We start from the raw sequence: 92,444 nt of genomic DNA, 5'->3' as shown, positions 1-92,444 counted from the left end.
CGTGGAACCCGGCAGCCACCCGCTGACCGGGCCATCCCGCGTTGCCCACCGGTCGCCGATCGACGACCGGAAACCAATCCGAAACCGATCACGCCGGGCCGAAGGCCCGGCGAAAGATCGAGGCTAAGGTGCCTCCGCCGGTCCCGAGAGCGGTCGCGAAGGCATGGCGGCGGTTGCTCCCGATCGCGGCGCGCAGCACCAGTGCGGTATCGAGTCCGGGAACGATGGTGAGAAGACCAGCGACAGCGGCGAACGACAACACGGCGTGCAGCATCGAATCACCCTAATCCGAAACCTGGTCGGTGATCACCCGGTGGAGTTCATCAGCCGACGTCCGTGTGCGCCGGTTCCGGGGTGGCTTTCATGAGCCGACTGACCTCGGCGACAGGTTTGCCGGTGAGTTTGGCTATTTCGGAGAGCTTTTCGCCGCGATCGTGCCAATGTCGTAGATGTTCGCCCTGCTTGCGCCGTAGCGCCGCGACGACCTCGTGGACGTGTTCCTCGGCATCGGCGATCTGCTGTTCGAGCAACAAATAGGTGGTGAGGTCGGTCTCGTTGGCTTTCTCTCGCTCGAGCCGCTGTTGGCGGTGTATCGCCAGCGCTTCGTGTGCGCGTTGACGGGCAACGGACGCAGCCCTTTTCGAAGTCATATCGCAGGCTCCCTTCAGTTGATGTTGACGTTCCGTCCTTTCCGCGTGTGTGATGCGGTACTCGCAACATGGGAAGTGGTGGACCCCAGGTTATTCCTCACGAACCATCCTTCGCCACCATTCATTTCTATCTCGACACTACCTACCTTGACTCACTCCTCCTTTCTCTTTACCCTGTCCATCCCTAACACCCGTACGCACCCCCTCCCCTCAGAACTCCTGCATTCAGGGTGAAAAGGCGGACTATTCCACGGATAGGCGACATGCCCAGGTTAACGTCGCGGCGCCGGAGGTGATAGTCCAGGTTCCGCGCTGGTTCGGCTGTTCGGCTGAGAATTGTTGAAGGGTAACGGAATAGATCCCTGAGAATGGATTTCGGCTGCGTTCTGTCGATTTGGTACGCGTAGCGTGGTGGAATGACCGCGACGGTTCATAAACTGTCTGCCGGTGACGGGTTCGAATACTACCTGCGGCAGACGGCCGCCCATGACGTGAGCGAGCGCGGGCGAAACTCTTTGGCTGATTACTACTCGGCCAAGGGGGAGTCGCCGGGTGTGTGGATGGGTTCGGGTCTGTCGGAATTCGACTCGATCGCCGCGGGGGATGAGGTCACCGAGAAGCAGATGCGAGCGTTGTTCGGGCTGGGGCGACACCCGGACGCCGAAGCGATCGAGGACCGCGTGTACGCCGAGCGGCTGGCGGCAGGTGACAAGCCCGGCCCGGCGCATCGTGCGGCGTTGACGGCCTCGCAGTTGGGGCAGCCGTTCCGAATTTTCAGCGAGGCCAGCGAGTTTCGGCGGCGGTGCGCCGAAGCGTTCACCGCCCACAACCTCGCTCGAGGTGAACGGTGGAATGCGAAGATCTCCGACGAGGTGCGCGCGGAGATCCGGACCAGGATCGCGCGGGAGCTCTTCGCCGCAGAGTTCGATCGTGCGCCGTTGAACGACCGCGAGCTGTCGGGCTGGATCGCCCACAACTCCCGCAATGCGACCACTGCGGTGGCGGGGTTCGATGTGTGCTTCTCGCCGGTGAAGTCGGTGTCGGTGTTGTGGGCGATCGCACCGCGGGCTATCGCGGAGAATATCGAAGCCGCGCATCGGGCGGCGGTGGCGGATGCGCTGGCGTTCCTGGAATCCCATGCCGCCTACACCCGCCTGGGTGCGAACGGGGTCGCGCAGGTGGATACGCGCGGGTTGGTGGCGACCGCGTTCGAGCATCGCGAAAGCCGCGCGGATGACCCGGATTTGCATACCCACGTGGTCATCTCGGCCAAGGTCCGTACCCGCGAGGGCGGGTTGTGGCGGGCACTGGATGCGCGCATGGTGTATCGGGTATTGGTGACCGCGTCGGAGGTCTACAACACCCGCTGCGAACACCACGTGCACGCGCTGGTAGGGTCGGAGTTCGCCGATCGTGGCGACACCGATCCGGACAAGCGGCCGATCCGCGAGATCGTCGGCGTCGCGGAGTCGTTGCGGGAGTTGTGGTCTCGCCGCGATGCCGCGATCGAGGCTCGTCTGGCCGAGCTGGCCCGCCGCTTCCACGCCGAATGGGGACGCGAGCCGACCACGGTGGAGATGCTGAAACTATCCGAGCGTGCCACCCTGGATACCCGCCCGGCCAAGCACGAACTGCGCTCACGGTCCGAGCAACGCGCCATCTGGCGGGGCGAGGCGGTCGAGCTGCTCAGCGAAGACGCGCTGACGCAGATGATCTGGGACACTTGCCATCCGCGGCCGGCGCCGCGGGTGCAGGTGAACCCGGAATGGGTTGCGAGCGTGGCGGATCGGGTCATCGATATCGTCTCGCGCAAGCGGTCGGTATGGCAATTCACCCATGTGCGGTCGGAGGTCGAACGCCAGATCCGCGGGCAGGTCCGCGCCGAGGACTGGGAAAGTGCGGCCGAGGCCGTGACCGCCGAAGCGCTCGGCCCCTTGCGGTCGATCGCTCGCACCCGACCCGACCAGTTCGCCGAACCTGAACTCCTGCGCCGCGCCGACCGCCGCAGCGTGTACACGGTCGCGGGCTCACAGCAGTACACCTCGGCAGCGGTACTGGCCGCCGAACACCGGCTCATCGCCGCCGCGCACGTGGCAGGTGCTGCCACGATCACCGATGCGAGCGTGGATGTCGCGTTGCTGGAGTACACGGCCAACAACCACGGCCGTGAACTGAACGCCGGCCAGGTGGCGCTGGTGCGCGAATTCGCCACCTCGGGACGACGATTGCAGGTCGCGATCGCCCCGGCCGGCACCGGCAAGACGGTGGCGCTGCAGGTGCTGGTTCGGGCCTGGCGCAGCGAGGGCGCGGCCGTGCTCGGGCTCGCTCCGACCGCCGCGTCGGCGGCGGTCCTGGAAGCCGAAATCGGTGCCGGAGTCCCGGTCAACGCCATCGACAAACTCGGCTACATCCTCACCCACCTCACCCCGGAAACCGCGGGACGCGTGCATGTCCCGGCGTGGGTTCACGCGATCGGGCCGGGCACGCTGGTGATCATCGACGAGGCCGCCAAAGCCTCCACCTGGCAACTGGACCTCGTGGTCGATTTCCTGCTGCGGCGCGGCGCGATCGTCCGCGCGATCGGTGATGATCGACAACTGGCGTCGATCACCGCGGGCGGAGTGCTGCGCGATATCGCCGACACCGCCGGCGCGGTCACTCTGACCCGGGTCATGCGCTTCCACGACCGCGCCGAGGCCGCCGCGACATTGGCGGTGCGCGAGGGCGATCCGTCGGTGATCGCGTTCTACGCGGACCGCGACCGCCTGCACATCGGCACCCTGGACCGCGTCGTCGACGCCTGCTACACCGCCTGGGCCGACGACCGGTCCGCCGGACTGGATGCGATGATGCTCGCGCCCACTCGCGAGATCGTGGCGATCCTGAATCAGCGTGCCCGCGCTGATCGACTCGCGACGACCACAAGCGAGGTCGGCCCGGAAGTCGAGTTGTCGGACGGGTTGAAAGCTTCTGCGGGGGATGTGATCTGCAGCCGCCGCAACAAGCCGAAACTTCGAATCAGCAGCACCGACTACGTCCGCAACGGCTACCGCTGGCGCGTCGTCGAGGCGCGCGCCGACGGGAGTGTGGTCGCCGCGCATCTGGATTCCGGGCGTCATGTCCTGCTGCCGCGCGATTACGTACAGGTGGAAGTGACGCTCGGGTGGGCCACCACCATCGACTCCGCCCAAGGCATCACCGCCGACGCCGGGCACAGCGTACTCACCGGCTCGGAGACCCGCGCCCAGCTCTACGTAGCGATCTCACGAGGACGCCGCCGCAACGACATCTACGCCCAGACCGCGGTCGACTTGGCCCACAACATGCTCAGCGACCGCGCGATGCATCCGCCGACGGTGGTCGACATCCTCACCGAGACCCTCGCCCGCGACACCACACAACGGTCGGCGACAACCCAGCACCGCGAAATCCACACACCCGAAACCCGGCTCACGCACGCCGTGGACGCCTACGCCTACGCCCTGGGCGCGGCAGCCGAACACCTCGCCGGCCCCGAGGTCATGGACCGCATCGACATCGAAAGCGAGCAGCTGTACCCCGGCCTCACCGACTGCGGCGGATGGCCCGCGCTACGGCAGCATCTGGCGATCATCGCGATCACCCCACATGCCGACGGGCAGCCTGGTGACCCGCTGCAACGCTTGGCTGCTGCGATCGACGAACGCGACTTCGACAGCGTCCGGGATCCGGCCGCCGTTCTGGATTGGCGGCTGGACCACTCCGATCCGCAATCCTGCGGAGCAGGGCCGCTGCCCTGGCTGATCGGAATCCCCGATGCGTTGCGAGACCACCCCGAATTCGGTCCCTATCTGGTTGCTCGCGCTCGCTTGGTCACCGACCTCGCGGCCCAGATTCGACGCCGAATCCACGTGTGGACACCGGCTACCGCCCCTGCCTGGGCGCGGCCCCTGTTGGCCGCTCCCACGGGCGATTCCGGAGTGGTGGGTGCTGTCGCGGTGTGGCGTGCCGCGCGTCGCGTCGATGATGCCGACCACCGACCAACTGGGCCCACGCTGCCCGACTTCGGTTCTGCGCACCGGCATCAACGTGCGCTCGACGCACGTGTGACCGCTCTCGTGGGCGATCTCACCGACACCCTGGGCAAGTGGGTACCCGCTGTCGATGCCATCGATTCGCGCATCGCGGCCGACGCCTTCTGGCCAGCGCTCGCCGCCCGCCTCGACCTGGCCCACCGTGCGGAATCGACGTTCCCGCACTACTATACGACGCCGCCGAGCGCGGCCCGCTGCCTGACGAACGGCCCGCCGCCGCCCTGTGGTGGCGGCTGGTCGGCGATCTCGATCTCGGCGTGCTCGACGCCGACCACCGCAACGTCGATCCATTGCGGCCAGGCTGGATAACCGACGTCGAAGACGTCCTCGGCCCGACGCTGGCCACGTTCATACAAGCCGATCCCGCATGGCCCCGTTTGATCGCCGCCGTCGAGTCCGCCGACCCCATCCGGTGGAGCCCGCGGGGAGCTACTGGCCACCGCTGCCACCCTGCTGCGCGACGCCTGCCACACCGACGATCGGCTCCGCCCCGACCAGTACGCCACCGCACTGGCATGGCGGATCACCGCCCTCACGCGCCACCACCTCGACCTCCACCACGCTCGTGCCGACGTCCCCGACGAGCCGCCACCGCACCCCGCCGACGACGAGGAATACGCCGCCCGCCACGGCCATCCACCCGAGCCCGACCACAATGCGGACCCACATCTCGGCAAGCCCGACGACGATATTGCGAACCTTCCGATCAACGTCGACGCGGACTACCTCGCATCCCTGGAAGCACTTGCCCCACCCGATGATTCATCCGCAACCGACACCGGTGAACCATTCGACGGCGAGTTCTGTGACGAGGACGACACGAGGTGGGAACCGCCCGTGGACCCAGCAACCATCCCCGACCACCGCGACCTCCCCGCCGCCGAACCCGCCATAGCGCTGAACGCTGAACACGACGAATACGCCGCCGTCTACCGCGCCTTGTTCACCGCCTACCACTGCGGCACCGGCCGCCACCTACAAGCCTTCAAAGCCATCTCGACCGGCTGCGCACCCGCCGCGACGAACAACGCCCCTACCTGCTCGCCGCCCGCGACGCACACGCCGACTGGATCACCGCCGATCGCGAAGCCGCCGAATTCCACGCCCGCGTCGACGAACTCGCACACCGCATCCGAATCAAAGCCCACGATACTGATCCAGACGATCTCGACGCGCTGACCACGGCCATCCCCGACCCCGCCACCCGAACCGCGTTGGCCGCACAACTCTCCCAATTGCGTGCGCAGCCAATCACCGACAGCGACGCGCTCGAACTGCACCTAGCGAAGATCTGCGCCGACTCCGCAACCGCCGCTGTCGAGCGCGCGAAAACTCTGTCCGACAACGCCTTCCGCGAACTGATCGATATCGCCGGTCCCACCGGAATCGTCACCGCCGCCGACGTCGAAACCACCCGCCTCGCCGCCGACGATCTCGACCTGACAGAACTCAACCAGGCCCGCTTCCGCTACCAATGGAAGCTCACCCAACTCCAGCGACTCGGCCTCGAGCCCACCACACCATTGGACCTACCGGCCCGAAGCGAATTCCGAACTGTCTGCAATACCAGCCCCGCCACCCGTGACACGTCACCGGCAGCCGAAGCCGTCGAGCCCGGACCGGATCAACAGTTCCGGCGCCTTTCCGACGGGGAACTTGAGCAGCGAATCCGCGATCTCACCACCCAACTCGCGCTCAGCGCCGCCACCGACGCAGTGCTGTTCCGTTGGACCCGAACTGACACACCGGATTTCGACCAACGGCTATACCAACACCGCCTGGCAGCCGATGCGGAGCGGCGCCGCCACGACCTCGCCGCAGCTCAGGCGGAACATCAGCGCCGCTGCGATCTTCCAGACGACCAGCGAGAGGCGGAAGAGCTGATGCGGGCGAACGAGAAACAGCGAGAAGCGGATCGTCCGGATGGCGGCACCAATTCACTCGCACCTGATCATTCCACCGACACCGCGGTGCGTGAACTCAACGACATGGGTCTCTGACTGGATCACCCACAGCGCTTCGACATTCTCGGGGTTGCTACCGATGCCGCTGACGATCGGGATGCGGTTCGTACAGCAGTCGGATGAGGCGGTTGCCTTGAAATACGACGAGCGAGGAAAGCATGCCACGCTTGATGTCACGAACGCGCGGCGCTGCGGGCCCTTCGCTGTTGAGCAGCCAATCGGCGAGAAGATCGGGCAGAGCGAAAAGTAGACGAAACTCCTGTGGGCCGTGAGCGGGGACGATGACCCAGTCACCGTCGTGGTGTCCGCGTTCCGCGAACTCGATGTGCACCCGAATCTCCGAACTCGGGTGCACATGCAGGTACGCGGCGAAGGCAGCGGGGTTCTCACATTTGAAGACCAGGATGAAGGGAGCAGCAGGAAATCCGATCAGCAGCTCTCCGAGCGGCTCCGCGCGCAAGCCTGCCATGATCTGAGCCAACTCATGCTCTGGAAGCCACTTGCGCGCAGGCCGTTTCGATGTTGTTCGACTGCTTGTCATGACCTCCGGCTCGTCCTGGGACTCAGCCAAGTCGTCGATGGTCTCGCTGAATTCGAACTCTTCAACGGTCACCAGGTCATCGCCGGTCCAAGTCTCTAGGGTGTGGCGCAGTGCGATACGCATCTGTCCCAACGGGAAGGTCGAGATCTGGTTCCGGGTAGCGAGGTCGTACATCGCGTCGGCTACCTGCTCGACCAGCGCTCGAAACTGCGCGAATCCGGGGTTGGACAGATCTACCAGGGATATCTGATGGGCCAGTGCGTACCGCTGCGCGTCCGTGCTGAACCCGCTGGTCGAGAACAAGGTGTACCGATAGTGATAGCGCCGAACCGATACCGGATTGGGGTCGGACGAGAACGGGGAGTACTGCTCGTTGACATCATGGACCGTGCCGTACGCATTACGAACCACGGGCAGCCGGACGCTGGTGCGATTGCACTTGGCTTCCACGAAGATTCGCAGCGGCAACGAGAAAGGCACCGGAAGGTCGAACTCGCCGAGGACATCGGCCTGATGATTGCCGCCGCGCCCACGAACGAGGAGACCGTTCTTGCCCTGGACGAGTGCATCAGGATCCTGCTTCGCGGAAACGAGAAGTCGGTATCCGTTGTCCTGCAGCAGGCGAGCCAGCAACTCCTCCAACACGTGACCCCGCAACGCCTCCCGGGTAATCACCTTCCGTGCCCCCTCCGGTCAATATCAGATGATCATTTGGCTTCGAAACCGTCAGTGCATCACAGTAATACGTGCCATTACAGGGACTCTTGCGGTACTTCGCTGTCGTGGAGGCGAACCAGCGACTGTAGACCGCGAATCCGTCCCTGCCAGGATGGCCACGGCCCCGGTCACCCCGGTGGCCGCGACCGCAAACGCCTTCCACCCCAACTTCTCCGGGCTACCCATGATCCCCATCCACCCCTTCACGCCCTCCCACCCAACTCGCGCGGTAAGCCTAGCCGCCTCATCCACTGAGGTCGGGTCGGCCCGTGAGGGCACGGCGCGGATCTACGCGATTCGCACCGGCTCACGCGTGAGCGACACCGGCAAGGACTCCAGCCGTCGGAAGAAGATGCTGCGCCGCCACCGAAGAGACTCCGACGGGACGGCCAGCCTGATGTGGGGATACCGACGGAGTATTCCGGTAACCGCGGTCATCGCCTCGACCCGTGCGAGGCGTGCCCCCAGACAGTGATGGATTCCGACGCCGAAGGACATATGGCGAGAGACCCGGTCTGCGTCGAATGTGTATGGATCATCGACGGTCTCGGGATCATGGTTCGCCGCGAGCAACGAAACCATCAGCAGTTCACCACGTTTGATCTGTTGGTCGGCGAGTTCCAGATCGGTGTGCGCCTGGCGCAATGTAGCGACCGGTAATGGCGGTTCAGTACGTAAGGTTTCATCGATCACCGCGGCGATCCTGGTGGAATCCCGGCGTACGCGATCCAGCTCATCAGGATCGCGCAGCAGCGCGAGAATCGTTCCGAGAATCAGATTCGAGGTGGTTTCGTGCCCTGCGATCAACAGCAGCGCCACCGTCGATAGGGCTTCCTTCAGATTCACGTCGCCGGTGGCCATCTGGCGAGCTAGCGAGGTGATCAAGTCATCGCGCGGCCGGACTCGCCGAGCCGCGAAATGCGGCAGTATCGTTCGAGCGAAATCGATGCTGGCCCTTCGTAACTCCCGAGCGTCTGCGACCGTGACGTCGGATAGCACGGCCGAGGACCATTCGATCCGATGCTGGTGTTCACGGGAGATTCCCGTGATGTGGCAGATAACGGCTACCGGCAGTGGGCAAGCCAGGGCTGGCACGAGATCGACTGGCGCGGCTGGATCCATGGCATCGAGGAACTCATTCGTGAGCTCTTCGATACGGGGCGTCAGTGCGGTGACGGCAGGCGGGCTGAAGTGGTTGGCGACCGCACATCGGAGCCGACCGTGTTCGGGCGGGTCCGCGCCGAGCATGTGCGTCACCACCCACTCTGTGCCGTATCGCAGCAGTCGCTGCTTCAGTCCGATGTCGCTCGCGTCGGCCGCGGAAACTCCGAGCATGGTGTCGCGCCCCTTGCCGATCCGGGGGTCGGTGAGGACGGCGCGCGCGAGAGGTTCGCCAGTGATGAGCCACCCGCGGACTCCTGCCGGGGTGATGAAGCGGTGCATGGGCCCGCGCTGGTGGACCTGCCGATAGAACTGGTGCGGATCCCGAAAGTGCGCCTCGTCGAAGTTCACGGTCTCCGTCGACATCGTTTCCCCGTTTCCGTGATCTTCGGAAATGAAAGGCGCACTATTGCGACATGGTCCAGGAAATCCTACGTCAGGAGGAACACGCGCGCTCGCCACAATGGCTGCTCGTCGAGACATTCGGTGAACTGGACGGTAACTACACAATTGTGGATTGGGGTGGTCATCCGAAGGAGTTTCTTTCTCTCGACAAGGCAGTGAAGGGCGCGGCCGCCAAGATCCGGCAAGCGGTCACCATGGTCGCGCGGTCGCGTGAGCCGCTAACGGCGGCCGGTGCGGGTCGGCATGTCGAGGTGTATCCGCATATCGTCGGAAGCCGGTTGCACGGAGTCCAGGTGTGGTCCGGTACCGACGACCAGACACCTCCTCCGCGTCCGCGGGTCGGGGCATGGGACATCAACCTCACCACCTTGACCGCGCTGGGCAGTCCCGAGTGGGCCGAACTCGCCGACATCCCCGAGGAACAGCGCGGACAGGAACGGTCGCTGGCGAACATGTTCGCCCAAGTCCAGACCGACGAGCGGGAACTCATCGCCATGAAGCGCATCATCGCCGCCGTACCCGGCAGCACCCACCAAGGCATTTGGACCGTCCATCGCCGCGACGGATCGAGCTTCCGCTCCCCACTTCTCTTGCCGCATCTACGAACAGCCCGTCGACGGCACAGTCCACCGCGTCGCACGCGGCATCAGCCAGGAGGTCGCCACCGGTTCCGACGGCAGGCCCGAGCCCCTTGTTCTCCTCGAACACCGGCTGCTGGAAGCGGATGTCCCGCCAGGGGAGTATCGCGCCCTGATCAGCCTCCGCAACCTCCGATTGATCCGGTGGGTGCACGGGTCTCCGATCCCCGAACAGATCGCATGGCGAGGCATCGTCGACGAACCCCCGCCCGAGGTCCACCCCGACGATCATCGAACGATGATCGAGATGGCCAAAGGACTCGCGAAGTCGAGCACGACCGGGCGGCTCCGCGTCCGCGGTGTCGACGGCAGCTGGGTCCCGATCGCCGCCCGCGTCAGTCTCGTCGCCATCGACCAGGAGACGACGGCCGGACTCGTCAAATTCACTATCGATCGCTGAGTATTTGCGAGATAAAATCGGAGATCGCGCTCCCACGCAACGTGGGAATCCGGCTGTGGTCGGTTCGACGTGGACTACGCCAGGCAGCGTTCACCGGAATTGTTCCGGCGACGATCAAGCATGCATGCTGCCTGGAAAGGGGTCGGACCCATGACCAATTCACGCTCACGCGGTATCCCCGCAGCCCATCGAAAAGCCTCGCAGCCCGCGTCTCGGCGCTCTACCCACCCCAGCCTGCCGACCGCGCGGCCGTCCGGATCTCGGACCAGCCTGCCGCACGCTCGAGCGCTGCCCTGCACCGAGCACGATCGGACCTTTCCCTGGGCCGTAATCGAAACACTGACCGGGCCGGACGAGTACTCCGTGGTCCTGGACGGAGTGTCACCCCGTGCCTTCGCCCGACTCACCCGCGCCAGCGTCGCATTCGGCAGCGCGGTCACCAGCCGGTTGGAGTTCGCCATCAAGCTCTGTCTCCGCACAGGCCGGGAGCAGGACAAATTCTTCACCCTGCCGGGAGACCGGGTGATCCGAGTGCTCGCCAATCCGGTAATCGGCCCATCCGGAAAGGTGCACGCCGTCATCGTATGGTCCGGAGGGGCCAGCGACGAGCCGCCGCCACCTCCAATCGTCGGCGCTATCGAATGGATCAATCCCGGCCTCGTAAAAGCCTGTCCAACAGCGCAATTCCTACTTTGCGAAGCCCATGCCGAAGGCCCCGCCGAGCGCACGCTACCCGAGATGCTGTCTCACTTCGAATACTGGGACAGCCACGCTGCCTTCCTCTCCCTCTTCAATGTGGAAAACCCGGCAGACCGCTGGATTGGCACTGCCGCAAAGACTTTCATCGACGGCGCGCACCGTCGGCTCTACCTCGCCGCCCGAGCCTCCGATGCCGACTCCACGCGTACCCTCCGAGCGATCGTCTGTGACATCAGCGACGCGCCGGCCCCAGGCGTACCCGACCCATGCCCAAGTGTCATTCGGCACATGCCGATTCCACCCGGCCACGCCATCGGTCTTGTTGACCTGGGTGCTGGCGTCATTCACGAGTGGATGGCCGATCCCGCCAGTCGGATGGCAGGCTGGCTGCACCACACCCCAGAAATCCACCCGTCGGACGCGCCACTCATTGACGCTGTGCGCAAGGCGCTCCTTTCCGGAGTACGCCTGACCGCCGACATCAAAGGGCGGATACGCTCCGCCCCCGAAGACGAATGGATCCTGTTGCAGGCCCGGTGGAGTCGCGTCAGCAATGGCGAACAGCCGCAGGCGCTAATCGACGTCATGCCGGCCCCCGATCCCCGCATCGGTTGTCGACGCGTGCGCTCGATGTCAACACCCAGTCTCCTAGGAGAGATGGTCTGATCAGAAGGATATGCAGGTCGTCGCCAATCCCGGTGATGGCGCTCGTCGAAGTGGCCCGGTTCTTGTGACCGTCTCGAGTCCAGCCGAACAAGCTTCGGGTACGTTGGTGCCCGGCAGCGGTGAGGACCTCGGGCAACACGCATGGGTCGCTGCTTGATCGCCGGGGACGGTGAGGTTAACGTGATCGCACGGGATGTGGAGGGTAACCGAATGGACTCTCAAGCCGCTTACAAGGCTCGCCTCGACGAGACATATCAGCCTGAGCTGATCGCCCTCGCGGAACGGTTCGGGCCGTCCGTGAAGATCATTAACACCGGCGGTGGCTGCATGGCGATTGAGGCGGCGCTCGGCAATGTGCCGGGCACCGATCATCCTCTACAACTGATTGTCACGACTGTCGACAACGGACTCGCCGAGGATCGCGACGGAATTCTGCACTGGTACGCCTGCCTATACGATGTGAGCGAAGCGGACGATGCGCTCGCCGACGGGCATGATGTCGAATCCCTGGATACCGCTTACAATCTCGCACTTTCTCATCTGCGGGACGGTGTTCCCGCCTCTGAAGATCTCTGTGCCTGCCTGTCGGCTCCGAGCTTGGATTGAATGTCGGCTGGGCCGCAAACCTCGATAGCTCTTCTTGTCTCGAATGCAGGGGCCCAGAAAGATGGCGCGACGAGTCATGGGCTCGAGCCAGCTGCCTTGCTCGCGCCATGTCGGCCGTTGTCACGATATCCAAAGAGAAGGCGGGAGTTGGCGAATGTTCACTCCTGTGGCGACCGACAGGGTCGTTTCGAACGCCGCCGCCGCGGCGACGGGGAGTCGCGGCGCGACGGGTGTCGGCGGCGCAGCGGTGGCGGCCAGTCCTTCGGCGGGGCGTCGTCGGTCGAGATGACCTCCAGCGCCTTCGTCAGGACGTGCGCGAGATCATCTGAGTTCAACTGCCTTGTGACCACGGCCTCGCGCACGCAGGAAAGAAGCAGTTGACGGTCCGACGCGTTGTTTACGTTGTGACCGAAGGCGTTGTCTCGTCCACTGCCTCGGACTTCGTGGAACAGGTGGGTAATGCCGCTGAACAGAAGAGCGGCGAATATAAACGCTCCGGATGATGCGGTGAGCGGCATCCCGGCCCGGTTGGCGATCCAGGCCGTGACTGCCGCGGAGCAGATACCGCTAGCGACCACATGCCGAGTAGGTTTGCGCCGCAATAATTGTCGAAGCCAGTCCCGTCGATCGGTCGGCATCTGCCTTCTTCCTTCGGAGCGCGGCGGTGGCCTGATGGATTTTGTGGTTCGCATCGTGGATATGGCGGTGACTCGTCCGGGCAGCGGACCTTGAACGGCTGCGGGACACGTGCCCGGCTATCCCCGCCACATGCTGATCTACGGCGATCTGATCGCAGACTGTGCGTTCGGATTCACTGCTGCTCAAAGGATTTCATGTGTTGAACGGTGGCCCTCTCATCAGAGAACGACCTCGCGATCCGCCGGGTCTTCCGTCCATTCCGCCGCACATGCCCCTGCGGCGCACGCGTGGTGGAGACGCGCCACTCGGGTGTCCGTCAGGAGGACGACCGCGACCTCGCACCCGACTGCCATGCCTTGGCTCGATGTGAACGTACGAAGAGCGGTGATCTGCGCGCCGCTGGTATTCCGGCGGACCACGAGGGGAACCGGCAGATCATCTGTTTCGAATGTCATCGACATCGGCGCACGCCGTAGGCCCAATTGCCATGTCAACCACGTATTAACGATCACGCCGCTACCGCGAAGCATATCGAAGTCGACCGAGAGCCGGACGCCGTAGACCGTGCCATCGTCATTCATGGCCATGTTGGCGGGTTTCCTTGGCTCAGCGACCTCAATGGGTTTCGCGCCGCGCGCGACGAGATCGATCTGCCCGCCATCCGTCTCCCCTAACTGGTCGATGGCCAGACATTGTTGCAATCGCCACTGACTCACGGGATACAGCTGCACCGCTTTGGAGAAGAGCTCGCCTTTCGAGATTGGGCCGAACTTGGTGACGAGATCGACCACCACTTCCACCGCTCCGCGGTACTTGGTGCCGCTCAGCCCCGGCCATTCGGCAAGTGCCCAGTTACCCTCGGGACGGATGAGAACGAATCGTTCGTCGCGGCGCAGTGATTCCGCTAGTGTGCGGGCGCTCACGGCACCGACCTCCGCCGCGATTCGCTCTATCCTGTGCGGGGCGCCTTGTCCGAGTAGCCAGAGGTAGGCCGCGTCCCGAGAGCGCACCCGCCGCCGTAACCAGGTGCCGTCCGGTCCGCAGGCAAGCGGGCTGCGAGTGTCGGCCAGAAGCGTCTCGATCGGAAACCCGTCCGGGACCTGGTGGTCGAAGACGAACGCCTCCAGCATCTCGGATGTGAATGGGGCGTTGTCGACGATCTTGGACAGGTACGCCGCGAGGGCTTCGGGAGAGGAACCCCACCAGCCATCGAGCTCACCGGCCCAGGTGCGGGGCGCTCGGAGTCCGGCGGCCTCGGCGAGGATCTTGACTGCGGCATGGTCGCGCGCCCCGATCACCCGGGCCAGTTCATCACGGCGGATCGCGATCCCGGTGTTGGTCTCACGCAACCTTTCCCGCCAGTCCGGCACGGCTTCGCTGGCGCGATCGCAAACGTGCTGTGCGACCCGCATCAAGATCTGACGCGCGTATTCGCGGGTGAAGCCATGAATGTCGCCGATTTCCTGCAGTGTCATACCCCGATACCTGGCGATGAACACAGCTCTAGATCGCTCGGGCACGCTTGCCCACGCCGCTGCGAGCCAGTCGGCGGTAGTCCCCGATTCAATGTCGGTTTGCTTGTCCTGGCTCACCATCGGGGTCCTAATTGTCGGTGACGTGGGCGACAACCACGTCCAGTCGTTCCCCGATCCGCTCGTGGATCGTCTTCGTTTCCGGCGAGACCCGATTGCCGAAGGAGTCGACCGCGCAGAGTACCCACGGCCGTGTGTCACCTTTGGCGTGTTCCTGTAGCGCGCACCAGACGAGATGTTTGAAGTGGGCAACCGGTGCCCACGTGAACCATCGCTCATGTTCCTCGTCGTGGGCCTGATGGATCAGTACGCGCAGCGGTTTCACCTTGAGGCTGTCGGAGTTCACCAACCAGCTGCCATCGCGGAGGGCCTTCGCGACGAGAACATCCACGTCCGAGGCGGGATTCTGGACGAGGTCCTTGTACTTCCCGACTCCGTTGAGCGCCCGGGATAGCTCCTTCATCGGTCCGTTCTTGATCCATACGCGAATGTTGTCGTCGGTACCGAGGAATGGCAGCAGTCGACCGCCAATCCTCGCGTCGCCGGTCCATTTCTGATATAGCTCCGTCCTCGCCGCGTCGGTGAGACCGGTCCTCGCTTCCTCCCCGCCTTCGGCGTAGATGAGGCGCACGACGTCCATTTCGGTATCGGCGGGGATGGGATGCCTGCTCATTGGATTCCTTTGGTATCGGGGAACTGAAGGTGCACTTCATCAGCTGCGGTCTCAAGGTCCGCGGCGTCGCGGATCCAGTGGTCCATCAATGTGCCGATGGTCTTGTCGCTGAACTCGATGCGCGATGCGTGCGGCATGCGCAGCTTGAGGTGCTCGGTTTCCTCCGCTTCGAGCGTTCGGCGGAGGTCCAGGGTCGCGGCGACCCGTCGGATGTCCGTGACGAAGTCGAGTACACGCAGCGCGTCCTTGCCCGGACTGAGGCGCAGTCCACGCCCCAGTTGCTGAACGAAGATGCGGCGGCTGTGGGTGACCCGAAGGAAGGCGATGAGGTTCACGTCGGGAACGTCGACACCTTCGTTGAAGACGTCCACACAGGTGATCAATGGGACCCGGCCGAGCCTGAACTCGTTCAGCAGGATCTGGCGCCGCTGAGGTGGTAGTCCACTGTGCATGTACGAGGCGTTCGCCCATGCCGAGTCCGACGTCGACAGCAGTTTCGCGATGTGCTCGGCGTGTTCCTTGGTCTGGCAGAAGACGATCGCCCGTGGGTCGGGCGTCCTCCGCCACGCCTCACGGAGATGCTCGACGATCTCCTCGTCACGCTGGGGCAGGAAGAGCGACCGGTTGAGGTCCTTGATCGAGTACCCGTGCGAACTCGCTCTCCTCACGATGTCCCAGTCGATGTTGTCGACATAGATCCGGTAATCGACCGCGGACAGGTAGCCGGCCGCCATCCCCTCAGCGATGCCCATCTTGAAGCTCGGTTCGCCGAAACGCGCGGTGATGTCGAATTTGTCGCCGCGCCACGGCGTGGCGGTGACCCCGAACTGCCGCGCATCTGAGCAAATATCCAGCAATTCTGCGAATCTACCGGTCTCCGCCACATGGTGGGTCTCGTCGATCATGATCAGGTCAGGCCGATATCCAAGGCGGACTTCCCCAAGAACGGACTCGACGGTGCCGACGAGAACGCCGTCAAGCCCACCCGGTTTTCTGTCTCCTGTCAACAAGCGAGTCGGCACCGACTTCGGGATGTGCCGCCAGATCGCCTTCTCTAGCTGGGCGACGAGCTCCTTTATGTGGGCGACGACCAGAACTCGCGCGTTCGGCTCGGTGGCGAGGTGTCGGCGGATCACCTCGCCACCGATGACAGTTTTGCCTAGACCTGTGGCGAGCACGAGCAGCGCCGTGCCCCCGCATTGAAGGTCGCGGGTAAGTGCGTCGGCCGCGTCGGTTTGATACGGCCGCAACGCGTACGGGCTGGGTACGGTGTCCGGCATGGCCCTGCCGATCTCAGCGAGGGTCGCTCCGTGCCATACGGTGATGTCGATGCCGACGCCTTTGAGCGCCTGGCGGCGTTCGCTCGCGGCTTGGTTGAGGTCGGTGTTCGTCACCAGCACCGACTTGTCGGCTCGGTAACGCACCCGCGCGCGTTCGAGGTCGTCGACCCCGGCTCGGTCGACACGTCCGCCAGCCTTCCATTTGCACTGGAAGACCCATTGCTCGCGGTCGCGTACCGCGAGCAGATCGGCGCCGTTGTCGCCGGCGCCGTCGATCATTCGGACATCCCCGAAACCTAGGTGCCACAGGGCACGTTCGATGGCATGTGGTAATCCCGTCGGACCTCCGCGTAGAAGTTCCTCGGCCGTCAGGAATCCCGCGCTCACTGCTCCTCCGGCAGCTCATCGGAGAGCAGGCGGATACTCAGTCGCGTCCGCTCCAGTTGACTCGGGAGGTTCGCGGCCGAGGAACTGACCACAGTGGCGACGTCGGCCAGGTAGCCAACGACGCGGGCGACGCTTAGCCTGCGCGCGCCGAGGGAGGTGACACCCGCGTAGAGCCCCTTGAATACCAGACCGTCCATGAACGCGTCCGGCCACGCCTCCACGAGGCGCACCAGGAACAACGCCGGGACGTGCAGGAGGAAGTCGGCCCGTGTCCCCAGGTCGCTGGTGCGTGCGACCTTTCCATCGGCGATCATCGCGATCTCCGTGGAGGTCAACTCGTCAGGCGTCAGGTGCTGGAAGGCGCGCGCCGGGTCGCCTGTCGAATCGAGCGCCCTCGCCATTCGTTGACGGATGTCCCCGAGCAACTCCTGCGCCTCCGCGCCGATGACCTGGGGATCGAGAGCGGTATCGGGCAGGGATTTCGCTCGAATCGCGGCGATGATCTGGGAGTGGCTCCAGTCGCTGTCGGTCTTGACCTTGAGTAGAACTGCGAGCTCGGCGATCAGCAGATCGGCGGGATCCACGCCGAACCGCTTGAACACCTCATGCTCCAGATCGAGGAACGCGGTGAACGACATGCCACGCCGCTGGTCGAGAAGAACCGGCGTCGGATTGCCCTTGTCGTCGACCAAAGCGCCAGCGGTGAGCCGCCGGGCGTCGACCTGGACATACCCGATCTCGGGATCGCCGAGCGACTTGCTCAGCGTGGGGTACACCGTGGAATCGGCGGTGTATCGGGCGATGCGCTCCTGGCGGGTTTCCCGTTTCGGCGCCACATCGACCGTGGTGGTGCTAGCAACGCTCACCGACGCTGGACCGGTGGACGGCGGGGCCTGGTGGTGATTCTGATTTCCGCGAGCGGGCGTGTCGTTCATCGAGTTTCCGAGCCCGAGCGCTTCCAACACGGCCGCCGTGTCCGCGCTCTCCGGCGTGCTCGCCGCAGCATTGCCGGACTTCTCACCCCTCTTCGCGGCTTCGTAGTCCAGGACCGCCTGCCACCACAGCTCGTCGGACTGATACTCGGCCTTGCCGTTCTGGAACTCGCGCCCCCAGGCACGGGTCTCGGCATGGATCGGCCCCTTACCGTTCGGGTCGCCCGGGATGAGGCAGCGTTCCCCGGCGTCGTTTCGACGGTAGCCCTTCACCAGCCGAGCCAGAGGACTGTCGTTCTCCGAGTATCCAGCGTCCTTGGCGCGCTGGGGGAGCAACGGGCCCACGCCACGCAGGATCTCCATCGCGGCCTTCCAACTGCGGTCGTCGTACTCGAACGCGTTCTTCTGGTAGGCCACGGGCACGTGGTCGAGATGAATCTCCCCGATGATCCGTCCGCCCTGATGGGCCAACTCCACGGGGTACTCGGGCTCTTCATTGCCCAATTCGCCATTCGGGTTCCGCCAGGAGAAGATTCGCTTGTCCCAGCGCAGGATCTTCCGGCCGTTCCGCAGGAAGTCGATCCCGAACTCCTTCTTGTCCAAGTACCGCTGAACGCCGAGCCACCCATGTACTCGCCGCTCCCGTACAGCGAGCCTGGTGCTGCCGCAATCCCCACATGTCTGGCGCCCCTGCAACTGCCATTCGCCACAGTCGGCGCAGGCGAGTCCGTCCTCGAGCCTCGTGTCGATCTCGATGTAGGCGGGAATCCGCTCCTTCCTGTTGTAGAGGACCGAGCGGTCATCGCCCCACCGGCAGTGTCGGACGGGCTTGACCCGAACCCCTCCGATCGTCAGGTCGAACGGCCGGTTCTCGAGAATCCACGAGTAGACGCCGCCGAGGTGATTGCGGAGGTTGGCGCCATTCTTGCGAAGCCATTCGGCGCGATCCGGCTTGAGGCGACTGACGATGATCCGGGTGCCGTGCTCGTTCGGGTCGGCCTTCGGTTCGACGATGTCCTCTGCTTCGAAGTCATCGTTGATGCGGTCGAGGTCGATGTCGACCCCGATCCACTCCGGGTCGCCCTGGCGGGTGGTCAGCACGCGTGTCCGGCGGCCAAGCCGCGCGGACGCGACGTTGAAGCCCATGCCGAAGAGGCCGAGTTTGTCATGCATGTCATTGCCCGACCACCCGGCCCGGACGGCGCGCTCGAGCCGCTCCCGGTCCATGCCCTGCCCGGTGTCCTCGACGACGAGTTGCCCATCGCCCGAAGCGGGGAGCCGCACACTGACGTGGTAACCGCCGGCCCAGGGGGTGCCAGCGCGATGGATTTCGGTGAAGTCATCGAAGGAGTTGTCGACCAGTTCCGCGATGCACTGCCATTCGTCGAACTCGATCTCGCCCAGCATTCGCAGAACGCGGGCGGATGGGGTGATCTTCATCGTGCGGGGCCCTCCAGACTGTTCATGAGCGTGCGCCGACTGCCGAGAACCCTTTTGTCTTCTGGGCCTAGGCTGATCGTCCGGCCCCCCATGGGGAGGGGTCGCGCGTTTGGAAGGAGCCTAGATGGTCCCACCGACAAGTTGCGGGTGGTTTTTCCGATCAGGGTGGTTTCAGGATGCGTTGCGCGCCTTGGCGATCCGGATGCATTCCGCAGTCGACCGACCAGTCTGTAGTTGCCTGATCATCGCGCGCTGACCGGGCTATGACCCGTGTCATTCGACAGTCCTCTGGCAGGGTGTGCCGGGGTCGGCCAGACGGGCCATCATGTCCATTTGCGATCATGGCTTGCTTGCGCCCGTGAACTGATTCCCGGACCAATTCGCAGTTACCTGCTGGCTCCGGGCTCGCTTGGCGCCGCGTCGCGGCGTCTGTCTTGTGGCTCGAACAACCCCCGCAGGGCCGTCGGTCTTACTGTGGCGCACTTGCTGACCGGCGAAGGAGTATCACAGGAAATCTAAAATCCGTCCGCCAGTCACACAGACGTTCGACACAGCTCCGCGGTATGGTTTCCGCATGCCAAACGAACCCGTCGACAACCGTGAGCGAACCAGTGTGGAGCTCTTCGCCGGAGGTGGGGGGCTCGCCATGGCTGTGGAGGCGGCGGGGTTCAGGCCGTTGCTGTTCAACGAGTTCGCTAAGCGGGCGTGCGAGACGCTGGCGCTCAATCGCGCGACGCCGGTGGAGGTGGTGGACTGGGAGCGGGCGATCCCCGCGAGGGGTGAGCGGCCACCACTTGTGGTTGGCGACGTCGACAAGGTGGAGTTCGAGTACTTGCGGGGCAGTGTCGACGTCCTCGCGGGCGGCCCGCCCTGCCAACCGTTCTCCCTCGGCGGGGTCGCCCAGGGTGACGAGGATGCCCGCAATGGCTTCCCCCACATGTTCCGAGCTATCCGGGAGATGCGCCCGAAGGCTGTGATCTGCGAGAACGTCCGCGGGCTGCTCCGGCCATCGTTCGCGCCGTATTTCGATTACATCAAGCGTGAGATGTCGCTTCCCTTCGTCGAGCGCGCGGACGGAGCGCGCTGGAGCGATCACGACGAGATTCTCCGGAAGAAGGTGGATTCGCCCGACATCCCCGACGACGAGAGGTACGTCGTCGAGCACTTCCCCGTCAACGCCGCCGACTACGGGGTCCCGCAGATCCGCAATCGGGTCATCATCGTCGCGTTCCGGCGTGATCTCGGAGTCGATATGGGTCGATACGCCGATCTCGTCGCCGCGACACACAGTGAGGAGAGCCTGTACGAGGCAATGTCCAGCGGCGCCTATTGGGAGCGGCACGGGATGAAGGCGAACCATCCGGTACGGCGCGGGGTCATGGAACGAATCCCGGCTGCTCGACCGATTCCCATGTCGGCGGAGGGGGAACCCCTGAAGCCATGGCGCACGCTTAGGGACGCGCTGGGGGGCATCGACGGGCAACCGCCGCTGCCCGACATCCCCGACGATCGACTCGATCGCACGGAGTACAAGCCAGGAAAGTTCACCGACCACGTCGGCTGGCCGGACGCCCGGATCTACCCCGGGCACACTCCCAACGAACTGGACAAACCCGCCAAGACCGTGAAGGCCGGAGTTCATGGTGTCCCGGGTGGCGAATCGGTCATGCTTCGCGACGACGGAACTCACCGCTATATGACTGTCCGCGAGACCGCGCGGGTCATGACCTTCCCCGACGAGTGGAAGCTCGCCGGACCGCGTGGTGAGAAGATGCGCCAGCTCGGTAACGCTGTGCCCGTCCTCCTGGGCAAGGTCTTTGCCGATGCCGTCGCCACTGTCCTGGCCGAGGCGGAATCAACGAAAAGGGCGTGAGCAAAGGGAAGCCCGGCAAGTGGAAGGGCCAGCAACCATCCGACCGGGCGTGGAGGTGTCCGCCTCACCTGGACAGGACGGGGCGGGCATTGGAACAGGACCGCGCGGCTGGCGGTAGGGTCAATAGACTGGTCGCTACCAGCGATGGCCGGGTCGCGTGCGCATCGATCGAATTGAAGGTCTTCGCGAAGACCCGCCGCATACGCGCGTACGCGCGCTGGTCGGACCATGGGAGGTCTCCCACCAGGTACGTCGGCGAGGTCGACGGCACCACGCGCCGAGATAATCTCAGGCAGGCTTGGCGCTTGGTCGCCGAAAAGCGCTTGCTGCCACGACCATCGGAGTCCGCTACCTCGTGGGCCTCCACGCCCGCCGTTCGAGCGGTGATGCGCGCCAATCGCCGTCGTGACACCGGACCTGAACTCGCTCTGCGCTCGGCACTTCGAGCGCGCGGGCTGGGCTATCGCGTCGATGCGCAACCGCTACCTGGGCTCCGCCGCCGGGCGGACATTGTGTTCATTGGCGCGAAGGTGGCCGTATTTTGCGACGGCTGCTACTGGCATGGGTGTCCCGAGCACTACCGCCCCGCACGAACGAATAGCGATTTCTGGCGTTCGAAGATCACCGGCAACCGCTCCCGAGACAGGGACACCGACGACAAATTGTCCGACGCGGGGTGGATCGTGATCCGGGTATGGGAGCACGAGGACCCGAAAGCGGCCGCGGACCGAATCGCTGACGTTGTGATCAGGCGCCGAACGGGTGTTGGCAGCGAAATCGTCAATTAGGTTCGGAGCGAATACAGCTGCCAGTTAGAACAGGCCGGGCGCGCACCTGACGCGGCGGGTGCGGAAGAACCGTGCATCCTGGCCGGGGGGTGCTGGCGTCGGTAATAGCTGGCCGTCGTAGTCCGCCAGCCAGCATCGCGAGTTGGTCGGTTTTGTCTCTCGATTCGATTGTGGCCAGGTGCTCGTTCTGTCGACGGTCTTCTGCGGGCTGACGGGCGGGCAACGAGCGCGCGTTCGTTACGGCCGAAATGCCCTATCGAGGTGGTACCGTCTCCAGTTTGCGAGAGCGTTCTCAGACACAGGGTTCGACGGCAGGGGAGGACGTGGGATGGCAACGCCCACACAAGAAAACGGCATTTTCGATGGTTTCGAGGGGTACCAGACGCCGACTGCCGACCAGTACATCGAGGTGCTGCGAAACGGGTTGGTGTCGTTCGACGCGAATGTGCTCCTAGACCTGTACAGATACAACGGGACCGCGCGTGCCGATCTCTTTGCCATCATGCGCTCGCTTGGAGAGCGTGTATGGGTCTCCCACCAATGTCTGGAGGAATTCTGGCGCAATCGAACCTCCGCGATGAACGATGCCGTCGGCACAGCACGTTCGGCGAAAGATGAGATCGAGGACGCCCAGGTCAAGTTGTCGGAGCGAATTCGAACCTGGGCGAACAGAGTGGGCCTCGCGGACGAAGAGAAGGCCACCCTTGTTGGCAACGTGATGGAGGCGTTGGGTCCAGCGCTCGAAGCCGTGCGTGAACGGATCGACGAACACGCGGACTCGGCCGAAGAGACTTTCAGTCTCGACACCAATAAGGATCCCGTGGTGATCGAGCTGGCGTCGATCCTGTCCGGCCGGATCGGGCCGCGCCCCTCGGACGAATGGTTGGAGGCGGCGCGTCAGGAGGGAACACGGCGAGTGCAGGCGAAGGAGCCACCTGGGTACCGCGACAGCGGCAAGGGCGAGCGCGCCTCTGGCGACTACCTGGTCTGGGGGCAGCTGATTGTGGAGGCCGCGACTCGGGACCACGACGCCATTCTCGTCACCAGCGACAAGAAGGACGACTGGTGGAGGAAGGAGGGAGGCGCCTGGCTCGGCCCGCGTATCGAACTTGTGGACGAGTTCCGCAGGGAGACGGGCCGACGGATATTCCTCCTGGATCCGAAGCTGCTGTTCCAGTACGCGAAGGCGTCCTTGGACGTGCCCGTCGATCCGAAGTCGGTCTCGGAGGCAGAGAGGGTTGATCGACTCCGTGGGACCTTCAACTCGCCCGACACGCGTGACGCGATTGTCGCGGCGATGTATCGGAAGGCCCATGAACTCGATTGGACCGCGCTGAGCAACGCTGAGAAGACGCGGCAATATCGCGAGTGGGTCGAGGATCCGGAGGTGGGAGGCGTTCTTTCAGCCGACATGTCCGAGGATCAGATCCGGGTATGGATGAAAGATAGGCCGATGAAGGAGTACATCCGAGCCTTGGAAGGGATCGGACCGTACGCGCAGTTCGCGGTCGAGCGGTACGAAGACCCTCAGGTGCTGATCAGGACATCTTTGGGTGATGACTGGGATGTGATCGAGGGCTCTACCGGTGAGAAGCCGATGCACTGCCGCGTGGCGAATGGAAAGTCGCAACGTTACGTTTGTTGGGGGCGTCCGGGGACATTCCGTGACCTCATCCACGCGGCACTCGGCAACTCCGGTGCCGAAGACGATCGCGCGCTCGTTATCGTCACCACATTTGGGAACGAGGAGCTACGCGATATCGATGAACTGACCCGAACCGCGTCGAGGGCCAACGTCGACATCGATTTCGTCAGTCGGCAGTTGGTCCCAAACCCCGATTACCAAGGATAGAGAATTGGTCACTGCCCGCCTCCAGATCGGCGATACGCGTTTCGAGTTTCCTTGCGGGACAGTCGCTCCGTGAGTGGGACATCATGACAACTGAGACAGGACAGGGATCGACGAGCCCCCGCTGCTGCCCCCGGTAGGGTCGTTCGCTAGGTGGTTGCCTGCTCTTGAACGAGTTCGGCGTGTCGGATTCGACACGCCGAAGATCGCTTTCGAGATTATCCAAGCTGATGGTGGCGTCAGTGTGGTCTCGCGGGGATCGCCTGCTTCCTGTGGATGTGCGCACGCGACTCGGCCGGGAGGAGTTCGGTTGCGTGGCCGATGATTCTGCTGATGGCGGAGCGGCTGAGGTTGATCTCGCGGGCGATTTGGGTGGGGGTGCGGCCGTCGGTGAAATGGCGGATGAGGACATTGGCCACGAGTCTCGAATCCCGTCGGTGTGCGGGGTCGCCGTTGCAGATCACTTCCGCCATCTGGGCCCAGCTCCGGACGTCGGGGTCGGATGTGTCCGGTGTGTGCACGCTGCTGGGGTGCCTTTCGGTGTCGTGCGCACTGTCCGAGCTGCGGTGTGGCGGTTTGCTTTCGGCGTCGGTGCCGCGGGTGGGCGAGTCCAGGCTGAGTGGCGCGGGGTGTCGTCGGAGTCCTGAGTGGGCGAAGGCGAGCAGTGAGATGGTCGCTTGGGTCATCGTGCCTTCCACGATTATTGGAAACAGCCAGGACTCGCTCGTGGGCACTGCGGCTGAGATGGCGAGTGCGCGTAGGGCGGTGAACGAGAGTCGGAAGGCGGCGAGGGCGATGAGGATGGTGAGCGCGGTTGCCGAGATGTGGGTGAGGCGTGCGGTGGTGTGTGCACGGGCGAGGACGGCGACGGAGTGCACGGCGGCGAGCAGTGCGATGGGCGGCACGATTGCGATTGCCGCGGCGATGGCGGGCTTCGTGGGGGCGTAGAGGACCGCGTGGTCACACCAGCGAAGCGCCAGCGCCTCGCCGGGCCGAGGGCCGGTGCCGAGTTCCACATCGGCCACATCCAGTACGCACCGGTTGGGTTTCGGTCCGCTGGTGTGGGCGGGCACATCGTCGACCTTTTCACCCGCTGCCCATAGCTTCGGCTGGGTCCGCAGTTCGGTGAGCGTCTCCAGGTCGGCGGCACGCGGCTTCTGTCGTTTGCGAGGCAGGTCGGCCACTTCGTGGACCGGATTTTGGCTGATGGCGTCGTGGCGGACGGCCATGCCCATCGCCGTGCAAGCACGTACCAAAGCTGATACCACGCCTATGGCGGCCTGTACAGCAGCGCCTTCAAGAGGTACGTCGGGCTCGAAGCCGCAGCCCGGCGGCTGACCATCTACCACGACCAGCGCATCCCGGGCTTGCTGCAGACGGCCGACTACGCGCGGGCGATCATTAGCGCATCCCCCAAGTTCACCAGCAGCGAAGACATCGAAAAGGGCGTCGAGCACCGACTGAAGCGCCAGGCTCTGATCACCCACAAGACCAACGCGGTCGAGTTGGACGTCATGCTGCATGTGTCGGTGCTCTACTGGACGCTCGGCGGACCGAACGTCATGGCCGGCGCCCTGCGGCATCTGGCCGAGATGTCGAAATATCCCAACATCACCATCCGAGTGCGCCCCTACAGCGCCGGTCTCACATGGGGATTGCCGCACGGCTCGTTCATCCTGCTGGGATCCGATTAGAACGCCAGGGGAGAGCCGGTCGAACCCCCGGTCGTATACATGGACGGCGGTCTCTCCCAAGACGTTTACCTCGAGAAGGCCGACGACGTTCGCCTTTATAGTGAGCTTGCTACGGCCATCCGGGGTAACTGTCTGGGTGAGGTAGAAAGCAGAAACCTGCTGCGGCAGGCAGCGAAGGAGCACGAGCGTGGTGAACGGTGATCTGACCAGGGCGGCATCGTTCAAGAGCAGCTATAGCGAAGGCAGTTCGCAGTGCATCGAAGTGACGTGGCTCAATGGAGGCGGGATCGGCGTCCGCGACTCGAAGAATCCGACTGGCCCTGCACTGATCTTCACGCCGGGACAATGGGATATCTTCATGGCCAGCGTGCAGGACGGCGAATTCCAGCGCCCCCGGTGAAGTAAGTCCTGATCTGCGGCTGCATCCGGTGTAGTCGGCGACCTTGTAGACGGCTCGACCGATCATGATCGGTCCGGGCGGTGGGTACGGGACCATCCAACCGCGTTCAACGCATTCGGCTTTCAGGCGGTCGAGGGGTAGGCAGTGGTGGCGTAGCCCTGTTCGAGGATGTCGGGTGTACTCGGGCGACTACCTCAGGTTGTGGTAGTGGCTATTCGACGATTCATGTGAGGCCGGCAAGGGTGAGTTGGTTGAGTGCTGCATCGATGTCGACGGCGTCGGGGTCGAGAACGGAGGCTACGAGGGAGCGGGTTACCGCACCTGTTTCCGCAGCCGAGATCAGTTCTACCGCAGCCTTTTCCACGCTTCCGTCGACGCGCCGGCCCCCCGTGGTGAGGACTCGGCTGACGACGCCGAGCGTGGTTTCGGCGGTCCACACGCCCGGTACTGCGGCGGCAACGCCTGGCCCGGTGGGTGAGTCGCCGCGGTACCAGCGGCCGTTGTCCCACCAGTAGCAGAAGGACAATGTTCCAATCGCGGCGCGCGGGTTGAGCACCGCGTCGGTGATCCATTCCGGCGCGCCTGCATACAATTCCGGCATCGGCATGCCCTGGTTGTAGGCGGCGTCGAGGGTCGCGGCGTTCCAGACGCCGCCGGAGATGACGGCCCGGTCGTGTGCCAGCAGGTAGAGGGTGCTGCCGCTGCGGGCCGATCCTTCGAACCAAGCCAGAGATGGCAGGATCCGCGGCGCCTGCAGTGAACCGATCGCGGCGTATATCGCGGCGAGCGTTGCCCATCGACCCCATAGCTCAGGCAGCGGTGGGAAGTCGTCGGTCGAAAGTTGCGGGTGCACACCGCTGTCGCGGTGGCGGCGGGCCTGTTCGGCCGCGGTGCGTGGAGAGCGCCTCTGTCGATCCCGGTGCCCGACATAGGCGGCCAACCACACCGGTACCCGAGAACGTGGATATGCCTGTAGGTCCGCGAGATACGCATCGGGGGCGAGGAGGTCCTCATCGGGGAACGGTTCGTCGCCGTAGTCGTAGTCGGTTTCGAGGGCGCCGACGTTGGTGAGCCGGATCAGCATCCGCCACCACGGCCCCTCGGGCATCCGCGCGGTCACCTCGCGCTGCTCACCAACCGAGGCCACCACCTTCTCGGAAGGATCGACTCGTAGCGTGCGCTCTCCCTTCGAGAAGACAATCCGCCACGACTGCGCGGCGACGGTCCACACGAACACGGCCTCAAGCCGCTCCCACCCTTCCGGAGCTGTGGCGGCAAGTTCGCGGGCAATCGTACGGGTTAGCTCCCGCGCCTGCGCTCTGATCTGCTGCTGGTCGACGGCGGGCAGTTGACGTTCGTGGACAAGGGAAATCGCGACATCGGGCTCGCCGGTGGCGACGGCGGATTCGCGCATGAAGTTGTTCAGATACTCGTCATCAGGGTTGGCTGGTTCGCCGGTCACGATGGATTCCCCTCCTCTGTCGATTGCGACCCTACACACCCGGCCGGGACAGCAGGCCGGTCGTTCCGGTTGAATATGAAGGGTTGCTATGACAGCGTCGAAGGACCGTTTGGGGAGGAGCTGATCAATATGGCCGACAAGGTCGAAGTCAATGCCGAGGCACTGCATACTGCCGCCGATAAGACGGCGCAGGTGCACGACCAGGTTCGCGATATCCTCAGCTCGCTGCAAAATGCGTTGTCCGCCAAAGGAACTCCGTGGGGTAATGACGAATACGGCCAGCGATTCGCAGGCGGCGAGAATGGGTATCTGGCCCAGTCCGGCAACCAGACCGACGGGATCGCCACTATCGCGACGAGCTTCGACCACTTCGCGACCACGCAGAGTAAAGCCACGGACGCCTTGACCGGTGTCGACGGCAGCAACGCCCGAGGATTCGGGGCGGATTCATGACCAACGAGCAGGGCAAGGCGGAGCTGGCCGGGTTGCTCGACGAGTTCCAGGTGCAGATGCATGCGATCGCCGAGATCAATCGCAAACGCACCGAGCTGATCGCCAGCGGCACTGGTGGGTACAAGCGAGTGACAGTGACCGTCAACGCGAATGGTGTCGTCATCGATACGAAATTCAGCGAGGAAATCCTCGACCTCGAGCCCCACGAGATCGCGAAGGCGGTCACCGAGGCCGCGCAGGCCGCGGCTGCGGAAATGGCTCGCAAGAACGAAGAGCTGATGGCCCCGCTACGTGACAGCCGGGCACGGATTCCGAAACTGTCCGATCTGATCGTCGGGCTGCCGGACGTGGAGGACATGGTCCCCGAGCCGCTGCCGATCTCCACCGCGCCTCCCGGGGCCCCAGAACGCCTGAGCGACACCAACGAGGGTGCGGACCAGCGTTTCACCGACGTCGAATACATCGATCTGAACCAGCGGAGCAATATCGCTGCGCCGGAGTGGTAAACACCGGTGTGATCAACATGCCTGGCTGGCGACCAAGACCGCGAAATTGCTGTTAGAGGGCCCAATCGAGCCCTCCTGCGGTGTTATGGGCCGTGGTCGCTGTTGCGTACCAATCTTGGGTTTGGTTGCATAGCGTCTGGCACGGTCTAAGGGTGGATGGCTTCTTGGGGGGTTGGTGCTAGGGATCCGGGGGGATTCGTCTGCAGCATCCCGATTGTCGGCAGAGTATCCGCTGTCGCCGTACGGCGTTCGTGTCGATGGGGTCGGGCGATGATTCCGCGGCCGCCGGGCGCGGGGTGGCTGGGGTATCTGGCGGGGATGAAATGGCCGGATGGCGACGAGGACTCGTTGTGGGCCATGGCCGATGACTGGCATTCCCACGCGGACCAAATGCGCGCTCTCGGCGATCACATCGATGTTGCGAAAGCTGCCGCGCAGGTGGCGTATCCGTTCGGTGACGGCGGTGAGGCGATGGTCGCCGAGCTGGAGAAGATGCGCTCGGGCAACGGCTCGATCGAAGAACTCGCCGGGTGGATGGACAAGATCGGCAACAGTGCCCACGGCATGGGCACCGAGACCGAATACACAAAAATCATGTTCTACGCCACGCTGGTGACGCTGGCGATCGACCTGGCCGCGGCACCGCTGACGGGGCCGCTCATGGGGGAGGCCGAGGCGGTCGCGGTCGGCGCCGCCCGTGTCGCGGTGCGGTTCCTGACCCGACGGCTGCTCTCGGAAGCCGCGAAGAAGGCCGCGGAATCGGCTGCGGCCGCGGTGGTCAAGTACACCGTCCGGCACATCGCGCTGAACACGATCATCGGCACCGCCACCGATGCCGGGATCCAGGTCGCCCAGATGATCGAGGGCACCCGCGACAACTTCGACTTCGGCCAGCTCGGCATCACCGCCCTGACCTCGGCCGGTGCCGGCGCGATCGGCGGGCCCATCGGCGCCGGCATCGGCAAAGGGCTCACCAAACCGTTGTCGAACATGCTGGGCGACCGCGCAAGCGCATACATCTCCCACGCCGCCGGCGGTGCGATCGGCGGCGGTGTTGCCGGCGGAACCATGGGACTGTACTCACTGGCCACCGGCGGCGAGTTCGATTGGCGCACAGTCACCGGCGGTGCAGCCCAGGGCGCGACCGCGGGCCTGCGCCAAGGTGCCCTCGAATACAGCCGCAACCAACCGAAGACCGTCGACGCCGCCACGGCCCATCCCAGCGACCTGACTCCTGCCACCCCCGATTCCGAATCTCCGAAGCAGCAGAACACTCCGCATACCAGCGACACCGAACAAACTCCCGGTCATCCCGGTACCGATCAGGGAACATCCACGCATCCGGCGGACGCACCGTCGAATAAGCAGCCCGGCGATGTCGCCACGCCCGCGCAGGAACACCTGGCCGATCCCCGCGCCGCCGGACTCGGCGACAGTCCACAGCACTCGCCGATCATGGCGGACAATCCGCGCTTAGGCGAAAACCACAGCGGAGGAACAACACTCGGTGATCTGAGCGCGTCGGTTCAGGTTGCGCCCGTCGCCGACCGCACCGGAATGCCGTCGGGCACCGGGTCCGGCTCGCCCGCCCTCGCCGATCCGGGATCGAATTCGCCCGCGCCGGTCCGCAATGACGTCCCGACGACCACCAAACCTGCCGACGTTCCGGCGACCCAACCACACCCCACCTCCGACCTATCCGGTACTCAGAACACCCGACCAACCCTCGACTCCCGCTCGGCATTACCGACTGATACACGTCCCGGTGGCACCGCACGACCGGAACCGTCGCCACTGCAGACGCGGCACTCCGGCATCGAGGCCGCCCCTACGTCAACGCACGACCCGCAGGCGAGCACCGAAAAGACAGTTCAGTCAGCCAGCACATCCATCGAACAACCAAACACCAAGACTGCCAACCCCGCCGGCACCCCCGCGCGGATCGAGCCCGCCGTAGCCACGCCGATCCCGGTCGACCGTGCCCCCAATGATCGCCCAGCGAACCGCCCCATCGACCCGACCAGCAAAACCGGCACGACTTCCCCCGGTTCCGAGCGGACTCCGAGAGACAGCCGCTCGGAGGATCCTGCCCACACGGACGATCCCCGCCGCACACCGGACGTCGACCCCGACGAGGCTGCCCCGCGCGCCGCAGAAAACTTGGACGACCAACAAGCCCCAACCCGCCCCGATGACGAACAGCATGCTCCGACCCGCCCGGACGAGGAACAGCATGCTCCGACTCGCCCGGACGATGAGCAGCATGCCCCTGCGCATGAGCCGGAGCACCCGGCCAACCCTGATCGCCCAGAGTCGCTGACTCCCTATCTGAAGGAACGTTTCGAGGACCTGCGCGCCCGCGCCACTGAAATCGTGCTGGCAGACAGAGATTCAGCCCGCCAGCATGAAGTCCCTGGCCTGCGTGCCGAATTCGGCGAACGATTCGAAAAGCTCGGCCTGCTGGACACCGACAGGACGACAACACCATGGCGGCTGCTCGAAGAGCATCAACCACAACTTGCTAAATATCTGGGCGACAACGAGAAGTTTTTCCTCCCCGACCATTCCGAGCCGACCAAACCCGCTCCGGAACATTCCCCGGTTGACCACCCGAATACCGACCCGCAAGCACACCCTGGCAAGGAAGGACACGACGAGGGCGGCGATCCGGCCGACACACCCGCCCATGCCGACGAGACAGCGGCGACGAACGCCGAGGTCGACCGGGTGCTTGACGAGATCAACACCAAATTCGATCCGAAGCAATCGGCGTACTCCGAGAATTGCACGAGTTGCGTTCAGGCATACGAGATCCGGCGCCGCGGATTGGCAGGACCCGAGCTGTCCGCCGGCCCGCTCGAGAAGCCCCTCCGAACCGAGGAAGGCGGGCCGGGCGGTCGACCTATCTCCGAGGTCTCGCAAGCCTGGGGTGGGCAGTGGCAGGCCGGTACCAGGGCTGAGATCGAGGCGGCCTTCAGTGAGCCCGGATCTCGTGGCGCGGTCTTCATCAACTGGAAGACCGGCGGCGGGCACGTATTTTCCGTCGAAAATGTCGGCGGCACAGTCCGATTCATTGACGGTCAGCCCACACCTGCCGTGCTCGATGCGGCCCCCTACTTCGATCGCGGCGGTAACACGCAATACATCAGGCTGGACGACAAACCCATCCCAACGTTCAGCGCCGTCGAAAAATTCGTCGAACCAACGCACGTACCCGAGGAAACCCCTCCACACCAGGCGAATCCGACGTCCGAAAACCGCTCCGCGCCAAAGCATCCGGGCGAGCTTCACGCCAACCTGGACTCAAACCCAGACCAGGCCGCACCGCACTCCATGGAGCACCCCGAGAAGAACCATGCCCCCTCAAACCCCGGTGAGGAACAGCCCACCCCCGCGCACCAGCCCAATCCCGATCGTCCTGACTCCCTGACCCCACACCTGAAGGGCCGTTTCGAGGACCTACGCGCCCTCAGCAGAGAAATCGTGCTGGCCGACAGTGATCCAGCTCGCCAACACGAACTCCCTGATCTCCGTGCCGAGTTCGCCGAGCGATTTGAAAGGCTCGGCTTGTCGGATACCGACAGAACCTCCGCGCCGTGGCGACTGCTCGACGAGCACCAACCCCAACTCGCCAAATACCTGGGCGAGAACGAAAAGTTCTTCCTGCCCGACCGTCCTGAGCCTGCCGGGTCCGGGCCGCAATCGGAGCGTTCGCCGGCCGCTGAACGCGAGCCCATGGCAGGCAGCTCTGAACGCGACAGCCGATCGCCGGAAACCGGATCCCAGGGTGATCACGAAACCACTCGATCGCCTCACGAGTCCGATCACCCGGAGGTCGATGGCCGAACGCCGGAAGCTTCTGAGCAGAAGCCGAATTCGCTGCGACGCGATGAGGACGCCGCGCGTGTACCCAGGAGTGAGCCTGTAACCGACGTGGTCCCACCACGCTCGGCACCTGAGCCCACCCAGTCGGACAGGGACCCGAACCCTGCACCCGCCGATACTCGCGCTGACATCGCTAACACTCCCCGTACTCCCGATCATCCGGTCGAACCGGACGGGCCGGTCCGGCTAGGGGATACACATGACACCCACCCGAGCCGGACCGATGAGCACGAGGGCGAGGGGACTCCGCCCGAGGGCGAGCATCACCCCACGCCGATCGAGGAACAAGCTGACATCGAGCTTCTCGATGCGACACAGCATGAAGCGGACCAATGCGTGTCATGGTCACCGGCGAAGAACCGCCCAGCCGTGGCAGAAGGACTTCGACTGGCAAGTGGAGAGGTGTTTACGGCACCGAGTCTCCGAGGCGAATCGGCTACATTGCATCCGGACGTAGAGCGGATCCTCGATGCGATTCCTGTCGCAGAGCGGGGCCGCGGACATGGCTCCTGTGGACTTCCCCGGTGCATATCGGAGGCGCTGGACGCGGGATTGGATCCGACCGGCGCCAAGGCCGCTGCCAAGATTGTTCGCAGCAATCCGGACCACCCGAAGCATGGGTACCCGGTAGGCCCTTGCCCTAGCTGTAAGCCTCTCCGGGAACACTATTCGCTGGATTTCATTACCGACGATGGGAGATAATTGTGACGCAGTTCACGGACGAGACCGAACGTATTCTTCGTGCTTCGGGATGGTCGCCCGGTAGGCAGGTCGATACCAGTGCCTGGAGGGAGAGGCTGGAACGCGGCGGGTTCAGATGGAACGCCGCGGCAGATCGGTTTCTCAAGGAATTCGGGGGGTTGGCTGTTGATATCTCCGGCCCAGGAATCACTTCCGCCCGTGAACCCTTCGAGTTGGATCCCCTGTTGGTCGAGGGCGAGGACGACAGGTTCGCCGAATGGGCCGAGGTCGTCGGTGAGTCGATCGCACCGGTGGGTGAACTCGACTCCGGCCGCTACTTCCTCGGAATGTCCGAGTCGGGCGATCTCTACCTGGTTGCCGATTGGCTCGCCTCGTTCGGCCCGATTCCAGAAGCACTCGAATCCCTGATCCTCGGCAACTCACCTGTGCCTGTTGAAGAACGCTGATGCGGTGCCGGGCACCCGAGACCACGACCGACCTAGAGAGGGAAACATGACTACAACATATGACCAGGCATTCGAGACCATTGTCAGCCATTTCAAGCCGACGTGGAGTCACGGCACCTTTTATGTCGATGATCAGGAAATTGTCGAGACCGACGAGCTCTACGTGTTCAAGGTGGGCGCACGTGAGTGGCTGGTGGACGGCGATCTTTCGTTTGCGATCGCGGGTGGCGTCCCCGTGGTTTACAAGGATTCAGGTCTGCTGGGCTCTCTCCCCTCGGTAGCGGTGGCTACCGACCCCGGTGTTCGGGTGCGCCGTAATCCGAATCCGGTTTTTTCGGCCGACTCTGCATAACTGAGCTGGATCCAGCGGGATCGGTGGCCTACGCCAGAGTACTTCTGTCGGCGACTCGCACCAGGCCATCCCGGTACCGGAGGTAGGGCGGGAAGGGGTTTGTCGAAGGGTTGGTTCCAGGGTGGTGGTCACCGGATACTTCGTCTCCGAACGTAGTCCCGCGGCTAGCGACCAGCGGACGCCGACTCGGCGAGATGCGCTTGTACGTACGGGATTGCGACTGTTTCGAAGCCCTGGTCACCGGTAAGTACCGGGTGGACGTTGACCTCGAATACCACCCCACCGTTCTCGACGGCGAGATCGACACCACCGAACGGAAGTCCCAGTGCCCGGGTGGCCGCGATCGCCAGGTCCTCCAAGGCCGTCGTCAACGCGTGCCGCGGGCGCAAGATCGAGCGGGCTCCCCGGGACTCGTTGCACGGCAGATCCGGGTTCGCCTGCACATGCTCGCAGACCCGCAGCACCCGGTCGCCGAGCACAACCACACGGTATTGGTGGCGTCGGCCTCGCACATCGAAATTGCCGGCGTCGCGGGTCAATACGAACTTCTGCCCGCTCGCCGCGTACCGTGCGACGACACTGCGGAGCTGCTTGCCATCGGTGACGTGGAAGACGTCTGAACCGCCCATACCGACCGCAGGGCGAGTCCACACGTCACAGTCCAAGCGCTCGAACGCTTCCTCCGCGGCCGACGCGGAAGGCTGCTGCAGCACTATCGATTCCATCTGCGGGATGCCTGCTGTGCGGAACCGGTCGATCATGTACTGCTTGTCGGTGGCCACGTGCCACGCGGAGGCATCGATACCGAGGCAGGCGACGGTGTCGCGTCCGATCGTTTCCTGGAAGAGGGCCAGCCGAGGCCGGTCGGCCGGAGGAATCTCGTAGAGGATCAGGACCGCCGGTTCAGCGTGCACGCCGTCGATGGGGATCTCGAGGATCGGAGTCGATCCGATCCACCGGACTGTCCCGTCACCGCCGTCGTAGAAGCGGCGGGCATCGATCGCAACGGGTGCGCGAGCGGTCAGCACCTGCACGGCGCGTGTCAGATGCGCTCGGCTGCCCTCGGTCGAACCGAAGTCCGTCATCACGACGATGTCGTTCACGATGATCCCCCGCCGCAACTCTCATATGCGAAATACGTTGCCACATCAGTGTATTGGATGCCCGACTCGACGGAAGGGGTATGCGAATTCGCATGTCCTCGGTCAAACTGAAGAAATGCCGTCGAAGTGAGATGTGTACCGCTCGCCAGCACCCAGACGCGCCGGAAACGACCCGGTCAGAAGGCTGACATCCGCTGGATTCACGAGGACCTTTCCTGAACGAGTCATTCCGAATCATCGCCGAAGGGAGCGCCGTGATCGTAAGCACACCCGTCGCTCGCTGGACCTGGGGATGGGACCACGCCGAGACCGACACCGTCGAGTTGTGTCTGAGCGGTCTGCTGCTCGGATACGCCGCACTGTCCGCCCAGCGCCTCGCACTGGGCGCACCCGCCGTTCATATGACGATCACTGAGGTTGGGAACATGACCACAACATACGACCAGGCATTCGAAACTATCGTTAGCCACTTTATGCCGAAATGGCGTCACGGCACTTTCTATGTCGACGATAAAGAAATCGTCGAGAACGATGAACTATATGTGTTCAGGGTAGGCGCACGCGAGTGGCTAATGGACGGCGATTTATCATTCGCCATCGCGGGTGGTATCCCCGTGGTCTACAAGGATTCAGGTCAGCTGGGTGCCCTCCCTTCGGTGGCGGTAGCCACCGACCCGAGTGTTCGGATTCGTCCTAATCCGAATCCGGTTTTTGCGGCTGACTCTGTATGAGCCTGGATCCAGGCGGGGTTACCTGCCTGCTGGTCCGGAAGGCCGGGACCTGTACTAGATACATTCCCGCAAGACAAGCGGACAGCTTTACACCGAAGAATCGGTGTTGACTATCCGGATCGGAGGTCGGCTTCTCGGCCTATGCGGCGGTTTTCGTGTCGCTCGCGTTCTATGCGGGCCGCAATGCTCTCAACCGTCCAGCAGTCCTTCGGCTGGGGTGAATGGACGGGGTTCAGTGCCGTGAATGAAACGAGCGCCCACACCGCCAGCCCTCCGATGCCGAGGCCAGTCAGAAACGTCCATACCGCTGCGAACATGGCATTCTCCTGAAGACGAGAACCTGGATTTCGGTCGAGGATTTCTCTCAATGAGCGCTGGGCAGTCGGCGTCGCCCAGTCGAGACTTCGTCTTTGAGGTCGTCGTAGCCGACGGCCAGCTGCGCCAGCCGCTCCCACGCGTGCCACAGCTCCGAGTCGTCCGCACTGGTCAACGCCGCGAGAGCGCACGCGGAGAACTTCGACAGTCGGTCGATGACCGCCCCGAGGCTCTCGGTGTGCAACCGAGCGCAACCCAGTGTCGGCAGAACTTGATTCGCGACCCAGTTGTCTATGTCGTGGATCAGTGCGCGGCGCTGTTGCTCAATGCTGTCGCGCACTGGCAGATCTATGGCGAGGCGCTGACGGTGTAGCGCGGTCAGCTCTCTGGCCCAACGTAATACGGGGTGATCGCCCTGTACGTCGCCGCGGCAGGCGGCTAAGACGCGATCCTTCGTAGGCAGGGCGTCCATCAGCGCTCCGAATCTTTTGCGCCGGTTACTCGCCGCAGCTGGGCACAGTCGCGGACCACTTCCAGCACAAGGGCTGCCGAAGGTCGACAATCGTTGTCGGGCAATGTGTTCCAGACCCGATATGCATCCGTGTTGTTGGTGGGTGACGGCAGGGCAACTTCGGCACCCACCGGTGCCACGGTTACCGACGCGCGGTACATCTCCGCGTAGAGGAGGAGATCGAACACCGGGATATCCGGGGCGGCAAGAAAAGTCCACCGTTGGGAACGAGGGTGGGATATGACCGGACCTGCAGCAACGTTGCGTGCCGCCAGTAGGCCCTTGACCCGGACGCCGAGTCCGCTCGGCATGGTGATCGCGGCGACGGTACCGACTCTCAGGATGATTCGGCCGGTCTGGTGCTCTACGTGCGCTTGCAGCCCGCAATGGCTGCGGTAGTAGGCGCACCTGGTTTCTGGCGTATCGCTTAGCGACGTAATGCCGATGTCGCTTCTTTCGGGGGCAGGCCGGAACGGCTCGCGCAGACGCCGCGCCCCGTCGGACTCGGGCGATCGACTCATCATCTCGCACCGCCACGGCGGGGGAGTTGATCACTAGCACTGAGAGACATGCGAGTCACCGCCTTCGGAAGGCTGTCCATGCGGCTGGTACCGGATGGTGAGGTCATGTAGTGGCTAGTGCAATACTAGGCTGTATATATACGGAACATGATACGAACGGCAAAGTTGGCATCGATTTCCTCCGAAGTACGATGTATTTGTCAGCTGATACGGGCCACAGTGGGAGGTAAGAAGTGTCGGATCGTCGTTCCGATCCAGCTGCGCTGCGGTTCCTCATTGGCCACGACCTGCGGGCCTCGCGTGAGAAGGCCGGCATCAAGCAGGCCGATGCCGCGAAGATCCTCGGCTGCAACCAGCCGAAGATCAACTACCTGGAAACCGGTAAAACACAACAGAAACCGGATGAGACGACCGCACTGCTCCGGGCTTACGGCGCCGATGTCGAGCACATCGACCGAATCGCATCCCTTGCTGGACAGGCCGACCGAACGACGTGGTGGGCGCCGTTTTCGGACGTGTTGCCGGACTGGTTCCGTACCTTCATGGGTCTGGAAGGTCTCGCCACCGGGCAGTTCGTATATCGCTCAAAGGTCATCCCCGGCCAGCTGCAGACGGAGAACTACGCCACCGCCGTGTTGGAGGGTGGACTGCAGATCGCCTTGATGGACGTCCCTCAAGTCGTGCGAAGCCGTATGGCGCGACAGCGCCTGATCAACGACCCGAACCCTCTGCGAATGGTCGCCGTGCTGGAGGAAGCCGTCCTGGACCGGCCGGTTGGCGGTCCGGTTGTGATGCGGGAACAACTCCAGCACCTGCTCGACATGGCTCAGCTAGACAACGTCGAGCTCCACATCATGCCCACCCGGGTGGCCGTGCACGATGGCATCAACGACGAATTCATGCTGCTCGACTTCGAAAGCGCCCAGAGCATCGGCTATCTCGAATTCGCGGCAGGCGCCCTGTACGTGCAGGACCAGGATCAAGTTCGGCTGTATAAGATGATGGCCGACCGCATGCGCGCTGCGGCACTCTCTCCCTCCGAGTCCGCAGAGGTCATCGCGGCACGCCTTGCCAGCCTGGAAGCATGAGTTCGGAGCGACCAATAATGAACACCATCGCCCTCACGTGGCGGAAGTCCAGCTACAGCGGGTCGAACGGCGGAGAATGCGTCGAGGTGGCCTTCGACAGTGAACGGGTGTTCGTTCGTGACAGCAAGTACCTCCGCAATCCTGCCAACAACCCTGCCGAACAACCCCTGATCGCAATCGAGTCGGCGAGTTGGCCTGCCTTCCTGGGCTCGGTACTGGAAACCGACATCGGGGTCACCGCAGAGGGCGTGCCAGCCATCGATCGCACCACTGGAACCGGCGCGGTCAGCATGCGTTCCGCGGACGGGACATGCCTTACATACACTGCCGCTGAATGGTCCGCCTTCACGTCGGGAGTACGCGACGGGGAGTTCTTCGCAGTTTGAGGGGGGCGGGGGCGGCTGTTGAAGGTTTGCGCGTCCGAGATCTGCAGCGAAAGGTCGCGCAACAAAAGACTCCATCGGGGTGCCGTTCGGCTGCGTGCTCGCTGAACGTCTTCAACAGGGTGCTCTTGCCGACACCTGCCTCACCCTGCAGCACCACCACCGCACCCTCGCCAGCCTGTACGGCGCGATCGATGCATCCCAGTAGCAGGGACATCTCGTCGATTCGATCGACCAGCGCCGGTGGTGCATCGATCCGCGACAACGCGCGTCCCCTCCCGATCGACAGAATTGCGAAGCTGGGCATGAATCATAGTTCAGCACTGCCGAATTCGCCTCGAAGTAGTCGTTCCGCACCCTGGTAATGAGGTGGGCGTGCGGAAGAAGGCGCGCCAGGATTCGCATTGAAGGCCTGTCCGATCACAGCGGCGAGCGTCTGCACCTGCCAGAGGATCGGGTTCGCCTTCCGTCAACATCGTTCGTGCGTTATCCGCCCACGCGTACCAGAGCGATCAAAGCCGACTGGACCTCGATGGCGGCGTGCTTGACGAAAGCGTCGATCATTGCCTTGGATTCATCGCCGCGCTCGTTTCGTGCCTGCAGATCGGCGGCGCGATGAATGGCCTGAGTGACCTCGATGATCTTGCTGCCCAGCTCATGCAGGCGTGTATCGCTGGTCAACAGCTGCACGCGCAGCAAGGCGCTGCGCAGGGCGGTGCGCTTGGTGTATGACTCCGCCCTGGTCGCCTCTTCGATATCCGGACCACCTTCCTGGATCCGGTACCACCGGTCGATCTGGGTCCTGCGGTACTCCAGGGCCATATCGGCGAAGGCGTTGTAAGCATTGAGCCGATCCTGTCGAAGACGCTCGGCAGCGGCCTGACCCGCTGCTCGGTCCGCAGTGATGCGCTGGAAGAGGAAAGTTGCCCCGCTGCCGAGCAGCGTTCCGGCAACGGCGATCAAGGCGGAAATCACGGCGCTCACACCGCAGATATTATGAAACGCTCTGCCGGAGAGCATATCCGCGTTGTTCGGCGATCGGCTTTGCGGCGGAACATGTCTCGCGAGATGCCTGGACGCTGTGCAGACTCACGGGCATGGAACATAGCTTTTATGCGGGTCGGGTTGCTGTCGTCACCGGGGCGGGGGCCGGAATCGGGCGTGAGTTGGCGGTGCGGTTGGCTGGGGCCGGGGGGTCGCTGGGGTTGGTGGATGTGGATGGGGAGCGGCTCGCGGAGACGGTGGAGGAGCTTCAGGGGCGGGGGGCGAAAGTTGTTGGGGTGGTGGCCGATGCGGCGGATGTGGAGCGGATGGGGGAGGTTGCGGACGAGGTCGTGGGGCGGTTGGGGGGAGTTGATGTGTTGATCAACAATGCGGGGAGGTTGTTCTACGGTGGGGTGCTCGAGTCGGGGCCGGGGGATTTCGATGCGGTGATGCGGGCGAACTTCGGGGCGACCGTGGTGACGACCAAGGCGTTTTTGCCGTATGTGGTGAAGTCGCCGCAGGGGAGGATCGCCAATCTCTCATCGGCGTATGGGTTGATCGGGCTGGCTGGGGCCGCGCCCTATACGGCGGCCAAGTTCGCGGTTCGCGGGTTCACCGAGTCCTTGCGGTCGGAGTTGCGTGGGCAGCCGAATGTGGCTGTGAGCTGCGTTTTTCCGGGTGGGGTGAAGACCGGGATCGCCTGGTCGGCGCTCGCGGCGGCGGGGGTGGATGCGGACAGGGCGGCGGAGCGGTTCGACCGGCATGTCGCGCGGACGGATCCGGGTGCGGCGGCGCGGGTGATTTTGCGTGGTATCGAACGGGGGCAGAGTCGTGTACTGATAGGACCCGACGCGATCCTCGCCGAAGTCGCCGCCAGGGTGGCGGGCGGGCAGTACGAGAGGCTGATTCGGCTTGTGGTCAGGGGATGAGAGGGGAAGGCACGGATGGTCGGTACGCGATGGCTGTTGATCGAGACCTTTGGCGGCGGTGAGCCGACGGTCATCGGGTTGGGCAGTGCGCCAAGGAAATTCGTGCCATTGACGCAGATATTCCGTCAGCGCGAGACGTTGGCGACCCTTCGTGGGGCGGTGGCGGCGACAGCGGAAGCGCTCGAGCCGGTGGAGATCATGAGCGACAGCGGACGGCGGCGGACCCTCACCATGCCATTGCTGATCACGCCGGAGCGGATGCATGCGGTGTTGGTGTGGTCGGGTCCCGTGGAGGAGGAGGTGCCGCCGCGGGATCCGGTGGGGGCTTGGTACTTCAACCTGTCCACATCCAAGTCGACGCGGTCGGATGATCTACTGGATCTGTATGGCGTGGCGCCGGAGAACAGGGCGCGCGAGCATGCCATCGCGGGGGTGTTCACCCGCGTCATCACCAATAGCGACGAGTCGGATGCCCTGGCGAAGGTGGTCAGGTCCGCGCCGGGCACCGAACATCAGGCGGTGTGGACGGTGCGTCGGGATGACGGTGCGCTGCGGGCGGCGCACTTCTCGTGCCGGATGCTCGAAGAGCGCAATGCCGCAGGCGAATCCGAGGTCTTCCTGCGCGGGGTCACCCACGATATCGGTGACGCCACCGACGTCAGTGCGGCGCCGCCGCCGGTGATTCTCGAGCACCGGGTGCTGGATGCCGCTGCGGCCGAGGGGGATTTCAGGGCCATTGTCGACCTGCGCACGCTGCGGCTGCTGCGCTGGATGGGTCCGGCCATGCCCGGCATCGCGTGGCAGTCGCTGGCGGGGGAGCCGGAGCCGGCGATCCATCCGGAAGATCTGGGGACGGCGAAAGCCATGAGCCGCAACCTCGCTCACAGCCGCACCTCGGGGCGGCTGCGGCTGCGGACGCTCGACGGCGGATGGAAGGCCGTTCAGGCTCGGGCCGTGCTCATGGCGCTGGATCAGTACACCACCGCCGCGCTGGTCACCGTCCGGGATCCGGAGGCGGAGGTGGACTACTGAGCGTGAAGCCGTTTCGTCATTCCGGCGTGTTTTGGCCGGCATCCATCTGAGCCCAGCATCGCTCGGAGCATCCGGATTCCGGCCAAGACCATGCCGGGACGACGGAGGGTGACATGTCCCATGCGAGCTCAGTGGATCATCCGGGTGCCAGCAAACAGACCATCGGCAATGTTTGTTGTGTATATAACACCGCTCGAATACGCGGCGGGCATGCGTGCCAGGTCAGCATGATTCGCCATAAAACCCGCAGGCAGGCTCACGATTTGCTCAATTGAAGATCATGTGCATCCATCGTTACACTGCGGCGTACACGCACCCGCGCGAGCGGGAATCTTGCCGGTAGTCCCTGTGATGCCGCCTGGCGCGTCGTTGGTAGGCCTTGCCCGGAAACGCTTGCGGAGCACTCCGGGAATCGGGGCTGCTCGGCGTTGGGAGACAGCTGTGCTCGGACCGAAGAATGCGTGGTGGATTCACCTTCGTGGCGGCATCTGGCAGTGGATTGCCGCCCGGGCGGTGCGACCGGGGGAGTCTTCCATTCGAGTTCATCTGAACGCGAATCTCGCTCTCCTGGAACCGGATCCCTCGGATATCGTTCGAATCCCGCTGGACCGCCTGTGTATCGACAACTCGATCCGGCAATCCGGCGAGAACTCGAGGCATGTCACCGCCCTGTCGGAGGTCGCCGCGGCCCTGCCGCCGATCGTCGTGCACCGGGCGCGCATGACGGTGATCGACGGCGCGCACCGCGTGCGGGCGGCGATGTTCAGCGGTGCGCAATGGATCGACGCCGTCTATTTCGACGGCGACGACGGGCAGGCGCTGTTGCTCGCGATCCGGCTGAACAGCGCGCACGGGCTGCCATTGTCCGCCGCCGACCGCAAGGCCGCGGCCGAACAGGCGCTGTCGTTCTACCCCGACTGGTCGAATCACCAGCTGGCCCAGGTGATCGGCTTGTCCGAGCGCACCATCGCGGCCATCCGGAAACGAGCGACCGCGAATCCCGCTCGCCGACTCCCGCGGCACCCGTCCCCTGCGGTGCAGCCGCTCGAACGTCAGTGCCGACCCGAACGGATCCGTGACGACCGTCGCCAAGCCGCGGCACCGTGGGTCGAGTCCGCCGCCACGGACCTGCCGTACCTCGCCCGCGCTGTGCGGAGCCTGCGCTCGGATCCCGCCCTGGCCCGCACCGAATCCGGCAAGCAGCTCCTCCGCTTGCTCGACACGATCCCCGCGGACCCCGATGCCTGGGCGGACATGGCCGCCAACCTTCCGCCCTACTGCGCCGAGATCGTCGCCGAACTCGCCGCCCAGCAGGCCGAGAACTGGGCCGCCCTCGCTCGCTCGGCGAACCGGCAGGCGGCAACGGCGAAAAGCACCGCGGCTTAGCGGTCGCGCGGATCGGGTGTCGCTGACGACGCCAGGCGGTTCAGTCGATGGCTTCGACCTCGCCGGCGAACGCCTCGATCGCTGTGGCGATCTCGCCGGGGACCTCCAGCACCGGGAAGTGGCTCGAGGCGTCGAGGCGCTGGACGTGGAACGATGGGTGCGCGGCCGCGTAAGCCTTTTGGGCGCTGAGGAATTCATCGTCGGTCGGTTGGGCGTACACGTGCAGTGCTGGGCAGGCGAGGGCCTCCAGCGCGGCCACCGGCGAGCCATTGGCGGCGAACCCCGCCGCGATCTCGCGCCCGGCACGCGCCCACATGTCGAATCCATGCGTGGACATCCTCGCGACGTGCGCATGCACTGCCGGCGAGTCGATGCCGCGCGTCCACATCTCCATCAACGCAGCGCGTACGCCCTCCGATGCGGCAAGGTTCTGCAGGCCAACGAGCGCGTCGAGGAATCCGGGAGGCGGACCGAGCACCATCCAGTCGAGAAAAACCACACCCGGCACGCGCTCCGGACCGAGGCGGCGGCGCAACTCCAGCGCAATCCATCCGGCGTGGGCCTGACCGATGGGGATCACGCGAGCCAGCCCGAGGTCTTCGATAACGCGCTGCGCGTCGTCGGCGAGTTCGATGGCCCCGAAGTCGACCAGGGCGCGATCCGAGCCGCCGTGGCCGCGCCAGTCGAGCGATACGCTGGTGCGATGCCGCCCCGTGAGAGGCAGCAGATCGCGGAAGAGACTACGGAAGTCGCACCATCCCGGCAGGAAGAGCAGCGCCGGCTCGCCATCGCCGATCTTGTCGACCGCGATGCGCGGCGGCATCGTCGTCTGTGTCATCAGGTTCTCCGATCATCCACAATCCGCGACACCGCGTCGCGGACCAATCCGATGCATGCGGCCTCCGCGTTCGCGTATCCGAGGCCGCTGTCGACGAGTTGCTTCCACAGCGGGAAGTTGCACAGGACGAACAGCTCGCTGTTCTGCGCCTTCGTCAGCCGTCGGTCCGCCGCCGCATTTACGAGGACCTTCAGGGTGTCCTCGATAACGGCCAGTGCCGCGGCCAATGCGGGGATGAAATCCCGCTCACGATAGGCGGCGTGCAGCCACTGCTCGCCCCGCTGGTAGCAATGGGCCGATTCGCGTGCGAGGTGTTCGAACCGGTCGGTGAGGTCGTCCATCGTCGCGAACTGGCGGCGGGCCTCTTCCAGCGTGGGCGGGACGATGATGGCGAACACCGTCTGCGCACAGGCAGGGATCAATTCATCGAGTGAACCGAAGTGCCGATAGACGGTCGCCGCCGACACACCCGCGGCGGCCGCGATGTCGTCCCACCCTGTCGCTTGCACACCACGCTCGGCGTGCAGTGCCATCGCCGCAGCCACGATGCGATCCCGGGTTTGCTGTACCGCATCGGCCCTGGCGCCCATTCGGTACTTGCGTGGTGACATCAATCCTCATTTCGTGCAGAAGTTTCATGCAACAAATTAATGCACGAAATCTCGATGTCAAGAGGAGGTCTGCCAACACGCAAGACCCTGCGGGGGTGCTGCCGCCGAACTGTGTCGTGACGCCCCGGGGGCATCGCCGATCATCGACGTGAATGGTTGTGTCCGTGGGCGTCTCTTACCGGAGCCGGTGTCGGCGTTGGTCGCGCCGGCCGATTGACTCCTGCCGCCGAAACCTGAAGTCCGTGCTGCCTCAGGCGGGCTGTGCGTCGGGCACTGGGGGCCGGGAACCGGAGTGTCGGGTCAGCGGCTGAGGGTCAGGGGCGTGGCACGGCCCGCATGAGCAGCGGCTTGTCCGGCGCCCCGATGAACGAAAGCTGCGGCCGGATGGGCTCATTCGTGGCAAGGCACAGATCCAGCTGCTGGGCGATGGTGGCTATGGCGAGCACCACCTCCATGGTGGCGAAGTTCTGCGCGATGCAGATGCGCTTGCCCGCCCCGAACGCCAGCGACGCCTCCCGATGCGGCCGGGTCATGTTCTGCGGCAGATAGCGCGTCGGATCGAATTCGCTCGCGCGGTCCCAGATTCGGGGATTGCCGTGCACCCCGTGCATGCTCACCATGATCGTGGTGCCGGGTTTGATGCGATACCCGGCCAGCACATCCTCACCCAGCGCCACCTTGCTGAACGCCATGATCGGCGGGTACAGCCGCATCGTCTCCAGGAAGATGGCCTTGGTCCACACCAGCTTGTCGACGTCGGCCGCGGTGGGGACGCGGCCGGCCAGCACGGTGCCCAGCTCCTCGTAGAGGCGCTCCCGTACCGCGGGGTGGTCGGCGAGCAGCTTCCATACCCACGTCAACGCGGTGGCGGAGGTCTCCATGCCCGCGCCGATGAACGTCATGAGCTCATCTCGGATCTCGAGATCGGTGTAGCTGTGCCCGGTCTCGGGATCGGTGGCCGCCATGAGCAGCCCGAGCAGATTGTCCTTGCGCGTGATGCGTCCCTCACGGTGGTCGGCGATGATTCCGGCGACCGCGTTCTCGATGCCCCGCAGCTCGAACATGATGTGCGGGGCGGCTATCCAGGAGGCGGCGCGCATGGCGCGAATCGGAAGCCGTGATCCCGCTTGTTTTTCCGGCTTCTCGGTGCGCCGCACCACCCACATGGACAGCGGCCGCAGCGTCCGGCTGACATTGGTGATCACACCCACGCCGAAGAACTTCAGCAGCCGCTTCAACTTGATCTTCGAGATGGGACCGTTCAGATCGGTGCCGAACATGGTGCGCGCCACGATGTCCAGCATCAGCCGGGTCATCTCCACACCCACGTCGACCGGCTTCCCGGCCTCCCGCAACCGCCGGGCCGTCTCCTGCGCCGCCTCGACCATCGGCACGTCGAACTGGTCGATGGCGCTGCGCGCGAAGATCGGCTGCACCAGCCGCTTGTTGCGGTGGTAGAGCCGATCGTCGCGCTGCGTCACCAGGCCCTGCCCGAAAACCACTGCGAGCATGTCGAATTCGGCGCCGCGCACATAGTTCTCATGATTGGAGATCAGCACCTGCCGCACCAGCTCCGGACTGCGCACGATGACGAACTTCGCCATGGGCAGCCGCGCGACCAGCACATCGTCCTGACCGGGCAGATCGGCCGCCAGGTACTGCATGATGGTGCGCTCCCGCACCCGCTTGGGCAGCCCGAGCGCCAGCCGCCACGATTGCCCCCACGTGACCGGCGTGTTGTGCCAGCGCATGGGCGCGGGCTGCCACCGCGGCGGGTGGAGTTCGGTGCTTCCTGTTGCCGGTGCTGTCATGGACCACCCCGTGCGATCGAAAGTTGTTCACCCCGTTGGGCTTACAATCGAATGCTACTGAAGAGTAGGAGTTCACGCAGGGAATATGGCGCAATCGCGTCGGCCGGGCGTATCGGTACGGTCGTCACTGCACCCTTGATTCTTGAGTAACTATTCAAGTATCTTGAACCCATGGCCCGCACTCGCGAATTCGAACCCGACGACGTGGTGGATGCCGCCATGCGCCGCTTCTGGGAGCGCGGGTACCGAGCCACCTCCGTGGAAGACCTGGTCAAAGCGACCGGTGTGAAACCCGGCAGCCTCTACAGCGCTTTCCCCGGTGGCAAGCACGCGCTGTTCTTGGCCTCGCTACGGCGCTACTCGGATCTGATCGTGCCTCGGAAACTGGGCGAACTCGATGATCCGAACGCGTCGCTGGCGCAGGTGCGCGGCTACTTCGATGGCCTGGTGGCCGACCTGCTCTCGCCGGAGGGCCGGATGGGCTGCCTGCTGGTGAACACCGCCATCGAGAACGCCGCCACCGATGACGCGGCAGCCGCCGTGGTGCGCGGGCATCTGGCGCGCTTGGAGGATCGGATGCGGAACGCGTTGCGGAATGCCGTGCTTCGCAAGGAGATCCGATCGAACGTCGATCCCGTCACCGTTGCGAAGGGCTTGGTGGCCACTTCGCAGGGGCTGATGGTGGTAGGCAAGGCGAATCCCGACGAGCAGGTGTTGCGAGCGATCGTCGACAATGTCTTCGCCGGGCTTTCGCCCACATAGACGCAGCGAAAACCGTTGCAGGGCCGTCCTCGTGGGCGGCCCTTCTTTCCCGTCGATATTTGAACACTCACTCAAGAATGAGGGTATGCCATGAAGGCGATCACCATCTCCCACTACGGTGCGCCCGAGGTGCTCACCGTGACCGAACTGCCCGATCCGGCGCCGGCCGCAGAGGAAATCCTGGTCGAGGTCAAGGCTTTCGGGCTCAACCACGCGGAAACCTACATGCGGTCGGGGCAGTGGGGTGATGTCGCCCAGGTGACCGGCATCGAAGCTGCGGGCGTCGTCGCCGCCGACCCCTCGGGCAGGCTGGCCCCGGGGACCCCGGTCGTCGCGATCATGGGTGGCATGGGCCGCACCCGCAACGGCTCCTACGCCGAGCTGGTCACCGTGCCCGCGGGCAATGTCGTTCCGGTCCACACCGCCCTGGAATGGACCGATCTCGCCGCCATCCCGGAGGTCTACGCCACCGCGTGGACCACCCTGCACGACAATCTCGCCGTCACGGACGGCGAGACGGTGCTGGTGCGCGGCGCGACCTCCTCACTGGGACAGGCGGCGGTGAATATCGCCGCCGACTTCGGGGCCACCGTCATCGCCACCACCCGATCGCAGTCGAATGCGGCAATGCTCGAAAAGATCGGTGCGGCACAGGTTCTCATCGAGGACGGCAACCTGTTGGAGCGCGTGCACGCGGCCGGACTCGTCGTCGACGCCCTGCTGGACCTCGTCGGCAACTCCGTCCTGCGTGATTCGGTCGCGACCGTGCGACCGCGCGGTCGCGTCTGCCAGGCCGGATTCCTCGGCGGCCTGGCCCCCGTGCCGGAGTTCGACCCGATCGCCGACCTGCCCAGCGGAGTCCAGCTGTCCTTCTTCGGCAGCTTCGTCTTCGGGACGCCCGGGTTCCCGCTCTCGGCGGTCCCGCTCGCGGACCTCGTCGCCAAGGCCGAAGCCGGTGCGTACCACGCGAAACCGGTGCGCACCTTCACCTTCGACGAGATCGTGCGGGCGCACGAGGTGATGGAGTCCGGGACCGCCGGCGGCAAAATGACGGTTGCCGTCGGTTAGTCCGGCCGGCCGGGGCCGGATGCCGCTACGGCAGCGCGATGTATTTGGTCTCCAAGTACTCCTCGATGCCCTCGACCCCGGCCTCCCGGCCCAGCCCGGACTGCTTCACGCCGCCGAACGGCGCCGCCACATCGGAGATGATGCCGCGGTTCACGCCCACCATTCCCGATTCCAGCGCCTCGGACACCCGCAGCGCCCGATCCAGGTCCCGGGTGTAGATGTATGCCGCCAAACCGAATTCGGTGTCATTGGCCGCGGCGATACCGGCCGCCTCGCCGTCGAATCCGGTGACGGCGGCGACCGGCCCGAACACTTCCTCTCGCAGGATGCGCGCGTGGGCGGGGACATCGGTGAGCACCGTCGGTTCGTAGAACCAGCCGGGACCCGGCACCGCGGCACCGCCGGTGGCCACCTTCGCGCCCTTGGCGACCGCGTCCGCCACCAGCTCCGCGACCGAATCGCGCTGCTTCTCGGTGATCAGCGGCCCGACCTGCACGCCGTCCAGCCGACCCGGCCCGATCTTCAGTCCGCGCATGCGCTCGGTCAGCCGCGCCGTGAACTCCTCGCGCACCGCGTGGTCGACATGGAACCGGTTGGCGGCCGTGCACGCCTCACCGATATTGCGCATCTTGGCGACCATGGCCCCGTCCACCGCGGCATCCAGATCGGCGTCGTCGAACACCACGAACGGCGCATTGCCGCCGAGCTCCATGGAGGTGCGCAGCACCCGCGAAGCCGATTGCGCCAGTAGGACTTTGCCAACCGGCGTGGAGCCGGTGAAGGTCACCTTGCGCAGCCGATCGTCGTCGAACATCGGATAGGTCAGGCGGGCCGCCCGTGACGTCGGCAGGATCGACAGCACACCCGCGGGCAGCCCGGCCTCGGCGAAGACCTCACCCAGCAGCAGCATGGTCAGCGGAGTCTCGGCGGCGGGTTTGACCACCATGGTGCAGCCGGCCGCGAAGGCGGGCGCGATCTTGCGGGTGCCCATGGCGAGCGGGAAGTTCCACGGGGTGATGGCCAGCGTCGGCCCGACGGGCTGCTTGGCCACCAGGACGCGACCGCTCCCGGACGGCGAGAGCGTGTACCGGCCATTGATCCGCACCGCCTCCTCGCCGAACCAGCGCAGGAATTCGCCGCCATAGACGACCTCGCCCTGTGCCTCGGCCAGCGGCTTGCCCATTTCCAGGGTCATCAGCAGGGCGAAGTCGTCGCGGCGTGCCATCACCAGCTCCCAGGCGCGGCGCAGGATCTCGGCCCGCTCGCGGGCCGGGGTGGCCGCCCAGCCGACCTGCGCCGCCACCGCGGCGTCCAGCGCCCGCGCGCCGTCGTCGGGGGTGGCATCGGCCACCTCGACGAGAACCTCACCGGTCGCCGGATCGTGCACGGGGAAGGTCGCGCCGTCGCTCGCGGCGACCTGTGCACCGCCGATCCACAGTCCGGTCGGCACAGCCGCCAGCAGCTCGACCGCATCACGCATTGCACGTTCTCCTCATACTCAACGGATTTCGAACTCAGCGGGTCAGATCCCGCACCACCTCGGCCAGCACGCCGATCCCGTCGGCGAGCAACTCGTCGCCGATCACCAGCGGGGGCAGCAGCCGGATGACGTTTCCATAGGTGCCGCAGGTGAGCAGCACCACGCCGCGCGAGAGCGCCTCGGCGGCAATGGCGTTGGCGAGCTGCGGATCGGGTGCGTCGGTGCCGGGCCGGATGAATTCGACGGCGAGCATCGCGCCCCGGCCCCGCACATCCCCGATCACGTCGGTGTCCGCGGCCAATTCCCGCAGCCGCGGCACGACGGCCGTCTCGATGGCCCGCGCCCGCGCCGGGAGATCCAGGGACCGCATCACCTCGATGCCGGCCAGCGCCGCCGCGCACGCCACCGGATTGCCGCCGTAGGTGCCGCCCAGCCCGCCCGCATGCACTCGATCCAACAGCTCGGCCCGGCCGGTGATGGCCGACAACGGCATGCCGCCCGCGATCCCCTTGGCCATGGCGACGATGTCGGGCTCGATGCCCTCGTGTTCACTCGCGAACCAGGCTCCGGTGCGGGCGAATCCGGTCTGCACCTCATCGGCGATGAACACCACCCCGCGCTCGCGCGCCCACTGAGCCAGCGTGGCGAGGAATCCCGGGGCGGGCACGATGAAGCCCCCCTCGCCCTGGATGGGCTCGATGACGATCGCGGCCACCGAATCGGCCCCGATCTGCACCTCGATCCGCGAAATCGCCCGCCGCGCCGCCTGTTCCCCGGTCAGGCCGGCCTCGTCGCGGTACGGGTACGACAGGGGCATGCGGTGGATCTCCGGCGCGAACGGGCCGAAATGCGCCTTGTAGGGCATGGATTTCGCGGTCAGCGCCATGGTCAGGTTGGTGCGTCCGTGAAAGGCGTGATCGAATGCGACCACCGCCGGGCGGCCGGTGGCCAGCCGCGCCACCTTCACCGCGTTCTCCACCGCCTCCGCACCCGAGTTGAACAGCGCGGTCCGCTTGTCGAAGCCGCCCGGGGTGAGAGCGGCCAGCTCCTCGGCCACGCGCACATAACCCTCGTAGGGCGTCACCATGAAGCAGGTGTGCGTGAACCGTTCGGCCTGCTCGGCGATAGCCGCCACTACCCGCGGATGGGACGCGCCCACCGAGGTGACCGCGACCCCTGACCCCAGATCGATCAGCGAGTTCCCGTCCACATCCACGATGACCCCGCCGTCGACATCGGCCGCGTACACGGGCGCCGCCGACCCCACGCCGGCCGCCACGGCCGCCTGCCGCCGAGCGGTCAGGGCCGCGGAGCGTGGACCGGGCAGGGCGGTGACGAGAACGCGACGCTGGGGCAGGCGATAGTCGATCGAGGTCATGGCGGAGTCTCCCGTTCCGGGGTCGGTGGCACCGATCACCAGTCTGCGGTATGAATCCCACGATTCCCGGTGCCGAATTGGACAACACGCCGTGCTGGAATCGACAGTCTGTACACTGCGCCGGATGTCCGTTTCCATTGGCTGGGTATTGGCCCAGCCCGACCTCGCGCTCCGGCTGCGCGGCGGATCCGCCGGTGTCCGCCGCGAGATCGACCTGGTCGTCACCACCGAACTCCAGAGCCCGTTCCGGTGGCTCTCCGGCGGCGAACTGGTTCTCACCACGGGCATGCGCCTGCCCGCCGACGGGCCGGGGCGAACGGAGTACGTGCGTGGGCTGGACCGCTGTGGTGTGGCGGGTATCGGCCTCGGCACCGGCCTCACCCACGACGAGGTGCCCCCGGAACTGATCGCCGCCGCCGACGAGATCGGCATCCCCCTGTTCGAGGTCCCACTCCCGACAGCGTTCGCGGCCATCGTCAAACAGGTGTCGGCCCGAATCGCCGAACTCCGATACGACGCCGTGCTGCGTGCCGGCCGCGCCCAGCCTCGCATGACCCGGGCCCTGATCAGGTCCGGAAGCGGTGCGATCGTGCGAGAACTGGCGAGTTCGCTGGGCGCGACGGTAATGGTGCTGGACCCGGCCGGGACGGTGATCGACTGTCACCCAACCCAACCCGGGCCCGAGCTGCTCGCCGAGGTGCGAACCCTGCTCTCCCACGGCCCGGCCGGGGCGGGAGTCCGGACCGACTGCTTCGGCGCGATCACCCATCAGCGCATCGGTGTGGGCCGCCGCTACCACGGTGACCTGGTCGTGATCGGCGATGCCCCGCTCGGGCACGTGGACCAGATCCTGCTCGGCCACGCCAATTCCCTGCTGGCCCTGGACTTCGAGAAGCCGGACCGGCTGCACGAGGCGCAGCGTCGGCTCAATGCTCAGGCATTGGGCCTGCTGCTCGGCGTGCCGGTCGATCCGGCTGCGGCGTGGGAGCAGCTCGAATCAGCGGCCGATGCGCAGGGTCGCATCAAAGTCCTGGTGGCCGACTGTGATTCGCCGGATGCCGTCGACATCGCGACCGCGGCCCTCTCCGCCGCCGTGCTCGCGTCCGGCCATCCGCTGTTCCTGCACCAGGATTCGCACCGCGCGCTGCTCGTGCTACCCGCCGACTCCGCGGTCCCCGAGAATGTGCGGCCCGAAACACTGGGTGGCACACGAATGCTCGTCCGTCTGGGCGTCAGCGGCCCCCACCCGCCGCGTGAACTCCGCGCTGCCGCCGAGGCCGCGCGTCTGGCCGCCGCGGCCGCCGAACGCGGCGGCCCGCCCACCGATTTCACCACCCTGACCCTGCTGTCCTTTCCGGCCACCCGGGAAGTCCTCGGCGCCATGGCCCGTACCACCCTCACCCCGGTGATCGACCACGATCGCCGCCACCACACCGATCTCCTCGGCTCGCTGCGCGCCTTCCTCGAGTCCAACGGCCAATGGGAATCCGCGGCCGCCGCCCTCGGCGTCCACCGCCACACCCTCCGCAAACGCATCACCACCGTCGCCGAACTCCTCGACCGGGACCTCGACAATGCCCGCGTCAGAGCCGAACTGCTGCTGTCCCTCCTGGCCGAGCCGGGCTGATCCGGCCGCTCGTGCCGGGGCGCCGCGGTCATCGGGGCGTGGACCACCTGCGGCCGAAGGTGCCGTGGTGACGGCGGGATTGTGCGGACCCCTCATCACGCGCAAGGCTGTCGACACAACAGAGCGGGGCCGCGATTGCGCGGCCCCGCCCTGCGTATCCGGTTGTGCGGTAGCGATTCAGACGCGGGCTCGGATCCACTTGTAGATGACCAGCACCACGATGGCGCCGATGATGGCGCCGAGGAAGGTGTGCTGGACCGGGGGATGGACGCTGAACTTGTGCGGGGCGAAGACCAGGCTGCCCAGGGTGCCGCCGACATAACCGCCGATGATGCCGAGCACGATGGTCCAGATGATGCCGAAGTCCTCCTTGCCGGGGACCAGGAAGCGGGCGATCGCGCCCGCGATGAGGCCGATGATGATCATCGTGATGATGCCCATGGCATGCTCCTTGCCTTTAGGTACCGCTCCATGAAGGTAGCAGGGCCGATGGCCGAAATGAGCGTGTCGCAATACATCAGCGTGCCCGTTTCGCCCCGTTCGGGGGTTGAAATACCGCAATCTCGGGCAGCGAAACCCACACCGACGCCGGGATCCGCGGAGAAGACCGATGTGTTCCGGAGGTGGGCCGAGTCCGGCATGCGTCCCCGACCCACCCGCGGCGGCCTCAGGCCAGATGGATCGGCATGGCGGCGACGTCGTTCTGGGTCATGACCGGAAGGTTCACGATCTCCTCGACCGGCGTGGCCAGCCGCAGCCGCGGGAACCGGTCGAACAGCGCGGGCAGGGCGATGGCCGCTTCGAGGCGGGCCAGCGCCGCGCCCGGGCAGATGTGCGGGCCGTAGCCGAAGGAGATATTGCGGTGCGCCGTCGGCCGGGTGATGTCGAACTCGTCGGCGTCCTCCCCGAAGACGGCGGTGTCGCGGCCGATGGCGCGGTAGGACATGACCACGCCCTCACCCCGCTCGATCACCGTGTCACCCACCGTGATGTCCTCGGTGGCGAAGCGCATGAGCAGATGCGTGACCGGGCCGTCCCAGCGCAGCGTCTCCTCGATCACCTGCTTCCATTCCACCTCGTCCGCGCGCACCCGGGCCAACTGTTCGGGCCGAGTCAGCAAGGCGCGCACCGTATTCAGGATCAGGCTCACCGTGGTCTCGTGCCCGGCGGCGACCAGCGCCTTGAGGTTGCCGACCACCTCCTCCTCGGTGAGCGGCTCGCCGCCCTCGTCGGCCAGGATGAACGCGCTGGTGAGATCGTCGGCGGGCTCGGCGGTCTTGCGGCGGACCATCTCGGTGAAGTAGACGTCCATGTCCTCGATGATCCGCAAGCGCTCGTCCTGCGGGGTGACCATGGAGAAGAACTTCTTGTACCAGTCCAGCAGCATCGGGTGATCGGCGCGCGGCACACCCATGAGCTCGGAGATCACCCGCATGGGCAGCGGATAGGCGAAGACCTGCTTGAGATCCACCGCCGCGCCATCGCGGCCCGCCTCGTCCAGGTCGTCGAGCAGCTCCTTGGTGAGCCGTTCGATGCTGGGGCGCAGGTCTTCCAGGCGGCGCGGGGTCAGCGCCTGGGTGGTCTTGATGCGCAGGCGGCGGTGCTCCGGACCGTCCACGGTGAACATGGAGCGGCCGGCGTCGATCATGCCGATCAACGGCCACTGGCGGGTGACGACACCGTCCTGCCACAGCTTCCAGGCATTGATGTCCTTGACAAGCCTTGTGTCGGTGAGCAACTGGCGGGCGATGGTGTGGTCGGTGATCGTCCAGGCGGGAGCGCCGAGCAGATCGATCCGGGTGATCGCCCCGGCGGCGCGCAGGCGGGTGGTCTCGCCGGCCAGATCACCCACCATCGGATCGATAGTGATGGCATGCGGGCATGGGGAACTCACTGGAAACCTCCGAGAGCGCGAACTGGAGTGAAAACAACAGGAAGAGAAGTCATTCCACGCAGGAATGGCGAGGGCCGTCGCACCAGGTTCTGTGCGGGCACCGCCAGATCGATATCCGGCAGCCGGTCCAGCAGCACCTCGATCCCGGTGCGCGCCACGATCTCGGCGATCTGCTGCGCCGGGAACGGGCAGCGGTATTCGCCGTGACTGAACGCGAAATGCGCGTTGTTGCCGGTGTGGGTGGCGGCATCGCCGACCGCCTGGCGCACGTGCGGATCGGTATTGGCCGCGCCCAGGCCGAGCAGCAGCATGTCGCCCGCGCGGATCGTCTTGTCCGCCAAGCGGGTATCGCGGGCCGCCCAGCGCCCGGCCAGGATCGAGGTGGGCGCGTCCTCCCACAGCACCTCGTTCATGGCCTGGTCGACGCTGCGCCGGCCGCCGCCCAGCGCGGCGGCGAAACGGTCGTCGGTGAGCATCAGACACACCGAGTTGATCAGCCAGCCCGCCGTCGGCAGATGACCCGCGGCGGTGACGGCCATCAGGTCGTTGACGTACTCCTCGTCGGTGAACGGCATGGGGAAGGCGAGCATGCGGGAGACCAGATCATCGCCCGGCGTGGCCTTCTTCACCGCCAGCAGATGCTGCATGTGCTGCATGAACTGCAGATGCGCGGCCTGGGCGTCGGCGCCGCCGTCGGCCAGCAGCTTCATGACCCGCGCCAGGCTCGGGCCCTCCGCGTCCGGCAGGCCCAGCAGCCAGGCCAGCACGAGCACCGGCAGCGGTTCGGCGAAATCGGCAACCAGGTCGGCCTCGCCGCGACCGCAGAAGGAGTCGATCAGTCTATCGGCCAAAGCCTCACAGACACGGCGCAATTCGAACGGATCCACCGACTCCAGCGCCGGTTCCACCATCGCCAGATGCCGCCGGTGCTCAGCGCCCGCCGTGAAGTAGATCGACGGTATGGGCGTACCGACCATGGGCAGCAGCGGCCAGTCGGCGGGAATGTTCGGCCACTGGTTCCACAGGCTGACATCGCGGGGGAACAGTTCCGGAGAACTGGTGACCTGATGCATCTCCCGGTACCCCAGCACCAGCCAGGCCGGAATCCCGCCGAGCAGCTCGACCGCGGCCACCGGCCCGTGGTCGCGGCGCATTTCGCGATAGAGGGAGTGCGGGTCGGTATGGAAGCGGGGGCCGCTCAGTGGCACGACTCCCGGCTCGTGCGGTACGGGGCATCCGCCGCCGGACGCGGGCGAGCTCATGACACGGTCTCCGGATGATAGAGGTATTCGACCAGGGTGATCAGGACGTTCTTGCAGGATTCGCGGACGCGGGCATCGCAGTCGATCAGGGGGATGTGCGGATCCAGATCCAGCGCATCCCGCACCTCCGGCATCGACGGACCCGGGCCGAAGGTGTTGCACGCCACGATGAACGGCGTGCGCTGATGCTCGAGCCGGTCGATGGCGTACCAGGAGTCGGCGATGCGGCGTTGATCCACCAGCACGATGGCCCCGAGCGCGCCCGCGAACAGCCGGTCCCACAGGAACCAGAAGCGCTCCTGGCCCGGCGCGCCGAACAGGTACAGCACATGCTCGTTGTCGATGGTGATGCGGCCGAAGTCGAAAGCCACCGTGGTGGTGGACTTTCCGGGTACGCCCGCCGGATCGTCGACGCCCTGGCCGGCCTGGGTCATGGTCGCCTCGGTATCGAGCGGGCGGATCTCGCTGATCGAGCGCACCATGGTGGTCTTGCCGACGCCGAAACCGCCCACGATCACGATCTTCATGCCCTGGCGGGCATCGGCGTGCAGCGGGGCGTCGGCGCGGGCCGGACGGGTGTCAAAGCTTGCGGAGTCCAACGAGCACCTTTTCCAGCGTGTCGGTATCGGGCAGCCAATTCCATTGCCGCGCGGAGTAATCCGGATGACGCACCGTGATCCTGCCCGCGTGCAGCAGGTCCGAGAGCAGGATGACGGTGATGCCGACCGGCAGCCGCAGCTCGGCCGCGATCTCCACCACCGCGGTCGGCGCGCGGCACATATCGAGGATGGCGGCATGTTCGGACTGCATGCCGCGGACTGGATCGCATTCGCTCACCACCAGGGTCACCAGATCGAAGGCGTCCGAATCCGGTTGGCTGCGACCGCCGGTCAGGGTGTACAGCCGGTCCGGATCCTCGTCTGGCCTGGTCACGACACGCTCGCTCCCGGCACCCGCGGGGCGGCGGCCAAATGCTCGCCGAGCTGCTCGACCAGCTCCCGCATATTGTGTCCGACCAGCCCGGCATCGGCGTCCTCCCCGGCGACCACCGCGATGTGCGCCCCCACCCCCGCCTCCACGATGAACAGGATCCCTCCGTAGAACTCGGTCATCGACTGGCGCACCCCGCCCCGCCCGTCCCCGAACTCCACCGACGCCCCGTGCGAAAGACTCTGAATCCCAGCCGCGATCGCAGCCAGCTGATCCGCGCTGTCGTTGCCCAGGCCCGCCGTGTGGCAGATCTTCAACCCGTCCCCCGACAGCAGTAGCGCGTGCCGCGCGCGCGGCGTACGCGTCAGCAGCTGCTCCAACAGCCAACCCAGGTGTGTGGCGGACGGTGTCATCGATCGGTCTCCGAGGGGGTCGTAGGGGCGGGGAATGAGCCCGTGGTGAACTGGCGGCCGCCATCGCCCCCCGGGACGGTTGGAGGTCTGGTCGCTGACAGCTCGGTGAACGGCGAAGCGATTGGGCCGCCGAAGGTTTCGCGATCGTCGCCGTCGCGGCCGCTGACGGCGCGTTGGAAGGCGGCCATGGCCGAGGGGGTGGCGGGCGCACGCCGTGTGGGAGGTTCTGCGGGGCCGGCCAGTCCGTCCGGGTGGACGGCGGCCAGGGTGCTGCCGCGGCGGCGCTTCGGCAGGCCCGTGGAAGTCGTTGTGTGCTGGACTTTCTCGCCTGCGACATCGGCATCCGCGGCGATAGCCGGTCGTTGCGCCGGGTGTTCGAGAGAGGAGGTGGTGAGGGGTTCCGCCGGTTCCGCGTCCGCGGCGGGCGCCGGGAGCTCGGTTGCCGGTGCGTACACCGCGGGCTGCGGAGCGGTCACCGGGGTAGGCCGGCTCACAGTGCCGGCTCGGCGTTCGAGGCGGGTGGTGAGTTCGCGCGGGATGACGACCACCACGGCGGTGCCGCCGATGGCGGACGGGCGGTAGCTGACGGTGAGATCGTGTTTGCGGGCCAAGTGGCCCACCACGGCCAGGCCCAGCCGGGTGCCGGAGAGCGAGGAGAGGTCGGAGGCGGCGCGGGCGCCGGAGACGGCGGTTTCGGCTCGGCGGAGCGCGGATTCGCTCATGACCAGGCCCGAGTCCTCGATGGTGATCACCACGCCCGCCGGGACTTCGGCGGCGTAGACGTGCACCTCGGTGGTGGGCGGGGAGAAGTTGCAGGCGTTGTCGAGGAGTTCGGCCAGCGCATGCATGACGCCCTCGGCGGCGTGGCCGGCGACGGCGATCTCGGTGATCGCGCGCAGACGGACCCGCTGGTAGCCCGCGACTCGGCCCATGGCGCCGCGCAGGATCGACTCCATGGCAATGGGTTTGGCCCAGCGGCGGCCCGAGCGCGCGCCGCTGAGCACCGCGATGCTGTCGGCCAGACGGCCCGCCTGAGCGGTGCGGTGGTCCAGTTCCAGCAGGTCGGCCAGCACCTTCGGGTCGGCGTGCCGGTGCTCCATCTCACGCAGCTCCGCCAGCATGCTGGTGCTCATGGCCTGCATGCGGCCCGCGGCGCCGGCGAACGCGGCCATGGCGGCGGCCCGGCGGTTCTCGCTCTCCTTGGCCGCCCGGGCCTGTTCGGCCGCTTGCTCGCGCATCCCGTGAATCCTCGCCTCGGACTCGGTGATTCGCGCCTGAGCGGCGGACATGGTCGCGGCCACATGGGCATCGGCCCGTGCGGTATAGGCGCGCGCCTCCTGTCGCACGACCTCCACCCGGTCCCGGTAGTACGCGGCCGCGGTGGTCGCGGCGATCAGCAATAGCGCCGCCACGCTCGCGCCGATGGCCAGCGGCACCCGGAATTCGGTGGGGGAGAGGAAAACCGCGACCGTCACCGCGGCCGCGGTGACGACCAGCGATCCGACCGTTGTCGAATAGGGCGGACGTTGACGCCGAACGGTCTGCTGCTCCCCGTTCGGCGGATTCACTGATTCCGACACGCTCCGTACTTCCGCACCGACGTCAACCAGGGCGAACGCCCCGATACCCCCGACCACACCGCATGCGGGAACCGTGCCAAATGCCCGGACCGGCAAGCGGATTCGGATCTGCCGGAGGCAGCATAAGCGTCCGGGGCGGTCGGCGCTACCCGAGCCGTGCAGCCGCCCGAGCGGATCCCGACGACAAATCCGGCGCAACCGCCGATGCCGAGAACCGCTCTCGATGTGTGGGGAGGATGCCCTGTGTTCGGGTCAGGCGTAGAGCTCGGCGGGTGCGAGGACGCCGATCGTGCCGGGGACGAGGGCGGCGAGTTGCCGGGCGGAATCGTTGTTTGGGGTGGGCGAGAACCAGAGCAGGCGTTGGGTGCCGTCGTCGGTGGGGATGTTGTTGCAGTAGAGCTCGATGACACCGTGGGCGGGATGGACGATGCGTTTGCGGGTGCTGTGGCGGACTTCCACGTCGTGGTTGTCCCAGAGGCGCGCGAATTCGGGGCTGATCGCCCGGAGCCCTGCCATCAGATCGCGTGCCTCGCCGCCGCGGCGGGCGATGGCGGCGCGCAGGTCCGAACAGAACACCCGCGAGTGATAGGCGTGATCGTCGGCCGGGTAGACGCCGCGTTGGTCAGGATGAGCGAACCAGTGGTAGGCGAAGCTGCCGTGCGGCCAGGGCCCGAGTTCGTGTCGGCCCAACAGCGCCACGGCGAGGGCGTTTTGGGCGAGGACTTCATGCAGGTCGGTGATGACCAGGGCAGGGGTGTCGTCGAGTTTGCCCAGCAGGTCGGCCAGTCGTGGATTGACCCGATACGACGCGACCGTGCGTGGGGGCGCGTAATCGCACAGGTGGAAAAGGTAGTCGCGTTCGTCGTCGGTCAACCGCAGAGTCCGCGCGAGCACCGCCAGCATCTGCTCCGACGGGCGAGCTCCCTTGCCCTGCTCCAATTCGACGTAGTAGTCGCCGGACATGCCCGCCAGCACGGCCACCTCGTCGCGCCGCAATCCTGGAACCCGTCGCCGCGTACCGGGCGGCAGCCCGACGTCGGCTGGGCGGATCCTGTCGCGCCGAGATTTCAGGAACGATCCGAGTTCATTGCGGTCCACAACGCCGATCCTGGCATGTCCGACCAGGTCCGGCACTCCTGTCAGGGCGCCGGCGGTGCTCGGCGGCACGGATGGACACCAGCCGGTCGGCCGCCCGGTACCTGGGAGCGGGATGTGGCAGATCGGCCGTGCACCCCCACCACCGACATGAAACGTCGATACCGGCTGGTATGCCGTGTCCTCCTCCGGGGTCGGCCGGTGCGGCCATCGTTATCCAGGGGGTGACGACCCCAGGGTGAGCGGCACTCTGGCTCCAGACTTCCAGCGGCGGGATCGTTGTCGGCACCACAACGAACCCCACGGAAGGACCAACCCCATGACCACTCGAGTGGCACTCGTGACCGGCGGCTCCCGCGGCATCGGCCGCGCGATCGCACTGCGGTTGGCGGCCGAAAAGTATGCCGTGGTCGTGAATTACGCCGGCAACGCGGCAGCGGCCGACGCCACCGTCGCGGAGATCACCACCGCGGGCGGTACCGCGATCCCGGTCCGCGGCGACGTGGCCGACGAAGCCGCGATGGCGGCGGTGTTCGACACCGCTGAGGCACGGTTCGGCGGGCTGGACGTGGTGGTCAACGCCGCTGGAATCATGACCCTGGCTCCCGTAGCGGACTTGGACCTGTCGGTTCTGGATCGGATGTATCGCACCAACGCGCGCGGCACTTTCGTGGTGGCCCAGCAGGCGGCGCGGCGACTGCGCGGCGGTGGAGCGCTGGTGACCCTGTCCAGTTCGGTGCTGGGTCTGGCGATGCCGGGCTACGCGGCCTATGCCGCCAGCAAGGGCGCCGTCGAGGCATTGACCTTGATCCTGGCCCGGGAGCTGCGCGGACGTGATGTCACCGTGAACACCGTCGCTCCCGGGCCGACCGCCACCGAGTTGTTCCTGGACGGCAAGGACGCCGACACCGTCGCCCGGCTGGCCTCCCAGCCACCGCTGGAACGTCTCGGAACACCCGCGGACGTCGCCGAAGTGGTCGCCTTCCTCACCTCTCCCGCCGGGCACTGGGTCAACGGGCAGACCCTTCGCGCGAACGGCGGAATCATTTGAGCCCCATCACTTTCCGAACTCCAAGCCCATCAACCTGTCGAGATCGAGGACTGCCATGAGCAAGACCATCCTGATCACCGGAGCCTCCAGCGGATTCGGCGCACTCACCGCCCGCACTCTGTCGCGGGCGGGACATACCGTCTACGCGTCCATGCGCGACACCGCCGGCCGCAACGCGGCAGCCGTAGCAGATGCGAAGGCGTTCGCCGCGGCCGAGAACACCGACCTGCGCACCATCGAACTCGACGTGCAGTCCCAGCCGTCGATCGACGCCGCCGTCGCCGCGATCATCGCCGAACACGGCCGGCTGGACGTGCTGATCCACAACGCCGGACACATGGTCACCGGCCCCACCGAGGCGTTCACCGACACCGAACTGGCCGCTGTCTACGACATCAACGTGCTGGGCACCCAACGCGTCAACCGAGCTGTCCTGCCGCACATGCGGTCCCACGGCCACACACTGCTGATCTGGATCGGATCCAGCAGCACCCGCGGCGGCACCCCGCCCTACCTGGGCCCCTACTTCGCCGCCAAGGCCGCCATGGACTCCCTCGCGGTCGGCTACGCCGCCGAACTGGCTCGCTTCGATATCGAGACCACCATCGTCGTGCCCGGTTCCTTCACCCGGGGCACCAATCACTTCGCCCACAGCGGCGGCCCCGCCGACGCCACCACCGTCGCCGCCTACGACCAGCGCTACGCCGGACTCATGGATGAAGTCTCCCAACGGCTTGCCGACCTGGCCCCCGCCGACGCCGACGCCGTCGACGTGGCCCGCGCCATTGTCGCCGTCGTCGACACACCCCACGGCACACGACCGTTCCGAGTCCACATCGACCCTGCCGACGACGGCGCCGAAGTCGTCAGCGCCGTCGCCGACCGCATCCGCACCGAATTCCTCACCCGCATAGGTCTCGCCGACCTCCTCCACCCCCACAACTAGCCGGCCGAGGTTCACTCTTCTCTCGCCGCAGACCGCGCCCTTTTTTCAAGGTGGCGTCTGCTCCGCGAAAGACCGGAGCGCCGAGATCATCTCAGCCTCAGGAACGCGCCATCATGCCGATCACGGTGTGCTCGGCAGACAACTGGATGGGAAGTGCGAACCGGCATATCTCGCCCCGTATATGCCTGAATCGAATGTGGTTCAAACACTGCACAGATGTCAGGAGTCCGGCCGTCGCGGAGTGACGAACGCGGTTCGCCCACAGCGGAATCGCGGCCCGTGCACTTGACCTCGATAGAAGTCGAGGTTTCAGCCTGGAGTCATCGACCGTTCGTCGAAAGCGACAGGGAGGCAAAGACATGCGTGTGGTGCAGGCCAAGAAATTCGGTGGACCCGAGGTGCTGGCCGTGAGCGAAGTTCCGGATCCGGTCGCCGATTCGGGTGAAGTGGTGGTGCGGGTTGCGGCGGCGGATGTCATGTTTCTGGACACGACGTTGCGGAGCGGGTGGGCGAGTGACTATTTTCCGGTCGAGACGCCGTTCGTGCCGGGCGGTGCTGTGACGGGCACTGTCGAGTCGGTCGGGCCGGACGTGGATCCGGCGTGGGTCGGCAAGCGGGTGGCCACTCCGACCGCGGCAAGCGGTATCGGCGGCGGTCTGCCCATCGGAGGGTACGCCGAACGGGCCTTGGCGAAAGTCGCCACGCTGGCGGTCATTCCGGATGAGCTGAGCTTCGAGCAGGCGGCCGCCCTCGTGCACGACGGCCGCACCGTTCTCGCCGTCGCCGACCGCGCTGCGATGCGGCCGGGACAGTGGGTGCTGATCACCGCGGCCGCGGGCGGACTGGGCACCCTGCTCGTCCAGTTGGCCCGAGCGGCCGGCGCGCAGGTCATCGCCGCCGCCCGCGGCGAGGCGAAACTGGCTCTGGCGCAACGGCTCGGCGCGCACGAGGTGGTCGACTACTCGGAATCGGGCTGGGCCGACCGGGTTCGCGAACGGACCGGCGGCGTCCAGGTGGTGCTCGACGGCGCGGGCGGCGAGATCGGCCGCGCGGCCCTCACCGCCACCGCGCCCGGCGGCCTGCTCATCGCCTACGGCAACTCCGCCGGTGGCTTCGCGGCGGTCGACGCGGAGGCCGCTGCCGCCCAGAGCGTCACCCTCGTTACCCTGTTCGAGATCGCGACCCCGGACACCGACTGGCTGACCCTCCACGACCGCGCGCAGGCCGAGGTCGCCGCCGGTCGCCTCGAGGTCGTCATCGGCCAGACGTTCCCCCTGGACGAGGCCGCCGCCGCGCACGCCGCCATCGGTGCGCGCACCGCAGTCGGCCGGACCATCCTCACCGTCTGATCTCATCGGCGTGTCGTGAACGTCCGCCCATTCTCGGAGAGCAAGGTGGGACCGGGCGGAACGCGACGCGGAGGTGGTGATGGGTATTCGGTCCGGTGCGGTCGCGGCTGTGGTGACCGGTGTCTGGCTGGCGGTGACCGGGGCCGCGGGCGCGCAACCCCGAATCGACCCCGGCGCAATTCAACCCGCACGGGTGCTGCCCCGCACCGCGCTCGCCGTGCGCACGCTGGTTCCGGGGGTGGGCAGGGGCACCGACAACGAGACCGAGGAGCGCGCGGCGCTGTCCATCGCCAAGCTGTACATGGCGGACTACGCCCTGCGCCACGGCGACGGCTCGGCCGAGGATCGAGACCTCGGCGAGCGCATGATCCGCAGGTCCGACGACGCGGCCGCCAACCGAATCGCCGCCAAGTACCCGTACGCCATCGATGCGATCGCCAAGGAATACAGCCTGCGGGCCACCCATGGTGCGGGCGGCTGGGAACTGTCGACCACCAGCGTCGCCGACGTGGCCGACTTTCTGGCGGCGAAACTCCGCGCCGAACCCGACAGTCCGATCCTGGCCTGGATGGAGCAACCCTCCGACAAGGCATCCGACGGCACCCGCCAGGACTGGGGAACCGCCCGTCTGCCCCTGGTGTACGGAACCAAATGGGGCTGGGCCGATGTCGGCCCCCCGGAGGTGGCCTCGGTGTCCTTCGGTCCCGGCTTCACCGTGGCCGCCCACACCTACGGCACTCCCGAACAGCAGACCGAGGACGTGCTGGGCGCGTGGTCGCCGCTGACGGCCCGGGAGGCCCCGAAGCGCTGACGTCCGTGTGACCTGTGCCATCGAGGAAGCGCCTTGCGCCCTAAACGGTTGTGGTTTCACAATCATTGTGTGCTTACAACTGTTGAGGGGCTGAGTTCGCGCCGGAAGACGATCATCCTGATCACCTGCTGTCTGAGCCTGCTGATCTCGTCCATGGACGCGACCATCGTGAATGTCGCCATCCCCACCATTCGCGGCGATCTGGGCGCGCCGCTGTCGCGGCTGCAGTGGATCGTCGACATCTACACGCTGACCCTCGCCAGCCTGCTCATGCTCTCGGGCGCGGCCGCCGATCGCTTCGGTCGCAAGCGGGTCTTCCGTATCGGCCTGCTCACCTTCGCGCTCGGCTCGCTGCTGTGCAGCCTCGCGCCCACCATCGAGGTCCTCATCGGGGCGCGGTTCGTGCAGGCGGTCGGCGGCTCCATGTTGAATCCCGTTGCCATGTCGATCATTACGACCACGTTCACGGCCACGGTGGAGCGCGCCCGCGCGATCGGCGTGTGGGGCGCGGTGGTCGGCATCTCGACGGCGCTGGGACCCATGGTCGGCGGCGTGCTCATCGACATCCTGGGCTGGCAGTCGGTGTTCTGGATCAACCTGCCCATCGTGGCGGTCGCGCTGCTGCTCACCACTGTCCATGTGCCGGAATCGAAGTCGGCGACCCCGCGCGGCATGGACCCGATCGGTCAGGTGCTGGCCATCGTGGTGATGTTCACGCTCGTGTTCGGCCTGATCGAAGGCAGGCCCGCGGTCTTCGCGCTGTCGGCGCTGGCGCTGGGCGGATTCGTTCGGCACGAGGCGCGTCACCCGTCGCCGTTCATCGATCTGCGCTTCTTCCGCAGCTTCCCGTTCTCCTCGGCCACCGTCATCGCGGTGTGCTCGTTCGCCGCCCTGGGCGCGTTCCTGTTCGACATGTCGCTGTATCTGCAAGGGACACGGCACTTCTCGGCCGTGCACACCGGCCTGCTGTACCTGCCCATGGCGCTGGGCGTGCTGTTCTTCTCGCCGCTGTCGGGCCGGCTGGTGGGCCGCTACGGCACCCGCCCGTCGCTGCTGGCCTCCGGCATCCTGATGGCGGTGGCCGCCGTCGGTCTCACGATGCTGCGCGCCGGCACTCCGATCTGGCAGCTGGTCATCACCTTCGCCCTGTTCGGTATCGGCTTCGGCATGGTGAACGCGCCCATCACCACCACCGCGGTGAGCGGTATGCCGCCCGATCGCGCGGGTGCGGCGGCCGCGGTGGCCTCCACCAGCCGCCAGGTCGGCGTGAGTCTCGGTGTGGCACTGTGTGGTGCGCTCACCGGCGTGGGGCTGTGGTGGACCATCGCCGGCTTCGCCGCGGCCGTGACCGCGCTGGGTGTCGCCGCCAATACCGACTGGGCGTACCGTTCGCGAGATCGGGTCGCCCCCCTGCTCGAGGAGGTCCCCGTTCATGCCGGATGACACGCCCACGACCGATGAGGTCTGGCGGCAGCTCACCCACCTGGTGATGGACACCCGCGACAGCTGGAAGCGCGCGGTGGTGGAGCGAACCGGCATGCCCTTCAGCCGGATTCGCGTGCTGCGCCGGCTGCTGCCCGGTCCGCTCACTGCCAAGCAGCTGGCCCAGGCGGCCGCCATGGACGCCCCCGCCACCACGGTCGTGGTCAACGATCTCGAGGAGCGCGGCCTGGTGATCCGCGAGATCGACCCGACCAACCGGCGCTGCAAACTCATCTCACTCACCCGGGCGGGGCAGGAGGTGGTGGCAGAGGCCCTCGCCACGCCCGATCCGGCGCCCGCGGAATTGGCCGCCCTCACCCCCGACGACCTGCGCACACTCCACGAGATCCTGCGCAAACTCGAACACTGACTTACCCGTTCGTGATTCAACCGTTATCGTTTGTCCCGTGCGATACCGAACCTGGAAGTCCCTGGCGGCCCTCTGCGGCGTCCTGCTGATCGCGGGCAGCGGCCAGAGCCTCGCCGCCGCATCGGTTTCGGGATCGCTCACGCGCCCGGCGCTGGAATCGCCTGCCATCCCGCTGTTTCCGATCGCCGGCCAAACCGTGGTCATCGATCCCGGCCACAATGGCGGCGGCGCGGCCCACCCCGACGAGATCAATGCGCAGGTGCCCGACGGCCGCGGTGGCATGAAGCCCTGCAACACCACCGGCACCAGCGGCGTCGACGGCTATACCGAGCACGAATTCAACTGGGATGTGGCCCAGCGCGTCCGCGATCTGCTCACCGTGCGCGGCTACCACGTGATCATGAGCCGCGACAGCGACAGCGGGGTCGGCCCGTGCGTCGATGATCGCGGCACCCTCGGTAACCGCGTCGGCGCGGCGGCCGTGGTCTCCATCCACGCCGACGGCGCGCCCGCCGGTGCGCACGGCTTCCATGTCGCCTACTCCTCGCCCGCGCTCAACGACACCCAGTCCGGGCCGTCGGTGCGGCTGGCCACCACCCTGCGCGACACCATGGCCGGGGCGGGCTTCACCACCTCCACCTATGTCGGCTCCGACGGGATGAACCCGCGCGCCGATCTGGCCGGGCTGAACTTCTCCGAGCGCCCGACGGCGCTCGTCGAATGCGGCAACATGCGAGATCCCGGCGATGCCGCGGTCATCGAATCACCGGATGGCCGTACCCGATTCGCGCAGGCCATCGCCGACGCCATCGCGGCGTACCTCGGCTAGCACATCGCGCGGAACCATTCACGGCGCGGGCTCTGACTGCGCCCGGTTTGCCGTGAGTACATTCGTCACGTCATTGATGGAATATTTTCGGGAAACCGGACCAGCAGAGTTCCGGGGAGGACTCCTTGACCACGACCGACGCACAGCCGCGCTCGCGCTTTGCGAATTGGCTTCTCGAGGATGCGGGTGAGCACTACTCGCAGATTCAGGGGCCGATGGCCAAGAAGGCCCCCAAGGAGCATCAGCATTCCTGGTGGAAGGTGATGTGCCTGACCGGTGTCGATTACTTCTCGACACTCGGTTACCAGCCCGGTATCGCCGCGCTGGCCGCGGGCGTGCTGTCCCCCCTGGCGACGGTCGTGCTGGTCGCCCTGACGTTGCTGGGCGCGCTGCCGGTCTACCGCCGGGTGGCCCGGGAGAGCCATGACGGCGGCGGCTCCATCGCCATGTTCGCCAATGTCCTGCCCAAGTGGTGGGGCAAGATCTTCATCCTGGTGCTGCTGGGCTTCGCGGCCACCGACTTCACCATCACCATGACGCTGTCGGCGGCCGACGGTGCGGCCCACATCGTCGAGAACCCGTATGTGCCGGGTTTCCTGCACGACCAGAACATGACCATCACCCTGGTCCTGCTGGCATTGCTGGCGGCGGTGTTCCTCAAGGGGTTCAGTGAGGCGATCGGAATCGCGGTCAGTCTGGTCGGCGCGTACCTGGCGCTGAATCTGGTGGTGGCCGTGGTCGGCATCGTGAAGGTGCTGCAGGCCCCGCACCTGGTGACCGACTGGTCGCATCTGCTGACCGCCAAGCACGGCAATGTTGTCGCCATGATCGGCGTCGCCCTGCTGGTGTTCCCCAAGCTGGCGCTGGGCCTGTCCGGATTCGAGACCGGTGTCGCGGTCATGCCGCAGATCAAGGGCAGCCCGGCCGATACCAAGGAATACCCGCGCACCCGCATCAACGGCACCCGCAAACTGCTGACCACCGCCGCGCTCATCATGAGCGGATTCCTCATCGTCACCAGTTTCATCACCACCATCCTGATTCCGGAGAAGGAGTTCGAGGCGGGCGGGCAGGCCAACGGCCGTGCGCTGGCCTACCTGGCGCACGAGTACCTCGGCAACGGGTTCGGCACGGTCTACGACGTCAGCACCATCGCCATCCTGTGGTTCGCGGGCGCGTCGGCCATGGCCGGTCTGCTCAATCTGGTGCCGCGCTACCTGCCGCGTTTCGGCATGGCTCCCGAGTGGGCGCGCCAGATCCGGCCGCTGGTGCTGGTTTTCGGGCTGGTGTCCTTCGGTATCACCTGGTACTTCGACGCCAGCGTGGACGCGCAGGGTGCGGCGTACGCGACCGGTGTGTTGGTGCTGATCACCTCCGCGGCCATGGCCGTGACCATTTCGGCCTCGCGCCAGAAGCAGCACACGCGTGTGCTCGGCTTCGGCGTGGTGTCACTGATCTTCGTCTACACCACGATCGACAACATCATCGAGAAGCCGGCCGGTCTGCATCTGGCCATCCTGTTCGTGCTCGCGATCATCGTGGTCTCGTTCGCCTCGCGGGTCCGCCGGGCCTTCGAATTGCGGGCCGTCGAGGTCATCTTCGACGAGAAGGCCTGCCGGATGATCGACCAGCTGGCCGAGCGCGGCGAGATCCGCATCGTCACCCACGACATCGCCGATGGCCGCTCGCCCGGGGAGTACGCGGAGAAGGAAGCCGATCAGCGTCGCGAGAGCCACATCCCGGACGGCGAGCCGATCCTCTTCCTCGAGGTCATCGTCAAGGACCCGTCGGAGTTCAGCACGACGCTGAATGTGACCGAGGTGGATGTGGAGGACTACCACATCCTGGAGGTCGAGGCGGCCGCCGTCCCGAACTGCATTGCCTCCATTCTCATCGCCATCCGCGACCGCACCGGCCAGTGCCCGCACGTGTATTTCGAATGGACCGAGGGCAATCCGCTGGTCAACCTGGCCCGCTTCATGTTCTTCGGCGAGGGCGAGGTGGCTCCGGTGACCCGCGAGATCCTGCGGCGGGCGATCCCGCGGCGTTCCCAGCGACCGCACGTGCACGTCGATAGCTGACGGCGGCCGAAAAATCTAGGTGTAACTCCTGGTTTCATACACAGGTAGAATATTGCTACGCTCACGCAGCAAACGCGATATGAGACCAGGAGTACCGATGAAGCTACTTCCGAGGCTGGGCCGCCGAGTGGTGATCGAACCCGGAGAGGTAGCGCTGCAGGCCCGGAATGTGCAGTTCGATTGGTCGCGGACCGAACCGGTCTGGATGAAGAAGGAACCGATCGCCTCGCACGTCCTCAATGCCCTGAGCATGCTGCTGCCCGAAGGCGAGCGCATGTTCCTGGTGACCTTCGGCGAAGCCCTCGAACTGGTCAAGGACGAGAAGCTGCGGGAAGCCATGCTCGGCTTCATCGGCCAGGAGTCCATGCACGCCGAGAGTCACAACGGGGCGCTCGAACAGGTGCTCGCGGCTCACGGCATCGACGTGGAACCCTATGTGCGGCAGGCGGAGTTCCTGTTCCGCAAGACCCTGGGCCCGCGTGAGGCGGCCGACCCGGCCGCCCGGCAGCAGCAACTGGTCGAGCGGCTCGGTTTCATCGCGACGCTCGAGCACTTCTTCGCCTTCCTGGGCGACTGGGTGATCAATGCCGATCTCGAACGGTTCGAGGCCGACCCGCAAATGCTGGACCTGTTCCGCTGGCACGGCGCCGAAGAGGTCGAGCACCGCATGGTCGCCCACGACGTGGCCGAGTACTTCGACATCGGCTACGTGCGCCGCGGCGCCCTCATGCTGATCGTCTTCCCGATCTTCATCGCGCTGCTGCTGCGCGGCAGCAAGTTCCTGGTGCACGCCGACCCGTCGCTGCCCGATCACCGCTACCCGATGCTGATCATGCGGATCGTGGGGGCCATGTGGCGCGGTTCGCTGCCCGGGATTCCATCGCTGCTGGTGAGCGCGCTGTCCACCTACAAGCCGGGCTACAGCCCTGAGGGTGTCGGCTCGACCGCGCAGGCGGTGGCCTATCTGGCGCAGTCCCCGGCTGCCCGGGCGCTGGCCTCGTGAGCGCGATCCGACCCGTCCCCACCACGCCGCCACGGGACCTGTTCGGTAAGGGGCGGGCCGACCGGACCACCCGGGTGCTGGACTTCATCGCCGAAAGCCGTTTGCGCTGGAGCGCGTTCGTGAACCGGCGCCGGCCCGATGCGCAAGTGAACGACTGGCGGATTCCGCTGGTGGTCGCCGAACGCCGGGTGGAGGCGCACGACACCGATGTGATCAGCCTGCTGCTGACCGCGCCCGACGGACGGGAGCTGCCCGAATGGCGGCCGGGCGCGCATGTGGATCTCGAATTGCCCTCGGGGAAGGTGCGACAGTACTCGCTGTGCGGCGACCCGGCCGACCGGCACGCGTATCGCGTTGCGGTGCGGCGCGTTCCGGAGGGCAATGGCGGGTCGCTGGAGGTGCACGGGGAGCTGGCCGTGGGCACCCCGGTGTCGGTGCGGGGGCCGCGCAACGCGTTCCCGTTCGTGCCGCCGGGGTACGGATCCTCCGCCGCGCGAGTGCATTTCGTGGCAGGCGGCATCGGCATCACGCCGATCCTTCCGATGATCCGGATGGCCGACCGGCTGGGTGTCGAGTGGAGCATGGTGTACGTCGGGCGGTCCCGCGACACCATTCCGTTCCTGTCGGAGGTGGAGTCGTTCGGGGACCGGGTCACCGTGCGCACCGATGACGCGCACGGGATTCCGACCGCGGCGGATCTGCTGCCGGGGGTCGGGTCCGACACCTCCGTCTACTGCTGCGGGCCGATCGTGATGACGCAGCTCATCACCGACGCCATTCGCGAGATGCCCGGCGTGGAACTGTATTCCGAGCGCTTCTCGCCACCGCCGGTGGTGAACGGCACCGCCTTCCGGGTGGAGCTGGCCCGCACCGGTGAGGTGATCGACGTGCCCGCGGACAAATCGGTGCTCGAGGAAGTGCTGAAAGTCCGTCCGGACAGCTCGTATTCGTGCCGTCAGGGCTTCTGCCGCACCTGCGTGGTGCGGGTGCGCTCCGGTGAGGTCGACCATCGCGACACCGCGCTCACCGACGCCGAACGCGCGGCCGGCGACATGCTCATCTGCGTATCCCGTTGCGGCGGGGATTGTTTGGTGCTGGATCTCTAGCGCCCTCTCAATGAGGAGAAAATCGTGACCGATCACCCCGCCGTCCTTCCCGCCGCCGAGCGCCTGGTGCGCAGCGGCGAGTTCGACATCGCCGTCTACGAATACGGTGAACCGTTGGCCGGTGGAGAATCCCAAGACACCATTGTGCTGGTCCACGGCTGGCCCGATGACCACCACCTCTGGGATCGCGTGGTGCCACTGCTGGCCGACCGCTTCCACGTGGTCACCTACGACACCCGCGGGCACGGGCGCTCCACCCGCACCGACCGCACCGAGGACTATCGGCTCGAGCACTTCGCGGCCGACTTCTTCGCCGTCGCCGACGCGGTGAGTCCCGATGCGCCCGTGCATATCCTGGCCCACGACTGGGGTTCGGTGCAGATGTGGGAGGCCGTCTGCGAGCCGCGGGCCGCCGGGCGGATCGCCTCCTTCACCTCGGTATCCGGGCCCAACCTGGACCACCTGGGCGCGTGGGTGCGGTCGCGCCTGTCGCGCGGCAAGGTGTGGGGGCCGTTCACCCAGCTGCTGTCCTCGGCCTATACCGGGCTGTTCATGACGCCTGGAGTGCCGCGGGTGGTGCTCGCGCCGCTGGGCACCGAGAAGATGTGGTCGCGCTTCGTCGCCCTGATGAACGAGACCTCGCCGGCGAACATCAAGCTCGGCCCGGAGTTCCGGCGCGACTTCTTCGACGGCATGCGCATCTACCGCGCGAATATCCTGCAACGACTGAGCGATCCGCGCGAGCGCCGCACCGAGGTGCCGGTGCAGCTGATCATCGCGCGCCGGGATGTGGCGGTGCGGCCCGCCGGTTACGACGACACCAAGGACTGGGCGCCCAACCTGTACCGGCGCGAGGTCGGCGGCGGGCATTGGCTGCCGTTCTCGCACCCGGAGCTGCTGGCCACCTCCACGCTCGAGCTCATCGACTCGCTGCGGACGGGAGAGGCCCCGCGCGCGCTGCGGCGCGCCGAAGTCGGCACGCCGCAGCGGCCTTTCGAGAACCAGCTGCTGGTGATCACGGGCGGTGGCAGCGGCATCGGGCGCGAGACGGCGCTCGCCTTCGCCCGCGAGGGCGCGGAGGTCGTGCTCTCCGATATCAATGTGGACTCGGCCAAGGAGACCGTGGATCTCATTGCCGCCGAAGGCGGTACCGCGCACGCCTACCAGCTCGACGTCTCCAGCGAGGAAGCCGTGGCCGAGCACGCGGCCGCGGTCATCGCCACGCACGGTGTGCCCGACATCCTGATCAACAATGCCGGCGTGGGCGCGGCGGGCGATTTCTTCGACACCCCCGCAGCCGAATTCGACCGGGTCCTCGATATCAATCTGCACGGTGTCATCAATGGCTGCCGCACCTTCGGCAAGGCCATGGCCGACCGCGGCCTCGGCGGCCACATCGTCAATCTCTCCTCCATGGCCGCCTACACCCCCCAGCGCGGCTTCGCCGCCTACTCGACCTCCAAGTCGGCGGTCTTCATGTTCTCCGACTGCCTGCGCGCGGAACTGGCGGGCAAGGGCATCGGCGTGCACACCATCTGCCCCGGCATCGTTCACACCAATATCGTTGCCACCACCCGCTTCTCGGGCGTCTCCGCCGCAGACGAGGCCGCCGAGCAGCAGCGCTACGACAAGCTCTACGCGGCCCGCCGCTACGGCCCCGAGAAGGTCGCCGACCAGATCGTCAAGGCCGTGGAGCGCGGCCGCGACGTCGTCCCGGTTACCCCCGAAGCCTGGCTCCAGTACCGCTTCAACCGCTTCGCCCCGGCCGTCGCCCGCTTCTTCGCGGCACGGGTGAAGCTGACATAACCGAGTACCCGTTTCGGCGAGGGTTCACACCGGCGATGAGCCCCTCGGAAAATGGGTTTGTCGTACCGATTCTCCCTGGCGTAGCTTTCGGCTATATCTCGCGGTCGGAGGGGCCGTGAGGCGGGGGAGGAGGCCGACGATGGTTGGCGGAATAATCTGTGTTGCCATTGTGATCGCTCTGGTCGTCTTGACGGCTGTTACTACCCGGAACAAGCCTGACCCTCGCCGTGGAAGTCGCGGCAAGAGTTGGGGATACGGTGCGGCCGGAGGCGACTGGGGCGGCAGCTCGAGCGACAGCGGTGGCGGATCGACCTACGGTGGCGGCCATGGCGGTGGCCACAGCGGTTGCGGCGGCGGCAGCGGCCACGGCCATGGCGGTGGCCACAGCGGTTGTGGCGGTGGCGGCAGCGGTTGCGGCGGCGGCAGCGGTTGCGGCGGCGGCAGCGGCTGCGGCGGTGGTGGTTGCGGCGGTGGCAGCTAGCCGGCCCATCGCGATACGATACCGGACCGAGCGCCGGTCAGCTCGTCCGTAGCGCCGCCTCGATGGAGTGGACCCGCTCCAATGGGATCCCCCACGGATGGTCCACTCCCACAACGGTATCCAGGTCCCACAGCACGCATGCTTCGCCTGGTCGCGCCACGAACGACCAGGCGACCACCGTGCGCCCCAGCTGCTCCGCCATCGGGTCTCCCGAACCCGTGCCCTCGCCATCGGGGAAGTGATGCAGAAACCTGCCGTACGCGCTGTCGCACAACCGCGCGTACCGCTTCGTACACAGGATGAGTCCGTGCCAAGCCTCGTCCACGGCATGCGAGGGCATGCCGATCACCCGATCGTCGCGCATCGCCGCTCCGCAGCAGCGCAACCATTGCCGCAGACCGGTTTCCACCAGCTCACGCGGCTGCCACGGACAGGTCTTGAACACCGCCTCCGGAAGCTCGAGCGCGTCCACGGCTCGATTGACTTGTTCGAGCCGTGGACGCTGGGAACGGCGCAGCAGCATAGCTTCACGCTACGTTGATTTCGGGGCAGATCGCGAGCGCCATTCGGAACATCGCGGGCCGCGCGGCACGGATCACGCGGTGCGAGCGGTGATCTCGGTCCGCGCTTCCCGCGTGCGGGTCGCGCGCAGACTGGTGAAGGTCACCGTCACCAGCACCAGCACGATCACGAGAAGTGAGGTGGCCGTGGGGATTTGGGGGACGCCGCTCCAGATGCCGTGGGCCCAGTGCAGGACCAGCTTCACGCCGATGAAGGCGAGGATGGCGGCCAGGCCGTAGGCCAGGTGGACCAGGCGGGAGAGCGCGGCGTGGAGGACGAAATACAGGGCGCGCAGGCCCAGAAGGGCGAAGGCGTTGGTGGCGAAGACCAGGAACGGGTCGCCGGTGACGCCGTAGACCGCGGGGACCGAGTCGACGGCGAAGACGATATCGGTGGCCATGACCGCGGCTACCACCAGCGCCAGCGGGGTGAGGGCGCGGCGGACTGTGCCGGGCTGGGCCGGATCCGGTTCGCGGACCGCCATTTTGGTGCCGCGGTAGTCGTCGGTGACCGGCCAGACACGGCGCATCAGCTGCACCGATTTCATGGCGGACACATCCAGCTCCTGCTTGTGCCCGCCGGCCGCGTCGGCGAGCAGCTTCACCGCGGTGACCAGCAGGATCATGCCGAACAGCAGGAACGCCCAGTCCAGGGTGGCCAGGGCGGCCGCGCCGAGGGCGATGAAGATGCCGCGTAGCACCAGCGCGCCCGCGATGCCGTACAGCAGCACTCGCTGCGCCAGCGCGGCCGGGACCGCGAAGGCCGACAGCAGCAGCATGAAGATGAAGAGGTTGTCCACCGACAGCGACTTCTCCAGCAGGTAGCCGGTGAAGAACTCCATGGCCGGCGCGCCGCCGTCGTTGAACCACAGGAAGATGCCGAAGGCGATGGGCAGGGTGATGTAGAAGACGGTCCAGGCGATGGCCTCGCGCATCGACACCTCATGCGGACGCCGGGTGAGCGCGAAGTCGAGGATCAGCAGCGCCAGTACCGCGGCCATGGTTCCGCCCCACAGCCAGGGCGTACCGACACTGTCGATAGCGGTGGAACTCGCGAGAACGGACAGGGTAGGACTCATGGGACCTCCTCGGGCAGGGAAAACCAGCCGAGGTCTCCTTCACCCGCCCCTGTATGTCACTGCGGCGGGCAACCATCCGGGGGACGCGTCGGCGCGGCCCGTACTGACCGGAGTGATTCGTGGGAAGTACTCCCCTCTAGGTCAGGCAGGATAGTCGACCCTTACCCGTGAGGTCCAGTCGAGACGCGGTCAGCGCGGGGTGAGCACCACTACGGCGATGGGGCGCGTGGTCATCTTCTGATACCGCGTGTAGCGGCCCTGGTTCACCTTGTCGACGAGCTGGAACCGGCGCGCGTACTCCGGATCGTTCGGATAGGTGGCCGTCGCCGTCACCGGGATCCGCGTGGTGCCGACCTGAATCTCGCAGTCCGCCTTGGCCTTCACATTGGCCAGCCACCCCGGTGGCTTCGGCGACCCGCCGTTGGACGCGGTCACGAGGTAGTCCTCGTGGTCCTGCGCGTAGGTGAGCGCACTGGTGCGTTCCTTGCCGGTTCTGCGACCCACTGTGCGCAGCAGCAGCGTCGGATTCCCGAACAACAGCTTGTGCCCGACCAATCCGTTGCTGTTCTCGTAGATCCACTGATGTGCCTTCAGCACGTTCGCGAACAGACTCGCCATCGTGTTCCTCCCTGCGGTGGTGGACAGGCCCAGGTTAACGCTTCACGAATCGATCACGATCTTGTGGATACGTTTCCGGAGCCGGTTCGTCCGGAGGCTCGAAATTCGCACGACGACAAATGGGCCATAATAAGGTGTTGTCTTCAGTCGGCCAGCCATCCGAGTTCGGTGCAGACCGTGTACACCAACGAATTTGAGTGCAGCCATCGGATATACGGCATTCGCGGGGCCGATCTACGACGGCAGCCGTGGCGCGGAGTTCAGTGCTGAGGAGCGAAGGTCGGCCGATAGGACAGGGTCTCGGTGGCCACTGTGCGGCCCGAGGCTCCTGAAGTCATACCGAGTGTGTGATGCGGAGCGGAGGGGGCAGCTCCTCCCACTCTTGCGAGTTTGGCGGGGTTGGTTGTGACGATAGATCAGTCGAATCCCGCAATTTTTCAAATAGTCTACCGGCCTCGGCTTCGGCCCGTTCCGTAGCAGTCTCATGGCACCGCGTGATTGCCCTCGCTAGCCGACCGGGATCGACGGACATTGCGGATTGCGAGATTTGGAGATTGGTGATCTTTCCGTTCATATCAGTTTCAACGACCACCGCGCCACCGGATGTTTCGGCGCGGCCGCGAACCTGAGAGATTGCACTCTGAATACGGTCGCGGCGTGCAGCCGCCTCTTCTGGAACGATACTCATCGATAATCCTCTGGTGGTCAAGTGCAAACTTGCGATTTTGGAGAGTTCTGGGTGAATATGTTAACCCCGCAGGGGCAACTTGCCGGGAAGGCTGGTGCCAACGCTTGTTTTAGTTTTTGCCCACTATTTCTTTTTGAACCCCGAGAGCGTGACGCAGCCAATCAACCAATGAGTCGGCCAGCTTGTGGACATGGGGGTAGCCCTCTTGGTATCCGTACACGGCTTCAGATCCCAGCTCGAAGAAGTAGACCTTGTAGCCCTGATGGTGTCCGAAGAAGAACCGATTCTCCAGGGTCAACGTCTCGTCTGGACCGCTGGCAACATCGATTGCAGAATCCTTCGCATCGAGACATCCAGGGAAGAATAGGTCAGTCCCTCTGAACAGGTCACCGGCTTTCCTGCCGAATACTTCCAGAAATGCGATGTACGCGTCGGGAATTGGGAAAGACCCGGCAGTGGCGACGACCTGAGCTATTTCATTGCCCGAGCATCCGATGATCTCGCTCGGAGACGTAGCGATGCCGGAAATTAGCAGATCATGGCGCAGGGACTCCATTGCCTGCATACTCTCTGGGTTAGCCATTGGTCACATTCACTTTCACTCCGGGGAACTTATCCTGAAACTGCTTGATTACATTATCGCATGCAGGACATGGTTCGCGTTCGGTGTACAGGTTGATGACCCCCTTGGAGTCTGGGTTAAGTTTCTGGGCCAGCTGGTCTAGAATCTTGAATTCAGAATCGGCGGGACGTTCGACAGAACCATCCACTGAGATGGGGTTCAAGGTTGGGCTTTCTGGCATTTGGACCGTGCCAGAAGGTGTCTTTGTTTCACTGACCGCGTCCAGCGATATCTCCTCGCCGTCGATAGCTCCCCTCGCGACGGCGACATTTCTGCCCTTGGAAATAGTCTCGCCGTTCGCTGCGAGTCTGGCCCGCACATCGTCGGCCGCTTGCTTGCCAGCCAGTTGATCGGAAGTGAGCTGTGTGCCGGAGCCGGTTCCGCTCGTTTCTTCTTCGATCGTCTTGGCTTCGAGGTTGGCGACGTCGTCCAGTTCCTTGCTGGCATCGGCAAGAATGCGTTCTTCTTTAGCTGCTGCGACGGCGATGTCTTCAATCTTGGAGACTGTCACAGCCTCGTTGACCGTTGTTGCGCAAGCGTCGATATCTTTGGCGAACTTGGCGGCTGTGGCGACCGTTAGGACTACGCCAGCGCCAGCGGTGACAAAGGTGGCGAGGATGTCGATGGCCAGATAAATTATAATGGATTTTTCGAGTTCCAGGAACGCATTCTTTATTGTTTTGCGTACTTCGTCGGTAGGCTTTTTCAGGTTGTCGCAGGCGGTTGCAAGTTGATTCGCGGACTTGGGGATATTCTGGCCGGATCGGTTGAGCTTGGTCAGCTGGTCCTGCAGATCATGCATCTCGGGCGAGTCGATCTCGGCAAGTTTCTTGCCGACGTCGCCGATCTGGGAACCAGCTTGGGAGATGGCCGCAGTTCCGGAAAAGTCGCGCCAGGCTTGGGCGGCCTTGCCGAGTTTATCGGTGTCGCCGTCAGGGATATGTACGTGGATTTGGTCCATCACCTGGGAAATCTTGCACAGGAGTCCCTTGCCGGGACCACCAGCAGCTGGCGCTCCTATCCAACATAATTCAACTGGTGGGGGCACCGAGGCTGGCTTGATGGGGCCAGCGCCTTTATTGGGATTGGTGTTTGCGTTATAATTGGCCAGAGCGTGATTATAGCCTGCCAGGCTTACCAAACTGGCGAAATATTGTAATGTCTGAGCGAGTTTGCGGGAATTGTCGATGGTATCGGCGGCTCGGGTGTCATAGCTGGTGGCCCATTGCTTGGCCGCATCGCTGGACCCGGACATCGACCCAGTATCGTTGAGCGCGTTAATGAGTTTGGTGGTAGCGGCATCGATATCGGTGCCGAGATCGGTGAGGATCTTGGCGCCGTCGTAAAACACCTGCGGATTTACATCAACCATGGGTTACCTGCCACGGAACATCTGGATATTTGCCCCGATTGCTGCGGTGTAGTGATGGTGAGCATTGCTTGCGGCGGTGCTCATGTCGCTGACGCCTTGCGCGAATTCTTTTGCGCCTGCGAGCCATTGGCGGTGAGCATCCTCATACGCTGCGGCTGCATCGCTGTCCCAGCTGCCTGCGCGCAAGGTGGTCACCTTGGTGTCCATCGCTGCGAACTGGTCGGTGAGGAATTTCGCGAGATCCGACAGGCGGGTCACGATCGAGTCCAGTTCGTTGAGGTCTACGGAGTATTCGTCGTCGTTCACGTCAGAGATCCAGGCTCGTGAACCGCTCCGCGGACAGAAGATCGTGGCTGGTGTAGGTATCGGCGGCAACCCCGAGCGAGTTGGCCAGCGTGGTCAGGGCGTCGATGATGCTATTTCCGCCGTCAGTACATTCGTCCCAGCCGGTGCTGAAGGATTTAGCTGCCGCCCCGGTCCAGGTGAGTGAGTCAACGTCTCGCCCTGCTGATTCCAGCGCCGAGCGTAGTGTTCCGGCTACATCCAGGGCGAATCGACCCAGTGCCTGTACATCCTCAGGAACAACGGACAAGCCGCCAGAGCCCCCACTTCACTCATAGCCGCAGAGGTTACCATCACTAACGTTCGACCTGCCGATCTTGATCGGCAGGTGCCTGGACAGCTGCGGTCTGGCGTGGGGAAGCAGGTGTCTGAGCGGACAGGCTTCATGAAGCGCTGATGCCGTGGTCAGTGTTGGGTTTGTCGGTCAACTGTTGTCTTGCTAGGGTGCCCAAGGCACGCCCCTGTAGCTCAATAGGTTAGAGCCGACGACTCATAATCGTCTGGTTGCCGGTTCGAGCCCGGCCGGGGGCACGTCGAAGACCCCGCCCCCGTGTGAGGGAGGCCCGGAGGCGGGGGGGCTCGAAGACCAACGAATTTTGTCGTCTTGGTCGGTTTTCAGCAGGATTTTCCCAGGTCAGAACAGTGGCAAGCCTGATTGATCTCATAATCCATTGGTCGCGGGTTCGAGCCCTGCCCCACAATTTGCCTTTCACCTGCGGATACCCCGCCTCGTTCCGTCGACCCGTTCCAGTACGAAGCACGTCCCGCCTTGGCTTCTGCGCATAGCAGCGGTTTGCATCCCAAAACACTGCGCCCGTCGTCGGCGTCGAAACGCCTCAGTCCGGCTGAACCCACAGAAGAGCCCGCGCCACGGTCTGTTGCCGGGCCGCGAAGTGAGGCGCACCGCGAACTGCCACCGCCCTGCTCGACGAGATGGGCTTACGTGATGATGCTCGTCGGCGTACTGTCGAGTCCGTGAGCAGTGGCGCCGTCCCGGCGGCAGCAGCGGAGGGCTCGGACCTATGGGCCCGGACTTTCGCGGCGCTGTACGACCCTCTGCTATGGGTGGGCGAGAGGGCTGGTATGGGTCCTCGCCGGCGAAATCTGCTCAGCTACGCGAGGGGGCGGACTGTCGAGCTTGGCAGCGGTACCGGCCTGAACCTGGGGCACTACCCCGCCGACCTTGACGAGCTGATCTTGACCGAGCCGGAGGCCGCGATGCGTACGCGGTTGGCGCGGAGGCTGCGCAGCAGTCAACTTCGCGCACGTGTGCTCGACGCATCGGCGGAACAACTGCCGTTCGCGGATGAAACCGTCGATACGGTCGTCTCAACACTGGTGTTGTGCACCGTCGATGACCCTGATCCGGTGTTGCAGGAGATCGGGCGCGTACTGCGCCCCCGCGGCCGGCTGCTGTTTCTCGAGCACGTACGCGCCGAGTCGCCACGACTTGCGCACTGGCAAGACCGCCTCGCCGGCCCGTGGCGCCGGTTCGCGGAGGGCTGCCACTGCAACCGCGCCACCCTCGAACTGATCCAGGCGTGCGGGCTGGCGCTCGAAGACGTGCAGGAAACGTCGTGGCGGGGAATGCCCCCGATTGTTCGACCGCTGATCACGGGTGTGGCCACCAAAAGCGACATCTGACTGAAGCTGCGCCTCACTCGGCCACGTACCGACGAGCTGCCTCAACGGCCTGCCGGTGGGACCGACCTCAGGAGACAGCGCATCTCGAGCACTCTTCGCCGACCGCATTGGCCCGCCCCACAAACACGGGCACAACTTCTGCCGGACCCAGCCGATGACGCGGAGCGGCCTCCACGAGTACCTACGGGGTCCGCGCCGAGCATCCGAAAGCCAAGACCGACGAAACCGCCCTCTGGCCGGGAAATCTCGGCCGCATGACCGACCGCGGCATCCGGCAGATGCTCGAACGCCGCGCTGCCGCAGCCTGAATCGACCACGTCCAACACCTGTTCCGTCTTGGTTCGCCGATACGTGGCCCGCGAACGGTGGCCAGTGACGGCGTACCCGTGCGGTTGGAATCGACTGGGCCAGTGGGCCTCTCCCCGGTGTTCGCCGAGCCCCATCCGGCATGACCGCTAGAGTTCGGGGGTGCCCGAAAAGATTCTCCGTAACGCGTTCACCGTCCCCGCCCCAGTGGAAGCGGCCTACGAGCATCTGACCCGGCCCGAGAACTACATCGGTCTTTCGCCGCTGGTCGTGGCCGTCGAGGACGTTCGGGAGGGCTCGTACGTGGCGGTTGAACGGTTCCGTGTCCTCGCGCTGAAATACGACAACCGTATCCGGGTGTCTCTTCAAGGAACACCGGGCAAAGCCGTCTGGGGCGAGGTCAACAGCCCCGGCGGCGTCCACATGGCCTATCGCTTCGACCTCACGGCCGCCCCGGAAGGCACGCGCGTCGAGGACGAGCTCCGGCTCCGGACCCCGTTCGGCCTGATGGCATTCGCCTCCGGCCAGGCCCGCAAAGTCCAGCTGGCCCGCGCCACGATTCTGACCGGGCGCCTCAGCAAGCCCTGCTGAACGAAGCACTAGCAGGTGTATGGCTGCGCGGGGCTGTCCGCCGAACGCGCGGACGCTCTGGTCGGCGTCGTCATCGAAGCTTTGCGCAGTGTCATTCCGGCAACCGAAACGACTGTTGTGCAATGAATTTCGCCGATGAACTGTGGGCAGCGTCGTTCTCGGTGAAAGGAAGCGTCAGCGTATGCCCGCTAACGGTTCCCATGCCGACATGGCGGCGGTGACGATGGCCTCCAAGTCGGCGCGGGTGGCACCATCGCGGGCCTGTATCGACATGCCCTGCTGGACCGTGGTGTAAAACGCGGCCATTGTCTCGACAGCTGCCTCGCCAGGAAGGTCACCCTCGTCGACCGCGCGTCGCAGCCGGGCCACGATCGCGGCTTGCATACCGCGACGAAGACCGGCGAGGAAATCCTGGACGTCTTGACTCATCGCGGTCCCAGCGGAGGCCATGACGACCATGCATCCGGGCGGAGTCGCGGGATCGGCGTAGAAGTCGGCGCTCGTGGACAGCATTCCGTGTACCGCCTCACGGGCGACGGGTGCGTGGTCGAGCGCGAGCCGCGACGGATTGCCCGCGATCGAGTCGTACAGCTCGACAGCCTCCCTGAAGAGTTGTTCCTTGGAGCCGAAGCAGGCATAGATGCTGGGCGAGGCGATCCCCATCGCGGCCGTGAGGTCTGTCATCGACGTCCCCTCATACCCGTTGCTCCAGAACGCGACCATCGCCTGCCGGAGCACCGCGTCGCGGTCGAAGCCGCGGGGACGACCACGCTCTCCCATCCTCCACCTGCCTTTCTGGTCCCACGAATTCTGTGTCGTCCATCAAAGATATCTCTTGACGCGGCTTCCGAGGCACTGCTACCTATTTTTGTGTCGGTCAACATAGAAATCGAGGACGGGGATATGACAGCCGAACGTAACCCCTGGGGGGCGCTGGGCGCGCTATGCGTGGGCTACTTCATGATTCTGCTGGACATGACCATCGTCGCGGTGGCGAACCCGGCGATCATGAGCGGCCTGCACACCGATATGTCCAAGGTGATCTGGGTGACCAGCGCCTATCTGCTCACCTTTGCGGTGCCGTTGCTCATCACCGGCCGCCTCGGCGACCGATTCGGACCGAAATACCTGTATCTCGGGGGACTTGCCGTCTTCACGCTGGCGTCGCTGTGGTGTGGCTTGGCGGGCAGCATCGGCTCGCTGATCGCCGCACGGGCCGTGCAGGGTCTCGGTGCGGCGTTGATCGCGCCGCAGACCATGGCGGTGATCGGCCGCATCTTCCCGTGGGACAAGCGTGGCGCGGCGATGGGAGTGTGGGGCGGAGTCGCGGGCATCGCGACGCTGGTCGGCCCGATCCTCGGCGGTGCCCTCATCGACAGCGGCGGATGGCAGTGGATCTTCTATGTCAACGTGCCGATCGGCTTGATCGCGTTCGGGTTGGGCGCGTGGCTGGTTCCGGCGCTGCCGACGAACGATCATCGCTTCGACATCCCCGGAGTGATTGTCGTCGCGATCGGAATGTCGGCATTGGTGTTCGGCATCCAGGAGGGCAACACCTACGACTGGGCGGGCTGGGTGTGGGGCCTGATCTTCGGCGGTCTCATCGTCCTCGCGTTGTTCCTGGTGTGCCAGGGCCGCACGAAGATCGAACCGCTGGTGCCGCTGGGCCTGTTCCGCAACCGCAACTTCTCGCTCGGCAACGTGGCGACCGGAGCGCTGGGCGCGGCGATGACGGCGCAGATGGTGCCGTCGTATTTCTATCTGCAGGCGGTGCGCGACCTGTCTCCGACCAAGGGGGCGTTGGTGTTCGCTCCGATGGCAGTCGTTTCGGCCATCCTGTCGCCGGTGGTCGGCAAGCTCTCGGACAAAGTATCGCCGCGTTATCTGCTGACATTCGGCTTCGCGCTGTTCACTGTGGCGGTGTTGTGGTTCATCAGCCTCGCCACCCCGCACGGGTCCATCGCGCTGATGTGTGTGATGTCGGCGCTGTGCGGTGTCGGCAGCTCCTGTATTTGGGCGCCGCTGCCGGCGACCGCGCTGCGAAGTCTGCCGCTGCAGCAGATGGGGGCGGCCTCGGGTATCTACAACACCACCCGCCAGGTCGGCTCGGTGCTCGGTAGCGCGGGCATCGGCGCGCTCCTCACCGCGCGCATGGCGGCGCATTCGCTGCCCGCCTCGTCCGGCGAAGCGGGCCACCTCCCGGACCTCGTCAAGGCGCCCTATGCCTCGGCTCTGACCGACTCGCTGTACCTCACAGTGATCCTGCTAGCGGTCTGCGCTGTCACCGCGGCGTTCTTCACCTCGACCCAGACGGTCGGCATCGCGCCGTCTCCGGCTGCGGACAAGGAGGCCCAGGCCGACCTGGCCGGCCAGCACTAGCCGGTCCCCATCTGTGCGAACCGCGGGTCGCCGGCCTGCGGTTCTCGCGTTGTCGACAGACTATGGCCGGAAGCGCACGGCAAATCCGGCATGTCCCGCGTCGAGCGCATCTGAAACGCGCAACGTGCTCGCCGCGTCGCGCCACGCTGCCGGGCACTGTTCACCTCGTACCTCGGCGGACTTATGGTCGGCAGGAACGTCGCCGACCTGCTCACCGGCCTCGATATCGGCCGCTCCCGTTCGCTCTCGCAGGTTCCTCGAGCGATTCTTGATCCACCACGACCCGCTCCTCCGGCGTTCCGGGGTCGGATTACACACTCCCGCAACGGTTCACGGCGGCACCATCATGCAGATCCGAGTCTGCGCGCTGCCAGGTCATGATCAGTTCGATCGATCACGATGGCCATGATCGGTTCGTTCGTAGAGGGCGGTCCATACTGCCAGGCTCGAGAGGGTTGAGACCGTGTACCGACCGCGGTCAGTGAGTTGGATGCAGGTCGCGCCCACCGGCCGCCGGTCCCAGCTGCCGTGCTGATCGGTCTCGATCAGCCGGTGGGAGGCGAGGATTCGCAGTGCGGCTTCGATCGCGTGGTGGGGCCCGACAGTCGCGGTCAGCTGGCGGAACGTTCGCGGGGAACTCGCTACGGCGTCGAGGATCTCCACGACGTAGCGGTGGCTGATCAGTGCGCGCAGGGCGTCCAGGTCATCAGACGGATCGGTCATCGAAGCGGTGGGCCTCTTCCTTGGTATGGAGGGCAGGCAAACGACGGTAGCTTCGGAAAGGGTCAGGTAGGAGGTCTATTAACGTGTTTCCGTGGGCGTTCGGAAAGATCTTTACGGTATCCGTACCTCGTCATGGCTGAGGCTGGGCGGCCGGGCGGCATGCGCCTGCCCGGCCGTGGAGCGTGCGTTGAGCGCCGGGCCGCTTGCCGCGATCGGCCCTTTTTCTTGCGGCGGGCGCGTTTCTTGTCGGCGCGCTTGGACATGTGTGAAAGTTCCTTTCCTTCAGAAGGATTCGGTCACTGCCCACGCTGACGCGGACCGTGGCGGCCATGCGGCTGCCGCGGATCCTGCGCGCTGATGCCTTGATCGCCGTCGGCGGAGGTGCCGCCGGTGACAAACGCTGGCCGAGACATGCCGATGCGGCAGTGCCGTGGCCATCGTTCCGTAAAGAAGTCGGAAATTTCGCGAGCGCGAGAATGAGGGATCTGTAAGGAGCGGCTCGACATCCGCCGTGGTGCTGTGGAATTGACGTCCTGAATCAAGAATGGAAGAGGCCACAATCATGGGCATCGTCGACAGAGATGTCTGCCTTTCGTCCGTCACCGTCCATTGGTCGTCCCGGGACGCCGCGTTCATCGCGCGATCGGATCGACATCCAGGTCTCGTGTGCCGCAATGAATGGTCATCGCTCGCCGCGGTCGACGGTCTGATCGACCTCATCGAGCAGCGACGGCGTCCGGACGATTCGGCCGGGCGGCCCGCCGCGTGACCGTACGACGCCGCGCGATCCCTAGACCTCGATGCGCGAACCCATGATGACGGTTCGGTCGCGCGGTAGACCGAAGTATCCGGCCGCATCCGCGGTGATGTGAGATGTGGCGATGAACAGCCGTTTCCGCCACGGGGCCATGGTCTTGGCGGTGCCGCGGAGCAGCTCGATCTTCGACAGGAAGTACGTGGTGTCGTTCAGATCCACGATGCCCTCGGTCTCGGCGGGATCGAGTAGCCGCATGGCAGCGGGCACGTCCGGTGTCTCCATGTAGCCGTAGCGGGCGGTGACGTGGATGATGCCGTCGTCGGCGTAGCCGAGATGATCCAGTGAGATCCGCTGTGACACAGGAACACGCGGGACCACCTCGGTCTGAATCGACAGGATCACCACTTCCCGGTGGCGCACATGGTTGTGAACGACATTGGCGCGCATGGCCAGCGGCGCGGTCTCCTTGCCGCGGTTGAGGAAGACCGCGGTGCCGGGGACGGTGACCAGGGTCGGCATATCGGTGTGCAACCGGTCCACGAATTCGCGCAGTGAACCCTCGCGCTGTTCCCGCTCGGCGGTGACGATCTCCCGGCCTTTCTGCCAGGTGGTCATGATGGTGAACGCGGTGACGCCGACCAGCAGCGGCAGCCACGCGCCGTGGACCAGCTTGGTGAAGTTCGCGGCGACGAACAGTAGATCGATGGTCAGCAGTGGGATCGCGCCGAGCGCGATCAGCCACAGCGGTGTCCGCCATTTCGCGCGCACCACATAGAAGAACAGCAGCGTGGTGATGGTGATGGTGCCGGTTACCGCCATGCCGAACGCATAGGCGAGGGCGGCGGAGCTGCGGAACGCGAAGACCAGGGTCAGCACCGACACCATCAGCAGCCAGTTGATCCACGGCACATAGATCTGGCCGATAGTGGATTCGGAGGTGTGCGCGATGCGCAGCCGCGGCAGGTAACCGAGCTGAGCCGCTTGAGAGGCAACCGAATACGCGCCGGTGATCACCGCCTGGGAGGCGATGACGGTCGCCGCGGTCGCCACCAGCACGATCAGCAGTCGGCCCCAGCCCGGTGCGAGCAGGAAGAACGGGGCGCTGGTGTTGGCGGGATCGTCGAGGATCAGCGCGCCCTGCCCCAGGTAACTGAGCACGCAGGCGGGAAAGACGAGCGCCAGCCACGCGCGGGTGATGGCGCTGCGGCCGAAATGCCCCATGTCCGCGTACAGGGCCTCGGCGCCGGTGACGGCCAGCACGATGGCGGCCAACGCGAAGAAGGCAATGCCGAAGTGCCCGAACAGGAATCCGAGCGCATAGGTCGGCCAGAGCGCCTTCAGGATCTCCGGATGCCCGGCGATCCCCGCGATGCCGCACGCGCCGATGGCCAGGAACCAGATGATCATGATCGGCCCGAAGATCCGGCCGACCGCGGCGGTGCCCCGCCGCTGCACCAGGAACAGCGCCACGATGATCACCGCGGTGATCTGCACGATGAACCGGTCCATCGACGGCTCGACCACTTTCAGACCCTCCACCGCCGACAGCACCGAGATCGCCGGAGTGATCATGCTGTCGCCCAGGAACAGTGACGCGCCGAAGATGCCGAGTCCGGCCAGCACGACGGCGGTGCGGCGTCCGCCCGGCAGGGTCCAGCGGCGCAGCAGCGTGATCAGGGCCATGATGCCGCCCTCGCCGTCGTTGTCGGCGCGCATGGCGAGCAACACGTAGGTGACGGTCACGATGATCATGACCGACCAGAACACCAGCGACACGACCCCGAACACGTTGTCACGGCTGACCGCAATCGGGTGCGGGTCATCGGGATTGAACACCGTCTGCAGGGTGTAGATCGGGCTGGTGCCGATATCGCCGAAGACGACCCCGAGCGCCCCGACCGTCAGCGCGAGCCGGGATCCGGCGTGCACACTGGCAGCGGGTGCCGCGGATATGTTCTCCGGCGAGGTACCTGGCGACACCGTCACGCTGTCCTCCTTCGCGCGGACTCGGACGGGATCCGCGCATCGGAGCGGACGATACCGGTCGGACTGTGCCGTCCTCGGCAACGCCCCGGACTCGCACCACCGCGGGATGGCCGGTGCAGGTAGCCCTCCGTGTGTCGCGCCACGCTTGGTCGAATCGCGAGTGCTGGATGACAAGGTCGCGCTGCTCGGGTACCGGCGGATCGCCACCGGGTCACCGGACCAGCGGGCCTCACCGCGTGAACCGCGCTCGGATCCCGCCGTTCGACTCGTCGAGCTGTCGCCGCCGTCCAGCGGCTACGCTGTGGGGCGCGGCCCTGCCCATTCCGTTGTTCCCATACGAACACAACATCACCAGGCGATGGGCGTTCACACGTCCAGATCGCTCACCAGCACAATCACCATCCACGGAGTCCGACTGGAGCATCAGTAAGGTGGGATCATGAACGCCGGAAGGCTTGCCCTGCGGATGTGGTGGCGACAACCAGTCGACTACCGCTGGGTACTGACGACGCTCCGAAATCACTCGGCACTCGGCTTGCTGAAAAACTTGATAGGCACATCCGGTCTGGGCCTGGGCGCCATCGCTGTCATGGTCATGCTGTCGTCCGAAGGCCCGCAGAGTGCAGCGGGCCGGGCGGTGATCGGATTCTTCGCCGTTGTCGGAGTGGCGACGGGCCTGCGCTGGTATCTGTTACCCTGGCCGACTGCTTGGGCGTCACTGGCGTTGATAGCTGTTGCCGACCTTGCCATTACGACCACCGGTCTGCTGGTCTCCAGCCGCGTGGCGCTGGTCAACGCCACCGCCCTGATCCTGACCGGCGCCTATCTCACGCTCTTCCACGGCGCCAAGGCCCTCGCCGCGCATGCGGCGTGGTCACTGTTGTCGGTGGTGCTGGTGACGACACGAATGCAGGCCAACGCCGACTCGAACAGTGACGCATCGCTTGCGGTGGCCACCGTGCTGATCATGGTGCTCGCCGTCGTTTTCGTGCTGCCCATGCTGCAGTTCTACTACTGGGTGCTGCGCACGGATGCGTTGTCGGATCCGTTGACAACTCTGTCGAACCGGCGTGGACTCGATTACAACCTACCCAGATTGTTCGAGGCCGGCACGCCGATCTGCGCGATGATCGTCGACCTCGACCGATTCAAGGTGGTCAACGATACCTTCGGTCACCAGGAAGGCGACCGGGTGCTCGCCAGAACGGCGGCTCGGCTACGCGACACCGCCAACCCGGCTGCCACCGTCGCGCGCACCGGCGGGGAAGAGTTCACGATTGTCGATCATCTTGATGTCGTGTCCGCCCGGGCGCTGGCCGAGCGGATCCGGCGTGCTGTCGAGGAGTCGAGCGAAGTGGCTGTCGCGGTCACCGCCAGCATCGGAGTGGCGGTTTTCGATCACGGTGCGGAAGCCAACGGCCGACCCGCGGCCGAGCAGCTTCTCGGTTGCGCCGACACCGCCATGTACCGGGCGAAAGAACGGGGTGGCAACACCGTCGTCGTTCATGAAATAGGCGCCCCCCTCGCTTGAGAGCTTGCTATCCGCCAGACCCGCCACCCGGGAAGGAACCGGCGGATATACGGCCCGGGTGCCGATGAGCTTCGAGCCGAAGCGTCGGAATGGGATCAACCCGCCCGGGTTCGGCTCGGGCGCATCACCCGTCACTGATCTCCGTCGCGAACGACGCAACGGAATCCGAGATGGCAGGTGGCGGTGTCCTCGGTCTGCCCCTGTCGGGCGGCCGGGCGGTAGCGCAGACAGTAGTCGGCCGCGCACAGATATGAGCCGCCTTTGATTACGCGGCGTGGAAAGCGTTGCGCCGCTTCGATTTCGGGTGTGTCCACGCGTGGGTTGCGTGGAGCGCAACACGACGACGCCGAGTGCCCGCGGCGGAAGAAGTCGACTGTCCACTCCCACACGTTGCCGGTCATGTCGTACAGACCGTAGCCGTTGGGCGAATAGGTGCCGACCGCCGTGGTGCCGGGTGTGGGCGTCTGTCCTCGGCCGGGATGGAACTTCCAGGGGAATGCGCCGACCCAGACGTTGGCCAGGCGCCGGCCAGTGGGCTCGAATTCGTCACCCCAGGCGTAGGTCGCCGAATCGAGTCCGCCGCGGGCCGCGTACTCCCATTCCGCCTCCGTGGGTAGCTGTTTGCCGGCCCAGGCCGCGTAGGCCGCGGCGTCCTCGTACGCGACCTGGGTGACAGGGTGGCGGTCGAGCCCGTCGAGCGTACTGCCGGGTCCGTGTGGATGGCGCCAGCTCGCTCCCGGGACGTACCGCCACCAGCGGCGCCAGTCGTCCAATGGCACCGGACCCGAGGTGGGCCGGAACACCAGCGCGCCGGGTGTCAAGTTCGCCGGCTCCGCATCCGGGTAGTCCTCGGTCGCCGGAACGCGTTCGGCGACCGTGACGTATCCGGATCGCTTCACGAATCGCCGGAAGGCGGCGTTGGTCACCGGGTGCGGGTCGATCCAGAAGGAATCGACTCGCACCCGATGCACCGGCCCCTCCTCGGGGAAGTAATCCTCCGAACCCATTCTGAAGTCGCCGCCGGCTATCCGGACCATGCCGCGGTGGACCTGTGCGTGGATCGCGGTGGCCATGGGTTGTCACCTCAATCGCGCGAAAAGGCCGCAGCCGCCGCCATTTCCAGATCCTGATACGGTTTTCCGCTCACGTCCTCGATGACCTGGTGCATGGTCCCCCCGGTGAACGGGAACGGTGACCGGTAACGCGCGGAAACGGACTGACCGGTGTCGCGGCCCACGCGGATTCCCTCCCCGACGCCGGAGAACACGGTCGGCTGGATCCGCATGTCATCGAGCGAACCTACCGGGTTCTCATCGATGTAGAGGACGGCCTCACCCGTGGGCGTGAAGTGGTCGGGCCGGGTTCCGCGCCGTTCGTACCGAATCCCGAGGATGTGATCGCCGAGCGGTACCGGGCGATCGGAGACGATGGCCTGTTCTTCCTCGCCGAGGAAGTTGTAGATGTAGCACAGGCGGCCGTCCTGGACGAACAAGGCGTGCCCGCCGAGCCGCCCACCGTGGGCGAACAGCACACCCTCGGCGTCCGGGCTGGTGATCGTCGTCTCGGCGAGCAGCGCGAACGAGCGTCCTTGAATCTCGAGCGCCGCGCCCGGTCCGACCTCGGCGCTATCCGGGTAGTACACGGCCCGGTCCAGGCCTTTGGCATAGGTCGGGCGATAGCGCATCATCACGGAGACGATGTCGAGATCGTTGAGCGGCATCCCGTTGTATTTCCCGGCCTCCGAGAACCACAGTGCCTTCAACTCCTCCAGCTTCTCGGGATGAACCTCGGCCAGGTCATGCATCTGGCTGCGGTCTTGATCGAGATGGAACAGTTCCCAGCGGTCTTTGTCGAAATGTCCCCAGCCGGACGGGCATGCCGCGTGAATGGTGTCGGCGAACCACCCGCGATGCCAGATTCCGCGCGTGCCCAGCATGGAATAGAACTGGGTGTGCTTGCCGACATCGGCGTCGGCGTCATCGAACAGGGCCCGGAAGCTGACCCCCTCCAAGGGACGCTGCTTCACGTTCTTCACCGTGTCCGGGGGCGTGATGCCGAGCAGTTCGTAGACGGTGGGAGTGATGTCGCAGACGTTGAGGTACTGGTGGCGGACCTCGCCGCGGGCCGGGATGCCGGCCGGCCACGACATCAGGCAGGGATCGGCTATGCCGCCCTCGTGCGAGGCATACCGCTTGTACAGCTTGTACGGGGTGTTGAATGCCATCGCCCACCCGATGCTGTAGTGGTTGTAGGTCGTCGGCGAACCCAGCTCGTCGAGCTTGGCCAGACTGTCCTCGACCGTGTCGATGTAGCCGTTGAAGAACTTCATCTCGTTGACCGAACCGTTCGGACCGCCCTCGCCGCTGCCACCGTTGTCCGAGAAGGCCACGATGATCGTGTTGTCCAGCTGGCCGCTCTCCTCGAGATAGTCCAGCACCCGGCCGATCTGCGCGTCGGTGTACGACAGGAATCCGGCGAAGACCTCCGCCTGCCGGCAGAACAGCCGCTTCTCGTTCTCGGACAGCGAATCCCATGCTCGTACCGTGTCCTGCGGCGGCCACGGCTTGCCCTCGGCACTGGTGACGTTCACGTAGGGGTTCATGGGCGACAGCTCGGTGTTCTCCGGCACCAGACCCATGCGCTTCTGGTTCTCCAGCACTATCTCGCGATATTTCTCGTAGCCCATGTCGAACCGGCCACGGTATTTGTCGGCCCACTCGCGCGCGACGTGGTGCGGGGCATGCCCGCACCCTGGGCACAGGTACATGAACCACGGTTTGTCGGTGGCGATCACCTTCGCGTCGCGAATGAACTCGATCGATTTGTCGGCCAGGTCCTTCGACAGGTGATATCCGTCCTCCGGCGGATACGGCGGCGAGATCGGGTGATTGTCGTACACCAGATTCGGATACCACTGGTCGGCCTCGCCGCCCAGGAAGCCGTAGAACCGCTCGAACCCACGCCCCAGCGGCCAATGCCGCTTCGACGCCGCGAGATTCTCCTCCTCCAGCGGCGTCATGTGCCATTTACCGACGGCGTACGTGTTCCACCCGCGCTCGGCGAGCACTTCCGAACACAGCGCGGTGTCGGCAGGTATGCGCCCCGACATGTTCGGGAATCCATCGCTGAATTCCTCGATCGTCGCCATCCCGACCGACGACGCGTTTCGCCCGGTCAGCAGCGAGGCACGCGTGGGCGAGCACAGCGCGGTGGTGTGGAACTGCGTGAACTGGACGCCACGATCGGCGATGCGCTTCATATTCGGCATCTCGACCAGGCCCCCGTAGCAGTCCCAGGTACCGATTCCGATGTCGTCCCACACCAGATACAGCACGTTGGGCGCACCCTGCTTCGCGGTCGGCTCCGCGAACGGACCCCAGTCGGCGACCGAGTCACGGATATCGAGGGCGATATGTCCTTCGAACTTCCTGGCCATCATCCACCTCTGGAAAGGAGAAGTGTCGGTTCGCCGTTGATCCCTGTCCGGCTGAGTACCTCACGCACCTGATCGATCGAATGCGGCGTCGGTACCCGGAGGGATACCCCAGCTCCGGCGATGTCGCTGGGAGTTGATCGCTGTTCGATTGGATGCGCCGGTGGCCATGCCATTCCTGGACGCGGTGTCCGGATTCTCGCTGATCACCACCATGCGTACCCATAGAAGAGTACCGACCGGAATGGATTCATATCGGCAGTTGGCCGAACATGGGGCCCGGACGGGGTCGCATCCGAGTCTCCGCCGCGCTGGCCACCCGGTGCGGTATCGGACCGCGAGGTTGCCGGGCGTGTACATGATCAAAGCTATTGCATGGCAACGAGTCTCAATTGCGTCAGCATTTTCTGGACCGGGACGTGCGTGGGTTCCAGTGTGTTACAACGGAATTACAGATGGTTTTCGTTGCTAACGATCTGGAGGTCCCCTATGTGTGGGATTGCAGGGTGGGTTTCGTTCGAATCGGATCTGACGGGGCGGCAGGTGGTGGTGGATGCGATGACGGAGACCATGGCATGTCGGGGGCCGGACGCGCGGGGGACGTATGTGCGGGAGCATGTGGCGCTGGGGCATCGGCGGCTGGCGGTGATCGATCTGCCGGGTGGGTCGCAGCCCATGGTGGCCGCGACGGGTGGGGGACAGCTCGCCATCGTGTATTCGGGTGAGGCCTACAACTATCGGGAATTGCGGGCTCGACTGCGGGGATTGGGGCATTCGTTCCGGACCGACAGCGATACCGAGGTGGTGCTGCGGGGGTATCTGGAGTGGGGAGAAGGGGTGGTGAACCGGCTCAACGGCATGTACGCGTTCGCGATCTGGGATCAGCAGGCCGACAAGCTGGTGCTGGTGCGGGATCGGATGGGGATCAAGCCGCTGTACATCTATCCGACTCC

At 65.5% G+C, this 92,444-nt stretch carries 84 protein-coding genes, 1 tRNA gene and 1 pseudogene (1 of these 86 only partly in view); 42 read left to right on the top strand and 44 right to left on the bottom strand.

Translation table 11 applies throughout. The features are described 5' to 3' along the window. Positions 1–88: 88 nt before the first annotated feature. Positions 89–274 (bottom strand): hypothetical protein, encoded by a 186-nt coding sequence (locus GLP40_RS26380; RefSeq protein WP_196054799.1) that lies wholly within the window; start codon positions 272–274, stop codon positions 89–91. Between the two features lie 49 nt (positions 275–323). Next, positions 324–650, bottom strand: coding sequence for a hypothetical protein (locus GLP40_RS26375; RefSeq protein WP_154790689.1), 327 nt, complete (start codon positions 648–650; stop codon positions 324–326). Positions 651–1,066: 416 nt separating this feature from the next. Here GLP40_RS26375 and mobF point away from each other — a divergent pair, with 416 nt between their 5' ends. Then, positions 1,067–5,032, top strand: a complete 3,966-nt coding sequence (gene mobF / locus GLP40_RS26370; protein ID WP_154790688.1) for a MobF family relaxase — start codon at positions 1,067–1,069, stop codon at positions 5,030–5,032. Positions 5,033–5,152: 120 nt separating this feature from the next. Here the strand turns inward: mobF and GLP40_RS26365 are convergent, their stop codons facing one another. Together GLP40_RS26365 and GLP40_RS26360 are read right to left on the bottom strand one after the other, a co-directional pair. Further along, positions 5,153–5,392, bottom strand: coding sequence for a hypothetical protein (locus GLP40_RS26365; RefSeq protein WP_154790687.1), 240 nt, complete (start codon positions 5,390–5,392; stop codon positions 5,153–5,155). Positions 5,393–5,673: 281 nt separating this feature from the next. Further along, positions 5,674–6,003: a hypothetical protein gene (locus tag GLP40_RS26360; protein ID WP_154790686.1), complete on the bottom strand. Its 330-nt coding sequence runs from the start codon at positions 6,001–6,003 to the stop codon at positions 5,674–5,676. Here GLP40_RS26360 and GLP40_RS26355 point away from each other — a divergent pair. Beyond that, a complete protein-coding gene (locus tag GLP40_RS26355; RefSeq protein ID WP_154790685.1) occupies positions 5,959–6,723 on the top strand; it encodes a hypothetical protein in 765 nt (254 codons plus the stop codon). The two genes, GLP40_RS26360 and GLP40_RS26355, sit on opposite strands and share 45 nt — an antisense overlap. Positions 6,724–6,760: 37 nt before the next feature. Here the strand turns inward: GLP40_RS26355 and GLP40_RS26350 are convergent, their stop codons facing one another. Both GLP40_RS26350 and GLP40_RS26345 read right to left on the bottom strand, forming a co-directional pair. Continuing rightward, on the bottom strand, positions 6,761–7,870 hold the full coding sequence (locus GLP40_RS26350) for a restriction endonuclease (protein WP_230329941.1): 1,110 nt from the start codon (positions 7,868–7,870) through the stop codon (positions 6,761–6,763). A gap of 363 nt (positions 7,871–8,233) precedes the next feature. Continuing rightward, positions 8,234–9,589 carry a cytochrome P450 gene (locus GLP40_RS26345; protein WP_154790683.1) on the bottom strand — a complete coding sequence of 452 codons (1,356 nt, stop codon included), beginning with the start codon at positions 9,587–9,589 and terminating at the stop codon, positions 8,234–8,236. Between GLP40_RS26345 and GLP40_RS35145 the strand changes: the two are divergent. From GLP40_RS35145 to GLP40_RS26330, 4 genes and pseudogenes are all read left to right on the top strand, one after another. Beyond that, positions 9,523–9,780 (top strand): annotated as a pseudogene (locus GLP40_RS35145) (GAF domain-containing protein); the annotation flags it as partial. The gene GLP40_RS26345 and the pseudogene GLP40_RS35145 overlap by 67 nt on opposite strands. A 283-nt stretch (positions 9,781–10,063) precedes the next feature. Beyond that, the gene (locus GLP40_RS34915; protein ID WP_328290683.1) at positions 10,064–10,549 is read left to right on the top strand and encodes a hypothetical protein; all 486 of its coding nucleotides are present in this window, start codon (positions 10,064–10,066) and stop codon (positions 10,547–10,549) included. Positions 10,550–10,669: 120 nt separating this feature from the next. Beyond that, entirely contained in the window at positions 10,670–11,914 is a 1,245-nt protein-coding gene (locus GLP40_RS26335; RefSeq protein WP_328290675.1) for a GAF domain-containing protein, read from the top strand. Positions 11,915–12,124: 210 nt separating this feature from the next. Next, a complete protein-coding gene (locus tag GLP40_RS26330; protein ID WP_154790680.1) occupies positions 12,125–12,520 on the top strand; it encodes a hypothetical protein in 396 nt (131 codons plus the stop codon). A gap of 158 nt (positions 12,521–12,678) precedes the next feature. On the opposite strand, the gene GLP40_RS26325 is transcribed toward GLP40_RS26330, so the two are convergent. The 5 genes from GLP40_RS26325 to GLP40_RS26310 all read right to left on the bottom strand — a co-directional run bounded on the left by GLP40_RS26325 (position 12,679) and on the right by GLP40_RS26310 (position 19,403). Continuing rightward, complete coding sequence (locus GLP40_RS26325; protein WP_154790679.1) at positions 12,679–13,158, bottom strand: hypothetical protein; 480 nt, start codon at positions 13,156–13,158, stop codon at positions 12,679–12,681. Between the two features lie 219 nt (positions 13,159–13,377). Then, positions 13,378–14,751 carry a sigma factor-like helix-turn-helix DNA-binding protein gene (locus GLP40_RS26320; RefSeq protein ID WP_196054796.1) on the bottom strand — a complete coding sequence of 458 codons (1,374 nt, stop codon included), beginning with the start codon at positions 14,749–14,751 and terminating at the stop codon, positions 13,378–13,380. A gap of 10 nt (positions 14,752–14,761) precedes the next feature. Beyond that, positions 14,762–15,364 carry a hypothetical protein gene (locus GLP40_RS33360; protein WP_196054795.1) on the bottom strand — a complete coding sequence of 201 codons (603 nt, stop codon included), beginning with the start codon at positions 15,362–15,364 and terminating at the stop codon, positions 14,762–14,764. Beyond that, positions 15,361–17,031, bottom strand: a complete 1,671-nt coding sequence (locus tag GLP40_RS26315; protein WP_328290674.1) for a DEAD/DEAH box helicase family protein — start codon at positions 17,029–17,031, stop codon at positions 15,361–15,363. The genes GLP40_RS33360 and GLP40_RS26315 overlap by 4 nt, the downstream gene beginning before the upstream one ends. Then, positions 17,028–19,403 carry an ATP-binding protein gene (locus GLP40_RS26310; RefSeq protein WP_154790677.1) on the bottom strand — a complete coding sequence of 792 codons (2,376 nt, stop codon included), beginning with the start codon at positions 19,401–19,403 and terminating at the stop codon, positions 17,028–17,030. Before GLP40_RS26310 ends, GLP40_RS26315 begins: the two co-directional genes overlap by 4 nt. Positions 19,404–19,977: 574 nt before the next feature. On the opposite strand from GLP40_RS26310, the gene GLP40_RS26305 reads away from it, so the two are divergent. The 3 genes from GLP40_RS26305 (at position 19,978) to GLP40_RS26295 (ending at position 23,916) form a co-directional block, all read left to right on the top strand. Next, positions 19,978–21,276, top strand: coding sequence for a DNA cytosine methyltransferase (locus tag GLP40_RS26305; protein ID WP_154790676.1), 1,299 nt, complete (start codon positions 19,978–19,980; stop codon positions 21,274–21,276). Positions 21,277–21,662: 386 nt separating this feature from the next. Then, positions 21,663–22,064 carry a very short patch repair endonuclease gene (locus GLP40_RS26300; protein WP_154790725.1) on the top strand — a complete coding sequence of 134 codons (402 nt, stop codon included), beginning with the start codon at positions 21,663–21,665 and terminating at the stop codon, positions 22,062–22,064. Between the two features lie 328 nt (positions 22,065–22,392). Beyond that, positions 22,393–23,916 carry a PIN-like domain-containing protein gene (locus GLP40_RS26295; RefSeq protein WP_154790675.1) on the top strand — a complete coding sequence of 508 codons (1,524 nt, stop codon included), beginning with the start codon at positions 22,393–22,395 and terminating at the stop codon, positions 23,914–23,916. 236 nt (positions 23,917–24,152) lie between these two features. On the opposite strand, the gene GLP40_RS33355 is transcribed toward GLP40_RS26295, so the two are convergent. Continuing rightward, positions 24,153–25,097 carry a DUF2637 domain-containing protein gene (locus tag GLP40_RS33355; RefSeq protein WP_196054794.1) on the bottom strand — a complete coding sequence of 315 codons (945 nt, stop codon included), beginning with the start codon at positions 25,095–25,097 and terminating at the stop codon, positions 24,153–24,155. Between the two features lie 96 nt (positions 25,098–25,193). On the opposite strand from GLP40_RS33355, the gene GLP40_RS33350 reads away from it, so the two are divergent. Both GLP40_RS33350 and GLP40_RS26285 read left to right on the top strand, forming a co-directional pair. Continuing rightward, a complete protein-coding gene (locus GLP40_RS33350) occupies positions 25,194–25,607 on the top strand; it encodes a DUF5753 domain-containing protein (protein ID WP_268867178.1) in 414 nt (137 codons plus the stop codon). 190 nt (positions 25,608–25,797) lie between these two features. Continuing rightward, positions 25,798–26,007 carry a DUF397 domain-containing protein gene (locus GLP40_RS26285; protein ID WP_328290673.1) on the top strand — a complete coding sequence of 70 codons (210 nt, stop codon included), beginning with the start codon at positions 25,798–25,800 and terminating at the stop codon, positions 26,005–26,007. 223 nt (positions 26,008–26,230) lie between these two features. Here the strand turns inward: GLP40_RS26285 and GLP40_RS26280 are convergent, their stop codons facing one another. After that, on the bottom strand, positions 26,231–27,469 hold the full coding sequence (locus GLP40_RS26280; protein ID WP_154790673.1) for a hypothetical protein: 1,239 nt from the start codon (positions 27,467–27,469) through the stop codon (positions 26,231–26,233). A gap of 129 nt (positions 27,470–27,598) precedes the next feature. Between GLP40_RS26280 and GLP40_RS26275 the strand changes: the two genes are divergently transcribed. The 5 genes from GLP40_RS26275 to GLP40_RS26255 all read left to right on the top strand — a co-directional run bounded on the left by GLP40_RS26275 (position 27,599) and on the right by GLP40_RS26255 (position 33,813). After that, entirely contained in the window at positions 27,599–27,922 is a 324-nt protein-coding gene (locus GLP40_RS26275; protein WP_154790672.1) for a hypothetical protein, read from the top strand. Continuing rightward, positions 27,919–28,428 carry a YbaB/EbfC family nucleoid-associated protein gene (locus tag GLP40_RS26270; RefSeq protein ID WP_154790671.1) on the top strand — a complete coding sequence of 170 codons (510 nt, stop codon included), beginning with the start codon at positions 27,919–27,921 and terminating at the stop codon, positions 28,426–28,428. The genes GLP40_RS26275 and GLP40_RS26270 overlap by 4 nt, the downstream gene beginning before the upstream one ends. A 270-nt stretch (positions 28,429–28,698) precedes the next feature. Next, positions 28,699–33,015, top strand: a complete 4,317-nt coding sequence (locus tag GLP40_RS26265; protein ID WP_196054792.1) for a WXG100-like domain-containing protein — start codon at positions 28,699–28,701, stop codon at positions 33,013–33,015. Positions 33,016–33,017: 2 nt separating this feature from the next. Then, positions 33,018–33,461: an SUKH-3 domain-containing protein gene (locus tag GLP40_RS26260; protein ID WP_328290672.1), complete on the top strand. Its 444-nt coding sequence runs from the start codon at positions 33,018–33,020 to the stop codon at positions 33,459–33,461. A gap of 46 nt (positions 33,462–33,507) precedes the next feature. Beyond that, positions 33,508–33,813, top strand: coding sequence for a hypothetical protein (locus GLP40_RS26255; RefSeq protein ID WP_154790669.1), 306 nt, complete (start codon positions 33,508–33,510; stop codon positions 33,811–33,813). A gap of 164 nt (positions 33,814–33,977) precedes the next feature. On the opposite strand, the gene GLP40_RS26250 is transcribed toward GLP40_RS26255, so the two are convergent. Continuing rightward, entirely contained in the window at positions 33,978–34,916 is a 939-nt protein-coding gene (locus tag GLP40_RS26250) for an ATP-grasp domain-containing protein (protein WP_154790668.1), read from the bottom strand. 254 nt (positions 34,917–35,170) lie between these two features. Here GLP40_RS26250 and GLP40_RS26245 point away from each other — a divergent pair, with 254 nt between their 5' ends. Further along, positions 35,171–35,647, top strand: a complete 477-nt coding sequence (locus GLP40_RS26245; RefSeq protein ID WP_154790667.1) for a hypothetical protein — start codon at positions 35,171–35,173, stop codon at positions 35,645–35,647. Positions 35,648–36,011: 364 nt separating this feature from the next. Here the strand turns inward: GLP40_RS26245 and GLP40_RS26240 are convergent, their stop codons facing one another. Both GLP40_RS26240 and GLP40_RS26235 read right to left on the bottom strand, forming a co-directional pair. Next, entirely contained in the window at positions 36,012–36,302 is a 291-nt protein-coding gene (locus GLP40_RS26240; RefSeq protein WP_328290671.1) for a DUF4254 domain-containing protein, read from the bottom strand. A gap of 131 nt (positions 36,303–36,433) precedes the next feature. After that, positions 36,434–36,994 carry a DNA-directed RNA polymerase subunit beta gene (locus tag GLP40_RS26235; RefSeq protein ID WP_154790665.1) on the bottom strand — a complete coding sequence of 187 codons (561 nt, stop codon included), beginning with the start codon at positions 36,992–36,994 and terminating at the stop codon, positions 36,434–36,436. 233 nt (positions 36,995–37,227) lie between these two features. Between GLP40_RS26235 and GLP40_RS26230 the strand changes: the two genes are divergently transcribed. Beyond that, entirely contained in the window at positions 37,228–38,082 is an 855-nt protein-coding gene (locus GLP40_RS26230) for a helix-turn-helix domain-containing protein (RefSeq protein WP_328290670.1), read from the top strand. Positions 38,083–38,099: 17 nt separating this feature from the next. Continuing rightward, positions 38,100–38,468: a DUF397 domain-containing protein gene (locus GLP40_RS26225; protein ID WP_230329939.1), complete on the top strand. Its 369-nt coding sequence runs from the start codon at positions 38,100–38,102 to the stop codon at positions 38,466–38,468. On the opposite strand, the gene GLP40_RS35140 is transcribed toward GLP40_RS26225, so the two are convergent. Continuing rightward, positions 38,428–38,772, bottom strand: coding sequence for an AAA family ATPase (locus tag GLP40_RS35140; protein ID WP_154790663.1), 345 nt, complete (start codon positions 38,770–38,772; stop codon positions 38,428–38,430). The genes GLP40_RS26225 and GLP40_RS35140 overlap by 41 nt on opposite strands. Before the next feature lie 179 nt (positions 38,773–38,951). Further along, the gene (locus tag GLP40_RS26215; RefSeq protein ID WP_154790662.1) at positions 38,952–39,449 is read right to left on the bottom strand and encodes a hypothetical protein; all 498 of its coding nucleotides are present in this window, start codon (positions 39,447–39,449) and stop codon (positions 38,952–38,954) included. Positions 39,450–39,562: 113 nt separating this feature from the next. Between GLP40_RS26215 and GLP40_RS26210 the strand changes: the two genes are divergently transcribed. The 3 genes from GLP40_RS26210 to GLP40_RS34585 all read left to right on the top strand — a co-directional run bounded on the left by GLP40_RS26210 (position 39,563) and on the right by GLP40_RS34585 (position 42,796). Continuing rightward, on the top strand, positions 39,563–40,378 hold the full coding sequence (locus tag GLP40_RS26210; protein WP_154790661.1) for an SDR family NAD(P)-dependent oxidoreductase: 816 nt from the start codon (positions 39,563–39,565) through the stop codon (positions 40,376–40,378). A 15-nt stretch (positions 40,379–40,393) separates the two neighbouring features. After that, complete coding sequence (locus GLP40_RS26205; protein ID WP_154790660.1) at positions 40,394–41,410, top strand: GAF domain-containing protein; 1,017 nt, start codon at positions 40,394–40,396, stop codon at positions 41,408–41,410. Positions 41,411–41,851: 441 nt separating this feature from the next. Beyond that, the gene (locus GLP40_RS34585) at positions 41,852–42,796 is read left to right on the top strand and encodes a ParB/RepB/Spo0J family partition protein (protein WP_196054791.1); all 945 of its coding nucleotides are present in this window, start codon (positions 41,852–41,854) and stop codon (positions 42,794–42,796) included. 40 nt (positions 42,797–42,836) lie between these two features. Here GLP40_RS34585 and GLP40_RS26195 read toward each other — a convergent pair whose 3' ends face one another. From GLP40_RS26195 to GLP40_RS26185, 3 genes are all read right to left on the bottom strand, one after another. Further along, a complete protein-coding gene (locus GLP40_RS26195) occupies positions 42,837–43,634 on the bottom strand; it encodes an alpha/beta fold hydrolase (protein WP_154790658.1) in 798 nt (265 codons plus the stop codon). Beyond that, positions 43,634–44,224 carry a TetR/AcrR family transcriptional regulator gene (locus GLP40_RS26190; RefSeq protein ID WP_230329938.1) on the bottom strand — a complete coding sequence of 197 codons (591 nt, stop codon included), beginning with the start codon at positions 44,222–44,224 and terminating at the stop codon, positions 43,634–43,636. The genes GLP40_RS26195 and GLP40_RS26190 overlap by 1 nt, the downstream gene beginning before the upstream one ends. A 335-nt stretch (positions 44,225–44,559) precedes the next feature. Continuing rightward, complete coding sequence (locus GLP40_RS26185) at positions 44,560–46,056, bottom strand: cytochrome P450 (protein WP_154790656.1); 1,497 nt, start codon at positions 46,054–46,056, stop codon at positions 44,560–44,562. 171 nt (positions 46,057–46,227) lie between these two features. On the opposite strand from GLP40_RS26185, the gene GLP40_RS26180 reads away from it, so the two are divergent. Further along, a complete protein-coding gene (locus tag GLP40_RS26180) occupies positions 46,228–46,818 on the top strand; it encodes a TetR/AcrR family transcriptional regulator (RefSeq protein ID WP_154790655.1) in 591 nt (196 codons plus the stop codon). Positions 46,819–46,908: 90 nt separating this feature from the next. After that, entirely contained in the window at positions 46,909–47,886 is a 978-nt protein-coding gene (locus tag GLP40_RS26175) for a zinc-binding dehydrogenase (protein ID WP_154790654.1), read from the top strand. Between the two features lie 25 nt (positions 47,887–47,911). On the opposite strand, the gene GLP40_RS26170 is transcribed toward GLP40_RS26175, so the two are convergent. Further along, the gene (locus GLP40_RS26170; protein ID WP_154790653.1) at positions 47,912–49,366 is read right to left on the bottom strand and encodes an NAD-dependent succinate-semialdehyde dehydrogenase; all 1,455 of its coding nucleotides are present in this window, start codon (positions 49,364–49,366) and stop codon (positions 47,912–47,914) included. A 34-nt stretch (positions 49,367–49,400) separates the two neighbouring features. Next, positions 49,401–50,744: a 4-aminobutyrate--2-oxoglutarate transaminase gene (gene gabT, locus GLP40_RS26165; RefSeq protein WP_154790652.1), complete on the bottom strand. Its 1,344-nt coding sequence runs from the start codon at positions 50,742–50,744 to the stop codon at positions 49,401–49,403. A 124-nt stretch (positions 50,745–50,868) separates the two neighbouring features. Between gabT and GLP40_RS26160 the strand changes: the two genes are divergently transcribed. Further along, a complete protein-coding gene (locus tag GLP40_RS26160; protein WP_154790651.1) occupies positions 50,869–52,371 on the top strand; it encodes a PucR family transcriptional regulator in 1,503 nt (500 codons plus the stop codon). A gap of 177 nt (positions 52,372–52,548) precedes the next feature. Here the strand turns inward: GLP40_RS26160 and GLP40_RS26155 are convergent, their stop codons facing one another. From GLP40_RS26155 to GLP40_RS26120, 8 genes are all read right to left on the bottom strand, one after another. After that, entirely contained in the window at positions 52,549–52,812 is a 264-nt protein-coding gene (locus GLP40_RS26155; protein WP_154790650.1) for a GlsB/YeaQ/YmgE family stress response membrane protein, read from the bottom strand. A 226-nt stretch (positions 52,813–53,038) separates the two neighbouring features. Further along, on the bottom strand, positions 53,039–54,226 hold the full coding sequence (locus tag GLP40_RS26150; protein WP_154790649.1) for a cytochrome P450 family protein: 1,188 nt from the start codon (positions 54,224–54,226) through the stop codon (positions 53,039–53,041). A gap of 35 nt (positions 54,227–54,261) precedes the next feature. Continuing rightward, entirely contained in the window at positions 54,262–55,527 is a 1,266-nt protein-coding gene (locus GLP40_RS26145) for a cytochrome P450 (protein ID WP_154790648.1), read from the bottom strand. Then, entirely contained in the window at positions 55,524–56,054 is a 531-nt protein-coding gene (locus tag GLP40_RS26140; protein WP_154790722.1) for a GTP-binding protein, read from the bottom strand. Before GLP40_RS26140 ends, GLP40_RS26145 begins: the two co-directional genes overlap by 4 nt. 52 nt (positions 56,055–56,106) lie before the next feature. After that, positions 56,107–56,460, bottom strand: coding sequence for a DUF742 domain-containing protein (locus GLP40_RS26135; protein ID WP_328290669.1), 354 nt, complete (start codon positions 56,458–56,460; stop codon positions 56,107–56,109). Further along, entirely contained in the window at positions 56,457–56,870 is a 414-nt protein-coding gene (locus tag GLP40_RS26130) for a roadblock/LC7 domain-containing protein (RefSeq protein WP_154790647.1), read from the bottom strand. The genes GLP40_RS26135 and GLP40_RS26130 overlap by 4 nt, the downstream gene beginning before the upstream one ends. Beyond that, complete coding sequence (locus GLP40_RS26125; RefSeq protein WP_328290668.1) at positions 56,867–58,450, bottom strand: ATP-binding protein; 1,584 nt, start codon at positions 58,448–58,450, stop codon at positions 56,867–56,869. Before GLP40_RS26125 ends, GLP40_RS26130 begins: the two co-directional genes overlap by 4 nt. 252 nt (positions 58,451–58,702) lie before the next feature. Further along, entirely contained in the window at positions 58,703–59,617 is a 915-nt protein-coding gene (locus GLP40_RS26120; RefSeq protein WP_328290667.1) for a helix-turn-helix transcriptional regulator, read from the bottom strand. Positions 59,618–59,864: 247 nt separating this feature from the next. Between GLP40_RS26120 and GLP40_RS26115 the strand changes: the two genes are divergently transcribed. The 11 genes from GLP40_RS26115 (at position 59,865) to GLP40_RS26065 (ending at position 72,379) form a co-directional block, all read left to right on the top strand. Next, the gene (locus tag GLP40_RS26115; RefSeq protein WP_154790646.1) at positions 59,865–60,596 is read left to right on the top strand and encodes an SDR family oxidoreductase; all 732 of its coding nucleotides are present in this window, start codon (positions 59,865–59,867) and stop codon (positions 60,594–60,596) included. Positions 60,597–60,651: 55 nt separating this feature from the next. Continuing rightward, positions 60,652–61,542, top strand: a complete 891-nt coding sequence (locus GLP40_RS26110) for an SDR family oxidoreductase (RefSeq protein ID WP_154790645.1) — start codon at positions 60,652–60,654, stop codon at positions 61,540–61,542. Between the two features lie 359 nt (positions 61,543–61,901). After that, on the top strand, positions 61,902–62,891 hold the full coding sequence (locus GLP40_RS26105) for a zinc-binding dehydrogenase (RefSeq protein ID WP_154790644.1): 990 nt from the start codon (positions 61,902–61,904) through the stop codon (positions 62,889–62,891). Positions 62,892–62,970: 79 nt separating this feature from the next. After that, complete coding sequence (locus GLP40_RS26100; protein ID WP_154790643.1) at positions 62,971–63,702, top strand: serine hydrolase family protein; 732 nt, start codon at positions 62,971–62,973, stop codon at positions 63,700–63,702. 69 nt (positions 63,703–63,771) lie between these two features. Then, entirely contained in the window at positions 63,772–65,145 is a 1,374-nt protein-coding gene (locus GLP40_RS26095; protein ID WP_328290666.1) for an MFS transporter, read from the top strand. After that, positions 65,135–65,554 (top strand): MarR family winged helix-turn-helix transcriptional regulator, encoded by a 420-nt coding sequence (locus GLP40_RS26090; RefSeq protein ID WP_154790642.1) that lies wholly within the window; start codon positions 65,135–65,137, stop codon positions 65,552–65,554. The genes GLP40_RS26095 and GLP40_RS26090 overlap by 11 nt, the downstream gene beginning before the upstream one ends. A gap of 37 nt (positions 65,555–65,591) precedes the next feature. Further along, positions 65,592–66,383 (top strand): N-acetylmuramoyl-L-alanine amidase, encoded by a 792-nt coding sequence (locus tag GLP40_RS26085; RefSeq protein WP_328290665.1) that lies wholly within the window; start codon positions 65,592–65,594, stop codon positions 66,381–66,383. 215 nt (positions 66,384–66,598) lie between these two features. Beyond that, positions 66,599–68,464, top strand: coding sequence for an APC family permease (locus GLP40_RS26080; protein ID WP_230329957.1), 1,866 nt, complete (start codon positions 66,599–66,601; stop codon positions 68,462–68,464). 97 nt (positions 68,465–68,561) lie between these two features. Beyond that, positions 68,562–69,467 carry a metal-dependent hydrolase gene (locus tag GLP40_RS26075; protein ID WP_154790640.1) on the top strand — a complete coding sequence of 302 codons (906 nt, stop codon included), beginning with the start codon at positions 68,562–68,564 and terminating at the stop codon, positions 69,465–69,467. Then, complete coding sequence (locus tag GLP40_RS26070) at positions 69,464–70,573, top strand: PDR/VanB family oxidoreductase (RefSeq protein ID WP_328290664.1); 1,110 nt, start codon at positions 69,464–69,466, stop codon at positions 70,571–70,573. The genes GLP40_RS26075 and GLP40_RS26070 overlap by 4 nt, the downstream gene beginning before the upstream one ends. A 24-nt stretch (positions 70,574–70,597) precedes the next feature. Beyond that, positions 70,598–72,379, top strand: coding sequence for an SDR family oxidoreductase (locus tag GLP40_RS26065; RefSeq protein WP_328290663.1), 1,782 nt, complete (start codon positions 70,598–70,600; stop codon positions 72,377–72,379). A 518-nt stretch (positions 72,380–72,897) separates the two neighbouring features. Here the strand turns inward: GLP40_RS26065 and GLP40_RS26060 are convergent. From GLP40_RS26060 to GLP40_RS26025, 8 genes are all read right to left on the bottom strand, one after another. Then, entirely contained in the window at positions 72,898–73,383 is a 486-nt protein-coding gene (locus tag GLP40_RS26060) for a glycine-rich domain-containing protein (RefSeq protein WP_154790639.1), read from the bottom strand. 72 nt (positions 73,384–73,455) lie between these two features. Beyond that, positions 73,456–74,499, bottom strand: coding sequence for a TerC/Alx family metal homeostasis membrane protein (locus GLP40_RS26055; RefSeq protein ID WP_154790638.1), 1,044 nt, complete (start codon positions 74,497–74,499; stop codon positions 73,456–73,458). 189 nt (positions 74,500–74,688) lie between these two features. Further along, complete coding sequence (locus GLP40_RS26050; RefSeq protein WP_154790637.1) at positions 74,689–75,117, bottom strand: nitroreductase/quinone reductase family protein; 429 nt, start codon at positions 75,115–75,117, stop codon at positions 74,689–74,691. A gap of 334 nt (positions 75,118–75,451) precedes the next feature. Next, a complete protein-coding gene (locus GLP40_RS35135) occupies positions 75,452–75,805 on the bottom strand; it encodes a YbaB/EbfC family nucleoid-associated protein (RefSeq protein ID WP_154790636.1) in 354 nt (117 codons plus the stop codon). Between the two features lie 109 nt (positions 75,806–75,914). Then, positions 75,915–76,361 (bottom strand): SMI1/KNR4 family protein, encoded by a 447-nt coding sequence (locus tag GLP40_RS26040; RefSeq protein WP_154790635.1) that lies wholly within the window; start codon positions 76,359–76,361, stop codon positions 75,915–75,917. Positions 76,362–76,380: 19 nt separating this feature from the next. Next, the gene (locus GLP40_RS26035) at positions 76,381–77,799 is read right to left on the bottom strand and encodes a deaminase domain-containing protein (RefSeq protein WP_154790634.1); all 1,419 of its coding nucleotides are present in this window, start codon (positions 77,797–77,799) and stop codon (positions 76,381–76,383) included. Positions 77,800–77,802: 3 nt separating this feature from the next. Then, on the bottom strand, positions 77,803–78,105 hold the full coding sequence (locus GLP40_RS26030) for a WXG100 family type VII secretion target (RefSeq protein ID WP_328290662.1): 303 nt from the start codon (positions 78,103–78,105) through the stop codon (positions 77,803–77,805). A gap of 1 nt (position 78,106) precedes the next feature. After that, positions 78,107–78,391 carry a WXG100 family type VII secretion target gene (locus tag GLP40_RS26025; RefSeq protein WP_154790632.1) on the bottom strand — a complete coding sequence of 95 codons (285 nt, stop codon included), beginning with the start codon at positions 78,389–78,391 and terminating at the stop codon, positions 78,107–78,109. 207 nt (positions 78,392–78,598) lie between these two features. Between GLP40_RS26025 and GLP40_RS26020 the strand changes: the two genes are divergently transcribed. The 3 genes from GLP40_RS26020 to GLP40_RS26010 all read left to right on the top strand — a co-directional run bounded on the left by GLP40_RS26020 (position 78,599) and on the right by GLP40_RS26010 (position 80,682). After that, a tRNA-Ile gene (locus GLP40_RS26020) sits at positions 78,599–78,672 on the top strand. 444 nt (positions 78,673–79,116) lie between these two features. Beyond that, complete coding sequence (locus GLP40_RS26015) at positions 79,117–79,785, top strand: class I SAM-dependent methyltransferase (RefSeq protein WP_328290661.1); 669 nt, start codon at positions 79,117–79,119, stop codon at positions 79,783–79,785. A gap of 468 nt (positions 79,786–80,253) precedes the next feature. After that, positions 80,254–80,682, top strand: coding sequence for an SRPBCC family protein (locus GLP40_RS26010; RefSeq protein ID WP_196054789.1), 429 nt, complete (start codon positions 80,254–80,256; stop codon positions 80,680–80,682). Between the two features lie 174 nt (positions 80,683–80,856). Here GLP40_RS26010 and GLP40_RS26005 read toward each other — a convergent pair whose 3' ends face one another. After that, the gene (locus GLP40_RS26005; protein ID WP_230329937.1) at positions 80,857–81,405 is read right to left on the bottom strand and encodes a TetR/AcrR family transcriptional regulator; all 549 of its coding nucleotides are present in this window, start codon (positions 81,403–81,405) and stop codon (positions 80,857–80,859) included. 180 nt (positions 81,406–81,585) lie between these two features. On the opposite strand from GLP40_RS26005, the gene GLP40_RS26000 reads away from it, so the two are divergent. Beyond that, positions 81,586–83,061 carry a DHA2 family efflux MFS transporter permease subunit gene (locus tag GLP40_RS26000; protein WP_154790629.1) on the top strand — a complete coding sequence of 492 codons (1,476 nt, stop codon included), beginning with the start codon at positions 81,586–81,588 and terminating at the stop codon, positions 83,059–83,061. Positions 83,062–83,442: 381 nt separating this feature from the next. Here the strand turns inward: GLP40_RS26000 and GLP40_RS25995 are convergent, their stop codons facing one another. Further along, positions 83,443–83,784, bottom strand: coding sequence for a hypothetical protein (locus GLP40_RS25995; protein ID WP_154790628.1), 342 nt, complete (start codon positions 83,782–83,784; stop codon positions 83,443–83,445). 790 nt (positions 83,785–84,574) lie between these two features. Continuing rightward, the gene (locus tag GLP40_RS25990) at positions 84,575–86,494 is read right to left on the bottom strand and encodes a potassium transporter Kup (protein WP_407671670.1); all 1,920 of its coding nucleotides are present in this window, start codon (positions 86,492–86,494) and stop codon (positions 84,575–84,577) included. A gap of 472 nt (positions 86,495–86,966) precedes the next feature. Between GLP40_RS25990 and GLP40_RS25985 the strand changes: the two genes are divergently transcribed. Next, positions 86,967–88,058: a GGDEF domain-containing protein gene (locus GLP40_RS25985; RefSeq protein ID WP_154790626.1), complete on the top strand. Its 1,092-nt coding sequence runs from the start codon at positions 86,967–86,969 to the stop codon at positions 88,056–88,058. 131 nt (positions 88,059–88,189) lie between these two features. On the opposite strand, the gene GLP40_RS25980 is transcribed toward GLP40_RS25985, so the two are convergent. Together GLP40_RS25980 and GLP40_RS25975 are read right to left on the bottom strand one after the other, a co-directional pair. Continuing rightward, positions 88,190–89,131, bottom strand: a complete 942-nt coding sequence (locus tag GLP40_RS25980; protein WP_230329936.1) for a formylglycine-generating enzyme family protein — start codon at positions 89,129–89,131, stop codon at positions 88,190–88,192. Positions 89,132–89,142: 11 nt separating this feature from the next. Further along, positions 89,143–91,494, bottom strand: coding sequence for an arylsulfatase (locus tag GLP40_RS25975; RefSeq protein WP_154790625.1), 2,352 nt, complete (start codon positions 91,492–91,494; stop codon positions 89,143–89,145). 486 nt (positions 91,495–91,980) lie between these two features. Here GLP40_RS25975 and asnB point away from each other — a divergent pair, with 486 nt between their 5' ends. Further along, positions 91,981–92,444, top strand: partial view of an asparagine synthase (glutamine-hydrolyzing) gene (asnB, locus tag GLP40_RS25970; protein WP_154790624.1) — the 5' portion only. Its footprint extends 1,381 nt past the window's final position; only the first 464 of its 1,845 coding nucleotides appear in the window; the start codon lies at positions 91,981–91,983; its stop codon lies off the right edge, out of view.

Source organism: Nocardia aurantiaca (assembly GCF_009708175.1).
GTDB lineage: Bacteria > Actinomycetota > Actinomycetes > Mycobacteriales > Mycobacteriaceae > Nocardia > Nocardia aurantiaca.
Note: the sequence above shows the minus strand (reverse complement) of the source record. Positions and strands in the feature narration are given on the sequence as shown.

Excerpts from the sequence above, each read along its gene's own strand:
- GLP40_RS26205 (WP_154790660.1), top strand. The coding sequence starts at position 40,394 with ATGGTCGGTACGCGATGGCTGTTGATCGAGACCTTTGGCGGCGGTGAG.
- GLP40_RS26275 (WP_154790672.1), top strand. The coding sequence starts at position 27,599 with ATGGCCGACAAGGTCGAAGTCAATGCCGAGGCACTGCATACTGCCGCC.
- GLP40_RS26075 (WP_154790640.1), top strand. The coding sequence starts at position 68,562 with ATGAAGCTACTTCCGAGGCTGGGCCGCCGAGTGGTGATCGAACCCGGA.
- GLP40_RS26375 (WP_154790689.1), bottom strand. The coding sequence starts at position 650 with ATGACTTCGAAAAGGGCTGCGTCCGTTGCCCGTCAACGCGCACACGAA.
- GLP40_RS26150 (WP_154790649.1), bottom strand. The coding sequence starts at position 54,226 with ATGGTGGGTGATCTGGCCGGCGAGACCACCCGCCTGCGCGCCGCCGGG.
- GLP40_RS26175 (WP_154790654.1), top strand. The coding sequence starts at position 46,909 with ATGAAGGCGATCACCATCTCCCACTACGGTGCGCCCGAGGTGCTCACC.
- GLP40_RS26265 (WP_196054792.1), top strand. The coding sequence starts at position 28,699 with ATGATTCCGCGGCCGCCGGGCGCGGGGTGGCTGGGGTATCTGGCGGGG.
- GLP40_RS26115 (WP_154790646.1), top strand. The coding sequence starts at position 59,865 with ATGACCACTCGAGTGGCACTCGTGACCGGCGGCTCCCGCGGCATCGGC.
- GLP40_RS26035 (WP_154790634.1), bottom strand. The coding sequence starts at position 77,799 with ATGGTTGATGTAAATCCGCAGGTGTTTTACGACGGCGCCAAGATCCTC.
- GLP40_RS33360 (WP_196054795.1), bottom strand. The coding sequence starts at position 15,364 with ATGAGCAGGCATCCCATCCCCGCCGATACCGAAATGGACGTCGTGCGC.
- GLP40_RS26155 (WP_154790650.1), bottom strand. The coding sequence starts at position 52,812 with ATGGGCATCATCACGATGATCATCATCGGCCTCATCGCGGGCGCGATC.
- gabT (WP_154790652.1), bottom strand. The coding sequence starts at position 50,744 with ATGACCTCGATCGACTATCGCCTGCCCCAGCGTCGCGTTCTCGTCACC.
- GLP40_RS26295 (WP_154790675.1), top strand. The coding sequence starts at position 22,393 with ATGGCAACGCCCACACAAGAAAACGGCATTTTCGATGGTTTCGAGGGG.
- GLP40_RS26330 (WP_154790680.1), top strand. The coding sequence starts at position 12,125 with ATGGACTCTCAAGCCGCTTACAAGGCTCGCCTCGACGAGACATATCAG.
- GLP40_RS26090 (WP_154790642.1), top strand. The coding sequence starts at position 65,135 with ATGCCGGATGACACGCCCACGACCGATGAGGTCTGGCGGCAGCTCACC.
- GLP40_RS26305 (WP_154790676.1), top strand. The coding sequence starts at position 19,978 with ATGCCAAACGAACCCGTCGACAACCGTGAGCGAACCAGTGTGGAGCTC.
- GLP40_RS26225 (WP_230329939.1), top strand. The coding sequence starts at position 38,100 with ATGAACACCATCGCCCTCACGTGGCGGAAGTCCAGCTACAGCGGGTCG.
- GLP40_RS26170 (WP_154790653.1), bottom strand. The coding sequence starts at position 49,366 with ATGCGTGATGCGGTCGAGCTGCTGGCGGCTGTGCCGACCGGACTGTGG.
- GLP40_RS35140 (WP_154790663.1), bottom strand. The coding sequence starts at position 38,772 with ATGCCCAGCTTCGCAATTCTGTCGATCGGGAGGGGACGCGCGTTGTCG.
- GLP40_RS35135 (WP_154790636.1), bottom strand. The coding sequence starts at position 75,805 with ATGAGTATCGTTCCAGAAGAGGCGGCTGCACGCCGCGACCGTATTCAG.
- GLP40_RS26005 (WP_230329937.1), bottom strand. The coding sequence starts at position 81,405 with ATGGTCGCGTTCTGGAGCAACGGGTATGAGGGGACGTCGATGACAGAC.
- mobF (WP_154790688.1), top strand. The coding sequence starts at position 1,067 with ATGACCGCGACGGTTCATAAACTGTCTGCCGGTGACGGGTTCGAATAC.
- GLP40_RS26040 (WP_154790635.1), bottom strand. The coding sequence starts at position 76,361 with ATGGAGTCCCTGCGCCATGATCTGCTAATTTCCGGCATCGCTACGTCT.
- GLP40_RS26055 (WP_154790638.1), bottom strand. The coding sequence starts at position 74,499 with ATGAGTCCTACCCTGTCCGTTCTCGCGAGTTCCACCGCTATCGACAGT.
- GLP40_RS26310 (WP_154790677.1), bottom strand. The coding sequence starts at position 19,403 with ATGAAGATCACCCCATCCGCCCGCGTTCTGCGAATGCTGGGCGAGATC.
- GLP40_RS26300 (WP_154790725.1), top strand. The coding sequence starts at position 21,663 with ATGCGCGCCAATCGCCGTCGTGACACCGGACCTGAACTCGCTCTGCGC.
- GLP40_RS26380 (WP_196054799.1), bottom strand. The coding sequence starts at position 274 with ATGCTGCACGCCGTGTTGTCGTTCGCCGCTGTCGCTGGTCTTCTCACC.
- GLP40_RS26060 (WP_154790639.1), bottom strand. The coding sequence starts at position 73,383 with ATGCTGCTGCGCCGTTCCCAGCGTCCACGGCTCGAACAAGTCAATCGA.
- GLP40_RS25985 (WP_154790626.1), top strand. The coding sequence starts at position 86,967 with ATGAACGCCGGAAGGCTTGCCCTGCGGATGTGGTGGCGACAACCAGTC.
- GLP40_RS26105 (WP_154790644.1), top strand. The coding sequence starts at position 61,902 with ATGCGTGTGGTGCAGGCCAAGAAATTCGGTGGACCCGAGGTGCTGGCC.
- GLP40_RS26335 (WP_328290675.1), top strand. The coding sequence starts at position 10,670 with ATGCATGCTGCCTGGAAAGGGGTCGGACCCATGACCAATTCACGCTCA.
- GLP40_RS26235 (WP_154790665.1), bottom strand. The coding sequence starts at position 36,994 with ATGAGTCGATCGCCCGAGTCCGACGGGGCGCGGCGTCTGCGCGAGCCG.
- GLP40_RS26050 (WP_154790637.1), bottom strand. The coding sequence starts at position 75,117 with ATGGCGAGTCTGTTCGCGAACGTGCTGAAGGCACATCAGTGGATCTAC.
- GLP40_RS25980 (WP_230329936.1), bottom strand. The coding sequence starts at position 89,131 with ATGGCCACCGCGATCCACGCACAGGTCCACCGCGGCATGGTCCGGATA.
- GLP40_RS26185 (WP_154790656.1), bottom strand. The coding sequence starts at position 46,056 with ATGACAGCACCGGCAACAGGAAGCACCGAACTCCACCCGCCGCGGTGG.
- GLP40_RS26145 (WP_154790648.1), bottom strand. The coding sequence starts at position 55,527 with ATGAGCTCGCCCGCGTCCGGCGGCGGATGCCCCGTACCGCACGAGCCG.
- GLP40_RS26080 (WP_230329957.1), top strand. The coding sequence starts at position 66,599 with ATGGCCAAGAAGGCCCCCAAGGAGCATCAGCATTCCTGGTGGAAGGTG.
- GLP40_RS26140 (WP_154790722.1), bottom strand. The coding sequence starts at position 56,054 with ATGAAGATCGTGATCGTGGGCGGTTTCGGCGTCGGCAAGACCACCATG.
- GLP40_RS25975 (WP_154790625.1), bottom strand. The coding sequence starts at position 91,494 with ATGGCCAGGAAGTTCGAAGGACATATCGCCCTCGATATCCGTGACTCG.
- GLP40_RS26210 (WP_154790661.1), top strand. The coding sequence starts at position 39,563 with ATGGAACATAGCTTTTATGCGGGTCGGGTTGCTGTCGTCACCGGGGCG.
- GLP40_RS26160 (WP_154790651.1), top strand. The coding sequence starts at position 50,869 with ATGTCCGTTTCCATTGGCTGGGTATTGGCCCAGCCCGACCTCGCGCTC.
- GLP40_RS26195 (WP_154790658.1), bottom strand. The coding sequence starts at position 43,634 with ATGACACAGACGACGATGCCGCCGCGCATCGCGGTCGACAAGATCGGC.
- GLP40_RS26190 (WP_230329938.1), bottom strand. The coding sequence starts at position 44,224 with ATGGGCGCCAGGGCCGATGCGGTACAGCAAACCCGGGATCGCATCGTG.
- GLP40_RS26270 (WP_154790671.1), top strand. The coding sequence starts at position 27,919 with ATGACCAACGAGCAGGGCAAGGCGGAGCTGGCCGGGTTGCTCGACGAG.
- GLP40_RS26130 (WP_154790647.1), bottom strand. The coding sequence starts at position 56,870 with ATGACACCGTCCGCCACACACCTGGGTTGGCTGTTGGAGCAGCTGCTG.
- GLP40_RS26000 (WP_154790629.1), top strand. The coding sequence starts at position 81,586 with ATGACAGCCGAACGTAACCCCTGGGGGGCGCTGGGCGCGCTATGCGTG.
- GLP40_RS26365 (WP_154790687.1), bottom strand. The coding sequence starts at position 5,392 with ATGTGGGTCCGCATTGTGGTCGGGCTCGGGTGGATGGCCGTGGCGGGC.
- GLP40_RS26100 (WP_154790643.1), top strand. The coding sequence starts at position 62,971 with ATGGGTATTCGGTCCGGTGCGGTCGCGGCTGTGGTGACCGGTGTCTGG.
- GLP40_RS26110 (WP_154790645.1), top strand. The coding sequence starts at position 60,652 with ATGAGCAAGACCATCCTGATCACCGGAGCCTCCAGCGGATTCGGCGCA.
- GLP40_RS26180 (WP_154790655.1), top strand. The coding sequence starts at position 46,228 with ATGGCCCGCACTCGCGAATTCGAACCCGACGACGTGGTGGATGCCGCC.
- GLP40_RS25995 (WP_154790628.1), bottom strand. The coding sequence starts at position 83,784 with ATGACCGATCCGTCTGATGACCTGGACGCCCTGCGCGCACTGATCAGC.
- GLP40_RS26325 (WP_154790679.1), bottom strand. The coding sequence starts at position 13,158 with ATGCCGACCGATCGACGGGACTGGCTTCGACAATTATTGCGGCGCAAA.
- GLP40_RS26255 (WP_154790669.1), top strand. The coding sequence starts at position 33,508 with ATGACTACAACATATGACCAGGCATTCGAGACCATTGTCAGCCATTTC.
- GLP40_RS26345 (WP_154790683.1), bottom strand. The coding sequence starts at position 9,589 with ATGTCTCGACGAGCAGCCATTGTGGCGAGCGCGCGTGTTCCTCCTGAC.